This is a genomic window from Dermabacter sp. Marseille-Q3180, from assembly GCF_940792985.1.
GTDB lineage: Bacteria > Actinomycetota > Actinomycetes > Actinomycetales > Dermabacteraceae > Dermabacter > Dermabacter vaginalis.
Map to the genome: position 1 here is coordinate 1,383,249 of NZ_CALNWU010000001.1, position 115,343 is coordinate 1,498,591.

Genomic DNA, 115,343 nt, shown 5'->3' on the forward strand with positions numbered 1-115,343 from the left:
CACCGAACTGGTCACCATGAGCGCCGACATCATCGCCGCGAAAATTCCTAAAATAATGAACGACTTGACGCGTTGACGTGAAACGTAGCGCCAGGCCCGGCCGAAAGACGACACGGAACGATCCTTTCCAGAAGGCAACATAGGGTGTTTGAGCCGCCGCATAACAGTGTGCGGCAACGACGAAAGAACCTAACGAAGCAGTCTGGAATGGTTCCCAGCTTGAGGTGGGAAACGACGGTGAAAGCGGCATGTCCTCGGGGAAAACTCCGGGATTGAAATGGGTAAAAGGTCCCGAAAAAGGCCCGTTTTCAGGGAGAACGCGGGCAAACCCGGATCAATCCCCTAAAACGCCGCGGGGGAGTGATTTACGGCGGCAGGGGTGTATGCGGAGCAGCTAGAACCCGGTCCGCGTGACCTTCGGGTAGTACTTCCGGAACTTCTGCACCTGGCGGAGACCCGAAGCGAGAGCGAAGCCCTTCATCCACGCCCCCTCCGGGGCATAGCGGTAGGGGTTGTCCACACCGTGAGCACGAACGGCGGAATCGAGCTGAGCGCGCAGCTCGGGTTCGGTGACGTAGTGCTTCACGAGGCGCGTGGGGAGGATCGAGTAGAGGTGCTGCTCCTCGGCGCGCACGCGCTCAAGGGGGGAGCTGTCGATGAGGTCCGCGACAATGTGCTCGGGGTAGGAGCCGCCTGCGGCGGTGACGTAGTGGTTGTTGCGGCCAAGCCTCGGATTGAGTTCGAGGAAGTAGGCCGTTCCATTGCGCGGGTCGACCTTGAGATCAACATTGGCGAAGCCGACGTAGTCCACGTGGTCGAGGAGTTTTTCGAACTGCGCGACGATTCCGCGGTGAGGACCGGTGAGCATCGCTGCGGGGGTGCGCATCACGGTGAGTGAACGCATGCCGTAGGCCTTGTGAAAGGCAATCGAGACGTTGAGCGAGTTGAGACCCGCGCCGAGGATCACGACATCGAACTCTGTGCCGCCTTTGCTGATCCCCGGTGTGGGGCCGGGCTGGGAGACAGTGAGGTTCGAGATGGCCACGTGAAACGCCTTTCGCTGGGAAACATCCGGCGCTTGAGTTTCTCGAACGGCAGTTTTGGCGCTCTCTGTTTGCTCGCACAAAGTGTTCGTAAAATCATTCATTGCTAAATCAGCGCCCCCAGGGCGCACATCTCCAAAGGAGCATCGATGAACGACAACACTCCCCTCGACAAGGTCAAGAATGCCGCGCAGTCGCTCGCGGACACGGCGAAGGAGAAGCTTCCCGCGGGCGTTGATGCGGCGGCTGACGCCGTGGTGGACCTTGCCGCGAAGGCTGAGGAGAAATTCCCGCAGGCCAAGGGCGTGACCGACAAGGTTGTGGACGTTGCGGGCGCGGCGCAGGACAAGGCCCATGAGCTCGGCGGCGAGGGTGACGGCGACGCGGATGGGGAAACAGCAAAATAGGCGCTTAAAAGGCGAGCCGCGCCACTAGAAGTCGCCGACCGCCTCCACTTCATCGAGATTGGTGCTAGCCTTCGAAAGGTTGTGCACGGACATGGACAGAGAGCCATGCGAGCACTTCATGTGATCCGGGTACAGCCATGCCTTTGTCCCGTTTTCACGTGAGGAATGTGCATGAGCACCATAGCGCCTGAGCGCCCCGCAACCACCCCCATTTCCGCCCGCCCCGCCGAGAACGAGTCCGCAGTGACGGCCTCGGGGCCGGCCCCGACCGAAGCGAACGGCCACGACGCCGACTTCAGCTTCACCCCAGTTCCCGCATCCGCGCGCCACGGTTTTTGGGCCGTGGGCTTCGTGATGCTCGGATTTACCTTCTTCTCCGCCTCGATGAGCGTGGGCGCGAAGATCGGCAACGGTCTCGATCTTGGCGGCTTCGTGTGGGCCACGGCGATCGGCGGGCTTGTGCTCGCGATCTACACCGGTGGCCTCGCCTATCTCGGCGCGAAAACCGGGATGGGACTTGACCTCCTCGCCCGCCGCGCCTTCGGCCGTCGCGGCTCGCTCTTGGCTTCCGCCCTAGTGGGCCTGACCCAGATGGGATGGTTTGGCGTGGGCGTGGCGATGCTGGGTATCCCCGTCGCCGACCTCCTCCACATCAGCCCCTGGTGGATCGTGATCGCGGCCGGTGCGGCGATGACCGCCTCCGCCTTCTTCGGCATGAAAGCCATCGAGATTGTCTCGTTCATCTCGGTTCCGCTCATCGCCATCCTCGGCACCTATTCGATGGTGACGGCAACCAGCAAGGCCGGCGGTCTTGTCGAGGTGTTCGGTGACGGCTCGATGCCGATCGTGACCGGCATCGGCATGGTTGTGGGCTCGTTCATTTCGGGTGGCACGGCGACCCCGAACTTCACGCGCTTTGCTCGCTCGGCGAAGGTCGCCGTGATCACCACGGTGATCGCGTTCTTCCTTGGCAACACCCTCATGTTCAGCTTCGGCGCGGTGGGCGGCGCTTTCACCGGTAAGGACGACATCTTCTACGTCATGATCGCCCAGGGCCTCGCGATCCCCGCGATTCTCGTGCTCGGCGCGAACATTTGGACGACCAACAACAACGCCCTGTACACCTCTGGCCTGGGCTTTTCGAACATTACGCGCGTGCGCACCCGCCCCATGACCCTCATTGCGGGCATTTTCGGCACGGTGAGCGCCCTGTGGCTCTACGAGAACTTCGTGGGCTGGCTGAGCTTCCTCAACGCGGCACTGCCGCCGATTGGCGCGATCCTCATCGTGGATTTCTTCGTGCGCAAGCACGCCTACCTCGACCCGAACGCGAAGGAGCAGACGATCGCTCCGCACGCGGTCATCGGCGTGATTGCCGGCGGCCTCGTGGGCTACTTCGTGCCGTGGGGGATCTCGGCCCTCAACGCGGTCGCGGTCGCGATCGCCATTCACCTCGTGGGCGTAGCCTTGACGAAGCGCCGCTAAGAACACTTGTGGGTGCGGCGCGGTTCGCTCCTGTCAGGTGGGTCGCGCCGCCTCAATCTCTGGGCACCCCGCTCGCGTGGCGGGCGTCGCCCACCGGGGGTCCTGCGGGTTTCACTCGAGTGGTCTCCCGCCCTTACCCTCTCCCCACCAAGAGAAAGGCTGCCCTGTGCTTATCCAGAACGTCTCCCTTCCGGGCCGTGAGGGCTCGGTTGACCTTCGCATTTCCGACGGTTGCTTCACCCACATCGAACCCAATCTCGCCGCCGAACCCGGTGAAGAAACGTGGAACGCCGAGGGCCGCCTCGCGCTCCCGCCTTTTGTGGAGAGCCACATTCACCTCGACTCGGTTCTCACCGCGGGTGAGCCGAAGTGGAACATGAGCGGCACGCTCTTCGAGGGCATCGAACGCTGGAGCGAGCGAAAGAAGACCTTGAGTGTCGAGGACGTCAAGGAGCGCGTGCGCCGCGTGGCACGTGACCAGGCGAGCTTCGGCGTGCAGTACGTGCGCACGCACGTGGATGTGACCGATCCCGAGCTAACGGCGCTACGGGCGATGCTTGAGCTGCGCGATGAGCTTGCCGAGCTCATCACGCTTCAGATCGTGGCGTTTCCGCAAGAAGGTATCGATTCGTTCCCGAATGGCCGCGACCTCATGGTCAAGGCCGCTGACATGGGCGTCGATGCGATCGGCGCGATTCCCCACTTCGAGTTCACGCGCGAGTACTCGGTGGACTCGCTCAACTTTGCGTGCGAGCTCGCGCGCGATCGCGGCCTGCTCATGGATGTGCACTGCGACGAGATCGACGATGAGGCCTCGCGCGGCCTCGAGACTCTCGCGACGCGCGCACTCGAGTTCGGCATGGGGGAGAAGGTCACCGCGTCGCACACCACCGCGATGCATTCCTACAACAATGCCTACTTCGTGCGTCTGCTGCGCCTGCTCACGATGAGCGGCATCAACTTCGTCTCCAACCCCATGGTGAACACGCATTTGCAGGGCCGCATGGATACCTACCCGAAGCGCCGCGGCGTCACGCGCGTCAAGGAGCTCACGGAGGCGGGCATCAACGTGAGTTTCGGGACCGACGATATCCGCGACCCGTGGAACCCACTCGGCACGGGGAACCTCCGCGACATTGTGCTGAACGGCCTCTATGTCACGCAGATGATGGGGTACCCGCAGATCGCGGAATCCTACAATTTCGTGACTCACAATGCAGCGCGCACGCTGCGCCTTGAGAATTACGGCATCGAGGTGGGTAACCCCGCCCGTTTCGTTGTGCTCGATGCACCGAACTGGGTTGAGGCGCTCAACTTCAACGCGCCCGTGGTCCGTTCCTACAGGGACGGCAAGCTGGTGGCGAAGACTGAGCCGGCAACCCGCGAGGTTTTCTGGGGCTAGGCGCTGCACACCTCATCGCGATAAGGGAGGGCCCGGGCAATCGCCCGGGCCCTCCCTTGTGCCTCTTGCTGTTTAGTTCTTGCGCATGCGGATCACGGCGAAGGCGCCACCGCCAATGAGCGCGAGGGCGAGGATGGCCGTTGCGGCGATCTCAGCGCCCGTGCGCGGCATGAAGCCGTGAGCGCCGCTCGCCTGACCCGAGCCCTTCGAGGGCTTCGCGGGGGCCTGCTTCGACGGTTCAGCCTTTCCGGGGCCGTTGGCTTCGCCGCCGTCGGACGCTGTAGGAGCCTTAGCCGGCGGTTCGGCCGGGGCGACTGCGCCCGTGTCCCCGTCGTTCACACCGCCCTCAGCGCCGCCGTTGTCACTCGGCGCGGGGGTGGGATCGGCGACCTCGCTGAAGGAGATGCCCTTCATCTGCCACTCTTTCTCCGTGATCGTGAGCGGCTGGACGATCGCTTGGGGCGCGGGCTGAGGAATGCCGTTGTCGATCTTTACGCATTCGATCTGGAGGTTTGCCTCGCCCGTCGCGGCGATGTCCACGAAGCTCGCGTCGATCGGGTTGATGACCGTGCCGTCGTTTTCGAGGGAGTCGATTCCCGACATGACCACGCGTGTCGCCTTCTCGCCTTCACCCTGGACGAAGACGGTGCGGGCGCCATCAACGTAGGGCTCTTCGCACTTCACGCGGGATTTCACGGTGTAGGTGAAGGGGTCTGCATCGAGTGCGCCGTGTGCCTGGACGCCCTCGGCATTCTCGATCGTGGCCGTCACGGAATCGTCGAGAGTGACCTTGGTTTCCGCAGCGGCAACTTGGGGGAGGGCGAGGAGTGCTGCGGCGCCGGCGAGGGCAGCCGAGCGGCGGAGCGGGAGGGAGAGTTGCATGGTTCTACACGTTCCTTGGGGCGCGGGGAGTGGGTTAGCGAGGACAACTGTGACAGGCCATAGTGAACACTGGGTAACTCGCCGGTGTCGAATTTCGCCCCCAACTCGTTACTCGCTATTCATTTCCTCCCTTTAGCGTTCTCATTGGTCTCCCCGACGCCTCGAGAGAAAGATTCCCCATGACCGAGCTCCGCTCCCCCCACGCCTCCTTGCTCGCCCCGAGCCGACGCACCGTGCTGCGCGGCAGCGTTGCCGCCGGTGCCCTAGGTGCCGCCGCGGCCGCAGCCACCGGCTCCGCTATCGCCGAAGAAACCCCCGTGACCACCACCGGCGCGACCGAGAGCCAGGATCTCGCACCCGCCGAGACCGGTCTTGAATGGCTCGTCGTTGACCACCACGTGCACTCGCTCTACAGCCACGATGCGAAGTACACGATGGAAATGATCATGGATAAGGCCGAAGAGTTCGGTGTGGACGTCATCGCCTTCACCGAGCACTCGAACTGGGGCCACGCCAACGAGGGTGGCGTGTGGGAGGCGAACCGCCTTATTCGCAAGGCCCGTGACGAGCGCAAGCTCATGGTTTTCCAGGGCATCGAGTGGTACATCCCCGCGGCCGAGCACTGCACCGTTCTCGTTGCCCCCGGCATCAACGAGGCTCGCGTGCTGCGCACCTTCGAGCTCGAGTTTGACGGCAAGCTCAACGGCTGGGAAAAGCCCGCGCTCGATTCGCCCGAGGAAGATTTTCAGCAGAAGAAGGCGTGCGAGGCTATCGCTTGGCTCGGCCAGCAGAAGGGCGAAGGCTTCATCGATGACGCGATCGTGATCGCGAACCACCCGAGCCGCTACTGCATCGACTCGCCGCTCGAGCTTCGCGCGTGGCACGACGCGGACCGCGACATTTACCTCGGTATGGAAGGTGCCCCCGGTGCCCAGGGCTCGGCTTTCGGCCTCAACCGCGACCCGAAGTTCCAGCGCGGCGAATACGAGAACAACCGTCGCCCGGACTCCTCGCCGCACTACCCCGACGAAGCCTTCCGCACGCGCGGCGGCTTCGACTACCTCACCTCGGTCGTGGGTGGCATGTGGGACTCGCTGCTCTCTGAGGGCCGCCGCTACTGGATCACCTCGAACTCCGACTTCCACCTCAAGACCCACGACACCTACCGCGTGGGCGACTACCCGAAGGGTGACGGCTGGGAGGAAGGCGCGAGCCTCGGCAACTTCAACCGCGCGGGTCGCCGCCCCGTTCCCGTCAACACGAACGAAGCTCAGGGCGGAAGCGACTACTGGCCCGGCCAGTTCTCCCGCACGCACGTGGGCGCCACGAGCCGCTCCTACGAAGCTGTCATGGAGGCCATGCGCGCCGGCCGCATCTGGATCGAGCACGGTCACCTCATCTCCGGCCTCGAGGTCGTTCTCTTCGCGAAGGACGACAGCGCCGAGCCCGTGACTCTCGGTGACACCCTCAAGGTCAAGGCCGGCACCGAGCTTGGCCTGCGCGTGAGCGTCACACCCACGACGAAGGAAAACTCCGCGGGGATTCTCCCGGAGCTCGCGCACATCGACCTCATCCGCGGGCTTATCACTGGCCCGGTCGAGGACGTCAACACGACGACGGCCCCTCACACCAAGGTCGTTGAGCGCAAGGACACCGCGGGCCACGGGCGTGAGAAGTTCACGGTCGAATTCGACCTCGGCGCCGTCGAGGAAAGCGGCTACCTTCGCCTGCGCGGAAGCGATGGCAAGCGCTCGGGTGTGGGCCCGATGGGCAGCGATGTTGATCCGGCCGGCCCGATTCCCCACGGTGGCGAGAACGGCGCAGGAAGCCCGTGGATCGACACGTGGATGTACACCAACCCGATCTTCTTCGAGGTCGAGTGATCACGGTTTCGTGAACACGAGTGGGGCCGGTTTCGCGGGGGTTATGCCCCGCGGAATCGAGCCTCATTTCCATCGCCCGCCCAGGACACACACCGCATGAAAGGACACCCCGCATGGCCCTCAACCGTCGGACCTTCCTGACCGCAGCCGCCGCGACCGCCGCGAGTGCCGCAACCCTCGCGCCCGCGAGCGCGTCACCGCTTTTTGAGCGCGACGAGAACGACACCCCGCGCCTTCTCGATAACCCGTTCGATGCGAGCCTCAAGAACCCCGCGCCCGAGGGGTGGGCGCCGAAGAGCCCGCTCGCTCGCGCTCACGCCCACAACGACTACCTGCACACGCACCCGCTGTGGGATGCGCTTGCGCAGGGCTTTTGCTCGGTTGAGGCGGACGTGTGGTTTGAGGGCGGGCAGATCCTCCTTGGCCACACCCGCCTCGGCACGGCAAGCGGCCGCTCCCTCGAGGAGTTCTACGTGAAGCCGCTCGCGGCGCTCGTGCGCTCCAACGGCGGTCACGTGTTCCCGGGCTACGACGGCCCGTTCCAGCTCCTCATCGACATTAAGGACCAGGGCGAGAAGCAGCTTCCCGCGATCGAGAAGCTGCTTGCGCCCTACAGCGACGTGTTCTGGCACGTGGATCGCTGCGGCACCGTCGTCGAGAATCCCGTGCGCGTGGTGTACACGGGCGGTCGCCCGTACGATCTCATCAAGGACAACCCGGTGCGGTTCGGCTCGGCCGACGGCCACAAGGGTGACCTCGGCGGCGAGATCAGCTCGCTCGACATGCCACTCATCTCGGAGGATTGGGCGACGTGGGGCTGGCAGGGCTTCGGCGAGCGCCCGGAAGAGCAGTTCCGTTCGCTCAAGGAGTTTTCCGACGGTGCCCACGCGATCGGCGCGCGCTCGCGCCTGTGGGGTGTTCCCGAGCTTCTGCCCAAGCGTCGCGAGATCCTGTGGCAGATGCAGCTCGATGCGGGTATCGACGTCGTGGGCGCCGATGACCTCGCTGAGCTGCGCGCGTTCCTTCTCGAGCACGGCGCCGCCTAAATCAACTCTTTCGAAGGCCTACCGCGCGCGCTCGGCGAGTAGCTCGAGCACGTGGCGGTAGGTCTTTCCCGTTGCGCGGGTCATGCCGATTTCGCACGTGCGATTGAGGGAGGCGTGGTGGTCGGCGCCGAGGGCTTTCACTTCGGCTGCTTCGGCTGCCGTTGCCGAGGCGGTGAGCTCGGGGTGGAGCATGCCGCGATCGCCCGCGAAGGCGCAGCAACCCCACGCATCGGGCACGGTGACCTTCGCGTAGGCGGCCTCAGCGATCTTCGTGAGAGCGGGATTGAGTCCCATCTGCGTGGAGGAGCACGTGGGGTGGAGAATCACGTGTTCGCTTGAGCGGTCGATGTCGAGGCGCTCAAGAAGATGATCGGCGGTGAACTGCACGGCATCGATGACGTCGGCACCGTCGCGCTCAAGGATCGCCGCGAAGCCCTCGGTGCAGCTCACGGCGTCGCTCACGATCGGCAGGTCGAGCTCGCGCACGGCGTCCACCACCTTTCGGGTCTTCGCGGAGATGACCTCGTGCCCCTTGGCTTTGCCTTTCGACGTCCACGGCGTGCCGCAACACGTGGAATCGATGCCCTTCGGAATAAGAAGCGCGAGGCCCGCCTTCGCGAGAAGTTTTTCGAACGCGGAGACGACGTTTCCACCTGGCGCGGCCCCGCCGAACATCGTGTTGACGCACGCGGGAACATAGATACCCGCGACCTCGCCATTCGGCGCCCCGAACAGGCGGCCGGGCAAGTTCGAGCCGACAGCCCGATGCTCTGCGCGCTCGCCGAGGGTGCCGCGAGCCTTCCCGCCGGCCGGCAGATCCTTCGTGTATTTCGGCACGGTGTCCTCGCCCAGCAAGCGTCGGCCCACGCTCGTTGCCGCCCCCACGGCAGGTGCCGGAACCTTATCCGCGACCGAGAGCCCAACCGCGGCGCCGCGCGTGATCGCACCCCACGACGCTGCCGCGGCCTTCCACGCGCCGGATTCGACAGCGTTCGTGTTCTCGCGGCGCAGTCGCTTGACGAGAAGTCCCGTATTGATCCCCACGGGGCACGCCGTGACGCACATGCCGTCCACGGCGCACGTGTCGATGCCTTCGTAGTCGTAGTCCTTGGCGAGCTCATCCGCCGTGGCCGCATCGCCCGCGTTGCGGGCACGCTCCTCGGCGCGGCGCACCACGATGCGCTGGCGCGGCGTGAGCGTGAGGTCCTTGCTCGGGCATACCGGCTCGCAGTAGCCGCACTCGACGCAGCGATCGGCCTCGACCTCGATCGTGGGGTTGAGCTTGAAGTTCTCGAGGTGGGCCTTCGGGTCGTCCTCGATGAGCACGCCCGGGTTGAGGATCCCCGCGGGATCCACGAGGTGCTTGATGCTCTTCATGACCTCGTAGAGTTCGTCGCCGTACTGGCGGTGCACGAACGGCGCCATCGCGCGGCCCGTGCCGTGCTCGGCCTTGAGGTTGCCGCCGCGAGCGAGCACCACGTCCACCATCGACTCGGTGAAGGCGCCAAGGCGCTCGCGGGCGGCGTCGCTCTCGAAGCGGTCGGTGAGCATGAAGTGGATGTTGCCGTCTTTCGCGTGGCCGAAGATCACGGAGTTCTTATACCCGTGTTCGTCGAACAGCTCGTGCAGGTCACCGCATGTGTCGGCGAGGTTCGCGGGCGGGACCACGACGTCCTCGAGGAGTGCGGTTGTGCCACTTTCGCGCGCGCCCGCGACGGAGGCGTACAGGCCTTTGCGCAGCGCCCATGCGGTCGCGCGCATGCGTGGATCCTCGGAGAAAACGGCGGGGGAGCGTAGCTCGTGGGCGCGCAGGATCTCCTCGCCGGCGCGCTGAGCCGCGGCGAGTTTTTCGTGCTCGTCGTCGCGGTACTCGATGAGCAGTGCCGCTTCCGTGCTCGGCGCGAAGCCCTGGATTTGCTCGGGCACGCGGGCGAGCCTCTGGCCCACCGCGATCGAGGTCGAGTCCATGACCTCGAGCGTCGCCGCCCCCGAGTCCACGAGCTCGGGCAGGATTCGGGTAGCCGCATCGAGCGTGGGGAACACGGCGAGCGCACTCGTCGTGAGCGCCGGGATCGGGACCGTGCGGAACGTCGCCTCGGCGATGAACGCAAGCGTCCCCTCGCTTCCGATCACGAGCTTTTCGAGGATGTCGATGGGGCGCTCGGCATCGAGGAACGCGTTGATGCCGTAGCCCATCGTGTTCTTGAGTGCGAAGCGTTCGCGAATGATGCGCACACTCTCGGGGTTCGATACGACCCTTTCGCGAAGGCGCGAGAGGCCCTCGTGGATGTCGGGCGCGTTGGTGCGCAGGCGAGCGTCGGCCCCGTCCCGATCGCTCGTGTCAAGGGTGAGGCCCGACGGTAGCACCATGACCATCGATTCGAGGGTTTTGTAGGTGTTGTACTCCGTGCCGCAGGCCATGCCGCTCGAGTTGTTCGAGACGACGCCGCCGACCGTGCACGCGGCCTCGCTTGCGGGGTCGGGGCCGAGGCGGCGCTTGAAGCGGCGAAGGCGCGCGTTGACCTGCGCGATCGTGGCGCCCGATCCGGCTCGCACGCGCGCGCCCTCGTCGAGGACTTCGATGTGGCGGAAGTTTTGGCGCACGTCGATCTGAACGTGGGGACTCGCGGATTGGCCGCAGAGGCTCGTGCCGCCCGAGCGGAAGGCGACGGGACTCTTGGCGGCGTTCGCGCCTTTGAGGAGCGTGGCGACCTCGCGTGCCGTATCGGCAAGGACGACAGCTTCGGGGGTGAAGAGGTAGTGGGAGGCGTCGCTTGCGGCGGCCACCCTGTCGATCAGTCGAGTCTGGATGCGGCTTTCGTCGCGCACGGCAGCGGTGACGAATGCGGGGGCGGTGTTCACGAAATCCTCCATGGGCGCGCCGGGTAGGCGTAGACGACGCCTTAAGCCTAGACCCGAGGAAGCGGGCCCTCACTGCGTGGTGGAGTGCTCCGCGTGTCTCTCCCACGCTCGGTAGTTATGAAATGACATACAAAACGAAGGAAACAATAGCCGTAAGGTCGTTATGAATGTAAAGATAGTCGGGCTGGCGCCGGCGAAGTCGCATCCCATCCACATTTCTCGTATCCCAAGGAGACTTAAGCCAGTGAGCGCCACTGACACGGCCTCGATGCCGGCCGTCCCGGCGTCGGACCACGCCCACGTACTCGAAGCGATCCCCGAAACCCTCCCCGAAGACTCGCGCCCCCTGCCGGATCTCCCGGCCGGCGCGTGGTGGCCGGTGGCGGCGTCGATCTTCGCGATCGCGTGGGGCGGTAACGAATTCACCCCGCTTCTCGTGATGTATCGCGAGGTCTCGAACTTCTCCGACCTCGTCGTCGATGGTCTGCTTGGTGCCTACGTTCTCGGGATCGTCCCGGCTCTCATGATCGGTGGGCCCCTCTCCGACGTCTACGGTCGCCGCCCGATTCTGCTGCCCGCCGCACCGCTCAGCCTCCTCGGCAGCCTTATGTTGATGCTTGCTCCCGGCTCGCCCCTCATGATCGGCATCGGCCGCATCCTCTGCGGGCTCGCGCTCGGTCTCGTGATGGCGATCGGCACCGCGTGGATCAAGGAAATTTCCGACGCCTCCGGAGCCAACCCCGCCGCAGGTGCCCGCAGGGCGTCGCTCGCCCTCACCACGGGCTTCCTCGCCGGTGCCCTCGTGGCCGCGATCCTCGCGCAGTGGGGCCCGTGGCCAACCCGCACCTCGTATGCGCTGCACATCCTCATCACGATCGTGACCGGTCTGTGGCTCTTCACCGCGCCCGAAACGCGCACACCAGGTCACCTTCCTGCCGAGAATGAACCCGCCTCGGGTGCCGAGACGCTCATGTCGAAGCTCATCGTTCCGAAGGCCGCGCACAAGCGCTTCCTGCGCGTGGTGCTTCCCGTCGCGCCGTGGGTTTTCGGTGCATGTGGCACCGCCTACGCCGTTCTTCCCGCTCTGCTCAAGGATCGCGCCGGTGACTACCCGATCGCGTTCGCGGGCATCATGACCGCCGTGACCCTCGGCTTCGGCGTGGGCATCCAGACCGTTGGCAAGAAGATCGACACTCACCGCAGTGCACGTGCCTCCGTGATCGCCATGGCGATCGTGGCGACCGGCGCGGTATTCGCCGCCGGCGCCGCGTCCACGACGAGCCTCACGATCGGCCTCATCGCCGCCGCGACCCTCGGCTGCGGCTACGGCCTCGCGCTCGTGGCCGGCCTCAGCGAAGTTCAGCGCCTCGCCGGGCCCGACGACCTTGCCGGCCTCACCGCCGTGTTCTACTCGATCGCCTACCTTGGCTTCTTCGTGCCGATGCTCCTCGCGGCGCTCAGCACGATCTTCAGCTACACGGCGATGCTCATTGGCGGCGCCGTGATCGCGATCCTCACGCTCGTGGAGGTCGCGCTCGCCTGGCAGGCACACCTGCCCGGCGCGCACGAGTAAACGAGGCTTTGCTCGGCGACCTACGCAGCCCGGTCGAGGGGTTCAACCTCGGCCGGGCTCGAATGCCTGAGAGAAAGCAGGCCGCCAACCGCGAGGGTCACGAGCACGCCGAGCAGCGGGTACCACTGCCACGCGATCCACACCTCGCCCACGACGTATTTCTCCATCACGAAGAAGAACGCGTTGGTTGCGACCGCGCACAGGAACGCGATATTCGCATCGAGAGTGCGTGCCCGCTTGTTGACGATGCCAAGCACAAACGCGCCGAGCAGCCCGCCGTAGGTAATGCCCGCGATGCCAAGAGCGAGCACCACGATGCTGCCCTCGTCGCTGCGGAAGAACGTTGCGGGAAGAATGAACAAAAGGCCCCACACGATCGTGGCGACGCGCCCCGTATTGAGCTCGTCGTCCTTCGTCATGGGAGTGCGGCGCAGCTTCGCCACGACGTCCGTGACGGTCGACGAGCTGAGCGCCGAAAGCGATGACGACAGGGTCGACATCGCGGCCGCAAGGATGCCTGCGAGGAGCAGGCCCGAAACACCCGCGGGCAGGCCCTCGATGATGAACTTCGGGAAGATCTCGTCGTCGCGCGTGAGCCCAAGCTCGGTGGGTGTGGCGTGGTTGTACCAACCCCATAGGGCGAGCCCCACCACGAGGAAGATCGCGAACTGCACGACCACCAGGAAGCCCGAGGCAATGAGCGCCTTTTGCGCCTCCGCCTTCGTGCGGCACGCGAGCAGGCGCTGCACGATCAGCTGATCCGAGCCGTGCGAGGCCATCGCGAACACGGTGCCGCCGAGCAAGGACGGAATGAGGCCCGAGGCGCCGCTGATGGGGTTCTCGCCCAGAATGAAGAGGTTCGTTTTTCCGGCCTCGACCGCATCGCTGAACCACGAGAAGCCGAGCGAGGAGCTTACGACGATGATCGCGAGCAGGCCGCCCGCGACATAGAGGCACATTTGCACCACGTCGACCCACACGACCGCGCGAATACCGCCGATAAACGTATAGAGGATCGTGACGACCGCAAGCACGACGATGATGACGAAGTAGTTCGTGTGCACCCCGAGGCCGTCGAGAATGATCTTGAGAGGAATGGCCGCAGCGAGAACGCGGACACCGTCGGCAAGAAGGCGCGTGAACAGGAACGTGACGCCCGCCGTGGTTTGGGTGGCCGAACCGAAGCGCTTGCCGAGGTAGGCGTAGGCCGTGACCATCTCGCCGTCGTAATACCGGGGGAGAAGGAGGTAGGCGACGATCACTCGGCCCACGATGTAGCCGAAGCCGAGCTGCAGGTAACTGATGTCGCCCACGAAACTCATGACCGGAATGCCAATGACCGTGAGCGCACTCGTTTCCGTGGCAACGACGCTCAGGCACACCGCCCACCACGGAATGTCCCGACCGCCGAGGAAGTAGTCCTTGGCGTCCGATTGTTTTCCGCTGAGCTTCAAACCGAGCCAGGCGGTCGCGATGAGGTACGCGATCACCACCACGATGTCGATGACCTGCATAAAAACTCCTAGGGCGTGCGTCGACGCAGTCGAGGGATCAGGGTGCGGCGCCGCTCACCAGGAGGTGCGCAACGCTGCGCGTGAAACCATCGTACGGGCAAACCCTAGAGTTTGGAAGAAAATTTTACGCTCGGGTCGATCGGTCTCTGAGCTCGAGGCAGTTTCTCCACAACAAGGAGAGAGGACTCCGTCACGAGTTCACGCACGAGATCCGTGCTGAGGCTCGGCCCCGGCGTCAACGAAATCCAATGCCGTTTATTCATGGGTAGTTGCGAGATGTGATGAGGATAGGGCGACGACTGCAATTCCGCTTAGGCTGACTGTGTGACATTCGTGAGTGTCATTGGTTTTTTCTCTCCGTGAGTACCTCTACGGGCGTGCCAGCAATACTTGAATCGATGTTGAGGACCAATTTTCCGTCTCTATAGGCGCTCGCGGGAAGCGTGAAGCTTACGACCCTATTGGGGGAGCAAGGCCCGGAACGCACAAGGTCGCTCGTCTGGGTTGTGAAAGTGAACTGAGCAGCTTCTTCTGTGCAGTAAAAATGAAACGTTCGCGGACCGCTGCTATCTAGCACCGATTCGACCTTGAACGGCGTAGTGGAAGAAACATAACTCTCCGCAGTCCCTCCGCTTGGCAGTGTTGGGTGGTCTTCTATTGCGCCAGGAGTGCCAAGGAGTATCTCTAGCGCAAAGTGCGGATCCCCCGGGGTGACGTTCCTGGACTCTGTTTTCGGAGGAGCTAGATTGTTTGGATCCTTTTTCTGATCGGCAGGATCGCTTTCTTTCCCTGGAGTCGCGTTTTTGACGGAGGGGCGGGGTGTCGCGTCCGTAGTGCTCGGAGGAGTAGCTTGCTCTGCTGTTGGTGTGCACCCCGCCAGAGCGCCTAGTGCTAGCGCCAGAGCTGCGGGAAGGCCGCCAAATCTCCAAAATGTGAGCCGTGACATAGGTGAAGTCTAGAGCGGAGGAGCATCTGGTGTCTCGCGCTTCCGGTACTACTTTTCGCATGTAAGGCGACTGTGCGACTGAGGTAGCGAAAGCAACCGATCAGTCTCCTTGTGCCCGCGCCGCAACCTGGTGCAGTGAGCCTGCTTCGTTGGTTTCTTTTTCGTGGGGCGATGCGCTCGATGCTCAATCAGCAAAACACTTAGCCGCGCGGCAGGCGTCGGCCCCGCTCGAGAAGCCTGCCCCCGATCCGGCCGCGCGGGCGCTTGTGGCCCGTGGCCCGGAAAAGCCACAGGAATGGCGCGGGGAGTGCGCGCGCGATCGGGGCGCTGAGCGCCCAGCGCCACGGGGCGTTCGAGTCCTTGTTGGGGCGGTGTTCGAGGGCGTGGACGGTGGCTTCGGCAACCTCGTCGGGGGTCATTGTGCCCACGAGCAGCTCGACTTTGGGGACGCGTCTTTCGGAGTTGGGGTTGGCTTTGAAGTAGTCGGAGTGGACGCGCGTGGGGGTCATTGATCCGACGTTGATCCCGGTGCCGTGAAGGTCCTGGCGCAGGGCCTCGGTGAAGCCGCGAACGGCGTAGCGAGCGGCGGCATATCCCACGGCGCCGGGCCACGCGATCTGGGCGACGGGGGAGTTGATCTGGAAAATCGTGCCGCTGCCGCGGGCGAGCATCGGTTCGATGAGGCCGCGCGTCATGTCGAATGCCGCGAAATAGGGCAGCGCCATCTGCTCGCGCGCTTCCTTGGGGCTCGTCTCCTCGATGCTGAGGAAGCGCCCCGAGCCGGCGTTGTTGATGAGGATGTCGGGCGTGCCGTGCTCGGCGAGGATCCTCTCGCACACCTCTGCGACGGCGTCGGCATCCGAAAGGTCAACGGGGTAGTACGCCGCGCCGGTTTCCTTCGCGAGCGGCTTGAGCTTCTCCTCGCGCCGTGCCAGCAGGATCAGGCGGCATTCGCTATCGCTGAGCCTCTGAGCGAGAGCCGCGCCGATACCGGCGGAGGCGCCCGTGATGACGATCAGTTCCGAGGTGAGGGGGCTCGGGTTGCTTTGCGTGCTGTCCATGCGCTTTGTAGCCATGCGTCGAGTCTAGCGAGCGGCCATCTCGCCCACGCCGAGGATCCACTGGATCGCGGCGGTCGCCGCGCCGCGCGCCCAGAAGGCGAAATCGTGCTCGCGAAGCTGGATGTCGAGGCCGCTCGCGCTCACGTGCCTCACTTCGGCGATACCCGCGTCGAGCTCCTCCTCGTTGCCGGCAAGGAACCGCGCGCCCTCACCGGAGATGACGACGGCCTGCGGCATCGTGAACGCGGCGGCCGTGCCCACGAGCCGGCCCACCTTGCGGGCCGCGCGCGCCGACTCCTCGACGGTGAGGGGGCGGGCGCCGCTCAAATCGGGCCAGTCGGCGCCCCGGATGGCGCCGGTAATCGTGCCGAAACCCGTGTTCTCGTCCGTGATCACCCGTCCGTCCATCACGAGGGCAAACCCCGTGCCAATTCCGACGGTCACCACGATGAACCTCGAGGCTTCAAGGCCCGCGCCGAACCAGTTCTCGGCTTCGGCAAGGGAGGTTAGGTCATGCACGATGAGGACGGGGAGACCGGTGAGTTCTTCAAGCCGATCGGCGGCGTGCACGTTCGTCCACTCGAGGAACGGGGCTTCGCGGACGATGCGCCCGCCGTCGATCTGCGCTCCGATGTTCACGCCGATGGCGGCAATGGGGAGCGCGGGGTGGGAGGCGGCCAGCGATTCGCGCAGCTGAGCGATGAGGGTGCTTGCTTCGCGGAGAACCGTGTTCGGCTGCAGGTCGGTGAGGCGGAGTGTGCGTGAGTCGAGCACGGTCGCCCGCGCGTCCGTGGCGATCGCCACGAGGCTTTCGTGGGTGATGGATACCCCGATGAGGGCGAAGCTCGTGAGGTTCACCGAGAGGGGGATTGCGGGCCGGCCCACCTCGCTCGGAACGGGGGCGCCCTGGAGCATGAGCTCTGCTTCAACGAGCGGGGTCGTGACGCGCGTGAGGGAGGCGGCGCTCAGGCCGAGGCGCTCGGCGAGCTGCGTGCGCGGAAGCGGCCCGTAGCGGAGCAGTTCGAGGTACACGCGCCTTGCCGACGGCGGGAGTGTGTCGAGCGTGAGGCGCTCGGGGACGGTTGGGGTGTTCACGGTACTCAACTTTGCCAGATGCTGCGGGGTGTAGCGCGACTTGCCTCCCACTTCGGGGAATGCGCTTGACGGAGATTTATTTTATAACGAAAATAAGTAGGTCATTGAAGACGCACCTCAAGGAGAAACCATGGCGACCACCACCCGTCGCGGCTTCCTCGCGGGCATGGCGGGTCTCGGGACCCTCGGCGCGCTCGCGGGATGCGGCGGCTCGAACTCGGGCGGCACCTCGCTCGAATATTTCCAGTTTAAATCCGAGGCCATCGACCTGTTCAACTCGATTTGCGAGAACTTCAACGCGCAATCGAACAACGTTCACGTGCGCCAAAATTTCCAGGCCGACAACGCTACGGCGCTGCGCGTGCGACTCGTGAAGAACAACATGCCCGATATCGTTTCGATCAACGGCGACTACAACTTCGGCTCGATCGCCCGCTCGGGCGTGTTCTACGACTTCGCGAAGACCGACCTTCTCGGCGACGTCCAGGAAGCCGTTGGCGAGATCCTCCCAAGCCTCGGCGCCGGTGCGGAAGGCGAGGTCAACGGCCTGCCGCTCTCCACGAACGGCTCGGGCATGATCTACAACAAGGACATCTTCGACGACTTCGGCATCGAGCCGCCCAAAACATGGGACGACCTCATCGCCGCAGCCGAAGAATTCTCTGCGGGCGGCGTGGACCCGTTCTACTGGGGCTTCCGCGATAACTGGACCGGCGCGCCCATGTTCTCGTCGATCTCCGGCAACTTCCTTCCGAACGTTGCCGAGTGGTACCAAAAGCGCCTCGACGGGGACACGACATTCGACGACCTCCGCCCCGTGCTCGAGAAGATGAACCAGATCGCCAAGATGGGCAATAAGAACAAGTACGAGGTCGACTACAACGGCGGCAACCAGGGCTTCGCCCAGGGCAAGGGCGCGATCTACGTGCACGGCACCTACGCGATCCCCGCGATCCGCTCCTACAACCCCGACATCAACCTCGGCACCTTCGCGACCCCTGCCGACGACCCCGCCGACACACGCGTGGTTTCCGGCGTGGACGTGGCACTCACGATGGGCGTCGAACCCGAGCACGAGGAAGAAGCCCTCGACTTCATCCGCTACGTCATGCGGGAAGAGAACGTGCTCGCCTACTGCAAGGAGCAGGTGGCCTTCCCGACCCTCAAGGGCACCGAGCCGGATGACCCCGCGCTCCAGGGACTCCAGGACTACTTCGCGAACAACCTCGTCGCGACCTACTCCGACCACAACTTCCCCCAGGGAGTGAACCTCAACAACTACATGCAGCAGTTCCTGATCGACCACAACATCGACGCGTTCATTAAGACGCTCGACACGCAGTGGGACAAGGTCACGAAGCGCATGGCCGCGACGGCGTAAGGAGAAGCCACCGTGTCTGCAACGCACACAAAATCCGGCTCCGCGCCGGTGCTTCGCTCAAAAAAGAAGCGAATCGATCCCGCCCACGTGTGGATGGTCATTCCCGCGATCATCATCTTCGTGGCCCTGCTCGTGTGGCCCCTGATCCAGGGCATCTTCTACACGTTTACGAATTACCAGGGCTACGGCGACTGGCGCTTCGTGGGCCTCGACAACTATAAGTTCCTGTTCCAGGACGACGTGATCTGGGGAAGCTACGGCTTCACGTTCCTCTTCGCGATCTCCTCGACGCTTGCGACGAACGTCATCGCGATGGTTCTCGCGCTCCTACTGAACTCGGCGATCAAGGCGAAGAACCTCTTTCGCGGAATCTTCTTCCTCCCGTACATGCTTCCCGTGCTGATCGTCTCGTACATCTTCAGCTACCTGTTCACGAACAACATTCCGCTCATCGGCCAGTGGCTCGGTTGGGAATGGCTCTCCTCCTCGCTGCTTGCCAATGAGAGCCTCGCGTGGCTCGCGATCGTGTTCGTGGGCGTGTGGCAGGGCGTCGCCTTCACGACCCTCATCTACATCTCGGGCCTGCAAACCGTGCCCGAAGAGGTCTACGAAGCCGCCTCGCTCGACGGCGCGAACAAGTGGAAGCAGTTCTGGAAAATCACGTTCCCGCTGATCATGCCGTTCTTCACGATCAACGTCGTGTTGAGCTTCAAGAACTCCCTTGGCGTGTTCGACCAGGTCGTCGCCCTCACCGAGGGCGGCCCCGGCACCGCCACCCAATCGATCTCGTTCCTGATCTTCAAGAACGGCTTCCAGGGCGGCGAATTCGCCTACCAGACGGCGAACGGCGTCATCTACTTCATCATCCTCATCGTGCTGTCGTTCGCGCAGCTGCGATTCCTCCAGTCGAAGGAGGCCAACTGACATGAGTACCCAGTCGATCCCCACCCCGGGTGCCGCAGAAACACCCGCTAACCAAAGCATCGAGAAGGGCGGAGCAAGCGTCGGAAAGCCCGCGCGCAACAAGCGCCGCTACCGCCTCCACCGCACCAACTGGTGGGCGACCGCCCTCGTTGCCGTTCTTTCCCTGACGATCCTCGTGCCGCTGTACTTCGCGGTGGTGACCGCGTTCAAAACGGCACCTGAACTCGCTGAGAGCGGCTTCGGACTGCCGAACCAGTGGAACCTCGACAACTTCGTGGAGGCCTGGCGCCTCACCGAGTTCCCGAAGCGCCTCATGACGAGCGCGATCATCACCGTCGGTGCAGTGATCGTCACGCTCCTCACGAACTCGATGGTGGCCTACGCGATCGCGCGTAACCTCCACCGCAAGAGCTTCCAGTTCCTCTACTACTTCTTCGTGGCGGCGCTCTTCGTGCCGTTCCCGATCATCATGCTGCCCGTGGTGAAGCAGACGGCCGCGCTCGGCATCGACAATGAAGCCGGCCTGATCCTCCTGTACACCGTGTACGGGCTCGCGATGAACATCCTGCTCTACGTGAGCTTCTTGAAGTCACTTCCCGAAGAGCTTGAAGAGGCCGCGCGCCTCGAAGGCGCCTCGACGTGGACTGTGTTCTGGAAGATCGTGTTCCCGCTCATGGGCCCCATGAACGCGACGGTCGGCATCCTCACGTGCCTGTGGTCGTGGAACGACTTCATGCTGCCGCTCGTGATCCTCTCCGACCCCGACTCGCAGACGCTCCCGCTCGCGCAGTACGTGTTCCAGGGCCAGTTCAACACCAACTACCCGGTCTCCTTCGCGAGCTACCTCATGGCGATCGCGCCCATGATGCTCGTGTACGTGTTCGCGCAGAAGTGGATCATCTCGGGCGTCATGCGAGGCTCGACCAAGTAACTGGACCCTGAGCACGCGCCTCGCGCGCCGCTTTTTGATGAAGAAAGCATCGCTCCCTCCCCGCACCGTGCGGGAAGGGAGCGATGTTCTTGATGAAGTGGAACGGCAGGTGGCTCTAACCGATGAGCGAGGCGAGCCGTTCGCGCTCGGCCTTCACCTCGGCACCCGCCGCTTCCGCGACGAGCGCGAGCGCGAGCGCCATGCCGAGTGCGCCCGGGTCAGGCGTGCCGAGCACGCGATCGCCGAGGTAGCTCGAACGCCCGCGACCGCTCGACATCTCCTTCGTGGACTCCGCACCGTCGATGGCGGCGCCGATCGCCGCGGCATCCAGCTTCTCAGCGCCCGACGTTGCAACAGCCTCGAGCACATCCACGATCGTGCGGTCGCCCGGCTCGGCGCCGCCCACGCGCGTGACCGCCGCGCGGGCCTCCTTCACGCCCTCCACAAGTGAGGTGCCGTTCTTCGCCGCCGCCGCGATCTCCTGGAAGGCGAGGCCAAACAGCGGGCCGGAGGAGCCGCCCGTGTCATTGAGGAAACCCTCCGCGATCGACGTGAGGTCGGCCGCGAGATCGGCATCTGCCCCGCTCGCGCGCGTGAGCGTCGCCTTCGCTGCGTTCGCGAGATTCGTGCCCACGTCGCCATCGCCGGCCTTCTGGTCGATCTCATCGAGCGCCGCGCGGGAACCCTCGAACGTTTCCACGAACGTCGAAAGCCAGTCCGACGCCTGCTTCGCCCCAGCCGAGGCTTCATGTTCAGCAGCGTCTTCGCCCGCGTTTTCGGCCTCGCGGCCCGCGTGCACGTCGAAGCCTTCCGGCACGAGGCGCGGGGTGGGCAGGGCCACCGTTTCGTGGGGCGCGCACACGTATTCGAGCCACTGCTCCTCGAGCGCTGTGAGCGTAATCGAGAACCCGGCCATATCGAGCGCCGTCGTGTAATTGCCCGAGAACGCGACGCGCACGTTGAGGCCAGCCTCCACGAGTGCTTCGTGGGCCGCGGTTTGGATGTGCAGCAGCTCGAGGGGGGCGAGACCGCCGAGGCCGTTGACGAAGAGCAGCGCGCCCGCGCTCGCCTCGAGCTTCTCGGCGAGGGCCTCGCGCAACTCGGAAATCATGCGCTGCGTGAGCTCTTCAAGCGTCGGCTGCGCGATTGTTTCCTTCGCGCTCTCGCCGTGAATGCCCACGCCGTACTCGAGCGTGCCCTCCTCGACATCGAACGCGAGATGATCAGCGCCGGGGGAGGTGTGGGCACGGCGAGCGACCGAAAGGGAGCGCGTGGCGGCGACGAGCGCGTCACCGAGCTCCTTGAGTTCCGCGAGGCCAAGGCCCTGATCGGCGGCAGCACCAAGAACCTTCTCCACGAGGGTCGTGCCGGCAATGCCGCGGCGGCCCACGGCGCCCGAATCGGTGCCGAGGTCATCATCGACGAGGACCTGCGCGCTCTCGATCCCTTCGGCCGAAAGGCGCTCCGCCGCGATATTGAAGTTGATGCAATCGCCCGTGTAGTTCTTGACGATGTGGAGCACGCCGCCGCTCTTCGCCACGGCGCGACTCGCCTCGAAGATCTGGCGTGAATGCGGGGAGGTGAACACTTCGCCCGGCACCGCTGCATCGAGACCACCGCGCCCCACGAATCCCGCGTGCATGGGCTCGTGGCCAGCGCCCCCGCCACTCACGAGTGCGACCGTGCGCTCCGGGGCCGGCTTCGCCGCGCTCACGAAATGCGGGTCGCGCGAAAGGGCAACGGTATCGCCGGCCGCCGCGGCAATCGCGGTAAGCGCATAGAACGATGGGGACGCAGAATCTGAGTAAAACGCCGGCACGGGAAACCTCCTGTGGTTGATGTGCGCTGGTGCTCTCACGGTAACAACCGGGCCTTTGACGGTCCTGGCCGGTGAACGATGAGGGCGCGACGAGGCAAAGCAAGCGTCGGACTCAAAACCCCACCGGAAAAAGCGAACTTTCCAGCCGACTTTCTTTTACGAAGAAAAAATCTCGACTACCGTGGAGACATGAACGACAATCTTCGCCCCATGCCCCCGCTTGCCCACGCCCCCGGCGCCGACCAACCCGACTGGTGGAAAAACGGCGTCGTGTATCAGATCTACCCGCGCTCCTTTGCCGACGCGAATGGCGACGGCATCGGTGACCTCCGCGGCATCATCAACCATGTTGACCACCTCGCCGCACTTGGCATCCAAACCGTGTGGCTCTCGCCGATCTACCCCTCGCCGCAGGACGACAACGGCTACGACATCGCCAACTACCGCGACATCGAACCCATGTTCGGCACCCTCGACGATTTCGACGAACTCATCGAAAAGCTCCACGCGCACGGGATCCGCCTCGTTATGGACCTCGTCGTCAACCACTCGAGCGACGAACACGAATGGTTCCGCGAATCCCGCTCCTCGCGCGAGAACCCCAAGCGCGACTGGTACATCTGGCGCGACGCCCGCGAGGTGGAAGGCCTGAAGCCCGGCGAACGCGGCACCGAACCCAACAACTGGGACTCCGCCTTCAGCGGCCCCGGCTGGCAGTGGGACGAAGAAACCGAGCAGTTCTACCTGCACATGTTCTCCCGCAAGCAGCCCGACCTCAACTGGGAAAACCCCGAGGTCCGCGAAGCCGTGTACGACATGATGCGCTGGTGGCTCGACCGCGGCGTCGACGGTTTCCGCATGGACGTCATCAACCTCATCTCGAAGCCCGAAGGCCTCCCCGACGGCCCGCCGACGCAGGACGGCCTCGGCTCTGCCTTCGCGATGGTCATGACCGGCCCGCGCTTCCACGAATTCATGCAGGAGATGCGCCGCGAGGTCTTCGACCGCTACCCCAAGACGTTCGTCAATGTTGGTGAAACCCCCGGGATCACCACCCACGACGCGCTCCTCACCTCCACACCTTCGCGCGGCGAACTCGAGATGGTGTTCCAGTTCGAGCACGTTGGCCTCGAGCACGAAGGGCACAAGTTCAACCCGTCGCGCCCGCTGCCCCTTCACGAACTCGCCGGCAACCTCGCCCGCTGGGATCGCGAAGTTGCCGAAGAAGGCGGCTGGAACTCCCTCTACTTCGAAAACCACGACCAGCCTCGCTCCGTGTCCCGCTGGGGCGACGACGACCCCGCGTGGCGTGTGCGCAGCGCGAAGGCGCTTGCGGGCATGCTCCACGCGCACCGCGGCACCCCGTACGTGTACCAGGGCCAGGAAATCGGCCAGGTGAACTTCCCGTGGGAGCGCCTCGAGCAGTTCCGCGACATCGAGGTCCTCAACTACGTGCGCGAATCCGAGCAGTTCGGCCACGGCAGCTTCGAGGAACTCCTGCCCGGCATCAGCGACATGAACCGCGACAACGCCCGCACGCCGATGCCGTGGACTGCCGCGGTTGATTCTGGTGCCGGCTTCGGCGAGAGCGAACCGTGGATCGCCGTGAACCCCTCTGCCGCCGAGGGCGTCAACGCCGCCGACCAGGTTGGCGTTGAAGGCTCGGTTTTCGAGTTCTACCGCGCCCTCATCGCGCTGCGCAAGAGCGAGCCACTCCTCGTCTCGGGCGGCTTCGAGCTGCTCGGCCCGGTCGAAAGCATGGGCGAGGGGCTGCCGGGCCAGTCCGGCCTGTCGCGTGTGTGGGCCGTGCGCAGGTCTGGCACGGCAGGGGAGGGGTCCGACGCCTCCTCGCTCATCGCCGTTGCCAATTTCTCGCGCGAGGCCGTCGAGCTTAGTTCAGACGTCTGGCCCGAAGGCGCCGAGGTTGTGCTGTCGAACGTTGCCGAAGGCGAGCGCGCCGGCGAGCAGAAGCTCGGTGGATGGGAGTTCGCGCTGCTCAAGGCGTGAGCTTCTCATCGTTGATGAATAAGGGAGGCGCCCGGCGGAATGAATCCGCCGGGCGCCTCCGCTATTGGTTATCCGAACCCGTAGTTTTTCTGTGCGGGCCGCAGCTTACGGCGCGTGAAGTGGCGCGCGTGAAGCCTAGGCCTTCTTTTCGCGATACGGATTGGCTGCCTGCGCCACGCTCGCCCACGAATCAGGATTCACGAGAAACGTCACGGCATCGCTATCCCAGAACACGCGAGTCACAATGCCCTTGGAGTCCGTGTCGTAGGTGAAGAACACGACGGCCATGTCGAAGGGGCGACCATTCGAGCGGGCCTCCACGTAGCGTACGGCTGGTTCTTCGAGTGCATGCCTCGAGAACACAGCTGGCGCAAAGGCGCCGGACTTCACGTAAAACACCGGATCAACCTGCTGGAGCATGAGCCCATTGAGACCCGAAGCAACCGTGAAGATCACGCTGAATGCATCCCACTCGTTGGAGAAATCGTGAACCTCGGGCTGTACCGATGCTGCAAGTTCGCGCAGGGTCTGCTGCTCAACCTCGGAAGGGTTGCTCCCACGGTTCATCTCATTGCCTTGAGTCATTGCTTGTTCAGCTCCTCTGCGAGGTCGAGAAGTTCGCGAGCGCCCACGGGTTCCTCATCGCCACCGAAGTTGTCCACATAGGTGTAGGTGAACTCATCGGTGTCACGTTTGAAGCGAACCACAAGGGTTGCCGCACGGTCCTTGTACACCTGCTTTTCGAGGAAGAGCTCGAGGAGGAGCTTCTTGTGGTCCTTCGCGAAGGCCAAATCAACCGTGTAGGGATCCTCGCCCTCGAACTTTGCGATCGAGGTGTCGAAGAGCTGGCCAGTCTTGGTGTGAACAAGGAATGAGGTCAGCACTTCAAGGCGCTCGATATTCTCGAGGCCCTTTCGCACCCAGTATTCGTAACGCTCAATGGGGCTTCCTGCCCACGGGGCCGTAAATGTCGTCATATTTGCATCCTAGTTTGTGCTAGAAGGTCTCGTCGGACGGCGGCGGCTAGGGGTGATTCACCTGATCGAACGCGAACCATGGCACCGCACCAGAGCCGAGCGCGTTCGCCTTTACTCCGCTCAGAGCACTCTTGCGCAAGTCGCGGCCGTATGTCTCAACTTGTGTCTTCTTAGGGTTGCGATGGAAAATGTCGTGCTCGTCGTTGTGAACAGCGCCGTCGACGCGCATCCACTGCCTGCCGGTTTCGCGATCGTAGAGATCGACAGTTGCGTGATAGGCCGTCGGCCGGCGTCCCGTCGAATCAAGGGTTGCCCGGGTGGAGTAGTGGGCGTAGCTATTCTCGTTCTGGACCGCATCACCGATGATCATCTCGATGTTGTAGATGGTTTCATGATTCACGTCGTGGTGCTGGGCCATGTAGTTGCCGGAACCGACATCCGGCGCGAACATATGTGCGAGCAGGTGCCCTTTCTCATCGACGGGCATAGTTGGCCTGTCGGTTCGCATGAGCTTCTCACCTGTTTCCGGATCCATCGTAAACGCTCCGGCGTCCGTCAGTGCCTTGTTAGCTTCGCCGTCGTCGAGTCGATTCCTCAGGGCGAACTTATCGAAAATGATTGCTTCGGATTCGATGTAGTCCGGGTAGTGTCGATAAACAACTTTATTTCGGCCAATCTGAATCGTCACCTCGCGCATATTCTCATTGACATAGTCAACGACGCGGATATGCGAATTGGGAGCTTCGCCTCTCTTCCATTCCTTTTTTTCCGGAAGGGTGTCGGGCAGCAAGCTGTTGTTGTCTTTGACGTACGCGCCCTCATTGACGGAGTAGTCAATTTTGGTGCCCCGCCATTCGTCTTCGGGCCGTTTTTTGAGATTGTTTTCAAAGTCAAACTCTTCACCCGACGCGATCCGCTTTTCAGCATACTCATCGAACTTGAGCTGATGATATTCGGCGCGGACCTTGTCAGCGTCAAGCTTTTCGAGCTTGGCAACACGGTCCATATCGTCCTGCATCAGCGCGCGTTCAATGAGTTCCTCACGCGCGGTCGTCTTATAGAACTCGTCTGCTGAAACATTCGGTTTCTGTGCCAAAGTAGCCGCTTCGTCGGCGTGATGATGCCGTGAGAAGTGAGAATCGTCGACCGGCTTGTGCGCAGTATCGATGGTGTCGCGTGCTTCGCCCAAGGGGCCATCCTCGTGCGGCTTGAGCAGGTCTGCTTTCTCCGCCGCGTGGGCTTCGTCGTTGACGTCGATTCCGGCTGCCTTTCGCCCGTCGACGATCTCAACATCTTCACCGTGAGCGGCATTGCTAGCTCGCGGCGCGTCGTCGGCGTGTTCGCCAACCTCGCTCACCGCGGCGCCTGCAGACTTCTCTCGGGCGCCGTCGTCAACACGGGGAGCCTCGTCGCTGCTCTTTGCCGCCGTTGCGGCGTCAGAGTCGGGGGCGTGCTTCCCCTTATCTGCGACATCGTCGGCGTGAGTTGCAGCGTTCTCCGCGACCTCCCCGCTAGCCCGGGCCGCACTACCGGTGTGATCCGCCGAGGCCTCAGCGGCCTCCTTGGTGACCGGTGCGGAGACATCTGGCTTATCGGCCTTTCGGCCATCGACGCCGTCGACGTCGGCAATATCGTCCTTGGTAGTCTTGGCGATGTCATCGGCGCTATCGAGGGCACCCTCGGCGCCGGGCTTTTCGGCAGCGACAGCCGCGCGGGTGGCGTCGGCGTTATCGACATGCTTGGTGGCGGAAACCCCATCGTCTGACGGGCGCGCGTGCGAAGTGCCCTCAGGTGCGTCCTTCGCGCCGGGTGCCGAGGCATCCGGTTCGTCTGTTCGGCGAACAGGTTTTTCGGCGTCCTCGAGGTCAACGTGGTCATCGATATCGCTCTTGCCGCGCTTCGGCGCGACTTCGTCGCTCTCGTCGAGGAGCGTAGCTGCGCCCGTACGACTGTTCGAGCCAGCGCCCGAGGCAGTGTCGGTGGTGTCTGCATGAGAGGCGGCACGCTTAGAGGCATCGTCGCTGTGCTCTACGGTTTCTTCAGCAATGTCATCAATCGAAGAATCGCTCGCACCAGTATTGGAACGCTTGGGCTCAGGTTGCGATTCGTCAAGCCTCGGCTTCTGAGGCCGCGACGCAGCCTCGCCAGCGTCGGCAGACTTGCTGGCTGCCGAACGCTCAGCAGTACCCGCGGCCGAATCCGCGCTCGCGCGACTTGCCTTGGCCGGCGCCTCATCCACTCGCTTCGTGGCGGTCTCGGACACGTCGCTTACTCCATGACGGACCTGGCCGGCACCAGTCTTCACGGCACCCGAGGCATGCTCGCGAGCTTCGCGGGTACCGACACTCATGACGTCACCAGCGCGGCTGCTGACGTTCGTCGCGGCGCTACGGGTGATCGGGCTAAGGCCCACGGCAGAGGCGACCTTGTTGTAGCCGCCGGCTGTCGCAGACTTTGTGGAGGCGACGACGCGGGCCGTCACTGACTGGCGCGTTGCTGCTTTAGCCCGTTGCGCCGCGAAGGCCTGCCCCCCTTCCTTCATACCGGTCTTCACAGCGGCCCTAACCCCTCCGGCGGTGGCGGCTTTGGCTGTGCTTTTTGCGGCTACGGTTACACCGACCTTAGCCGCCCCGGCTGTGCCACCGGAAGCTACTGTGCCGATGAGGTCGGGAGCGAGGTAGCCAACGTAGTAGGCAGGATCGTCTTTAAATTCTTGCCATTCGTTCTTCGCGAAGTTTTTGGTGTTGCGCCAGGCAGCAGAAGCCGCGTCTTTGACGTCGAAATCTTGCATGGCCCGCATGGAGGCGTCTTTCATGCGGCCGAGGCCGCCATTTTTGACGAAGTCATCAAGCCCCTTGACCGTGTCGAATATCTTCTGCCTGTTCTTCCAGGCTGAAACGGCACCGTCTTTGGCGAGCACCCCAAGATCCCAGAGCGCCTTTCCGGTGTCGACAACCGAATCTTTAACGCCCTTTAGGAAGCTGAAAACAGGATTGCTGCTTTTACGCCCAGATTCACCCTCTGGAGCTTCTTGCGGTGGCTCGGGGGGCTCGGCACCGAAGTTATCGATTCTCCACGACAGCTCTTCGTCCGCATCTTTGACGTCATCGCAGAGCTTCTTTACCTCGTCAGCGAGGCGGTCAAGTTTCGCCTGGGCGTCCGCTATAGCCCGCTCTCGCTCGTCGTTTGGAACCTCGTGCTCATTGCCTTCCGAATCAGTCTCGGTCTTCGTTTCTGGCATGGCTTCGGCAGCAGCTAGATCAGACTCAGCAGCCGCGATCTCGATCTCGAGCTGGCGCTTGCGATCCTTGAACTTATCAAGCTTGTCGGCGTACTCGTGGAGCGCTTGCTTGATATCGTAGGCAATCTTCTTGTTATCTTGCACCATTTTCAACGGGTCGCGCATCCCGGCATGGATTTTTGGTGCTTCCGGAGCTTCGTAGGTATCGGTAAGTTTAAACCAGATCTCCGAGACTCCGGCAATAATATCGAAGGCGTCCTGAGCGGTTGCGTCAATCTCGTCGCCGAGCTCGCGAACCGGGCCGGCCTCATCGATTTCAGGAAGTTGTGCTGCAAGTCCCATGTCATTCTCCAGGCATGTCGAGTTTCGGAATCTCACCGGCTGCACGAGCAGCGTCGGCACTCATCGTTGCGTCTCCAGTGACGTAACTATTGATTGCTCTTTGAGTGCAGTTGATAGTCAAGTTAGAAAAGCCATGCGCGCCCGTGATGAATGCGCAAAAGATGTCCTCTAGGTACTTGGCAGCTGAGGCGCGACTTTTCGGACTGTGCGTGAGGGCACTATTCGCCGAAGACTTCGCTCCCTTCGCCTTGCCCTCCGGACGCTGCATGACGTCTGTTTGGGTTCTTGCCTGATTAACGATCCCTGTAGAGGCGACTGTATCGACGTTGTAATGCAAGGTATGTGCCCCCTTGTGTTAAGACGCTTCGAATGCTGGGCAGTGTCGTATCCAGCAGAGTCGCCCTGCCGCCGCTGGGGCGGCAGGGCGTTTGTGTGTGGTGGTGTTAGCCGATGTTGGCGACGGCGTTGGCGGCGCGTTGTTGGGCGCTGGTGGCGGTTTCGTCGTTCTTGCCCATGGTGGTCTTGACGAGGTTGATGATGCCCTTGACTTCGTTGGAGGCGCGGTTCCAGCGCTGTTCAACGTGGCGGTATTCCTCGGAGACGCCGTCGGCCTGGAAGTCGGCCATGGCGGTAGCGACCTGCTGGTCGCGCTGAGCGATAAGGCCTTCGAGGCGGCCGATGATGCCGGAAATGTCGCCCTGGACTGCCTGCGAGGTGTTGACGTCAAAGGAAATACGATCGCTGGTAGGCATGAGAGTTCCTCTCTAGAAAAAAAGTATGTGTGGTAACGGGTGAAGTTCAGCGCTGGCCGGAGAAGCGTGCGCCGTCGAAGTTGGCCGAGCCCTGTGCGGAGGTCGAGTTGTCCATCGACTCCTGGTCGCCGGTCTGGAAAGCGGTGTCCATGCCGCCCTGGCCTTCGACGATGCGGCTGAGCGAGGAGTTGAGGTCGGCGCTGATTTCGTCGGTGCGGCCCTTGAACTGGTCGAAGGCTGCGCGACCGGCACCGTTGAACTTGCCCTCAAGCGGCTCAACCGAAGCGACGAGCTGCTGGACGAGGGTGCCCAAATCGTCGTTGGAGCCTGCGGTGTTGGTGGTGAGGGTGGAGAGGGTCTGGCTGCCCATATCGAATTTGATGCCCATGTGTGCACTCCCTTGAAAGTATTGGTGGGAGTGTGTGAACCACGGCGTCAGAGCGCGTGCGGTTCCCACGCTTCCCCTTGTGCTGTCCGGGACACACGTCCCGTTATCTGACCGTTATAAAGTACAGAGCCGACGTGCCGTGCACCACCCGAAAGCAAACCATTTTGCGTTATGTTTCCGTGATATTCACTTAGGTGCGCCAGGCGACAACAACATTGATGTTGTGTGCGCATGCGAAGGCCCCGCGGAACGGTGGTGCGACGCAATGTCGCTCCCTCATCTCGCGGGGCCAGCGCCTTTCCTGAGTTGGCTACTCGGGGTTACGGAACGAGTTGCTTCACCTCAGGGTTCGCGGACAGGAAGTCCTCGTACGCCTGGTTCGCTTGCCCCTGTGCAAAACCCTCGGGGTCATCAGCAAAGGCGCGGACCGCATCGCCGTCGACTCCGTCGATCGCCGAGATCTGATCGATGAGATCGTTTCGGAACTCGAAGAAGTCGTGCTGTGATGCATTGCCAAGCGTTTCGAGTGCATCGGCGACAGGGTCGACTGGACGCGGAGCCGGGGCGGGCGTCGGTGCGGGCTGGTCGACAGGAGCCGGTGCCGGTGCCGGTGCAGGAGCAACGGGTGCCGGCGCTGGTGCCGGAGCCACGGGTGCCGGTGCCGGTGCGGGTGCGGGCGCTGGCTGGTCGACAGGTGCCGGTGCGGGTGCAACGGGTGCCGGGGCCGGAGCGGGCGCCACGGGTGCCGGTGCGGGCTGCTCGACAGGTGCGGGTGCAACAGGTGCCGGGGCCGGTGCAGCCGGAGCGGGTTCAGGTGCTGGAGCTGGCGCCGGAGCGGGTGCCGGTGCTGGAGCTGATGCCGGTGCAGGCTGATCGGTGGACGCCGGTGTTGAAGGTGCCGCAGGTGGCTCACCTTGGGAGCCGTAGGCTTCCTTTAGAGACCCATAAATGCCGTTATTGAAAGCTTCGCGCGCCGGGTCCTCGTACACCTTCTTACCAGCGTCGTTCAGCCCCTTCTTTAGGGCTTTCTCGCCCGGCTTCGTAAGTTTCTTGACGACGACTTGGCCGGCTTTCAGCTCTACGCTGAGGCCGCCGGTAACCACGGTGGGGGCGAGGCCTCCGATGGTGTAGGCCGGATCGTGCGCCGTCTCGGTTCCCCATTTTCTAAGCCACGCCTCACTGTGGATATAGACGGAGGGGGCCGCTGGGCCCATGGTGGCGTCCTTCATATTTTCGTTTACCCAATAGAACCCAGTAAGTGCCCCTTGCTTTAGGGAACCGTCTTGCGCTCCTTTTGCAATTGAGGGCGCCGCCGCTGCAGTCGTTCCGACAGCTCCAAGAGCTGATCCCATTCCAGGAGGGGCTAGAAGGGTGCCCATTTGGAGCCAAAACTGCCTGTGACGAGCGCCGTCTGGGCCAAAAAAGAAATTCTTTAGATCGTGGCGATGATTCCAAACGTCAGAGACGTTGAGGCGAACCGTGCCGACAATAATTTTTGGCATGCCGATAACGGCATCGAAGACACCTTTGAAGAAGCTGCCTCCGGCGAAGTTGCTCCACGCTGCTTCACCAGTATTTGGATTGATAGTTTCCGCAGCGATGGAGTTTGCGAAACTTCGGTCTGCTTGCTGGACTTTAAACTTGAAGGCCTGAACCGCACCTTCCGCCGCTGCAATCAACTTATAGGCTTCAGAGAGCGCTTGCTTTCGTTCTTCGTTATCCTTTTCGATCGTCTCGCTCGGATTATCCGGGTCCGGCTCTTCGACGGTTTCAGGCATCGCCTGAGCTTCTGCGTATTTCTCGTTAGCTGCGTCGATTTGTGCTTCGATCTGCGCCTTTTCTGTGTGAAGGTCGCTGAGAGTGTTGGAATACGAGTCGAAAGCGTCTCCAACTTTTTTGGTGCGTCGTTCGAGCTCGTCGGCGGCCTCTGATGGGGTGTGGAATGCTCGTTGAACCTTGCCACTTTCGGGTGCCTGATAAGAGGTGGCGATATTCGTCCAGCCGTACTTGGCTTCATCGATGATGGACTTATTGAGCATGCCAATCGCCACGAATTTTGCGCCTAGTTGGCTGACGTTGCCGGGATCATCCAGCTCGGGGAGATCAGACTTTGAAACCATGATTTACTCCAGGGGTTTACTTCTCGATGGGGTACGGGCCGTAAGGGCGCTGCTCCGCTTCCCGTGCTTTTGCAAATGAATTAGCTAACATCTCTTCGGGGCTGCTCGCGTAGTTGGCTTGGCCCATCGGGTTTTCTGGTGTGCATACTCCGGGACCACCGCCATTGGCTTCGTTGTACCGGTCCAGATTTGTCATGCGACCTTTGCCTTCGGCGGCGGCTGCGTTGCTGTTACTGTTGTCAGCCATTTCAGAATCGGCGCTCATGTAATAACGCATTCCCTCGGAAGCGTATTCAATATTTTGGTTGGCGCGCCCACGGCCGTAGTCCACTTCACTGCGGACGTATAGTTCCAGGCATGAGCTTGATGCTCCGCGACTGAGAGTGCTGTGTTCGAGTGCTTGGCTGGTAAAATCAATTGCCTCGTCCACAAGAGCGTTGACACCAGTGAGGTTATCGAGGGTGTTCCGAGCATCGCGGGCTCGAAAGAAGTATTCGTTCGGCGTAAGTCTAAAATACATGGATAATTGATTCCCCCCCTGGTCGAGGATCGCGGTTACATAGCCGCGCAGTGGTGATGTATGGATCTCCCACCGCGGTTTAGTTGAGGTTTTCTCCGGCGATCCATAGAGGGCCTACGCGGAGATGCTCGCACTCGAGGTGTCGTTGCGAAGAGTCTCTGAAGCTGTTGGTTTTATTTGCTATCGGGTGTGATCCGAAACGGAGCGCAGCGGCTCTTGCTGTTTCGTCACACGTCCACTCTTCGGGCTTTTATCGTGAAGAACGCCCTGCCGCCGCTGGGGCGGCAGGGCGTTTGTGTGTGGTGGTGTTAGCCGATGTTGGCGACGGCGTTGGCGGCGCGTTGTTGGGCGCTGGTGGCGGTTTCGTCGTTCTTGCCCATGGTGGTCTTGACGAGGTTGATGATGCCCTTGACTTCGTTGGAGGCGCGGTTCCAGCGCTGTTCAACGTGGCGGTATTCCTCGGAGACGCCGTCGGCCTGGAAGTCGGCCATGGCGGTAGCGACCTGCTGGTCGCGCTGAGCGATAAGGCCTTCGAGGCGGCCGATGATGCCGGAAATGTCGCCCTGGACTGCCTGCGAGGTGTTGACGTCAAAGGAAATACGATCGCTGGTAGGCATGAGAGTTCCTCTCTAGAAAAAAAGTATGTGTGGTAACGGGTGAAGTTCAGCGCTGGCCGGAGAAGCGTGCGCCGTCGAAGTTGGCCGAGCCCTGTGCGGAGGTCGAGTTGTCCATCGACTCCTGGTCGCCGGTCTGGAAAGCGGTGTCCATGCCGCCCTGGCCTTCGACGATGCGGCTGAGCGAGGAGTTGAGGTCGGCGCTGATTTCGTCGGTGCGGCCCTTGAACTGGTCGAAGGCTGCGCGACCGGCACCGTTGAACTTGCCCTCAAGCGGCTCAACCGAAGCGACGAGCTGCTGGACGAGGGTGCCCAAATCGTCGTTGGAGCCTGCGGTGTTGGTGGTGAGGGTGGAAAGGGTCTGGCTGCCCATATCGAATTTGATGCCCATGTGTGCACTCCCTTGAAAGTATTGGTGGGAGTGTGTGAACCACGGCGTCAGAGCGCGTGCGGTTCCCACGCTTCCCCTTGTGCTGTCCGGGACACACGTCCCGTTATCTGACCGTTACACAAAACCACAACGTCCTGGCGGCGTCACGCCAATCCACCAAAAGGTTCCGTTATGTTCCCGTAATGTTTACCCAAGTGGCCTAACTCAGGGATTGTGTGCACAATGGCTCTCGCATATTGACCGCTGACGCGCTCAGCAGGGGGTTTGAACTGCGTGTACACCTATGATGACCAGCTTCTCGACGCTGTTAAAGTGCGAAGGAAACGGCTTGCCCAGGCGCTTTTGCATCGGTCGGAGAGGCTGCGTCGGACGTGGACGGACGGCCTCGGCACGATGCTCGCCAGTATTTTCTTCGCCGTCCTTGCGTGTGCTGTATGCGTAGCCGTGTCGTTCGTTATGCATCTCCTCGCGACCGACACGACCTTTAAACGACAGCCCATGCAGGGCACGTCAATCACCACTCCCGCCACACCTCCCACTACGCCGGCCTCCACGCCGAACACTGCTGATGAGGACAAGCAATGACCCAAAGCCCTTACGTTCGCCTCACCATTCGCGGAAGTGAGCGCGCTGCGGACGTGATCGTCCCCGGCTCGCTCACGCCCGCCGATGTGATCCCCGAGTTCATTGAGCTCGTAGGCGAAACCACGAAAGTTTCAAGCCTCGGCCTTTTCACGGTCCTCGGCGCGCGACTTGAACACACGGTGCCCGTTGGTGAGCAAGAGCTTCTCGACGGCCAGGTTGTGCAGGTTCTGCCGCTCGCCGACGCTCCCTTGGAACCGGTCGTTCACGACGTCGTCGATCGCCTCACGTCAATCGACGTCCGGGGTTTATGGAACGACACCAGCCGCCCGTGGGTGCTCGGCATTCTTTCCACTGTCCTTCTTCTTCTTTCCCTGTGGTTCATCCCCGGTGCGTTTTCCCGCCCGTGGTGGCCCGTCGCGGGAATGTACGCGCTCACCATCGTCACCGCGGCGCTGAAGGTCCACACCCTTGCGTGGCCGCTGTACGCGGGCTCGCTCCTGCTCACTTTCCTCGGAGGGATCAACTTCGAATTCGGGAGCAAGGAGAGTGCGATTTGGTGGCTTAGCGCGTTCGCGGCAAACCTTGCAGTGTTTGGGGTTCTCCGCCGACGCTTCCTGGCGCTCGGCACCGCCCTCGCCACCCTTGCCGCTAGCATCGGTATCTTCACCCTGTCCACAACGCTCGGTGCAACGGTGGAGCAGGCCGGTGCGATCGTTGCCGTGATCGCCCTCGCGGCGCTCGGCCTAGTGCCGCGCTTCGCGATGCAGGGGGCGGGCCTCTACAAGGTCCAGGATGCCCTCGCCGAGGGCGATGACGTGAAAGTCAAGCGGGTCGATGTCGCCATTTCAGAGGCGTATGAGGCTCTCTCCATGTCGGTTATCGTTCTCGCGGTGATCTTGGCAATCTCCCTCGGTCTTGCGTCGGCCCTCGTTGCGGAGAACATTTTCGCGGCGATCACCGTGGCAGCCGTCGCCATTGCCATGGTGTTCCGCACTCGTCACTTCCCGTTCGCGCTCCACCGGGCTGTTCTGTGGGGCGCCGCAATCGTGACTGGTGTGTGTTGCGCCCAGGCGATTGTCGCGTCGAACCCCGACCTCTCGCTTTGGCTCGGCGTGGGCGTCATCGTTGTGGCGATCGCTGTGTACACGGTCCCGCGTTTCGCCTTCCGTAGCTCCGTGAACTCGGCCCTTGGACGTCGCATCTCCGGCGTGATTGAACGCATTTGCACGCTCGTGACCGTGCCTGCGCTCGTCGGTATTTTCGGTGTGTATAGCGAATTGTTGAGGACTTTCTAGTGAACCAAAAAGACCGCGCACTCAAGATCAGTAAACGCAAGGGCGAAGGCGGCGCGCGTCGCGCGCTGCGCCGGGTGACCGGATGGATCGGCAACGACGAAACCCCGACTCGCATTGCACAGGCCCAACGCGATGAGCAACTGCCCATTACGACTGGGCGCCGCGTCGCATTTCTCGGCGCCCACGGCGGCGCAGGCGTGACCTCGCTCCTCGTCGCGAGCGCAGGCTACCTTGCGCAAGCGCGCGGCGGTTCTGTGACCGTGGCCGGACTGCGCTCGACGAGCGACCTTGCGTGGTTCCTCGGTGAGAACTACCACCAGCGAGGTCTTCGCCTTCAGCAGACACCTCTCCTGCAGGCGCGTGAATCGATCGGCGAGATCTCGCGATCGCAGCAGGTGCTTCTCGTTGACTGCGACTCGCACGTGAATGACGACGAGCTTTCGATGCTCATGCCGCACGTGATCGTCATCGTGGGTCGCCGTACCGTGCAAGGCATCGAGAAGGTCGAGAACATTCGTGAGGCTCTCGGCGACAAGCACGGCGCCACTATTCGCTTGCTTCGCGAGACCCCGGAAAGTGGCCTTGGAAAGCCCCGCGGCGGCATCCAGCTCGGTGACCTCGTGGTCATCCCGCAGGATCAGCATCTCGCGGGCGACTCCCACGTGCGTATCGCCAACATTTCAGAACCCTCCCGCGTCGCAATCGAGGAGCTGGGTGCGCTCATGATGCAGTTGGCGGTCAGTCGGTGAGTACACGAATCGTCCACCGTCCCGCCCGAACCTCGCCCTCGGCCCCGGGGATCACACGCCACGAGATCGAGCTTCCGCCGGCGCTGCCCGAGAACGACGGCACGGCGAACTTCCTCATGCTGATCCCCATGCTCGGTGCCGCGACGAGTATGACCCTCATGATGCTGTTCAGGGGCTCCGCCCTCGCCGCAATCGGTGCCCTCATGATGATCGTGACGGTCATCGCGTTCGTCATCATGTTTATGAGCAACCGTGGTCGCACAATCAGGCGTCGGCAATCCCTCCGAGACCGGTACCTGACCTACCTCGACCGCCAATCGAGCGAGCTCTTTGAAGCCGAGCAGCATCGGGCCGAGCTTGCGCGTGCAGCTGAACCCCACCCCGGGGCTCTTCTGTCTCTCGCGCGCTCCACCTCCAGGCTGTGGGAGCGCCGCCGCGACGACCAGGACTTCATGCGCTTGCGGCTCGGTACGGGTTTCGCGCCGGCGGTCGAGTTCGACCGCGTCGGCGAAGATAACGCGATGAGCCTCGACGATGAGTTCATGTCGAGCGAGCTGGATCGCGTCGAAGCCCGTTTTTCGACGATGCCCGATGCGCCCGTGACCATCCCGTTCGACTCCGTGGGCAACGTGAGTATCGTGGGCGATCAGCCGTTCTGCCGTCGCATCGCCGTGTTGCTCACGAGTCATGCGGCAGCACTGTCCTCGCCCGAGGACATCCAAATGGCTCTCACCTACCCCGAGGGTGAAGCGCGCGAATTTTGGTCGTGGATGACGTGGCTTCCGCACATGGCTGACCAGTCTCGCGCGACTCAGCACGGTCCCATTCGCCGCATCGCGAAGGATGAGCGACAGCTCGGAGAGGTGCTGCGCCCCGAGCTTCACCGACGCCTCACGGAGGCTGCGCAGCTTCGACGCAATCTCGGTGGTGGCAACATCTCGAGCACCATGGCGCGCATGTGGATCGTCTCGGATCATCACGGAGAAGATGCGCTCGATCTTCCCATCGGCGACCGCGAGGTGCGCCCGTCGGACGTCGGCCTTACGATGCTGCACCTGCTCGCGAGTCGCGAGCACGAGCCCGACGACATCACGCTTCGCATCAGCCCCTCGTCGGTCAAGTCCGATGAGGCGATCATCGAGCGCTACACGTCGCGAGATCAAGAGCCGGAGCGCCTCACGGTGAAGCTCGACGAATTCACGCACGAAGAGGCGAGGGCGCTCGCGCGCTATCTCTCCGGCGTTCGCCTCGCACCCGACTCGCTTGAACACGACGAAACGCAGCAAGCACTGCGCGCCTCGGACCTTCTTGGTGTCGGCGAACTCACGAACATCAACCTTGAGGAAGCGTGGACCCCGCGCCCCCGCTCGAGCTTCCTGCGCGTACAGATCGGTACCGACGACCAGGGCGCTCCGGTCATGCTCGACCTCAAGGAGTCGGCACAGTACGGCATGGGGCCTCACGGCCTCGCGATCGGTGCGACCGGTTCCGGTAAGTCTGAGCTCCTGCGCACCTTGGTGCTCGGCCTCGTCACGGGACACTCGCCGGCGGACGTCAACATGGTGCTCATCGACTACAAGGGCGGTGCAGCCTTCGCGCCGTTCGAGAATCTCCCGCATGTTGCGGGCGTCATCACGAACCTTGGCGACGACGCGAACCTCGTGGAGAGGGTGTACGCGAGCCTCGAGGGCGAAGTCAAACGCCGCCAGCAACTCCTGAAGGACGCTGGAAGCCTCTCGGATATTACGACGTACCGGCGTCGTCAGGCGGCCGACGGTGGCGAACACATGGAGCCGCTTCCGCATCTGCTCGTGATCATTGACGAGTTCGGCGAGCTTCTGACGGCCCGCCCGGACTTCATCGACCTGTTCCTGTCGATTGGCCGTATCGGTCGTTCGATCGGTGTGCACTTGCTTCTGTCGAGCCAGCGCATCGAGGGCGGCAAGCTTCGCGGCCTCGAAACCTACCTGTCGTACCGCATCGGTCTTCGTACCCTGTCGGCGGCCGAGTCGCGCACCGTGATCGACACGGTTGATGCGTTCTCACTCCCACCGTTGCCCGGTTACGGCTATCTCAAGGTCGACACGACGACCTACACGAAGTTCCGTTCGGGCTACGTGTCGGGCCTTTTGCCGGCGCAAGAGGATGAGATGGAGGTTGCGGACCTCCCGCACGTCTCCCTTATCGATGAGTTTGCCGTCCTCGATACCGATTCGGAGCCCGATAAGAAAGCTGCCCCGGGTGGCGCCGATGATGAGGACGAAGAGGGCGACACGATTCTCTCGACCGTCGTCGCCCAGCTCGAGAAGCAGCCTCGCGTCACGCGCCCCATTTGGCTTGACCCGATCGACAAGGTCATTACGCTTGACCAGGCTGCCGGCAAGCCCATGGCTACGAGGCGCGGCTTGCGTCTGTCGAAGGACAAGCTCCTCTCGGTGCCGATTGGCATGATTGACGATCCGGCGCGTCAGTGGCAGGGCAAGCTCAACCTCGATCTTGCTGGCCCAGGCGGTCATGTCTTTATCGTGGGTGCGCCCCGCTCAGGCAAAACGACGGCACTCCACACGATCGCGGCGTCGCTCGCGCTCACGCATCCGTCCGCGGAGGCGATCGTATACGGCATTGACCTGCTCGGCTCCGGCCTCATGGCAATTGAGAAGCTTCCGAACGTCGCGGGCATCGCGACTCGCCAGCAGCGCGAGGCCGTGCGCCGCACGGTCGAAGAGGTTCAGGCCGCCATGCAGGCCCGCGAGCTTCTGCTTCACCAAAGCCAGCTTCCCGACCTCGAATCGGTACGGCGTGCGGCGGGCCTCGACGTTGATCCGAAGCTCATGAGCGAGATCGTGCTGCTCGTTGACGGGTTCGGCCAGTTCAACGAGGAGTTCAACGACCTCGAGGAGAACATCAAGGACATCGTCCGCCGCGGTGCTGGCCTCGGTGTTCACGTGGTCGCGACCGGTTCGCGCCTCAATGACGCGCGACTGACGATGCAGACCTACTTCGGTAACCGCCTCGAATTGCGCCTCACCGACCCGGGTGAGTCGAGCGTTGCGCGTAAGCTCTCGGCGACGATTGCCGCTGACCGCCCGGGTCAGTGCTTGACCTCGAAGAGCCTGTTCGGGCAGATCGCGCTCCCGCGCATCGACTCGAAGGCGGACCGCGAAACGACCGTCGAGGGACTTTCCAACCTCGTCGAAGCGGTTTCGGCATCGACCACGGACCGCGCGCCCAAGGTGCGTCTGCTTCCGACGGTTGTCACGCCCGACCTGCTCGCGCAGAGCGAATCGAAGAATCTCATCCCGATCGGCCTTTACGAGGGCGACCTCGGCACGGCGCAGCTCGACGTGGAAGGCACCGACTGGAACATGGTGATGCTCGGCTCCAACAAGATGGGCCGCACGAGCATGCTCAAGTACATCGCGCGACAGATGATGGAGCGATGGAGCCCGGAAGACCTGGTCTTTGCCGTCTTCGATCCCCGCAGAAACCTCGCGGATGCGATCCCCGAGCCCTATCTCGGCGGGTATGCGGCTTCCGCGACCCTGGCTGAGCAGCTCGTGGCCGCCATTATTCCCGAGCTTAAGAAGCGCGTTCCAGGCTCACCCGAAGCGGCGGAGGCCGAGGGTGAATCGCAGCCGCGCATCGTTTTGCTTATCGATGACTATGACGTGCTCACGGCCGGCAACATGAGCCCACTTCAAGCTCTTCAACCGTTCCTCGCGATGGGGCCGGAGATCAACCTCTCGGCGATCATCGCTCGCCGTGTCGCGGGTGCATCGCGCGGCCTGTACGAGCCGGTGTTCAACACGGTGCGTGAAAGTGGCGCGACGGGCTTCATGTTCTCGGGCGACCGTACCGAGGGTCTACTCCTCGGTGGCGAGCGCGCCCGCTCCCTCCCGACGGGCCGGGCTCGCATGTTCCGCATGGGGCAGCCGGGCGAAACTGTTCAGATCGTGTACGAGGGTGGCGATGAGGAAGTGACGCACTCGCGTGGCTTCGGCAGTCCACACGCAAACAACTGAGAGGTGAAGGCATGAACCAGCAGGCCATTGTGCGGCTTCACAGCCCGCGCGAGTGGGAGGCCGAGCGCCTCGCCGATGTCGTGAGCGCCGTGTTCTCGCCCGATCACGAGATGTGGTCGACCGACTGTGATGCGGTCGCGATCACCGACGGCACGTCCAACACCCCGCCCATCTGGTTCGTTGACGATGCGGTCATCGCCGCTCCCTACTATGCGGCCGAGATCGTCGGGCCACGCGCCGAGACGATCGCATTTGCGAAGGCATGCGCGCGTGCGTTTTCGGCGAGCGCGAGCGATGTGAGCATCGACGTGGACCTCGTGGACGATGCGGGCTGGGCGAACCGGACCCCGCGGGAGCAGATTAGCCGCGGTGAATACTACGAGGACGACACACCTCTTGTGCCGCGCGTGATCGACATGCCCGTCGAGGTCATCGAGTACAGCCCGTGGATCTCCGCGCTCATCGCGAGTGCGCAGGCCGAGCCCCACTCGCTCATCATTCGCACGCCGGAACGTACGCGCATCACCCCGTACATGCGCCGCATTTTCGAGACGTTCCAGGTGCTGTGGATTCGCGAAACCGCCGATGGGCCCGTCGAGGGGATCATGGGCCTCGGGTACGACTGGACGAGTGATGGCGTTCTCGAGCCGGCGGAGGGGCGCAGCGTTGCGCACTTTACCCCGCAGAGTTTGCGTATTCGGCTCCAGGTGCTTCACCCCCTTGACGACACGGAAGCGGTGGGTGAAGCGAGCGAGCGCCTTCTCGCGGCAACCGTCGGACTCCCGAGCGTGCGGGTGGGGCGAAGTGAAATTTCTCGTGCACCGTGGGACCGCGAGGTCGTGGTGGGCATGTCAGCGGAGGCGTCGCCCGCGATGATCACGTGGTGCCTCAGCGGGCCGGACATGCGCGGGACGCTTGACCTTGTGCCGTCTAACCAGGGAGTTCTCGAGGATATTTTCCTGGAGCTTCCCGTGGGGGAGTCGAAGCTGAGCAGCGCCGACGCGCGCGCACTCTGGGATCAGTTCAAGGAATATATGCCGCTCGGCTTCGTGATTGCAGAAGGCATGGAGGCCACGACCCGGCTCGTGCACGAGTCGGCAGAGCACGCGTTGAAAGACGACTTGGATCCGTGGGAGGGCGGCTACGGCTACCTCGGCTACCTCGGTGGCAACCCGGGTGGGGAGAATGCGAGGGAGGAGTCCGACGGCTCCTCGGCCTCCGGTGAGGCTAGGCCCGAATAAGCCATGTCAGGCCCGTGGATTCACGGGATTTTCGGAAGAGATAGAGAAGCGCCCGTCGGACCCCCTCCGCCGGGCGCTTCTCGTACCGCGGAAATCCCCTCACCGCGGCACCGCCTCACCCGCGCGACGATGTCAGCTGCGGGTGGCGATGGGAACGCCGACTGGCGGCGCGGGCATGAGCCCTAGCTTGTGGGGTTAGGGGCGCGGCTGAGTCGCGTTGAGGCCGGTGAGGCTAGCGACACGAGCAACGTCACGAATATATAACAGTCGCAGGTCAAGCGCGATTCAGAGACGTTGTTTTGGGAAATTAGGGCATGTGTGCTCCGCCACTTTGGCGCTAGCTGCCGTGTTTTGGCTGCGCAGAGCCGGGGCTATGAGGCTCGCGCCTCGACGTGCTGGCCACCAGGGACGGCACACGGGTGGGGCAGCGCTGGAGTTGGGTTCCTCGGGTCGCCTTCGAGCGTGCGGTTGAGGGCGGGCCCGACGGTTGCCGGTTTAAATGTCTCACCCCCGGGATACCGTTGTGGACGTAACGGGAAACGGTCGAGAGGGGCCCTCGTGAAGATTCGATTTGGCTGGCTTGCCGATGGCGCCGCGTGGGCGTCGCGCGGCGGCGCGGAGCGTACGTGGGACATGGTCGCGGGGCCGCGAGAGCTCGTGGGGGTGCTGCTTACGCGTCTGGGGCTGCGCCATCCGGAAACGTCGCACGCGGTGAGGGTCGCGCGCATGCACCGCCTTCTCGGCGAAGTGGATCACTCGTGGTATCGGCGCTCACGAGAGCTGGACCCGTGGAACACGGCGCGCGTGCTGCTTCGGCTACGCGATGAGGCGCTCGAGTTAGGGTGGCGTGCGCCTGAGCCTCGCCGGATTGATGGAGTACGCCAGCCCCGGCTTCAGGCGCTCGCGGCTCTCGAACAGGCCATTGTCGTGGGCGTCGAAGGAGTTCCCGGTGCGAATCTGCCACCGGGGTTTGCCGATGATCTCGCGAGTGTTCATGCCGAGCTCGAAGAGCTTGCGGCTTCGAGCGAGGTGTGGTCACTGGGGATCGAGGCCATTGAATGCGCCGAGGATCCTCGCAGCCTCCCGGGCCGGTGGCCGGCGATTTTTACGCTCCTCTCGCGCTGCGGCGTCGAGGTGACGGTTCGCGAGGACGATGCACGCGTGCCCGGTGCACTGTCGATCGTGCGTGCGCCTCAGGAACTTTCGGCCGGAGAAGTCGCCGCGCAGATCCTCGAAGATGCATGCGCGGGCGAAGGCGCCGTGACCGTGCTTGCAAGTAGGGGAACACTCCCGCTTGACCTGTCGCTGACGCGGCGCGGCCTCCCGCCCGTCGCGCATGCGCCGTCGGAATTGCCACGGCTTGCCGCACAGATCGTGCCGCTCTTTCTCGAGGCGAGTAGCGCGCCCGTGAACGTGCAGGCGCTCGTGGAGTTCCTCAGTGTCGAGGTTCCGTGCGAGAAGAGGCGGGAATCTGCGGGAGAGAGGCAAGCGTCGACCCCCGTGCTGCCGTGGAAGGTGACCCGCGCGCTCCTTCGCGCCCTCGGGGAGGAAGCGGGGATCGACGCGAGCGATCCGCATTCGGCCTTCTCACGGGCGCTCGAGGAAATAGCTGCGGATCCCGAAGTCGGCACGCAGAATGTCGCGATCGTGCGTGAGCTGTGCGCGTTCACCGCCGAACCTCCAGGGAAGGGCGTGGCGGTCGGTGCTCTCGGCAGGCGCCTTGAGTTTCTCGAGGCACGAGTGGAATCGATGCCGAGAGCGGCCGGGCCCGCGAAGAGAATCATTCGCCAGCACCTCGCGACCCTTCGCGATCTCTTGGATCTCGTGGGCGGGCAGCTGCTCAGTGAGCGCGAGCTGCGTGACCTTGTCTCGGCATCCGCGCCCTCGGCACGGTCGGTGCTTGCACGTCCATCCGTCGCCCCGTGGGTAACGGCGATCAGCGAGGCGCACGTGGATGGAGGGACGGTGGTGTGGTGGGGCGCCGCCGGAGTCCAAGGAAGGCGCAGTGCCACGTGGGACCGCTCGGAAGTTGACCTGCTCGAAGAGGGCGGGGCGCGCGTCCTTGAACCGGAGGCACTCGAGGCGCTCGAGATGGGCACGAAACTGCGTGCATTGAGCCGAGCTTCAACGATCGTCGCCGTCGTTGCCGATGTCGTGGACGGCGAGCGTGCGAGCCTCAGCCCTGCGCTTGCGCCGCTCGCGGGAGCATGGCTTGACGCCCACCCCGACATCAAGGCCCTGGACCCGAAGCAATCGGATCCCACGCACCACCGAGCGCTCACTATCGATGCGCGTCAATGGGCAGCGCGACGGCTCGAGGCGGGGCTTTGTGAAGCAGTGCCCGAGCTTCGATTCATGCCGCCGTCAACCCTCGCGCGCGACGTGACTCCCGGTATGCACCTCATGCCAGAACGCCTGTCGTTTACGCAGCTCGAAAAGCTTCACCGAGACGCACTTGAGTGGGTGCTCCGCTACCCGTTCGGGATCAAACCGGGCAGCGCCGCGAGCGTCCCGAGTGGCAACCGCGCGATAGGCACGCTCGTCCACGCCGTTATCGAAACTCTCGTCAATGACAAGCTCGTGCCGCCAAGCTACGAGGTTCCCGAAAGCACCGTCGAAGAACTCGCGGCGCGGCTCATCCCCCGGTACGCGAGTCATCTCGACCTCCCCGGCAACGAGGCTCTGCGCGCGTACGTCCTACGGCGGGCGAAAACTAGCATCGGCATGCTGTTTCGCACGCTCCGCAGCGCGGGCATCAGCGTGCTTCAGATCGAGCACGCACTCGAAGGCGTGCCCCTCACCTTCACGGTGGAAGCCACCGGCGCAGCCCAGCAGTTCACCGCGCCCCTCTTCGGTTCGATCGACTTCACGGGAATCGAGGAGAACGGAAGACCCGTTCTCCTCGACTTCAAGTGGACGAACAGCACGTCGCGATACGCGAACTACGTCGCCACACACGAAGCGCTCCAGCTTGCGACCTACGCGTGGGCGTACGGCGCACAGAGGGGTGAGATGCGCGAGCCGCGCTCCGGATATTTCATGCTGCGCCACGCGGAGTTCGTGACCCTCGACCGGGGACTCGGTGGGCGAGGGGAAAGCGGCGAAATTTCCGACGGAAGCCTCGCCCTTTTCGAGCGGCTTCGCGCCACCATCGAGGATGAACTGAGCGCGATCGCCCAGGGCCGCGTGACGAGTGTGCTGGGGGACATCGCCCTCGCGAACGGCCTTTCGCCCCTCGACACCGCCCACAAAAAAGCCGCGGCGGAACTTGCCGAGGAACGCGTGCAAGCGGGGCGCGTATTCGTCGACGCTAACGCCGCCTACAGCGACTACTGCCTGCTCACGGGACTCACGGGAGACTACTCATGACCTTCACCGTCATCACTGCGTCGGCGGGATCCGGCAAAACCTATACCCTCACCACGCGACTGGCTGATGCGCTCGCGGGCGGCGTGCGCACGAGCGAAATCATCGCGACGACCTTCACGGTGAAGGCCGCGGCCGAGCTCCGCGAGCGTCTCCAAGTACGTCTTCTCGAGCTCGGGCACGTGGAGCAGGCGAACGAGATCGGCTCGGCACTCATTGGCACGGTCAACTCGATCGCGGGAAGCATCGTTCAGGACTACGCGATCGACATGGGGCTTAGCCCCGAGCTGCGAGTGCTGAGCGAAGAGGAAAGCGAACTCATTTTCACGGCGTCGATCAACCACACCATCACCGAGATCGAGGAGCGCGAGCATGCGCTCCTCGCTCGACTCGGGTACGAAGGGGCACCAGACCAAGGCGCGAACCCGTTTGAGCGCGATGAATCATGGGCGAGCGCCGTCACGAGCATGACGAGGCTCGCTCGCACAAACGGCATCACACCCGCCGCCCTCGAGCACAGCGCCGAGGAATCGATCACCGCTTTCCGCTCGATGATCAATGAAGCAGGCTACGAGAGTGGACCCGATCAGCGCGGAGCCTGGCTGCGCACCTTCGAACGTTGCCTCGCAGAACTCACGGCGGATCGCGACGCGGCACGCGCGGCCGAAGCCCAGGGTGAGGAGCTTACGCATTGGCCGAGCGACGGCGAGCCCGCGAAGCGGGTCTCGTCGACACTTGGAAACATCGAGGGATCGATCGTGACGCTCGAGTCGCTCTACCGTCGCATGAGCCGCGGCATCGAGAGCGTGCCGTGGACGCAGTGGATGGCACTCGCCGACGTGACGAAAGTGCGCCCGGCCCACGGAGGCAAAAAGCCCGGTGCGCGACCCCAGGCTGTCTTCGCACCGCTTGCCGACCTCATCCTCGGCGCGAGCGACGGCGTGGGGGTTCTCGGCAACGAAGCGTTCCTCGCGGACGTCGAGAAACTGATTCGCCTCGCGTTCTCGACTGCGGCACACGCACTCGAAGCGTATGCCGAGCACAAGGCAGCACTGGGGGTCATGGACTTCGCCGATCAAGAGACCCTCGCGCTCGATCTCGTCACGAACAACGAACGCGTGCGCTCCTCGCTCAAGAGCCGCTTCCGATTCCTCGCCGTTGACGAATTTCAGGACACATCCCCGATTCAGCTCGAGCTTTTCATGCGTCTTGGCGACCTCGTCGAGGACGTCGTGTGGGTGGGTGACCAGAAGCAGTCGATCTACGGCTTTCGCGACGCGGCCCCCGAGCTCATGTCGGGCGTCGTCGACGCCGTGCGGGAGGGCCGCGGAGGGTTCGCTGGCGGAAACGTCGAGGCGCTTACCGATTCCTATCGAAGCTCTGAGCCGCCGCTCGCCCTCACCAACGCCCTGTTCACGGCGGTCTTTCGAGACATGAAGCCGTCGACTGTCGCGCTTGACGTGCCCGGTGCTCGCGAGAACACGCGGCACGAGGGCAGCGTGGAGCTGTGGAAGGGCCCCGAGAACCTGCCACGCGCGAAGGACGCAGCATTGCGAAGCTCCATCGCGACGGGCATCCACGCGCTCCTTACCTCGGGCGCCACAATCGCCGGAGAGCCCCTGACTCCCGGTGACATCGCCGTGCTCGCGAGAGGCGGGGGAGCGCTTGCCACCGTGACGGACGCGCTTGAAACCCTCGGCATACCCACGACTGGCGCGAAGCGTGATCTCTGGACCGGACGCGAAGCGCACATGATGCGTGCCGGCCTCGCGTCCCTCCTCGACCCGAACGACACGCTCGCACTCGCCGAGCTGGTGAGCCTCGTGCCGGAGCACGCGTCGCACGAAAGCTGGTTCCACGAGCTTGGCGCACTCCCCAATCGTGCCGAGCGTGCGCGGCGCATGCGCACCTGGCGTGAAGATCCCGCACTTGCGGGTCTCGAAGCTTTGCGTGCGCGCGCTGCTCAACTCAGTCCGAGCGAAGTCGTTCTCGCCCTGATCGATGCGCTCGAGCTTCCGCGGCGCGTCAAGCAGTGGAGTGCGAGCGAGGAGCGACTCGCAGTTCTCGATGCCCTTCATTCGCTTGCCCGCGAGTACGAGGAGGAGTGCACGGGCAGGGGCCGCGCCATGGGCCTAGCCGGCCTCGGGGCCTTCCTTGCGGAGCACGGCAAGGAGCACAGGCTTGCGCACGACCCGAACGCCGTCACCGTCAGCACCATCCACGGTGCAAAGGGCCTGCAGTGGCCCGTGGTCGTCACGATCGTTCCCGAGAAGGCGAAAAACGTTCGAGACGCGGTGACCGTGCGGCCGAGGCCAGCGTCGGAATTCGATCCCGAACACCCCCTCACCGGTCGAGCGCTGCGCTTCAACCCGATCATCAACGACTCTTTCGCGCCCATGGCAAAGGCGCTCGCACACGATAGCGATGTGACGCGCGCGCGTCTCGCCAACCGCGCGGAGGAGGCCCGCATCCACTACGTTGCGCTCACGCGAGCGAAATATCAGCTCGTTCTCGCAGGTCATAAAGACCTTACCGAGACGCTGTACGCACAGTTTTCGCCCGAGGTTCTCGAGGCGGAAATCGCCGAAGCAGCCTCGTGGACGCCCGAGCGGGACGAATCCACGAAGGCCGTGAAGGAACGCAAGGAGGCTCGGGATCAGAAAGCCACGTACACGCTCGAGCTCACGGAGAAATCCGACGGCTGCGCAGCCCTCACCGTGGCCGGGGCACGCGTCCCGGCCGGTCTGCCGGGCCAGAGCGAGCCTCACTGCGCCGCTGATGCTGACGACGACGCCCAGGCGAACGGGTGTGAGTGCGGTCCTCGCGTCTCAACGATCCCCGTGACGGTTCTCCACCACGCGACCCCAGGCGACGCCGATGACCCCGATTCGCCTCTCGAGCCGTACCGCCGGGAGCGAAGCCCACTCGCGGCGGAACCCACGGCGGCTCCCACGGGGGCACCGTCCAGTTTCATCGAGCACGAGGGCGGCCTTCCCGCGCGTTTTGCTGCGAGCGCCGTGGATTCCACCGGTATCGATGCGCGAGTCACGATTCACGCGAAGCTCGGTGCCCCGCTCGTCGGGGAGGGCGGCACGCATCGAGAACTCGTAGGCGAAGCCGTCCACGCCTACCTTGCGACCCCGTACTCGCAGCTACCGCGCGAGCGCCAGCTCACCCTCGCCCGGAGGATCACCGAACGATGGCTCGGCACAAATCCTCTGCTCAAAGCGAAGGTCACGCCCGAGGTCATCGTCGAGGTCGGCGAGCGATGGCACGCCTGGATCACGCGCGAGTTCCCGGGGCACACCGTCGGCACCGAAGTTCCGGTGGCGTGGTGGAATGCCGACGGTCAAGCCATGGAAGGCTGGATCGACTCGCTCCTGACCCTCGAAAACGGTCACAGCATCGTCGTGGATCACAAAACGAATTCGCGGACCGAACCAGCCGACGTCCTCGACTTGATTCGCCGCGAGTACGTGGGCCAGCTCGCGACCTACCTGAATGCGCTCGTGGAACGCACGGGGTGTCGCCCCGAGTACGCCCTCGTGCATCTCCCACTCAGCGGGTACGTCGTGAAAGTGGAGGTCAAGCCCTAGTTTCGTGCGGGAAGCAGCCCGAGCGCCTCGGCGATCGGAACGGCGCTCGCCGCAGCCCATGCCTGCGGGCGACACGACGCGGGATAGGGCATCGGCTGCTGCACGGCAGCCGTCGGATCCCCCGCGAACAGTTCGGCAGGCGCCAGTCGAAGCCCTGCGCCGCCCGCACGAGCGACCGGGCGATCTGCCGTGCCTCGCTCGTGAATCCCGCGCGCATGGCTTGGCGCATGACGAACGCCGTGTCATGGCTCCACACGCTGCCGCCGTGGTAGCGGGTGGGGAAGTAGGTACCGTTGTCGCTTGAGAGGGTGCGGATGCCGAAGCCCGTGAACATCGTCGAGTCCATGAGCCGGTCGATGACGAGGCGTTCTTCGCGCTCATCGAGGAGTCACGCGGCTACGAGCCCAGCTTCATAGGCGTACCCCTGTACTTCAGTGAGGGCGATCGGTCCTTCGACGATCGTGCCATCCGCGAAGCGCACGGAGTCGCCTGAGTCTTTCCAGCCCTGGTTCGCAAGGCCCTGGCCGGATTCGTCGATGTACTCGAGGAAGAGCTCGCCGTCGGCGTCGGCGTGATCGAGGAGCCAATCGGCGGCGCGCGCAACGTTGTCCGCAAGGGCTGACGGCGTCCCTAACGAAACCAGGAGAATCTGTCCCCAACAATTGTGGCGGAACTCGATCTCATACCGCCACAAACGTAAGGGGTTAGTCTCCTAAGGCAGCAGCTGCGTCGTTGCCCGTGTCGCGCAAGCGCTCGACCCAGCGCTCGTGGAGTACGCTCGCGGGGCTTTGTTCCTCCTCGGCAATGCCGGGTTCGAGCGGTTCATAGGTGAGGTCTTCATTCACGTCGTCCTCGGCGACGTCGAAGCGCAGCACGATACGGGTAGGAACCGGCTCGCCCATGGCCTCGAGAACGTCCTGGAAATCGGCCGTGCTTTCGGTGAGCGGTTCGAGGAGATACTCGACCTGCTCCTCGATCGGGCTTTCGAGCTCGGGGATTGCTTTACCGAGCTCGTGCGAGCGGACGATGGCGCCGTCGATCTCGTATACGGCGTTCACCGAGACGGCTCCGCCGAGGTGGGCAACGACCCATACGCGCTGAAGTGAGTCGTGGCAGTCGGCGAAGCTATAGGCGACCTGCAAGCAGTATGCCGACCATTGGTCGAAAGGTGTCTCGACGGCGGTGGGGTCCGTCGGCTCGAACTCGAGAGTGGTGGCGTGAGCGTCCTGTTCGTCGCCGGATTCCTCGGGGAGTGCGGATGCCGAATCGACGCCGGTCTCGCGTAGTCGCTCTATCCACCGCTCGAGGAGTTCGGTATTGCTCGCCTGCTTTTCTTCGGGAACTCCGGGTTCGAGCGAGTCGTAGGTCATGCTCGCCGTCAGTTCTTCCTGCTTGACGTCGTAGCGCAGCACGATGCGAGTGGGCAGTTCCTCGCCCGCCTCGACGACGGCGTTTCGCAGTGCAACCGAGTTCTCGAGGAGGGGATCGAGGAGTTCGCCCTGCGCGTCGGGGGAGCAGTCGAGTTCAGGGATCGCCTCGTTGAGGTTGTGGGGCTCGTAAATGCGACCCGCGACCTCGAAGGCGGCGTACGGCGTCACCGTCGGGCCGAGGTGCGCGATCACCCAGAGCCGGTCGAGTGCCTCGTGGCCGTCGGCGTAGGTGTCAGCGAGTTGCACGCAGGCGGGCGCCCACTGTTCGAACTCACTCTTGAATGTGTCCTGGTTCACCATGGCTCAAGGCTAAACGCTTCCGCCTGGGAGGGCTCTTGCTGGCGCGACGGCGCCTTTTCTTGGCCTGTACCCTGGAAGTTATGGCTTCTTCCGCGCGCACCCCTCAGCCGCCGTTTCCCTTCGTGCCGAAGGCCCTCATCGAACCGATGTTTGGGCGCGTCGTCGTGGAGCGCGCGGCCGATTACGCGAATGACGAGCATATTCGTCTGCCCAATTGGGTGACGACCTCGACCGGCTCGAAGGGCGAGCTCATCGGTGTCGTGCACGGTCGCGGCCCGGATCCCTATCGCGTGCGCGTGTCGCTTCACCGCGTTGACGATGAGGAAAGCGACTCCGAGGAGGCGCTTCCTCTGTGGATTCCCGTGCAGTCGACGTGCACGTGCCCCGTGGCCATGAACTGCAAGCACGGCGCTGCGCTTGCCCTGTGGTCGGGGCAGCAGGCAGAGGCGTGGGCGAAGGCCCGCGAGGCGGAACCCGAGGAGCAGCCAGCGTCGTGGCTCGAGACCCTCGCGCCGCTTTTGCGCGCGAGCGAGGAAGAGACGGAGGATACGACCCCTCTCGCCCTCGGCTTCGAGCTCAAAGCCGAGCAACTCACGAAGACGAGGTTTTCGTGGGGGTATGAGCCGTTCACGAAAGAGCACCTCGAGGCGGGCAAGAGCGTGTATCTGTCGATCCGCCCGCTGCGCCGCGGCAAGCGCAACAACTGGATCAAGTCGGGGCTGTCGTGGCGCACGTTCGAGTACCGCATGAACGGTCGCGGCTACGATCCCGCGCATGCTGACGCCCTGACCAGGATCTTTGCGCTCTCGGAGGCGGATCGCAGCCATACGGCCGCGGTCGAGCAGCTGTGGATCAACCAGTTTCGCTCCCCGATCTTGTGGGAGGCTCTCGCGCGCGCTCGCGAGGCGGGGGTGGCGTTCGTGGGGCTCGAGAGCGTGGGTGAGGTCAGCCTCGGTGAGGGGGCCGACGTTGGCCTGGACCTGAGTGGCGCCGATGCTCTCAAGGTGCGGGCCCTCGCGCATATCGACGACGAGCCGAGGCCCGAGGCGCACATGCTCGGTTCGAACGGCGTCATTGATATCTCCCCAGGCAAGAGCGGCACGTTCAATATTGAGTTTGCGGCAACGTCCGCACCCGTGCCGATGCCGGTGCAGCGCCTCCTTGAAGCCCGGACCCGCATTGACGTGCCAAAGAGCGACCGCAAGGCCTTCTTCGAGAGTGCGCTTCCTCGCCTGAACCGCGTCACGAGCGTCGCGAGCGGCGACGGGAGTGTCGCGATGCCTGCGCCCCAGAAGCCGAGGCTGCAGCTCGAACTCACGTATAGCGGCGCCAATGCCCTTGCTCTGAAGTGGTCGTGGCTGTACCCGTCGACGCGCCGCCGCTTCAGCGTGCATGCGCGTGACGGCGCCGACCGCGATCACGACTACGAGGATGAGCTCCTCGCCGAGGTGCGTGAGGTGTGGCCAACGGTGGGCGGCGCGCGCCCCGATGACCGCGCCACCGAAGGCACCGAGAAGCTGAGCGACGTGGACACCGCCCACTTCACGACGCGCGTGCTGCCCGCGCTCGAGACTATGGACGGCATCGACGTCACGATCTCGGGCACGCGTCACACCTACCGCGAGCTCGACGGCGCCCCGTCAGTGCGCGTGCGGCAAACCGAGAATCCTACGAAGAACGACTGGTTCGACCTGGGCTTTGAGGTGACGCTCGACGGGAAGACGATTCCGTTTCCTTCGCTTTTCGTCGCGCTTGCGAAGGGGCAGTCGAAACTTCTTCTCGAGGATCGCACCTATTTTTCGCTTGAGCACCCGGCCTTCGATGCCCTTCGCGCCCTCATCGCCGAGGGGGAGGCCCTCGCCGAGTGGGAGCCCGAACGCCAACAGATCTCGAAGTATCAGGTGGGTTTTTGGGAGGATCTTGCCGACGCCGCAGACGCGGCCGAGGCTGCCGATGGTTGGCAGGCAACCGTCGGAAAACTGAAGAATCTCGAGGCCATCCCGCACACGTCCCTTCCCACCGGACTGCGCGCGGAGTTGCGCTCGTACCAGCGCGAGGGCTTCGAGTTCCTTGCGCTTCTGTATTCGCTCGGGCTCGGCGGGATTCTCGCCGATGACATGGGCCTCGGCAAAACACTCCAAGCGCTCACGCTCATCCAGCACGCGCGAGAGACGGCGAGTGCGGGGGAGGGGAACGGCCCGGTGACGGCGGGCGCGGGGGAGACCCCCACCCAGGAAATTTCAGGTCCGACGCCTACCGGCCACCCCCGACCTTTCCTTGTTGTGGCGCCGAGTAGCGTCATCGGGGTGTGGCAGGCAGAAGCCGAACGCTTCACGCCCAACCTGAAGGTCGCGCTCGTGGATCGCACGCGGCGCGCCCGAAAAACGGAGCTGCGGCGCGAAATCGAGGGCGCCGATATCGTCGTCACGAGCTACACGATCGCCCGCATCGATTCGGAGGATTTCGCACGCGAACAGTTCGCGGGCCTCATCCTCGACGAGGCACAGTTCGTGAAGAACCGCGCCTCGCGCATCCACCAAGCGGTCAAGCGCATCAAAGCGCCTTTCCGCCTCGCGATCACCGGCACGCCCATGGAGAACTCCCTCGGGGACCTGTGGGCGCTCATGTCGATCGTCGCGCCGGGCGTTCTTGGCCCGCACGTGCAGTTCCGCACCCACTTCACGCAGTCGATCGAATCGGGCGAGCACCCGGAGAAGATGCCCGTGCTTCGCCGCCGGCTGCGACCGTTCATGCTGCGACGCACGAAGGAACTCGTGGCGAAGGATCTCCCTCAGAAGCAGGAGCAGGTCGTCAAGGTCGAGCTCGAGGGCGCGCACCGCAGGATCTACGATTCGGTGCTCCAGCGCGAACGCAAGAAGGTTCTCGGTCTCATCGACGACATGGACAAGAACCGCTTCATCGTCTTTCGCTCGCTCACGCTCTTGCGGATGCTCGCGCTCGATCCCGCACTCGTGGACGATGGCGGCGATAAGAACGCGCCGTCGACGAAGCTCGCGGTTCTTTTCGAGCGTCTCGACGAGGTCGTCGCCGAGGGCCACAGGGTCCTCGTGTTCTCGCAGTTCACGAGCTTCCTCGCGCGTGTCGCGGAGCAGCTTCGGGAACGCCAGGTCGCCTACCAGTACCTCGACGGTTCGACCCGCGATCGAGCCGACGTGATCCGAGACTTCCGCGAGGGCGATGACCCGGTCTTCCTCATCTCCCTCAAGGCTGGCGGTTTCGGCCTGACGCTCACCGAGGCCGACTACGTGTTTCTCCTCGATCCGTGGTGGAATCCCGCCGCCGAAAACCAGGCGATTGACCGCACGCACCGCATCGGCCAAACGGAACGCGTCATGGTCTACCGTCTCGTTGCGGCCGACACGATCGAGGACAAGGTCCTCGCGCTCCAGGAGAAGAAACGCGCGCTTTTCGATTCGCTCACCGACGGTGGCGAGGCGTTCAGCGCGCAGATCACCGCCGAAGACGTCAAGGAGCTCTTTTCGTGACCGCCCTCGAGAATCTCGCCCGCTACTGGCCCGCGCCTACCGAGCGCGACCATAAATACACGCGGGGCGTTGTGTGCATGGCGACGGGCAGCGAGCACTACCCGGGTGCGGCGCTCATCGGCTGTGAAGCGGCGGCCCGCTGCGGCGTGGGCATGGTGCGCTACGCCGGTCCCGAAGCGGTTGCGCGCATGGTGATTGCGCGTACACCCGAGGTCGTCCCCGCCACCGGTCGCGCGCAAGTCTTCGTCGCCGGCTCGGGCTGGGAGGGGCCGGACCGCCTCGAGGCGGTGCGCGCGTGCATGAGGGAAACCTCGCCGGGTGCCCTTCTGGTCGCGGATGCGGGTGCGCTCGGCTCCGCAGGTCTTGTCACGGGGTCCGACGCCAGCCCCGTGCGCACCGTTCTTACCCCTCACGCGGGGGAGGCCGCGCACCTCCTCGAAGGATGGGATCGCGCCCGGATCGAGACCTCACCCCGCGAGGCCGCCGAAACCCTCGCGGTGGTGACGGGCGCGACGGTGATCCTCAAGGGGCACACGACATGGATTGCCGCGCCGGGAGAGGACACCCTCGCGGTCACATCGCCCACGACGCGCCTCGCGACCGCGGGAACGGGCGATGCGCTCGCGGGCATCACCGGGGCGTTGCTGGCGCTCAACCACGCACAGATCGCGCAAGGGCTTGAGCGCGGCGACCGTCGGACGCTCCTTGCGGTGTGCGAAGCCGCTGTGACCCTGCACGCTCACGCCGCGGCCCTCGCAGCGGGTGAGGGCCACGCGCCGATTCTCGCAAGCGACATTGCGCAGGTGATTCCCGACCTCTTCGCTCGACTCTCGTCCAAGGTGAACACGTAGACTAGACACAATCCGAAGATGGGCGCCCCATGATGTGAGGCGCCCTCGTCATTTCCACCGCCCCCAGCCCGAAGGGACCCCGATGGGTGAGATTTCCCTGCAGTTCGAGGTCATTTCGCTGATTGTCCTCGTTGCGATCCTCGTTATCGACCTTCTCCTCGTTCTCAAGCGCCCCCACGTGCCGTCCTTCAAGGAATGCATCGGCTGGGTCGTGTTCTACGTGGCGCTCGCGCTCATCTTCGCCGTCACGCTCTACTTCCTCGCCGGCCACCAGGTCGCGGGACAATTCATCGTGGGCTGGCTCACCGAATACTCGCTCAGTATCGACAACCTCTTCGTGTTCATTGTGATCATGTCGAAGTTTGCTGTGCCGAGGAAATACCAGCAAGAGGTGCTCATGGTGGGCATCATCATCGCGCTCATCGCGCGCGCGATCTTGATTTTGCTCGGCGTCGCCGTGATCAATTCCTTCGCGTGGGTGTTTTACATCTTTGCGATCTTCCTGTTCTACACGGCCTACAAACAGGTCCAGGGCGAGGAAGAGGAGGAGGCCGAGGACGGCTTCGTCATGAAGAACCTTAAAAAGGTCGTCCACGTCCACGATCACTACGACGGGAGTAAGATTCGCACGGTGGTGAACGGCAAGAAGGTCTTCACGCCGATGCTGCTCGTGTTCCTTACGATCGGCCTGACCGACGTGATGTTCGCGTTCGACTCGATCCCGGCGATCCTCGGCATTACGCAGAACCCGTTCATCGTGTTCACGACGAACCTCTTCGCGCTCATGGGGCTTCGCCAGCTGTACTTCCTACTCGGTGGGCTCGTGGACCGCCTCGTGTACCTCCACTACGGCCTCGCGGCGATCCTCGCCTTCATCGGCGTGAAGCTCGTCATTCACGCGGCCCACGAGGCGCCGCTGTGGCCTAAGGATTCAGGCTTTGGTCACTTCGTGCACTCGATCCCCGAGATCCCGATCTGGCTTTCGCTCGCCGTGATCGCCGGCTCGATGATCATCGCGATCATCGCCTCGCTTCTGTGGGCGCCGAAGACGAACGACGATCAACCGGCGGCTGCTGTCGAGGGTGGCGAAGGCCGCTAAGGGTAGGCTTCCCGGTCTAGCGGGCAAGGTTTTTAGCGACATAGCGTGAGAGCTATGAGTAGCTCCACCCCTGCCCCAGAAACCTCCCCCGAAGACACACACGACCGCGCCGCGTCATCGGCGAACCTCAACCGCCTGCGTGCCGGCGTACTCGGCGCAAATGATGGCATCGTGTCCGTCGCCGGCATGGTCGTTGGTGTCGCCGCCGCAACCCCGACCTTCGGCGCTCTCGCGATCGCGGGCGCCGCCGCGCTCAGTGCCGGCGCGCTCTCGATGGCGATGGGCGAGTACGTGTCCGTTTCGACGCAGCGAGACACCGAACGTTCGCTCCTCGAGCGTGAGCGGCAGCGCCTCGCCACGGACCCGGAACGTGAACTCGCCGCCCTCGCGGCCTCTCTCGAGGAGACCGGGATCCCCGAAGACCTTGCGCGCGAAGCCGCCGAACGCATGAGCGCGCACGACGCGCTCGACGCTCACGCCCGCGTGCGCTACGGCATCGAAGAAGAGTCGATCGCCTCGCCCATGGGTGCTGCGTTTGCTTCCCTCATCGCGTTCACGCTCGGCGGCTTGCTTCCGGTCATCGCCGTGCTCGTCACGCCCGTGGCCTTCAAGGTTCCCGCCGTCGTGGCGTCGGTAGTGCTCGCACTCGCCCTCACCGGTTTCATTTCGGCGCGCCTCGGCCAGGCGAAAGCGGGCCGCGCCACGATCCGCACGATTCTCGGCGGTACGGCAGCGATGGCCGTCTCCTACGGCATCGGCACGCTGCTCGGCGTGAGCGTGATCTAGGTGTACTGACCGGAGAGGTTGATCGACCAGTCCTTAGTCAGCGCGGAAGGTGCGCCGGTAGTTCGTGGGAGTCACGTTGATCTCACGACGCAGGTGACGCCGTAGCGTGCTAGCTGTTCCCAAGCCAGTGCGCTGGGCAATGACATCGACTGGCAGGTGGCTGTTCTCCAGCAGGTGTCGGGCGGCAAGGACTCGTTGGTGCAAGATCCATTGCAGGGGGGTCTGTCCCATCTCGGCAACGAAGCGTCGCGCGAGCTGCCGCTCGGACAAGTGCGCCTGGCGCGCCAGGTCGGCGACGGTGAGGCTCTGGTCGAGGTGGTCCACGATCCATGCGGCGAGTTCGGCGAAGCCATGTGTCGTGGGAGCAGCCGCTGGCTCGATGTATTGGGCCTGGCCGCCTGCTCGGTGGGGCGGTACCACCATGCGGCGAGCGATCCGGGTAGCGGCCCGCTCCCCAAAGTCCCTGCGCGCCAGGTGCAGGCACAGGTCGATTCCGGCTGCTACACCGGCGCTGGTGGCGACCTGTCCGTGGTCGACATAGAGCATATCGGGCTGCACCGTGATGTCGGGGTACAGCCGCTGCAACTCCATGGCGTCCTGCCAGTGCGTGGTGGCCGTCAGTCCGTCAAGGAGTCCGGTTGCAGCGAGAGCGAAGGCGCCAGTGCACACCGACGCGACTCTTGTGCCGCGCTGGTGGGCCTCACGGAGCACCTTCAGCGTGCTTTCATAAGGACGGGGATAGGGCCGGTAGCCAGGGATGATGATCGTGTCGGCGTGGGCCAGCGCGTCCAGGTCATGGACGGTGCCGATGCTGAATCCGCTGGAGGTCATTACGTCGTCACCGCCGGGCGTCGACACCGCAAAGGTGTACTCCTCCTCGGCGGGGTGTCCGAAGACCTGAGCAACCGTCGACAGGTCGAAGGCGACCACTCCGGGCAGGGCGAGGGCGACAACATGGTGTGGCATGTAGCAATAATGGCAGGAACTGCGCGTTATACGTCATTCCCGCCACTCGCACTGGGCAGGGCGCCCCGGTAGGTTTGAGTCCATGAGCAAGCGGGTGGTCACGGCAACCGGCGTTTCGGCAGGCTTCGATATGGCCCTCCTCTTCGTCGGACGACTCGCCAGCCCCGAACGCGCCCGACAAGTACAGGACGGCATCGAGTACCACCCGGCGCCGCCCATCTGGCCAACGCCCTTAAACCACTGACACATCCCATTGAGCCACCAAGCCAAGTCTCCGGACATGCCGGGGCGGTTCACATTCCCAGATCGAGGAGTAATCACATGACCGAAACACGCAACCCAATCCCACCGTTCACCGCTGAAACCGCCGCCCGTAAGGTACAGGCCGCCGAGGACGCATGGAACACGCGCGATCCCGAGAAGGTCGCGCAGGCCTACAGTGTGGACACTGTCTGGCGAAACCGTGACCAGACGATCACCGGCCGCGACCAGGTGATCGCCTTCCTCACCACCAAATGGGATCGGGAACTGGACTACCGGCTTCGCAAGAACCTGTGGGCGTTCACCGACGATCAGATCGCCGTGCGATTCCAGTACGAATGGCACGACCATGACGGCCAGTGGTGGCGCTCCTACGGTAACGAACTGTGGCGCTTCGACGCGCACGGCTACATGACCCATCGCGAGGCCAGCATCAACGACCGCCCCATCAGCCAGGAGGAACGACGCATCACCCCAGGCCGGGGCGAACTTCCCACCTGGTGACACTCCGCCGCCCTTCTCGCGATTGATCACCGTCCCCGGTCAGTACATCTAGGCGCCGGCTCACTCGCCGGGAGTGTAGATCCACGGCGCTTGCGGCAAGGCTTCAGGGTCGAAGGCCTCGAGGATGTCGCGGGCGCTTCGGCACCCCGGAAGCCCCAGGGAGTTGCCGATGGTTTCGGCGACGTCCTCGGGGCTTTCCCCTTTGGCGAGGCGATCCCTGAGCGTCACGGCTCCGTCTCGCTTGGCGAGCCTCGCCCCATCAGTGTTGAGGGCGAGCGGGACGTGAATGTAGGAGAGGTGCGCCGACGGATGCGGCGGCGAGGCTGTTCCGGCGACCGTCGGACCTGCGCCGAGCCGATCGGGGTGCGGGAACAGCCAGGGCGCGGCAAGCGCGAGCAGGTCGGTGAGGTAGGCCTGGCGCGGGCTCGAGCTGAGCAGATCATCACCGCGCACTACCTGGTCGACCCCCGTCTCGATATCGTCCACGACCGCCACGAGGTTGTAGGCGAACATTCCGTCGCCGCGCACGAGCACGAAATCGTCCACATCACCCACGGTGTGCCCCGCGTAGAGATCGGTGACCTCGTAGGTTGCCGTGTGCGCGCGGAGCCTGAGCGAAGGTTCGCGGTTCAGCGCGCGCATCTTCTTGCGGCCGGCCTTTCGCTCGGCCTCGGTCAACTCACGGCACGTCCCTGGGTACGCCCCCGGCGGGGCGTGAGGGGCCGACGGCGCCTCGTGAATCTCGCGGCGGGTGCAGTAACACTCGTACACGAGCCCCAGTTCGGTGAGCGCCGCGACGACGTGTCGATACAGGTCAAGGCGCGCCGATTGCCACGCGACCGGACCATCCCAATCGATCCCGAGAGCCTGCATGTCCTCGAGCTGCCTTGCGGCGCTTCCCTCTTTCACCCGGTTGAGGTCCTCCATGCGCATGAGGAAATCGCGGCCCGTGCGGCGCGCGAATACCCACGCGAGGATCGCCGTGCGGAGGTTGCCGAGGTGGAGGTCGCCACTCGGCGAGGGCGCGTAGCGGCCCGCGAAGCCAAAGGGGGAGTGGGAGTCAGGAGTAGTCATGAAGATCGAGGAGGTAGACGACATGCGCGCCCGTTTCGGTCGGGTCGCTTTCGGTGGAAAGGGTGAAGCCGAGGCGTTCGGCGAGGCGGCGCGCGGGGAGGTTCTGATCCGCGGTAATAAATGCGGCTTCGCGCGGGGCGTCGCGGAGGGAGGCGACAGCACGGAGACTCTGGTCGAGGGCGGCCGTGGCAAGGCCCGTGCCCCAGGCCTCGGGTGCGAGCCTCACGTAGGTGTTGGCGACCCAGCGCTCGCCGAGCGGCATGCCCGAGAGACCAGCAACACCGAGGAACCTTCCCGTTCCTCGAGTGCGAATCGCGTGGTAGCCGTAGCCGTCTCGCTCGTGCGAGGCGATCCACACACCGAGAACGCGCTGCATCTGGTCGACGGTCTCGAGTGGCCCAATCGAGTCGAGCTCGAACGCGCGTGGATCGGAGTGAAGGAGCCACAGCTCAGGGAGGTCCTCGGTGGTCAACGGTGCGAGGACGTGCGAGAGAGCCCCGCTCCCACGGAGTGCGTGGGGAACGGGGCTCTCGCTGCTCAGAGGCGAAGTGTCACTCACCCTTGTGGGTGTTTTCCTTCTCGCCATCGGCGAGGGACTCGGGAACGTCGCCGGCCTCGGCTGCGGCCACCGAATCGGAAACCTCGGTCGAATCCTCTTCGCTCACGCCTGCGGCAGGGTAGTGCGAGCGAGCGAAGTCAGCCGGCGGAGCCCACGGATCCTCGACGGGGCGGGTCTTCTGCCACGCGAGGTAGCCGGCGGTGCCGGCAACAGCGGCAATGCCGAGCACAACGAGGACGGTGCCCACCTTCGACTTCTTCTTGTCGGCCACGGGGCTCGTGGTAGCGGCGGTACGGATTTCTGGAGCGCCCTTCTCCCACTCGGCGCGAGCGGCATCGACGGCGGCGGCAACGGCAGCGCCGAGGGTCGTGTTCGCGGCGTCCGCCGTGCGGCGAGCGCGGGGGAGGTAATCGGCCTCGAAATCGCTACGGAACTTGCGTGCGCGGGGGCCGACGTTGCGGTCGAATTCATCGGAAAGACGGCCCGAAAGACCGCTCACGCGTGCCTGGCCGGCGTTGAGGCCCTTGCGCACGCGCTTTTCCACCTCGGGGGCGTAGTCGCCGTAGAACTTCTCGGCGCGCTTACGCGCCTCTTTCGAAGCCTCGTTGAACAGCGGGCCGGCGTTATCGAGCGCCTTGCGCCACGTGCTCTGGGCGTGCTTCGCCTGCTTCTTGGCGTTCTTTGCGTGCTTCTTCGCGGCCTTCTTGGCCTCGCGCTTGGAATTGGTGAAAGCCATCGCTGAACCTTTCGTTCGTGCGCCGGAAACCCCGGCGGCGGTCTGGAAGTGCGGGTGGTGGCCACGCCGCGATGTCTCAAGCCTACTAGCGGTACATCGGCAGATCACAGTTTCTATGCAGAATGGGTGAGCGCCGTTCAGCGGTTTTCAGCGAGGGTATGGGAGGATCGAGGCATGTTTGCAACGCTTCACACGAATCACGGCGATATCCGCCTCGAACTGTTCCCCAACCACGCTCCCAAGACCGTCGCGAACTTCGTTGAGCTCGCCAAGGGTGAGCGCGAGTTCACGAATCCGGTGACGGGCGACAAGGAAAAGCGCCCCTACTACGACGGCGTGATCTTCCACCGCATCATCGATGGCTTCATGATTCAGGGCGGCGACCCGACCGGCACCGGCACGGGTGGCCCCGGCTACAACTTCGACGACGAGATCTCGGAGAAGAACTTCAACGAGCCCTACGTGCTTGCCATGGCGAACGCCGGTAAGCGCATGAACGCCATCACGGGCCGCCCCTCGGGCACGAACGGCTCGCAGTTCTTCATCACCGTTGCCCCCACCCAGTACCTCCACGGCAAGCACACCGTGTTTGGCGAGGTCGCTGACGACGAGTCGAAGAAGGTCGTTGACGAGATTGCCAAGGTCGACACCGACATGCGTGACCGTCCGCTCGAGGATGTCGTCATCACCTCGGTGACCATCGAGGACTAACCCGCAGGGTTTCACCGTCAATGTCCCAGAGCTACGGAAAAGGAGCCGATCCGAAGCCGGGCGGGGGCGAGCCGGACTACACGAGTAGTGCGGCCCCCGTGTGCCCGCGCCACCCGGATCGGCCCTCTCTTATCCGCTGCCAGCGCTGCGACCGCCCCGCGTGCGTCGAATGCCAGCGCAGGGCCGCCGTAGGCATCCAATGCGTCGACTGCGTGAGCGAGGCCGAACACAGTCAGCGTCAGAGCATGCCGCGAACCGTTGTGGGAGCCGAGCCCGTGCGCACCCTCCCCGTCGTGACGTACACGATCATGGGGCTGTGCGCCGTGATCTTCGCGCTCCAGTTCATCGGGCTTGATCACACACTCTCGCAGTGGTTCATGTTCGCGCCGTTCCGCTCGCTCGCGATGCCGTGGACTTTCCTCACGAGCGGCTTCCTCCACGGGGGAATCGCACACGTGGGGTTGAATCTCTACGCGCTGTGGGCCGTTGGGCAGTATCTTGAGCGCGCGCTCGGGCACTGGCGATACCTCGCGGTGTTCCTCGTGAGCGTGTTCGGCGGGCACACCGCCGTGCTGCTTCTGTCAAGCATCGGCACGGATTCGTGGTTCACGGGCACGGTAGGCGCTTCGGGCGGTCTTTTCGGCCTGTTTGGTGCGCTCCTGATCCTCCAACGCCGGCTCGGTGCGGAGAGCACGCAGGTTCTTATCCTTATCGTGCTCAACTTCGTGATCGGTTTTCTCTACCCGGGTATCTCGTGGCAGGGCCACCTTGGAGGCCTCGTTGTGGGGGCAGCAGCCGTCGGCCTGTTCTTCGCAACCCGACCCACCGCCGAACCTGGCGCGGATCGCGTTGCTGTCGCGAAAAAATCGGCGCTCATTCACGGCGGCGTGATCGCGGGAATCGTCGTGTTGCTGATCGCCGCGTGCGCGGTCAAGTGGTGGTTCGCGGCGCAGACGGCTTACCTCGCCTAGGGTTACTCCAGCCACCACCGCACAACTGAGTTATCCACAACGTTGTTCACGGTTGGGGAGAACTACAGCGGTGTCATTCACGCGTGAACAGCACCGATGCCCCGCCCACACGGGCGGGGCTTTCGCGTATGCGGTTGGGGCGAGCCCTTAGAGTGCGCGGTGTGCCTCATGTTCGCGCGCAACCTCGGCTTCGGCGGCGGCCACGCGTTCGCTCCACACCTCGCGGAGAGATTCGAGGGCCTCGTGCGAGGGGGCCTGCTCCACATCGAGTTCAAGAATGGTCGCGCCCTCATCCTCCATCAGGGTGGCCTGCACGATGATGCGAGCGTTCACGAGCGGGCTGTCGTACTCCACGCGAATGCGGTGCCCGAGCGCCGAGCCGAGCACCTTGCCGATGATCTCGCGGTTCTTACCGGGATTCTTGACGAGCGGGCCACCCACCATGAGCGGGATCGACGGCAGGCCCAGCCAGGCGGGAAGCCACTGCTGGGTCATGCGGTCCCACGCCTCGTCTTGTGAAAGCGCGAACTGGCCGCGTGCGCGGAACGTGTAATCGGTGCGTGAAAGGGTGCGTGCGTCACTCATGCCTCCAAAATAGGAAGGCCCGCGCCCCCTGGGAAGAGGGCGCGGGCAGGATCCGCACAGTGTTCGGGAACTTGTTACCTTCCGCTTAACGGAACGAAACTTCGCCTCCGACGGTTTACTTGAAATCCGCCGTGGCCGGGTCCGGGCCGCCGCGGCCATCGGCACGCGAAAGGGCGTTGATCTTCTCGATCTCCTCGCCGCTGAGCGTGAGGCCAAGCGACTCCCAGTTTTCGGCGATGCGCGAAGGCGTGACCGATTTCGGAATGGCGATCGTGCCGAGCTGGCGGTGCCACGCGAGGATCACCTGGGCGATGCTCGCATCGTGGGCTTTCGCGATGGTCTCGAGGGCGGGGTCGCTCAGAACGTCTCCGCCCTGGCCAAGCGGGCCCCACGCCTCGGTGGCAACGCCGTACTTGGTGTTGGCAACGCGCAGCTCCGCCTGGTTGAAGTAGGGGTGAAGCTCAACCTGATTGAGAACGGGGGTGACGCCGCTCGTTTCGATGAGATCCTCAAGGTTTTCCGCGGGGAAGTTCGAGACGCCGATCGACGTGATGCGGCCCTGCTTCTGGAGTTCAATAAAGGCCTTCCACGTGTCGTTGTAGAGGCCGAAGCTCGGGCATGCCCAGTGGATGAGGTACAGGTCGAGCACCTCGAGGCCGAGCTTGCCCATGGACTCGTCGAACGCGCGCATCGTCTCGTCGTAGCCCTGGTTCGCGTTCCACAGCTTCGTCGTGATGAACAGGTCCTTCGGGTCGACGCCCGCGGCATCAATACCCTGGCGCACACCCTCCTCGTTGCCGTACACGGCGGCGGTATCGATGTGGCGGTAGCCGGTCTCAATGGCGGCCTTGACGGCAGCGGCGGTCTCGTCGTTCGGGACCTTGAACACGCCGAAGCCGAGCTGCGGGATCTGCTTCCCGTCGTTCAGGGTCGTGAGTGGACTTTCGTAGGCCATGGTGTCTCCTTACAGTTGGCGGTCACACTGTTCTTGGTCTGCGTGAAATTCGTGGTGCTTAGCCCTTGTAGCCCGCTCCCCGCACCATCGTTTCGGGGTCGAAACCGGTGCGCCCGGCTTCCCCGCGATCGAGGGTCGCGATCGCCTCGAGGTCCTCGGGCCTGAGGCGAACATCCAGTGCAGCGAAGTTTTCGCGGATGCGGCTCGGCGTGACAGATTTCGGAATGGCGATCGTGCCGAGCGCGAGGTGCCACGCGAGGACCACTTGCGCGGGCGTCGCTCCGCGGCGCTCGGCAATGTCGCGGATAATCGGCTCGTCGAAGAGGCCCTTGGCTCGGTGAAGCGGTGCCCACGCCTGGCTCAGCACGCCGCGTTCGCGGTTGGCCTCGCGAAGTTCTGCTTGAGCGAAGTAGGGATTGAGCTCGATCTGGTTGAGAACCGGCGCAACGCCCGTCGCGGCCGTGAGCTCGTCGATGCGGTGTGCGGGAAAGTTTGCCACGCCGATCGAGGTCGCGAGGCCCTCCTCGCGGAGCCTGATGAGTTCCTCCCACGTCTCGACCGTGAGGCCGTTCATGGGCATGGGCCAATGGATGAGGTAGAAATCCACGTAGTCGAGACCGAGTCGCTCGAGGCTCTCCTCGAACGCGCGGCGGGTCTTCTCACGCCCGTGGTCGTCGTTCCACACCTTCGTCGTCACGAAGAGGTCGGAACGCGCAAGATTCGAGTGGCGCACGGCTCGCCCAACGCCCTCCTCGTTGTCGTAGAGCTTCGCGGTGTCGATGTGCCGATAACCGGCCTCGAACGCGCACTCGATTGCGGCCTCGACCTCGTCGTTCGGAGTTTTGTACACCCCGAAGCCGAGCTGGGGGATCGTCCTGCCGTCGCTCAGTGTGAGCAGGGGGCTTGCAGTAGCGGCATCGCTCGCGGAGGTCATCTCATCCTTCTTCCTAAAGCCTCGCACCAGCCTATAAACCTCCATCGGGTGGTCCCTGAATCATCACGATGGTGGAGCTGCACCCGTACAATGAGCGTCATGGAGGCTTACGGGGCGCGTGCACGCGCGAAGGCGCGGCAACCGTCGGATCCCCTCCCCCTTCCCGAAAAGCCGCGAGTGGTGCCCCGCCCGCCGCATACGAAACGCACCCGGTTTGCGAAGTGGAAGCGGCCCGTTCCCCTCACGTACCCCACATACGACCACGCGGCGGGTCACGGCCACGACCGCCCGCGCCTCGAGATTTATCCGCGACTCGATGCCGTGTTCGTGCTGCTCGCGACCGTGCTTTCGCTCGTACTCGCGTATGTGTTTCTTCGCCAGGGCCTTACGACCAACCCGAGCCGCCTCATTAACCTGCTCGTGTTCTGGCTCGTGTTTACCTACGCCGCACTCCCGCGCATTCACCAGGCGCTCACGGCCGTCTACGTTCCCGATTACTTCATGGGACGCACGCGCACGGCGGACGGGCTGCTCGGCGACCCCGTCAACCTTGCTTTTGAAGGATCGGCTGAAGATATCCACGTGGCGATGCGCAAGGCTGGATGGGTGCTCGCGGAAGAAAACACCCTGCATAGTGCACGCCGCACCGTGGTCGCATTCCTCTTGAGGCGCTCGTATCCGAGGGCGCCCGTGAGCTCGCTCTTCCTCTTCGGCAGGCGCCATGAGTTTGCCTATCAGCAGGAGGTGGGCGGTACAACGCTCAGGCGTCATCACATTCGCTTTTGGCGCGTGCCGCACAAGTGGGTCATGCCTGGCGGGCATCGCGTGACATGGCTCGCCGCCGCCACCTATGACCGTGGCGTGGGGCTCTCGCGATTCACGCTCCAGGTCACGCACAAGATCGACGAAAACACCGACGTTGAACGCAACTACGTGGTCGATACGCTTCTGCACGCCGATCACGCGATCCCCGTGGGCGTCATCAAGGACTATTCGACCTCGTACCACCACGTGAATGGCGGCGGCGACCCGCTGCGTACCGACGGCCACCTACCCGTTGTTGACGTGACGGGTGCCGAGGCCCGCTCGACCGGTTCCACCGCCGTGATCCAGCCGCGCAACCGCGCGACGGGCATCTTCTACTTGAGGGGCCGCTCGCTTCGCCCGGGCGAACTCATGCAATCGCTCGAGCGCGAATGGCACGGGGCACGCGAGGATTTCCTCCAGGCGATCCGTAACTTCGGCGACCACCACCTCCCGCCCCCCTCGATCGGGTTTGTGGGGCTCATGATCGCTCTTGAAACGATCGCGGTTCTGGGGCTGTGGTGGCTCGTGTGGGCGAAGGGTTCGGGCGCAACGGTGGCCGACGGCGTCACGCGTGCTCTTGGTTTCGAGCGTCTCGGTGATGCTCCGCTTGTGCCTCTCACCGTGCTCGTCGCGGGGCAGATTGTGCTCTTCCTGCTCATGCTTGGCCGCAATCGATGGGCGAGGCTCGGCCTCATGGCGCTGCTCGCGTTCGATTCGCTGACGCGCATCAGCGTGGCCGCACTTGAACCGGCGGGGGCGGCGAGTGCCTCCGAGCTTCTCGGCGTAGGCCTGAGCACCCTCGCGCTTCTCACGCTCACGTCGGATGCGGCCCGCATCTGGGTGCATACGGACCGCATCGCGTATTACGCCGCGCGCGAGAGCGCGAACGATGAAGGTTCCTCCTGCGGCGAGGATCCCGCCCGAGCCTGAGGCTTACGGCCTGCGCGCGGAGTCGTCGGAGAACACGTCGGGGATGCCGTCACGGTTGGCATCGACCTTCTCGCGTTCGGCGATCTTCGCGTAGCGGGCGTTGCGCGGCGCGAGGATCGCGGCACCCACGATCGCGGCGAGCACCGAGGCGGTCAGCACGCCAACCTTCGCCCAATCGTGCGCGGGGTTGGACACATCGAAGCTGAGCTCGGCCACGAGGAGCGAAACGGTGAAGCCGATGCCCGCGAGCGCCGCGACGCCCGTGAGGTCGATCCACTTGATGTCCGGGTCGAGGCTCGCGCCGCGGAGACGGGTCACGAGGAAGGTGGTGCCCACAATGCCGAGCATCTTGCCCACAACGAGACCCACGATGATGCCGAGCGCAACGCTCGACGTCCAGGCCTCGGTGAGGCCGCTCAGGCCTCCCACGGCGACGCCCGCGCTGAAGAACGCGAAGATCGGCACGGCGATGCCCGAGGAGAGCGGGCGGAAGCGGTGCTCGAACGTTTCGGCAAGCGAGTAGCGCTCGCCGTACTTCGAAAGCGGATTCACCGGGATCATGAAGGCGAGGGCCACGCCGGCGATGGTGGCGTGAATGCCGGAGTTGTAGAAGAGCGCCCACACGATGAGGCCGAGTGGGAGCAGCACGAACCAGGCGGCGCTGTAGTGCTTCTTGAAGAGCGCCTCGGCTTTGTTGGCGACGAGCCAGTAAAGGGCGAGGGGGATGAGCGCGAAGGCGAGGTAGTGGAGCTTGAGGTCGCTCGAGTAGAACACGGCGATGATCGTGATGGCGATGAGGTCATCGACGATGGCGAGGGTGAGGAGGAAGGTGCGCAGGGCGGCGGGAAGCTTTGACCCAAAAATGGCGAGAACGGCGACAGCGAAGGCGATGTCGGTCGCGGCGGGGATTGCCCAACCGTCGAGGGTTTCGGGGTTCGCGGCGTTGAAAGCCGTGTACAGCAGGGCCGGGAGCGCCACGCCACCAACGGCTGCCGCGACGGGCACAAACGCGCGGCGTGGATCGCGCAGGTCTCCCTTCGTAAGCTCCATCTTGAGCTCGAGCCCCACGAGGAAGAAGAAAATCGCGAGGAGCCCATCGGCGGCCCAGTGCGCGAGGGAGAGGTCGAGGTTGAGCCAGCTCGTGGAGAAGCCGACGTGCATGTCGCGAAGCGAGAAGTAGGCGTCGGCGGCGGGGGAGTTGGCGAGGATGAGCGCGAGAATGGTGGCGCCTACGAGGATGAGGCCGCCCGTGGTTTCGGCCGTGAGAATTTTTTCGATGCGTGTAAGTTCGCGGTAGGTGCCGCGGGCGAGAATCGTGTCGGTGCGGCTTTGATGGTTGCTCGTCATGGGGAGAGTCCTTGGGGGCTCGGCGGGCATTATCAACGGGCCGCGGTCTCGGCCGCGGGGCCCGTGCCGACCAGACTTCCCGGCACACCAAAAACCGAGTGTACATGCCGTTTCATTGCGCGTGCGAAAGGGGCCCAGGTCGTGTGACCCGGGCCCCATTCATGTGCGGGGTGCGCTACTGCTGAGGTGAGCGCGAGGTGTCGTCGGAGAACACGTCGGGGATGCCGTCCTTGTTCTCGTCGCGCGATTCGAGCTCGGCGATCTTCTTGTAGTGATTGTTGCGAGGCAGCAGAATGAGTGCGCCCACGACTGCCGCGAGCAGCGAGGCGGTGAGCACACCGATCTTCGCGTCTTCCACGAGAACGCTCGTGGGGTCGAAGCTCAACTCCGCGACGAGGAGCGACACGGTGAAACCGATGCCGGCGATGGCGGACATACCGATGAGGTCGATCCATTTGATCTCGTCGTCCAGGTTCGCCTTCGTCAGCTTCGTGACGAGGAAGGTTGTGCCGGTAATACCGATCATCTTGCCGCACACCAGCCCGAAGATCACGCCGAGGGCCACGGTTGTGGTCCATGCGTCGAACAGACCGCCGAGGCCGCCCACGGCAACGCCCGCGCTAAAGAACGCGAACACGGGAACGGCAACACCCGTGGAGAATGGGCGGAGCCTGTGTTCGAGGGTTTCGGCGAGCGAATGCTGCTGGCCGTAGGCGCTGCGTGCGTGGACGGGCACGCAGAACGCGAGCACAACGCCCGCGATGGTGGCGTGGACGCCCGAGTTGTAGAACAAGATCCACGTGATGACCGCGAGCGGGAAGAGAATCATCCACGCCGCCGAGTAGTGCTTCTTGAACAGCCATTCGGCCTTGTAGGCAACGAGCGCGTAGATCGCGATCACGGGCAGCGCTGCAAGGAGGTAGAGCAGGTTCGTTTCTTCGGCGTAGAAGATCGCAATGATGAGAATCGCGATCAGGTCGTCCACAACGGCGAGGGTGAGAAGGAACGTGCGCAGCGCCGCGGGCAGCTTCGAGCCGATGAGGGTGAGCACGGCCACGGCGAAGGCAATGTCGGTTGCCGCGGGGATCGCCCAGCCGTGGTGGGAGGCTTCGGGGCCGGCGAGGTTGACGAGCGTATAGATCACCGCGGGGACAGCCACGCCACCGGCGGCCGCGAGCATGGGGACAAGCGCGAGCTTCGGATCGCGCAGGTCACCGCGAATGAATTCGTGCTTGAGCTCGAGGCCCACGAGGAAGAAGAAGACGGCGAGGAGACCGTCGGCGGCCCAGTGCGCGATCGAGAGGTTGAGGTTGAGCCAGCCGAGGTCAAAACCGAGATGCGCATCGCGCACGTCGAAGTACAGATCCGAAAGGGGGGAGTTTGCGCAGATGAGCGCGAGGATGGTGGCGATGACGAGGGCAACACCACCCGCAGATTCTTTCGTCAGGATTTGTTCAACGCGGCTGTATTCGCGGAAGGTTCCCTGCTCAAGGATTTTCTTGGGCGTGCCCGGCTTGGGTGCGGGGAGGTCGCGATCCGACGCCTGCTTGCTATTCACTGCGTGCTACTCCAATGGGTTGATCGTCGTGAAGGATTCGGGTTTGTGGTCTTAGTTGCTCAGGCGCTCGAGAAGCGCGAGGAAGAACGCTTCGCACTTGTCGAGTTGGTCGAGGGCAACGTATTCGTTCGCGCCGTGTGCCTGGGCGATATCGCCGGGGCCGATGACGACGGCGCTCATGCCCGCAGCTTCGTAAATGCCGGACTCGGTTCCGTAGGTGACTTTCGTGGGGCTGATGGTCACGCCGAGTTCACGCGCGAGCTGTGCGGCCTCGCCCTCGGTTCCGCAGTCGAGCGGGTAGAGAAGCGTGCGGATCGTGAGGCTCGCGCCCACGTTTTTCGCTTGCTCGGAATCGGCCGGATCGGCGGGAACTGCTTTTTTCATTTCCTCGTCGAGTTCGGCGATCTTCGCCTGGATGCGGCGGGCGATCGCGATCGCGTCGTCGCTTGGGAGGGCGCGGTATTCGAAAAGAAGGTGCGCGTGCGCTCCGACCGTGTTGATCGCGTTTCCGCCATCAAAGCGGTTGACGCCGCCCGTGATGTGGGGGACAAGGAAGGCGGAATCGCTCGGGCCTTCGGCGATACCGCGGTCGATGATCTCTTCGTGGAACCAGGTCGTGAACTCCGCCGCATAGCGGTTGGCATTGAGTCCGCGGGGGAGGAGGCTCGAGTGGGCGGCGATGCCGTAAAAATCAGCCTCGAAGGAGTTCATGGACTTGTGGGCGGTGATGACGTCCATCATCGTGGGCTCGCCAACGTAGGCAATCCGCGGGGCGATCTCGAGCGTGTCAAGTTGCTTGACGAGTTCGCGCGCACCGTTGCAGCTCGTTTCTTCGTCCCATGTCGCGGCGAGGTACACGGGTTCCGTGAGGTCGGCGGCGAGGAAACGATCGGCGAGGGCAGTGAAGGTGGCGATGTAGCCTTTCATGTCGGCCGTGCCGCGGCCGTAGAGTTTGCCGTCGCGCTCGGTCGGCTCGAAGGGTGGGCTTACCCACTCTTGTCCCGTGACGGGCACGCAGTCGGTGTGGCCCGCGATGAGGATGCCTCGGCGCGCGGCGTCGCTCGCGTGTGCAGGCGTGCTCTCGCCCTCGAGTCGGTCCACGCCGCCGCGGCCCGTGCCGTAGTCGCGACCGAGCACGTCCTTTGCTGCCCGGTCCGTGCTGTCGCCAGCGCTTTCGCCCTTCGCGGGGAATACGGCAACGAGGTTCGCATCGAGACCGTCGTCTTCGCGGAACACGTGGGTCGTCACGCCCTTGCTCGCAAAGATCCGCTGCAGCAGTGTGATCGTCTCGAGGTTCCCGGTGTGGGAGGTGCTGTCGATTCGCACGAGAGCCTCGAGGATTTCGCGGGGGCTCGTGGGCAGGTTCGACTCGGGGTTCTCAGTCTGGGGCATAATTCCACGTTACCCCCTTGACGATCTCCACGGGAGAGGCGGTAGTTTCACTGTGAGAGAGCTGTCGAGGAAAATCCAGGTCGTCAAGGCTCGGGAGCAGGGAGGCTCACCGTGAGGGTGGTAATCGCGCCCGATTCCTTTAAGGAGTCGATGAGCGCGCGCGAGGCAGCCGAGGCGATCGCGCGAGGAGTACGCACAGTTTTTCCCGGAGTGGCGTGCACGCTCATTCCCGTGTCCGACGGTGGCGAGGGATTCACCGCTTCCCTCTCCTCCGCTCTCGAGGCCACCCGCCACCCCATCACCGTCGCCGATGCCCTCGGCCGCCCCGTGAGCGCGGAGCTTGCCCTTGCCTTGGAAGTGGAGCCGCCCACCGCCGCCCTCGAGATGGCGAGCGCCGCGGGCCTCATGCACCTCACGCCCGATGAGCGAGACCCGTGGAGGGCGAGCACGCGCGGTGTGGGGGAGCTCATTGCGTACGCCCTCGACCGGATTGGCGAGGGTGGCCGCCTCATCATCGGCATAGGCGGCTCCGCCACGAACGATGGTGGGGTGGGCATGCTCGGGGCGCTCGGCGTGCGCTTTTTTGATTCCGACGGTTGCCCGCTTCACCCCGTTCCCTCCTGCCTCGCAGGCAGGCTCGCGCGTATCGATGGGAGCGGCCTCGATTCACGGCTTTCGCAGGTCAGCATCGAGGTTGCGTGCGACGTCACGAATCCGCTTCTCGGTCAAAGCGGCGCAAGCGCGATCTTTGGCCCGCAAAAGGGTGCGGATCGCACCACGGTGGCGAAGCTCGATGCTTTCCTTGGGGAACTCGTGGAGGCTGCGGAAGCGTCGGACCCCGCCCTTCGCGCCCGCGCCCACGCGAACGAACCGGGCGCCGGAGCCGCAGGCGGGCTTGGGTGGGCTCTGCGAACGTTTCTCGGCGCGCGCTTCGAGCCGGGCTTCGATCTCGTCGCGCGCACGGTGGGGCTAGAGCAGGTGATCGAGAATGCTGACCTCGTGTTCACGGGTGAAGGGGCGATCGACGCACAAACGCTCCACGGCAAGGCCCCCGCGGGGGTCGCCGCTCTCGCAAGGCGCCACGGCGTGCCGTGCGTGGCGTTTGCGGGGCGCGTAGGCGAGGGCGCCGAGGTGCTTTACGCTCATGGTGTGAGCGCTCTCGTACCGATCGTGCAGGGAGTGACGACTCTCGAAGAGGCTCTCAATGACGGTCCGCGCAACCTCGAGCGTGCAGCGGCAACCTCGATGCGACTCATGGAACTAGGAAAAGGAGCAGTTCATGGCGACGAATCAGGCTGAAAAGCGTGTGCGTTTTCGAGACGTCAAGCCATTCGAGGTCGCGGATTCGCTCGAGGAACTCAGAGGGCCGTCGGAAGGCTTGCTCACTCCACCCGTGGACGTTCATTGGTCGGGGTTGCGCACCACGTTTGACGTGTCGAATGAGCGGCAGCGTCGTCGCCTCTACCAGGCGGTTCTTTCCAATGGCCGCCAAGAACATTTCACCGCTTTTCTCAACCGTGATCTCCTCCTTCATGACTGGCCGACCCTAGCGCTCGACACTCGCATCGTCGATTCTTGGGCGCGGCGATTTCCTGAGATTGAGCAACGTCGACGGAGGTAGAGGCGATGGACGAGGAAATGCGTGGTGCGCTTGGGCTTTTTCGCGAGGCGATTTTGGAGCGAGGGGCCGCAGCCGAGGAACCCTAGAGCGAATCCTGCCACGCCTGATAGAGGGCAGCGAAGCGGCCACCCTTCTCGATGAGCGCTGCGGGCGTGTCGTCCTCCACCACGACGCCATCGTGGAGCACGAGCACGCGATCGGCGATCATCACGGTCGAAAGGCGATGCGCAATGATGAGTGCCGTGCGATTGCCGAGGAGCTTCGTGAGGCCCTCCTGCACGAGCCGCTCGCTCGGGAGGTCAAGCGAACTCGTCGCTTCGTCGAGGATGAGCACGTTCGGGTTCGCGAGGAATGCCCGCGCGAACGAAATGAGCTGACGCTGGCCTGCGGAAACGCGCCCGCCGCGCTTGCTCACGTCCGTGTCGTAGCCGTAGGGGAGGGCTTCGATGAACTCGTGGGCGCCGATCGCCTTCGCCGCGCGGATGATTTCCTCGCGGCTTGCGCCGGGACGCCCGAGCTCGATGTTGTCGGCAACGGTGCCGCTGAACAGGTAGGCCTCTTGCGTCACCATCACGACATTGCGCGTGAGTTCCTCGCTCGTGAGGTCGCGAAGATCGACACCGTCGAGCTCGACCCTGCCTTTCGTGACGTCGTAGAAGCGCGACACGAGTTTCGCGATCGTCGACTTACCCGCACCCGTTTGCCCCACGAGAGCGACGGTCTGGCCCGCGGGAATCGTGAGGTCGAGGGGCTTGAGCACGAGCGGGCCATCCTCGCTATAGCGGAATTCGGCATCCGTGAACTCGATGGCTCCCCGGCCGCTCGCAATGGATTTCGCGTGCGCGGCGTCCGGGTCGGCAACCGTCGGAACCTCCCACAAAAGAGCACTGATTTTCTCGAGCGCGGCCGTGGCCGACTGGAACGAGTTGTAAAAGTTTGCGATCTCATCGACGGGCTGGAAGAAGCGCCGCGCATACAGTACGAGGGCGAGGAGCACGCCCACGCTCAAATCGCCCGAAAGAACGCGGAAGCCGCCCACGACCAGCACTGCCGCGACCGTGACGTTCGCGAGCAGGCGCAGAGCAGGCTGGTAGATGCCGAACACGGAGATCGAGTTGAGGGTCGCGCGGCGGTAGTTTTCGGCGAGCGCGCGGTACTCGCGCGAGTTCGATTCCTCCTTGCGGAAGGCCTTGACGGCGCGGATGCCGTTCATCGCTTCGACGAACTGCACGATGAGCGCAGCCGAGTGGGTGCGCATGCCGCGATACGCGATCCGCGAGCGCACCTGGAACCACACGGTCAGCGCGATGCAGGGGATGAGCAGCACGAGCATGATGAGGCCCGTGGGCCAGTCCATTGCCACGATCGAGGCGGCGGTGAGAACCATCGAGAGGCTTGAGCCGATGAGGATCGGCACGCCAAACTCGAGAAGCTCGCGCAGGGCCTCCATGTCGGACGTTTGGCGAGAGACGATACGCCCGGAGGTGTAGCGCTCGTGGAATTCGAGGGAAAGGCGCTGCGTGTGCCGGAAAACGCGGCGGCGCAGCTCGAGGAGGAGACGCTGGCCGATCACCGAGGATTGGCGCGTAAAGACGAACGTGAGGGCCGCGGCAACGATCGCGCACGCCGCGTGGAGAGCTGCGGCGCCGAGTGCGGGCAGCGCGTCGCCCTCGATGAGCGCGGGGAGACCGTGGTCGATGCCCCACGCGAGGATCGCGGGCCCGGCCACGACTGCGGCCTGCGCGAGAACCACCATGATGGCGACCAGTGCGATCGAGGCCTTCTCGGGTGCGAGAAGTTCCCGAAGAAGGGCGAATGAACGCTGGCGCGAGGCACGGTTTTCTTCCTTCGTGAACTCGTGGTTTTCGTCGGTGACGACCTGGCTCATCGCGCACCTCCCTTCTCTTCGGCCGCGGCGCGGATCTCGGCAACCTCGAGGCTTCCCGTTTCCGTTGCCACGCGCGTGAGGTTGCGGTTGCCGCGCGCTTCCTCTTCCTGGTTCGCGATCACGTAGCGGTAGCGTTCGCTCGTGGCCATGAGCTCGGTGTGTGTGCCCACGGTCGTGATGCGGCCATCCTCGAGGAGTGCCACGCGGTCCGCGAGGGCGACCGTTGAGGTGCGGTGCGCGACGATGAGCGTGGTCGTGTGGGAGAGAACCTCGCGCAGGCGTTCCGTCACGCGCTCTTCCGTTTTCGTATCGAGCGCGGAGAGGGGATCGTCGAGGAGGAGCACCGTGGGCTTCGCCGCGATCGCGCGGGCGAGGGCGAGGCGTTGGCGCTGGCCGCCCGAAAGGCTCATGCCCTCCTCGCCAATGTGGGTGTCGAGTCCCTCGGGCAGGTCGTAGGCGTAGCGCGCGTCGGCCGTGTCGAGGGCGAGTTCGAGCGCCTCGTCAAGCTCGGCACTGCGCGCGGAAGTGCGCGTCAGCGGGGGCACGGTGCCGTCGGAACCAAAAAGCCTGTTCGGAAACTCCACGGTTCCGACGGTTCTTTCGTACCCGGGCGCCCCAAGCAGCACGTTGTCGCGAACGGAATCGCTGAACAGGGTGGCGTCTTCGAACGCGAAGGCCGTGATCCGGTGGAGGGTGTCGAGGGGGATGTCGCGCACATCGTAGCCGTCGATCGTGACCTGGCCGCTCGTGACGTCGTAGAGGCGCGGCACGAGCTGCAGCAAGGTGGATTTGCCGGAGCCCGTGATGCCCACGAGCGCCATTGTTTCGCCGGGCTCGACCTCGAGGCTCGCCCCGTCGATGAGGTCGGGCATGTGCGCGGGCGAATCGTCGTAGCGAAAGTGGACGTCGTGGAGAGCGAGCCGCCCCTCGAATGTGCGCCCGGGGTCGATTGCGGGGTGCTCAGGGTCGGTGATCGTGTTCTCGGCGTCCATGACTTCGAAGTAGCGGTCGAGCGCGGTGTTGGTATTGATGAGCATGCCAAAGAGCTGGCCGAGCATGCGCACGGGGCCCGTGACGAGCACGGCGGTCACGAAGTAGGCGCTGAGCTGGCCGAGGTTCATGTGGCCGTGTGCCGTGAGGTAGATGCCGAGCAGGAGGCTCACCGAGGTGGCGATCTCCGGGAGGCCATACATGAGCATGTCGAAGCGGGCGATGGCCGTGGCCTTTTTGACCTCGGTTCCGCGAAGCTCGTCGGCCTGGAGGGTGAACTGTTCGAGAGCCGTGGGGCCGCGCCCGAAGGCCTTGAGCACGCGAATGCCCTGAACCGACTGCTCGATTGTGGTGGCGAGATCGCCGTTTTGATCCTGAGAGAGGCGCGAGAGAGTGGAGAATTGGCGGTTGAACCGGAACGAAAAGATTCCAATCGGGATCGCCGCTGCAATAAAGACGAGGGCGAGAATCCAGCTCGAGCGAAGGAGCAGGATGATGCCCACAATCACGGTGACCGCGGTGGTCACGCCCATGATTACGCCGAAGGCGATCCAGCGGCGGATGAGGTTCGTATCGCTCATCGCGCGTGAGAGGAGCTGACCCGAGCTCCATCGGTCGTGGAAGGCGACGGGCATGTGCTGGATTTTGTCGTAGAGATCCGTGCGCATGTCACGCTCGATCCCGGTCGCGGGCACGAGGGCAAACACGCGGCGAAGGAAAAGCAGGAGCGCTTCGAAGATGCCGAGCACGAGAACGGTGGCGCCGGCGGTCCACACGGCTGCGGCGGTGCCACCTTCAACGAGGTCGGAGTTGACGAGGCGCTCGAGCACCTGCGGAATCATGAGGCCGAGAACGGCGCTGCCGATCGCGCACACGAGACCGAGCATGAGACGGACGCGAATCGGTCGAACGATCCGCCACAGCCGGATCATCGGATGTGTGTGTGAGGGCGCGGAGTCTTTGTGCATGGCCCGCACGATTTTACCGGCGACTGCCGGTTTATGTGGGCTGTTTCACTACGTGGAAGCGGTCTGTTTCTCGAGCTGGGCGATGCGCTGATACGAAAGGCCGAGTGCCTCCGCGGTGTCGCGTTGGCTCATGCCGCTTGCGCGCAAGGTGCGGACGGCAGCGCGTGAGAGGCGGGCTGCCTCGGCGGAAGTCTTTCGAGACTCTTCCTCAAGGTCGCGGGCTTTTTGCCATGTCGAGCTCACGTCGCGCGGAAGCTGGATCGAGAGATCGACGGTCACCTTTGATTCGTCGACATCGAGGTAAAGGCCGATGGCCTCGGCTGCGACGGCGCGGGCATCCTTGAGGTTGCGTGTTTGAGTCGCGATATCGAGGGCCGGAATCTCGACAACCCACCATCGACCTTCGCGGCGAGCAAGGACGTGAAATGGCGAAGCCACCATGAGTGCTACCTCCACTCTTTCGGTGCTTGGGAGCCGAGCGTTCGTGCGATGCTTCGAATGACGCCCGGTGAAATTTCTGGATGAGCTGGAAGGATGATGGGGGAAGGGTTTGAGGGGTGCTTCCACTTCTCGTGCGAGCCACGCGTACTGTCATGTCTCCACCCTCGTGCCCGAAGCACCTTGGCAGCGTCGCGGTACTTTATTGGCTTGACCATAGGGTAAATCTAGAGCCCCTTGATGTTCAAGACTAGCGCCCCTAGTCAAATGTGGATCAGTGTGAGTGTGGAGCGGCGACTACGCTAGAGCCATGATTCACTCACGCATGGATTTTCACTCGCCCGCACTCGGGATGGGCACGAGCGCGGTGGTGCTTTACCCGCAGCAAACCGACGGCCAGATCGGCATGGCGGGAGGGATCGACCTCGACGAGAACGGCGAGCCGCGCGTTCCGGTCCTGTACCTCCTGCACGGCCTGAGCGATGACTGCACGGGATGGACGCGCCGCACGAGCATCGAACGCTACGCCTCCGCGAAAGGGATCTGCGTGGTGATGCCCGAGGTGCGCCGTTCGTTCTATGCCGATGAAGTGCTCGGTGAAAAGTACTGGACGTACGTGAGCGAGGAGCTTCCCGCGCTCATCAACCAGACCTTCCGCATTTCGACCGCTCGCGAAGACACGTTCGTTGCCGGCCTCTCCATGGGCGGCTTCGGCGCGATGAAGCTCGCCCTCAACCACCCCGAGCGCTTCGCTGCGGCAGGTTCATTCTCGGGTGCGCTCGCGGTCGCGGAGCGCGACTACACCGAGTTCGGGCATGCGATGCCCGCCCGCATATGGGGCCAGGGCCTTACGCCCGAGGCGGGCAGCGTGTACGAGCCGTACTTCGAGGGCGTTGAGCAGGGCGCGTTCCCCGCGATTGACGACCTCAACGCGCTCGCGCGGAAGGCCGAGCCCGGCTCGCTTCCGCGATTGTGGATCGGGTGCGGAAATGAAGATTTCCTGCTTGAGGAAACGCGTACTTTCGTGAGGGCGCTTGAAGAGCGCGGTCACGCCCACGAGGTGACATACACACCCGGGGCCCACGAATGGGCCGTGTGGGACGAGTACGTGCGCCGCTTCCTCGAGTGGATCTAGTGCTCTGGCGTTTCGCCTGAGTCCTTGGTGCTCGCGGTGTTCGTGCTGTCAAGCGCGTCGAACACCTGCCCCGATGTCGCGTTTTCCAGAACCCGCTCGCCGATGAGAGCGATCGGGAGTGCCGCGAAACCGCCGTGTTGCTGCGCGAACGCCCACGCCTCGGTGTCGTGGTGGTAGTTAACCCACGACGTGCGCGGATCGGTGGGCTGAAGCGCGATCTGGATTTGGGCGCTGTGCTTATCGGCGGGTGACCACACGATGATCGCGTGGTCCGGGGCGCAGTGCGTGAGTGCGTCGAGCCACGGGGTGTGCTGACCCTTGCGGGCGGGGGAGACCCACCACGCGAAGAACAGGGTGGGCACGAGGATGATCGTCATGGTGATCCACCACCCGTAGTACGCACAGATCGCCGCGGCGATCGCCCCCACGAGCAGAAACATGGCCGTGCGCAGCCACAACCGAATCGCGGGCGGGTTTGAGTGAGAGTCGCGCGTGCTCATGACTGCGTCTCCTCGCGCGCGTTGTTCTCAATATCCGCGAGGGCATCGAGATTGTCGATGTCTTCGGTATCGAGGTGCACATGGGCGTGCGTGAGCGTGCACCCGTGGGCGTTCGCGTTGTGGCGAAGCGTGTTCACGAAGGCCGCGATCGCGGGGATCTTGAGCGCGCCGGGGCGGTTGACGATGCCGATCACGCGGTTGTCGAGCTCTTTCACTTCCTTGATGACGACCGTGTCGTTCGGGTAGGCCTCGAGGGCAATCTCGGGAAGGAGGGCGACAACGCCCGTGTTGTGCCCCACGAGGCGTTGGGCCACCGTCGAATCGTCCGTGCAGTACCGAATATCGGGTGTGAACCCCGCGACCTGCGCGTGGTGGTGGAGGTTCGCGCTGCACCTATCGCAGCCGGCAACCCACGCCTCGCCGTTCAAATCCTTCATGCTGATGTCGTCCCGCTTCGCGAGAGGATGCCCCTTCGGGAGAATGAGCCGCACCGGGTCGGCGAGGATCGGCGTCCACTCGAGCGCTTCGTGCTCCTCGGGTGGGGTTTGCGAGTAGCGGAAAATCATCGCGACGTCGAAGTTATTGCCGCGCACGCCTTCGAGTGCCTCGGGCGGCTCGCATTCGGTGAAGCCCAGTTCTATCCCGGGGTAGTCCTTTTCCATGCGGGCGAGGGTTGGCGGTAGCAGCATCGCGGCGGCCGAAGGAAAAGCCGCGCAGCGCACGAGGCCCTTCTTGAGGGCGGCGAGGTCGTTCATTTCGGTTTCCGCTGCCTCGAGGTTCGCCGCGATGGCGGCGGCGTGCACGGCGAGGCGCGCGCCGGCCTCGGTGGGAGTGACGCCGCCCGAGCCGCGCACGACGAGCTGCATGCCCGTATCTTTTTCGAGGGCAGCGATGTGCTGGGACACGGCGGGCTGGGTCCAGCCAAGCTCACGCGCCGCGGCGCCGATCGAGCCATTGGTGACCACTCTGTTGAAGATCACGAGTCTGCGAGGATCCATACGCCCGAGTCTACAGGCCTCCAAAGGGTTTCTTATGGGGTGTGTGCTACGTCTAGGATTGATTCTTGTAACAGGTTCACTCGGGAGGCACCGGATGCGGCGACTCAGCGGCCATCTCCAGCGCTATGCGTGGGGCTCGCCCGCGCACCTTCCTGAATTCCTTTCGGTTGAGGCCGACGGCACCCCGTGGGCGGAACTGTGGTTCGGAGCCCACCCGCTTGCGCCCGCAACTCTCACGGCGAGTGGCGAGGCCCTCAACGAAGCGATTGCCCATCACCCGGAGAGCATGCTCGGCGAAAGCGTCACGCGCGCCTTTGGAAACGCCCTCCCGTTCCTCCTCAAGCTCATCGCGCCGAAGGAACCGCTCTCGCTCCAGGTGCACCCCACGCGAGAGCATGCGCGCGAATGCTTTGCCGCCGAAAACGCCGCGGGCCTCGCGCTCGATTCGCCCGAGCGCAACTACCGCGATGCAAACCATAAGCCCGAGATGGTGCTCGCCCTCGAACCCTTTGAGGCGCTGTGCGGCTTCCGCACCCCGCGCAAGGCCGCTTCGATTCTCGAGGGGCTCGAGGCTCCGCTCGCGAAGCGCATACTCGCCTTGCTTGAGGCCCAGCCGAGCGCGCACGGTATGCGGGCAGCGTTCCGCATGCTGGTGGCCCCCACGATGCGCCCCGATCCGCGCGGGATCGTTGCGCTCGCCGAGGAGTGCGCCGCGCGCCTGCGGGCACGCACCTCGCCCTCGCCACGCATCGACCGCGCCGTCGCGCTCCTCAACGAGAAATACCCTGGCGACCCGGGTGTTGCCGCGACTCTCCTGCTCAACCCCGTATCGCTCAAGCCGGGCGAGGCGATGTTCGTTCCGGCAGGCGCCCTCCACTCCTACCTGAGCGGCTTCGCGGTCGAAATCATGGCCTCGAGCGACAACGTGCTACGCGCAGGCATCACCCCGAAGAAGGTGGACGCCGACGAACTTCTGCAGTGCGTGTCCGTGAGCGCCGCCCCGCCGATTCGTATCGCGCCCGAGCGCCTCAACGACGTCACGAGTGCGTACTTCGCCCCAATCGACGATTTCGAGCTCTCGACGTTCACGAGTGAGGCGGGCGATGACTCCTCGGCCCAAACTTTCGTGGGCACGGGCCCGCGCATCGTCGTGTGCCTCGACGGGCCCCTTACGCTCGACACCTCCGCGGGCAGCGACACACTCGAGCGCGGCGAGGCCGTGTTCATCGCCGCTCACGAAGGCGCGCTCACGGTGCGTGGGCACGGCCGGCTCGTGCAAGCGAGCGTGCCCTAGGCCAGTTCCGACGCTCGCCTACGCCTCAGCGCCCCCGTGTTCTCCAAGGTGCATCCACGCGTCACTGCGGCCGCGCCACCAGAGCGTCGCGGCGCGCGAGGCGAGAAACACGAACGTGAAAATAGCCCACAGAAGCGCCAGTGCGAACGGGGAATCGGCGGGAAGTAGGCCGGCGTCGGACACCCACCAGAGCCCGAGGGCGAACGGGAGATACGCACCCATCGTGACGAGCCCGGCGAGCCCGAGATAGCGAGCGTCGCCCGCGCCCATGTAGACCCCGTCGAGCACAAAAACGTACCCGGCGAGTGGCTGCGCGACGAGCAAAACCACGAGTGCCCACGTGAGTGAGCGCTGCACCGCGGGATCGGGCGTGAACACCTGGGGGAGCACGAACGACGCGAGAAGAAGCACGGCGGCGACGGCGATCCCGCCGACGAAAGACCAGCGCACAAGCGTGCGCGTCACGGACTCGACGCTCTTGCGGTCGCCCGCCCCGAGGTGCTTACCCGTGAGCGCTTGCGCCGCGATCGCGAGGGAATCGAGGGCGAGCGCAGTGAGGGAGAAAACGGAGTTCATGAGTTGATGCGCGGCGAGCGTGACCTCGCCGAGCTTGATCGCGATGGCCGTGGCCGTGAGGAGCACGACGCGCATCGTGACCGAGCGGATGAACAGCCAGCGCCCTTCCTTCCACGCGGAGCTCACGCCCGAGAAGTTCGGGGCGAGGCTCACCGAGCGGCGTCGGGCCCCGCGCACAATGATCCCGATGTACCACGCCGCCATGCCCCACTGGCAGATGAGCGTGCCGATCGCCGAGCCCGCGATACCGAGATCAAGGCCGAAGATCAGCGCCCAGTTGATGGGCACATTGAGCACCGCGCCCACGCCCGCGATGATGAGCGTGATGCGCGTGTCTTGGAGACCGCGCACGAGCCCGAGGGCGGCCTGGAGCATGAGCATCGCTGGAAGGCCCGCAGCGGAAATGCGCAGGTAGGTGGCCGCCTCGTGCGCGACCTCCGCTCGGGGCCCGAAGAAGCCGATCACGACGTCCGCGCCGAAGCCCAGCACGAGCGCGCACCCGAGGCCAATGAGGGCGGCGAGCCACGTGGCATCGATGCCCTTCGTGAGCGCTTTCGTGAGGTCACCCGCGCCCACGGCGCGCGCGACCGCCGCGGTCGTGGAGTACGCGAGGAAGATCGCGAGACCCACGACCGTCGTGAGGATCGTCGAGGCGATCGAGAGGCCGGCAAGAGCTGCAGTGGACACGTGCCCCACGAACGCCGAATCCACGAGAATAAAGAGCGGCTCGGCCACGAGCGCGCCGAGCGCTGGGATTGCGAGCGCGAGGATCGCGCGGGCATCGGTTCGGGGGGCATCAAGCGGGGCAGAAGAACTCACGGGACGATGCTAAGGGTCCGCGAGCTGCTCCCTCGAGGCGCGGGCGAGGCAAACGTGATGAGGAAGTCATCTCTTCGATTCGATGAGTGCCTCTTCGTGCGGTAAAGTAGATCCGGTTCAGGGGCTATAGCTCAGTTGGTAGAGCGTTTCGTTCGCAATGAAAAGGTCAGGGGTTCGATTCCCCTTAGCTCCACAACAACCCTGTACAACGATGGCGGCTCCTTCTAGGGCCGCCATCGTTTCGTTTGGGCAGTGTGAGCGGTTATCCTCCCCTCTGGCAGACCGTCTGGGTGTTGCCGGTTCAGTTCTATATGCACTTGTGCGAAATCCACCTCGCCCCAGCGTGGCGCAATCTGTCCCAAGCCGCGAAGCAGCGCCGCGTCGCATTGCACTTTTGCGCCTTCCCGACGAGGCTGACCGAGCGCATTGAGGGGACACCTCAACCCCTTTGAGCGCCCAAGAACAGTAGCTCTCGGCCCCCTGGCGTGTCCGCTCTGAGACAGAGTCGTCCCAGGCTTGGTCGGCGGTGGGTGCGATACTGGGCTTGAGCGCCGGTGGGATAGTCCTGGGCGAGAGGGAGAGAGCACATGGGCGAGCGCGACAAGTCCGGCGGCGACGAAGCCGTTGACTGGCCAACCGAGGAAGACGGTCAGACCGGGTCTGACACACTTGAACTCGCTGTGTCCACGACCCTCGTCGAGGTGACGCCAGGCGTCGCAGTCGTATTCGGCGAAGTCCCCGACGGTCTTGAACTCATCAGCCTTGACATGGTGCCGTCCTTCGACCGCGCTCAGCTGTCGACCGCTCTCGGTTCATTCGGCAACGCAGGCACGATCGTCGGGAACGTCGCGGAGGCTGTGTCGAGCGCGCAAGGCCTCTTCCGCGTCAACGATGCGACGCTGTCTCTGCTGAAGAGCGGCGGTCAGATGGCCGCGAAGGACGGTGCCCAGCTCGGGGCGATCTTCAAGAACGGTGAACTGGTCGCGCAGGCGCGATTCATCCCCCAGACGATGACGGCCGCCACCGCGATCGCAGCCATCGGCCCGGCCGTCGCCATGATCGCCCTCCAGATGCAGCTCGGTGAGATTTCGGGCCTCGTCCGCTCCAACATTCAGCTTACGACGCAGACGCTCAAGGCCATCCGAAACGAGCAATGGGCAGAGCTTGAAGGGCTAGCGGAGTCCGTCGATGAGGCAGTCAAGGAGACCCGCGAACTCGGCTCCGTTACGGATTCTGTATGGGAGCCCATTGCTCCCAGTGGTCCCAACATCCGCAAGCAGTTGAAGCTATACCGCAAGAATGTGGCGGACCATGTCCAGGAACTCGGGAAGTTGGACGGTCGTGCTCGCCGCCAGCACCTCGAATCCAACGCCGAAGCAATCGTCTTCGATACCTACGCGCTCCTCAGCTCGCTCAAGACTCACGCGGAGTACCAAACTGTCCGGGCTGCCCTCGCCAGAACACGAGGCACCAACGATGAGAGTGAAGCGCAGCTCTTCGACCGAATCGTCGGGAACACCCCCGTCGAGATCGAAGAGTCGCTCTCTGAAATCCGCTCGTTGACCAAGTCACTCGTGCGTGAGTTGCGGATCATCGCCGAACTCCCCGGTCGCGCTACCGTGCCTCTCACGAAGAAGAGGACGGATGCAAAGGCGTCCCAGCTCACTTGCAGGCAGCTCCTGGAAGCCATAGAACCCTTGGCCGACCTACTCCAGCCAGCAGCTGAGATGCGAGCGGTACCGGTGGCCGTGTGCGCACCCGAGGGGCTCGACCTGGATCCCTACCTGCGTATCCTCAGGTGGTTCCTTGAGGATGGTGAGACGCTTCGCAGCGTGGCTTTCCCGCACGAAGTGGGGACACACCCCTTCACCGGATTCGGGTCAGCTATTCTCGCCAAACGGATTGACGCGACCTGGGAGACGCTTGTGCCAAGCAAGATCAGCGCAGTCGTTGAGCAGTTCGCATCGAGCACTCTCGTGGCGGTCACCGATCGTCGGATTATCACAGCCGATCCGAGAGACCTCCTGCGGAAAGGTGAACTAGGCCCGGTCTACTTACTGAGCGACGTGAAGTTCGTGCGCTTTCGCTCCAATCGCGAAGTTGTCGTCCGGTCGAGTATCGACATGCTCACCGAGCAGCAGGACGTCCACTGGATGTTCCCGGACGCCGCCGTGCACGAGGACATCGACAGCTTTGCGGCAGTCCTCGCCGAGGCTGGGCACCCCACGATCCCGGCACCGGCAGCGATCGAGCAGCCCTCGCAGGCGAGCCGTATCGCGGAAGACTAGTTCTCCAGCCGCGAGTTCGGTTGTCGTGGTCCAAGTAGGGAGATCAGGAGGTGATCGCCCGAGACTCGGAGTTCGACACAGACCTCCAAGGCTCCAGCAGTGTGACGAGAGAATCGAAACTTGCCCCGCCTGTGAACTGCTCCCCATTAGTTGGACTGAGAAATCAGTTACCGACTAGTGGGGAGTAGTTTTCGTTGAGAGCACAAAGTTCGCTGAGTGAGCATCAGCGCGAGCAGTTGGTTGAACTTTTTGAGCAAGGCATGGGCTATAGAGCTGCTGCTAATGCTCTTGGGGTCTCTAGATACGCCGTCCGTACGCTCTGTCGTCGGTTTAAGTTGCATGGCAGGCTGTGTCTTGTGGAGAAACCGACTAAGCAGCAGTATTCGTTCGAAATCAAAAAGGAAGTTGCCGAGCGCTACCTTGCTGGTGAGACAGCGATGGATCTTGCGCGCGAATTTGGTCTGTCGTCGCAGCAGCTAGTCAGAGCGTGGTCGTGGAAATGGCGTAAAGGTGGCGATGAGGCACTAAAACCGAAGCCCAAGGGCAGACCCAAAGGCGCTATCGCACCGAAGCCGCTCTCGCAGGAAGAGAAGCTACGTCGCCAGATCGCACGGTTGGAAGCGGAAAACGCCTATCTAAAAAAATTGCGGGACTTGAGGAATCAGGGACGCGCCTGAAAGTCCAGGCGATTGTCATCCTCAAGTCACAGCATCGCCTGCAAGACCTTTTAGATGCGGCAGGCATGCCGAGATCGACGTTCTTCTACCACCAGAAACGACTCAGCGAGCCGGATAAGCACGCTGCGCTCAAAGACGCGATCCGGGAAAGCTTCGAGCGTAACAAGCATCGCTACGGCTACCGACGAGTGCTACTTGACCTGCGCAACCAGGGGTGGGTGGTCAACCACAAGCTCGTCTACAAACTCATGTGCGAGATGGGGCTTCGAGCCAAAGTCCGCCAGCGCAGGCCGTATGTTTCCTATAGCAGGACGATCAGCCACATTGCCGACAACACCCTTGACCGCAAGTTCACCCCAGATAAGCCAAATACCGTCTTTGCCAGCGACGTCACCGAGTTCAGGGTCCAAGGCCGCAAGGTCTACCTGTCACCGGTGATGGATCTGTTCGACCGTTCAATTGTTGCCCACACCGTGGCTACATCGCCGTCGACAACGTTTACCGCTGATTCTTTAACTCAGACGATTAAAACGTGTGCACCTGAACCTGGGTGGATGATCCACACCGATCAAGGCTTCCAGTACCAGCATTCGTCCTGGCGCAACCTCATTCATGACAACGGTGGTGTTCAGTCGATGTCCCGTAAAGGCAACTGTTACGACAACGCGGTCATGGAGAATTTCTTCGGACACTTGAAAACCGAGATGTACCACGGAGAAATCTTCGACACCGTCGCAGAGTTCAACCAGGCGATCGACGAGTACGTCCAGTGGTACAACACTGAACGCATCCAACAACGGCTCAAGGGCCTGACCCCGATGCAATATCGAGATCAGGCCCTTGAAGCCCTAACCGCCTAGAGTTAAACCGGTCCAACTTTCGGGGGCCAGTTCACTGATGGCGGGGCAGTTTTGTTTCTGTGGTGACGTGGGCTGGGGCATCCTGAGTCATCCCAGCCTTTCAGGAGCCCCTGTTTCGTCAGGAGGCGGCTGCCCTCTGCGTCAAGGACGCGCAGATCCGTATCGTCACAGGCCAGCACCGACCCGCAAGCCGTCCGCGCTCGACGAAGCGTCGACTTCACGGGTGACCAATTATAGAGTTGAGACATGACGGATTATCGATCTCGCGTCGTGGATGGTGAGCTGATGGCGCGCATGGCGGCCATGGGGGCGGTGCTCGTCGACGGACCCAAGGCGGTCGGGAAGACGAGGACCGCTGAACAGGTCGCGCGCACGGTGCTCCGCATGGACGTTGATCGGGCCGCTCGTGCCGCACTGGAGGTAGCGCCCGGGCAACTGTTCACCAATCCGACCCCCATCGTGTTCGATGAGTGGCAGGAGACCCCGGAGCTGTGGAACCTGGTGCGCCGTGCAGTCGACGATCATGACGGGAAGGGCCTTTATGTCTTGACCGGCTCGTCCCGCCCCCGGGACGATGTGAAGACGCACTCTGGCGCCGGACGGATCGCCCGACTGCGGATGCGTCCCATGAGCCTGTTCGAAACAGGGCACTCCACCGGCGAAGTCAGTCTGCGGCGACTGCTGGAGGGGGAGGATCCCGCCGGGGCAGGCGCGGGGTTGGCCGTGGGAGACCTGCTGGAGCGCATCGTCATTGGCGGCTGGCCTGACCTACTGGATGTCAGTGAGCACGAGGCGTCGCTGTGGCTGCGAGACTATCTGCGCGCCGTCGCGGAGGTGGATGTTCCTGGACTCGGACCCCGCCGGAACCCTGGCAATGTGGAAAGGCTTCTTTCAGCGCTCGGACGTGGCGCTGCAACGCCTCTGAAACTCTCTTCCCTGGCTGTGGATGTGGGCGGTGCCCGGGGTCGTGTCGCCGCCGAGACCCTGACCAACTACCTCGACGCTCTGGACCGACTCATGTTGATCGAACCGATTCCGGCGTGGCGTCCCCACATGCGTTCGCGGACGCGACTGCGTGCCGCGGCCATCCACCACTTTGTCGATCCTTCATTAGGCACGGCCGCATTGGGGGTCGGGAGCGATGATCTGCGTCGGGACTTGAGCGCCGCTGGCCTCCACTTCGAGTCGCTTGTGATGCGCGACCTCCGCGTCTACGGACAACCGTTGGGCGCCACGCTGTCATCATGGCGTGATTCCCAGACCGGGCTCGAGGTTGATGCGGTGCTTGAATTGCCCGACGGTCGATGGGCGGGCATCGAGGTCAAGTTGGGCGAGGCCGCGGCGGATGCGGCAGCGGACTCGCTCTTGCGCATGGCCGCCAAGATTGATCACGATCGCCACGGCGCGCCTGTCGCCCTCCTGGTGGTGACAGGCGGTCGCTATGCCTACAAGCGTCCCGACGGCGTCTGTGTCGTACCGATCACCGCACTGGGGCCTTGAGTGTTGCCACCCCGCAGACGAGTTTCGACAAGCCTTCCGCTAGGTCCACTGGAAAGGAAAGACCCCAGGCAGCGCCAGGCGTGTGGCGTGCCTGGGGTTTTCGCATGCGCTGTCATCCCCCGTGCCTCGACCGAGAGTATTCATTGGGTCACTTCCCAGCTATGCGCAGTTACTTTTTGTCGTGTGAGGCCCGAGCGAACTTCGGCCGTGCAGCCGTAGGAAGGATCGAACGAATGAGCACTTTTAGAGACCGCAAAGAGACTGCGCTTGTGGTGGTCGATGCCCAGACGGGTGTTCTTTCCTCCTGTCACGACCGGGACGCCGTTGTCGACCGAATCAACGACCTGGTGACTTCGGCGAGGGAGGCTGGGGACCCTGTGGTCTGGGTGCAGCATTGCAGCGACGAATTTCCAGAGGGCAGCGACGTGTGGCAAGTGACCGCCGAGCTTCAACCCGAACAAAGCGAGCCGCGAGTCCTCAAGCGCTACGGCGACTCATTTGAAGACACGACCCTCGAGGCTGAGCTTGCGAAACTCGACGCCGGCAAAATTATCGTGTGTGGTGCAATGACGGACGCCTGCATCCGTTGCACGATCCACGGGGGTCTCGCTCGTGGCTACGACGTCACCCTCGTCTCGGACGCGCACACGACCGAGGATATGCGACAGTGGGGTTCCCCTATCGGGCCAGAAGAGGCCATTGCTTATCTCAATATGGTGTGGTCGCACACGTCCGCCCCTGGTCGTGATGTCGAGGTGATCGCCGCTGCAGCGATCGATTTCGCCTGCCCTGCGGCATAATTGGCAGTCAGCCGCCACTCAATTACCGCGAGATAGGAGCAATCCTCAATGTTCGTGGTTCGCTCCCTCGATTCGACCGATAGTGACGAGATTCTTCGCGTTCTCCGGGACGACGGCGGCTACGCGATGCGCGTCAACGGCGAGCAAGCCGATTCCCGCACTGTGGCTTCGCTCCTGAGTGACAAACCGCCCGAGGTGGGCGCCGATGATCACCATGTTATGGGTCTGTGGGTCGACGACGAACTCGCGGGAGTTGCCTCGTTTGTCGTGGGGTGGCCGTCCCCGGACATCACGTATCTCGGCCTTCTCCAGCTACGTACCAGCCATCAGGGTCGCGGGCTCGCCCGTGCCTTTCACCAAGCACTTCGCGCCGAGTTTCCCGGGCGGTGGCGCCTCACAGTCGTCGACACCAACGCCGAGGTCCTCCCGTTTTGGGAGCGCCTTGGGTACACGCGCACGGGCGAAACGAAAGAGTGGACCAGTGATTCGGGCCTTCGCCACGAAGCGATCGTCATGGAACTTCCGGCCTCACGTGAGCGCCCTGCTCCGCTCCGCCCGCTGCCCACATCGTGAACATTTCGCACGATTTTCGTCTCAGTCCCCATGGGTCCCGAGGCTTCTTCAACGGAAGGCGTCACAATAGGCGCATGACCAGTCACAAAAACTCGCGTGAATTGAAGCCTCTCATGACGACCCGCCGCGGCGTGCTTGCCGCGGGTGGTGTTGCCGCCACGCTGCTGCTTGCGGCGTGTGGAAACTCAGAAAGCAAGGAAGGCACGCAAGCGTCGGATTCTGGCGCTTCCGACGCTGCCCCCGCTCTGCCCGAGCCCACGCAGAGCGAAGCCGTGAGCGTGCCATTCGACGAATCGAAGCCCTACCTCGAGTTCAACCCCGATTCCGAGGGGCCGGCCGTCGAGTTGCTCGTTGACTACCGATGCCCTCACTGCAAGCTCTTTGCCGAGGCGCAGGATAAGGACATTCGCGAACTCGTCGAGAAGGGCTACATCAACTATCGCGTGTACCCGCGCCCGATGCTCGACAAGCGCACGGGGCTCACCTTCTCGAACGACACGGCGAGCGCTGTCGTCGCCTCGTGGGTCGAGGATCCGAAGCTGTTCTGGGACATGAACGAGGCGATGTTCGCCCTTCAGCCGGAATCGCCCGAGGATCACACTCCCGACACCGCCGAGGTTGCCGAGGCTGCCGTCAAGGCCGGTGCGAGCGAAGAGGTCAAGAAGGCAGTTCTCGACGAGAAGTACCGCGAATTCGTGGCGACCGTCGAAGAGGTTGGCCAGGAACGCGAGGTCGGTACCCCGACCGTGTACATCGACGGCGAGGAGTGGATGGGCGACGGCGAGCAGCCGGGAACGCTCAAGGTCGACCTCGTGAAGGCGATTGCCGCGAAGGCGAAGAAGTAGACATTCACGATTGGTAGCCTGCAGGTATGGAGAAGCGAGCCGCGCACGAATGCGATGCCGGCTCGCTTTTCACGTGGCACGTGCCGCTTTTTGCGGTTGCCAATCGCCGGGCTTTTGCGCGCGAGCGGCGTGCGCGCGTGGACTCGTGGTGTGCGGGGCAAGCGTCGGATTCCTTTGAAAGGCGCGCGGTCGAGCTCGTGACCGCGCCCGAGGCGCCCTCGGCAGCGCTCTGCCATGCGGCCCTTGAAAAATCCGCTTCCGCCCCGGGGTTTTCGGGGCCTGACCAGAACCTTCGCGCCGCTTTGCTGCAGCGCTTTGCGCTCTCGGTAGTGGACCCGGGCGGCGCACGCGGGGGCCGGCGGGCACGCGCCTTCGGTCCGACGGATGCCTACGCTGCCGCCGCGGAAGCGTTCGATTGGTGTGAGGCCGCGCGAGAGAGCGGCGGCGTTGCCAGCATTCCCGATGTCGTGGTCGAGCTGGGGCTGACTCTCGTGCGCACGGCGCTCGTCGCGGGCATGACGAACGAGGTGGAAGCGCCGCTTGCGGCAGTTGCGGAAAACGCCTCTCGCGCTCACGACGTGCACGTGCGTTTTCACGCCTGGTCGTCGATCGCGATTACCCGGCTCGCCCAAGGCGACCCCGAGGCAGCGCTCATCCCCGTCAATCGCGCGAAGATTCTTGCCGACCGCGCTCGTGACCTCGCGGGGCAGTGGCACGCCGAGCGGATACGCGCACAGGCCCTCAGCATGGCGGGGCGCGAGCGCGCCGAGAGCGCCGCGTATGCAGAGGTTGCGCGTCTCGCCGAACGCGTTGCCGACGACCTCGACAGCACCCTCGATCTGCGACGCGATGCCACCGTTTCGGCGCTCCACGCTCGCGCCCATGTGCTCGCGCACATGATCGACGAGGGGCGAGACTCTGCCGCTTCCCGCGAGAGTGAGGCGATGCTGCGCCGCATTGCCCGGGCTCGGGCAGCGGGCGATGCCGATGAAACGGTGCTCGCCGAATTCGAGAGCCTCGCGCTCGCGGACTCGCGCTGAGAGGGGCGTTAGGCCATCGTGTCGCGCAAAACCGCGATCACGCGGTCCGCTTCCGTATCGGGGTTCACGAACACAAGTCGCAGTACCGTTTCGCCGCTGTGCTTCGTGGGGATGCACAGGATCACGCCGTCGCGGGCCATGCGCTGCGACCACTCGTGATACTGCTCGTCGGTCCAACCCGGGCGGCGGAACACGAGAACGCTGAGCTCAGGCTCGATCACCATCTCGAGGTGCTCGATATCGTCGATGCCGCGACGCACCGCGCGCGAAGTGGAGAGGCACTTTTCGATCGCCTCGGAATACTTCGCTGTGCCGTGGGTGAGCAGCGAATACCACAGCGGGAGGCCGCGCGTGCGACGCGAAAGATGAGCCGCGAGGTCGCTCGGGTTGGCGTCGGACCTCACGATTGAATCCAGGTATTCGGCGTGCTGAGAGTGCGCGCGGTAGGCGGGGCTCGGATCCCGGTACACGAGTGCGCAGCAATCGTATGGCGCGAAGAGCCATTTGTGCGGATCGACGATGAAGGAATCGGCTTCCTCGATCCCGTCGAAGCGGGGGCGTGCACTCGGGGCCGCGAGGGCGGCGCCGCCGTAGGCACCGTCGATGTGCACCCACACGCCGCGCGCGTGCGCGACTTCGACGACGGAGCGAATATCGTCGACGATGCCGGCGTTCGTGGTGCCACCCGAGGCAACAACCGCAAAGACGCCCGGGTTCTCGTCGAGGGCGCGGGCGAGGTTGGGGCCGCTCAAATGGCCGCGTTCGTCCACGGGGACGGTGACGACTTCGACGTCGAGCAGGCGCGCTGCACTGCGGATCGACGAGTGGGCGCTGCTCGCGCAGGCGACCTTGAAGCCCGTCGTGGGGCGACCGTCGATAAACACGCCACTCGAGGCCCATTCTTCGCGAGCCTTCTCGCGTGCCGTGGCGAGCGCCGAAAGATTGCCGCTCGTGCCGCCCGAGACGAAGGCACCAGCGGATCCTTCTGGCCAGCCGAGCAGGTCCATGAGCCACCGCAGCACCTGGTTCTCGGCCCAGATAGCGCCGGCGCCGGCCTCCCACACGCCACCAAACACGTTGGCAGCGCTCACGACGTTGTCGAAGGCAACGGCCGCGCGCGTGGGGGCACCGGGGATGTAGGCGAGGTTCATGGGGTCATCGGCGGCGCGGGTCGCCGGGATGAGAATGTTTTCGTAGATCTCGAGGGCTCGATCGGCGCCGATGCCCTCTTCGGTGATCATGTCGCCCGCCAGCGCCTTGACGGCTTCGTCAAGCTCGGCTGCGGAGCGTGCCGTCGCCTTCGGGTCATGGGCGAGAGCCGTGTGCTCGCGCGCCCACTTCTGTGCGGCCTCGACGGCGTGCTGCTCATCCCCCCACACGCTCGACAGCATGCGGCTGGGGCGTCGGGTGGCGTAGGCGGTGGAGGGGGATTCAGCGGGTGCGTTGGCATCCGGGTTGTCGTTCCGACGCTCGCCCGCGTCCTGTTGAAACTCATTCTTCTGTTCGTTAGTGCTCACGCTCTCAATTTTAGGTGCGGCAGCCCGGAGCTGCCGCAGGTCAGCTGCGCCTCGTCGTTCTTCAACACGGGACGCTTCCCGCCCCTCGGACAATCTCCACAATTGGCGTTGGTGTCCTCGCGCTCATGGCGGCGTGCCGCTTATGGCCGCACGGCCGCTTCCTCAGGCGCTCGATTCTGTCGCGAGCGTTCTTCCCCGTGTTTTTCAGGTTGCCTAACTGTCGTATCTGGGTGTGGCGCTGGTGTAGGTGCGCCCGCTCTGCGTGGTCCAAATGGTGCTTGTGCTTGCGGTGGTTTCTGTGTTGGCGAGTGTGACGGTGAGGGCTTCTTTTGCGAGGTTGCAGCGAGCGCAGAGGCCTTGGGCGTTGGTGAGTGTGGTGGGTCCTCCTTGGGCGTGGCGTTGGATGTGGTCGATGTGGGTGATGGGGGCGTCGCAGTAGGGGCCGCGGCAGGTGCGGTCTCTGAGGCGAACGAGTTCGGCGAGGGCTTTGGGGAAGAGTCTGGAGCGGGAGTCCATGGCGAGGATTTCACCGGTGGTGGCGCTCGTGAAGATCCTTTTGTATTTGACGAGGACGTCGTTGTCGAGCAGTTCGTTCAGGTAGTCGAATCCGGCTTTCGCGGTGATGGGGCCGGCGTCGGGGATGTAGGCGGTTGAGGTATCGGGGTTGACGGGCACGAGTAGCCCGATTTCGAACCTGCGGGCGCGCTCTGATCCCCGAACCTGCAAGGTGGTGGTCTCGGGTTCGGTTGGGGTGGTTTCGGTTTCTCTGTGTGTTTCTGTTGGTGGTGTTTGTGGTGGGGGTGGAGTGTCTGGTAGCGGGTCTGTTTGCCTGGCGTTGCTGGTGTTGTGGGTGAGGTTCCCGTTGTTGGTGTGGGGGTGGGGTAGTGGTGTCCAGGGGTCGAGGGTGATGCCTGGGGCGGTGCTGGGTGGTGCGAGCTGTGTGGTGGGGTGGTTGGGGCGTGTGTTGAGGAGGGTCTCGACGAGGATGTCGATAGCGAGGTTGTTTTTCGTGTGCGCGGGTTTTTGGTAGTGGCCTCGCCATGCCCCACCACGTGGCTCTACGGTCACGTCGTGTGTTCCGTCTTTGGTTTCTAAAATTTTGAGGTGGAGATTTTCCCGTTCAAGCATGGTTTTGAATTCGTGTGCTTTCTTGCGGGAAGCGTCGCCTGTTTTTTCCTGTTCGAAATGGTCAAGCGATCTGGGATGAGTGGCCTGATTGAGGAAGGCTCCTGGTGTGCGGTTGAAAGCGTTGAAGCTTTCGGGGGTGTGTGGGGTGTTTGTGAGGTGGTGGAGGGTGAAGTCGCCGTTTTCGAGGAGCGAGTGGAGTTTGGTGGTGGTGTGTTGGGCGTGGTTGTGGACTTTGCGTTTGGCGGTGGTGATTTCGTGTTGGTTGAGGGTGTTGTAGGCGCGGGCGGCGTGGTGGGTGAGCAGGTCGTGGATGCGTGTGGCGTCGAGGGTGCGCAGGGTGAGGGTGAGGCTGCTCATGCCGTTGCGTAAGGTTCTCAACGTGAGGCGGCGTGTGGTGAACGCTTTCTTTTCCCGCTCCAGCGCGGTTTGAGGATCAAGAGACAGGAGGGCGGTACTGGTGTAGTTGCGCCAGTGGGATTTTCCGGCGTGTGGGGAGCGTTCCAACTCCCGTGCAATCGGCGCATCCAACATCTGTGCGTGGGTGCTTGTGGCATCGCGCAGGCTGTTCGTGATCGCGTGGGTTTCGTTGATGGAGATGCGGCCTTGTTCAAGGTTCGAAAGGAGCGTCGGCAGATTCTTCGTGAGCATTCGTGCGCGGGCAATCTCGACGCTCGTCGCGTAAGGGGATTGTTTGAGGATCAACGACACCTCATGCGCGAGAGCCCGCCGCACAGCGAACACTCGTGCCCGATCCTTGTCACTGAGGGAATCTAGGCCCGCAGACGGATCAACCCCGGCAGCATCCTCGCTCGTGCTCTGGGCAGCGGCAGCGGCGGCAGAACGCTCGCAAGGCTCCGTGCGGGAGGGGGCACTGGTGGTGTTGGTAGCGATCTCTTTGCTGGAGAGGTGGCCGATCCCGTCGGTCTCGTCGAGCTCGGTGAGAATGTGCGCTTTGACTGCTTCGGTTAGTTCGGCGATCCGAGTCAACGACTCCAGCACGTCCAGGCGGATAAGGAGATCCGGACCGTCAAGGACACGCGCGGGCGTCGTTGCCGGGTGAGCCGGAGCGGCGGCATGGGAATTATTGGATGTGAGTGCCGTGGGGAAGGCTTCGAGCATGCCCGTCAGCGAGGCCTGCCAACCCTCGGAGCGGGCAAGGAGAAGGTTCAGCACGTCCGTGCGGGTCGGGGCATCCAAGCTCGCGACAATTGAAGCGCGTGAAGTGGTGGCGTTGTGCTCGGTGACTGTCGCGGTCATGATTTTGTTTCCTCCTTCCCCAATGAGGGCCCTCAATCTTGAGAGCTTTGTGTTCGATATTGATACCTCGAGCCTATAAAGGGGGTGAGACATTTAAACTCGACCAATCCCGAAAAAGAACCCTCGAATAGGCAGGGGATGTGGATAACTGAAAACCGCGAAACCGTAGCGTGTGAAAAACCTGAAATATTTGTGGATAAAAGCAGATTGTGGAGCACGAGCCACCGCATAAAACACCGCGACAACAAAACTCCGTCAACAGCGGACGGATTGGCGAATGTGGACAACCTCTCCAGAACTGAGAGTCCGACGGTTGCCCGGCAAGCGTCGGAACCGGACGGGCCAAGCGAGCAAGGCCCATCCCTCGAGATGCCCCGACCTGATGACCCAAAAAAACTTTCGCAACCCTCACGTTCCTGCGACACTTGAGGCATGGCTACCGTGACTCATTTTTCTGACCAACAGCGCTTCAGCGCCACGGAAGGTGGCGTGGAGGCGGGGTACCTCGAATACGACCGCGAGAGCGATGGCGCCGTGTTCGTCGCCACGCATGTCGTGACGGATCCGGAGTTTCGCGGGCGAGGCATCGCGGGCGAGGTGACCGCCGCGGCGTTCGAACATGCGCGCCGTCACGGCGTGAAGGTTCGTCCCGTGTGCCCCTACGTGCAAGGCTGGCTTGAGAAGAACCCGGAAGCGCGCGACCTCGTTGCCGAGTAGCGCTTCGCGGTAGGATTCTGGGGCATTCATGCCCCGCCTCGGGGGCAGTCACACCGAGACTTGAGGAGGTCGTATGTCGAGCGCCCTTTTGGAGCCGGGTCCCGATCAGGGAATGGACCGCCTCCCGCCGCAGGATCTAGGTGCTGAGCAGGGCGTTCTTGGCGGCATGATGCTGTCGAAAGATGCGATCGCCGACGTCGTCGAGAAGCTCCGCAGCAACGACTTTTACCGCCCCGCGCACGAACTCATTTACGAGGCGATCATCGACCTGTACGGTCGCGGGGAGCCGGCCGACTTCGTGACAGTCGCGGATGCGCTGCGTGAGAAGGGCAACCTCGAGAAGGTCGGCGGAGCCCCGTACCTCGCCGATTTGATCGATGCGGTTCCGACGGCTGCCAACGCGGGGTTCTATGCCGAGATCGTCGCGGAGCGGGCCACGCTCCGTAGGCTCGTCGAGGCTGGCACGCGCATCGTGCAGCTTGGTTTCGCCGCGGATGGCGGCGAGGTTGATGCCGCCGTCAACGAGGCACAGGCGCAGGTGTACTCGGTCACGGACCGCACGAAGTCCGAGGACTACGTGAAGCTTTCCGAAGTGATTGAGCCGACGATGGACTTCATCGAGATGCTCCAGTCCAGAGGAGGGCAGGTCAACGGCGTGCCCACGGGATTCGCGGAATTCGATGAGCTGACCCAGGGCCTGCACCCCGGGCAGATGATCATCTTCGCGGGGCGCCCTGCGATGGGTAAGACCACGCTCGGCATGGACGTGATGAGGAGCGCCGCGATCCACAACGGGATGGCGTCGGCCATTTTCTCCCTCGAAATGGACCGCCAAGAGATCATGATGCGCATCATGGCTGCCGAAGCGCAGGTGCCGATGAGCCGCCTTCGCGACGGCACGGTGGACGATCAGGACTGGGAGCGCCTTGCGCGCGCCACGACTCGCTTCATGGATGCGCCGCTGTATATCGACGATTCGGCGAACATGACCCTCATGGAGATTCGCGCGAAGTGCCGCCGCCTCAAGCAGAAGGCGGATCTCAAACTGGTCGTGATCGACTACCTGCAGCTCATGAGTTCCGGTAAGCGCGTCGAGTCGCGCCAGCAGGAGGTTTCGGAGTTCTCGCGTGCGCTCAAGCTTCTCGCGAAGGAGATCGAGGTTCCCGTGATTGCGATTTCGCAGCTCAACCGCGGAAACGAACAGCGCACCGACAAAAAGCCCATGATGAGTGACCTTCGCGAATCAGGCTCGATTGAGCAGGATGCGGACCTCATCGTGCTCATTCACCGCGAGGACTACTACGAGAAGGAATCGGCCCGCGCGGGCGAGGCGGACCTCATCGTCGCGAAGCACCGCAATGGCGCAACGAAGACCATTCCCGTGGCGTTCGAGGGGCATTACTCGCGTTTCAAGGACATGGCGCAGTAGCGAGCCATGTCGACACTGATAGACGAACTCGGAGGTGAGGACGTGTCGCTGAGCGGGAATGAGCTGGCGGGTGCTGAGCATGCGCCGCTTCGCCGATCTCTGCCTGCGACAATCGCGGAACCGCTCGCCCGATTCGTGTCCCCCCTGACGCCCGTGGATGCACTGCGCAACCTCGTGTACGTGAGCGCGGCCGGGGCCGATGGTGAGCGGCTGTGCCGTGTGGATGCAGTGCTCGACATTCGTGGCGTGTGGGTCGCTCATCGAGGCCTACCTGCCCCACTCGCCTCGGTGCAGGGACTTGAGGAACACATCGCACCCGCGTGGGAGTACGCGCTCGAGGCGGCTCGCGGGGCCCAATACCCGGCGGTCACGGGCGTCGAGTTCCAATGCGATCGCACCGGCGAGGTTCTCGCGCGGATTTTCGCCAGCGCCGCGCGCCCACCCGCGGATTCGGGCGCGGATTTTCACGTGTGGCATCTCGTGCCCGAGCTCGATGAGCTGTGGGAGCGCGTGAAGCCCGAGTCGTGGTGGGAGCGCAGGCTCGAGGATCTCCAGACCCTGTTAGGACGCGTGCGAACGCGGGGACAGGGGGGACTGTGAGCGCGCGAAGCAAGCGTTTCATCCCGATCGATGTCATCGCCCACTCGGGCACGGGTGAGGTCTGGCGTGCATGGGACTGCGAACGCGAGGATCAGTGTGCGCTCAAAGTTCTCGGTGACGGGCAGTTGGTCTCGGCGAGGCGGATACTCGAAGATTCCGACGGCGCCTTTGCCCACGAACACCTCCTTCGACCGTATGCGCTGAGCGAGCACGAGTCGCTCATCGCGATGCCTCTCGTCTCCGGCGGCTCACTCGCGGAGGTCGTAAGCCTTCGTGGCACACTCGGGGAATCAGCAGCTCTTGCAGTTCTCACGCAAATGCTCGAGGCTCTCGCCACGATGCATGAGGCAGGCTGGGTGCACCGCCGCGTGGGTGCCGACACGATCATGTTCCGCGAGGATCGCCCGCCCGTGTTTAGCGTTCTCGCAGGCATGAGCGCTGCGATCCCCGCCCACGAAGCCGCGGAGTTTCCCGTTCTCGACGCCGCGACCGTGGAGAACTTCCGCGCGCCCGAGATTGTTTTGGGAAGCGTGGATACGGCCGCGAGTGATGTCTACGCCCTCGCCGCGTCGATCCTGTTCGCGCTCATCGGTCCCTCCGCGCTGAACGACACCACGGTTCCTGAACATCTTTCCCCCGCGCTCGCGCGCACGCTTTCCGCGATGCTCGCCGAGAGCCCCGACGAGCGCCCGCGCGCGCGTGAAGCGCTCACGTGGCTCCCGAGCGTAGAGCCCGGCGCCCCGGTTCTTCTTTCCGACGGTTCCCCGCTAGAAATTGTGGACCTCATGCCGGATATCCCGGAGGACTTCGACCCCTATGAGGGCGACTCAACGACGGTGGAGTCTGCGCCATCTCCCGCGCCTGCGAGGCACCTCGAGAGCGCCGCGATCGTCGAAGAGGTGGACGACGTCGAGGCGCCGTTCGACCCGCCCGAAAGGAAAGCCTCGCGCGCGTCCTCGCTTGCCCTGGCGAGCCCCGATGAAGGCGACGTCGATATCCGCATCGGGCACCGCGATGGCGATGGCCGTTTTGGCAGCTACGATCGCATGACCCTCGTGGGCTGGGCCGCGATCATCGCGGGCATGGCGATCGCGATCGGCGCGGGTGCTTTCGCCTCGCTCACGCTCGTCGGCTTTCTGTAGAAGGCGGCGTTTGAAGTCTCGCACGCAAGAAGCCGACTGTAGTTCCCTCACAGGCTGTGAGGGATGAGGCCGAGATAAAGACTTCCGGCTGGATGCGGGTGGTCGATTCGCTGAGCGACCGAACGTGAGTGTTCACCTATTCATGAGACTCAAAGGGACGAGATCGCTGCGGCACTACCGTGGCCTTCGCTAGTACTAGATCTTGTAGGCCTTGGTAGCACCTACTTGGTGAATGCGTGGATCATGGGAGACGATGAGGGTGATCCACTGGTGCCTAGTGTCTTTGAGGTCCGCGAGGAGATCTTCGACGGCCTGGGGGGAAAGGCCGTTGAGCGGTTCGTCGAGGACACGTATGCCACTCGTGCGGCGCATCATGCGAAGGAGCGCAACTCTCTGACGTTCCCCACCCGACAGTGTTGGTTCAAGGGAAGTAGTGAGGGCTGGTTGACCGGGGCTGGGTAGTCCTCGAGCGATGAGTTCGCTGGTGAGTGTGGGACGCAGGTCATCGCGATCGAGCACGATGTTTGTGATCAGCGTGTCGTTGAGGAACGTGGGGTGTTGCGGGTGCACGAACACGGAACCGTAGGGAAGTTGCTGGATAGGGACCCCGTTGACGAGCATGGTGCCGTGCAGTTCGGTTCCAAGTCCCGTTATGGCTCGTAGAAGTGAGGTTTTTCCATTCCCTACGTCACCTTGGAGCCACAAGATGTCGCCGGGCTTCAAGGTAGCGCTGAGTGGAGTGGTAAGGCGGCCGTTTGGCAAAGTGACCTGGACGTTCCTGAGTTCAAGAACTGCTACCTCGATACTGTTCGAGTTGGAATCGACGCTCGTGGGAACGGCAACCCATTTGTCGTCGTTCGGTGCGGGGGGTGCTTTCCTGTCTGCGCTCGTGACGGTGTTCGGTGTCGTTGCAGGCTGATTGAAATCGTCTGCATCATCGTCGAGTACGAGCCAACCCACGCGTTGAGAGACAATTGCTCGCGATCGTTGCGCGGCTAGAGCTGAGTTGAGAGATTCGACTGCCCCCTGGACGGGTGTGACAAGTATGGCCGCGCCGACGATGTGTCCGGGGTCCATAAGTGAATACGCGGCAAGGACGGCGCCGCCTGCGAGCACGATTGTTGAGGCGGCGAGTGGGCTTAATGCGAGTACTTGGTCGCGGCGTGTGCGCAAAATAAAGCCGCGTTTACCTGACCCTGCACGGAATTCTTGCCACGCGCCTCTTAGGTGATCTGATGCGATGGCGTGGCGTGACCGAGCCCAGTAGTAGTCGTGTGCGGCGTGCGCCTCCTGCAGAAGTGCGGTGCGCAGCATGGTGAACTGTCGGATGGCATCGGCGGCTTTCGCTCCCGGTCCATTAACGAGGACGGCTGAGGCGATCGGGAGGACGGCTGCGAGAATAACCAGGAGAATTGAGAGGGGATTCCATGTTCCGGTGATGGCCAAGGCGATGACGCCCACGGTGATCGCCACGGGCGCCCCAACAATAGTGAGTGTGTTGAGACGGTAGGTGACCAAATCGATGATGAGACGGTCCGGGACTTGTCCTTTGTCCACGAGGAGGGATTTCGCTGGGCGTAAGTGCAAGTAGCGATCGAGGAGCGCCAGCTCGTGCTCATACGTATCTTTGAGCAGTACCCGGTTTCTTAAGAGAAGCGTTCCAGGTTGCAGCACCACGCTAAGCGCGATGACAAGTATCACTGGCCAAATGTCGAGGTGCGCGCCGTTGAACGCTGAGTTTATAAGTGTGCTCGTGCTCACGGCGAGGACTACGGTGATACCGCGCGTGAGGGTCTCGTGGAGGATTTGCAAGGCACTGGAGCGCCACATGGTGCGGCAGAAGTCACGCATGAGAATACGGCGGGCCGCTGCAAGCTGTGGCGTGCCGGCGGCAATTTCAGTGCAGACTGATGGCTCCGTCATTTACCTGACCGGCCTCTCAACCGTGACCGTTCTTGCCGATAGTGGTGTTGAAAAGCGAGGTGTGTGAGCAATGGCGATCACTGATCCCTCGTATTCGTTGAGGAGCGAGGCGAGGCCCTGTGCCGCTTCGGGGGAAAGATGAGTGTCGGGTTCGTCAAGGAGAAGAACTCCCTGGGACGACGCGACTGTTTCTGCAATAAACACTGAGCGTCGCTGTCCCCCTGAGAGGCTGCGTACGGGAACTTCGCCGAGGGTGGTGAAGGCGTCGGGCCCGAGAAGGTGTGTGAGGGTTTCTGCCGCTCGGGCGGGGCCATCGCCCACCGCGCCCTCAATGTGCTCAAAGAGTTCGCGGACCGTGAGGGAAAGTAACGGATCATGTTGGCTGAGGTATCCCATACGAAGGTCGTTGCTTGAATAGGCAGAGGCTACGCGACCAGTTCTTTCGTCAAGACCAACAACAGCCCGCAGAAGGAGTGACTTCCCGGCTCCGTTCTGACCCGCGATCAGCATTGTCTCTCCTCGTGCTAGGTGAAGAGCATTAACGTGGGCCATCACTGCTCCTTCGCGTCGTACCGTTACGTCTTGTAGATCCAAGGCGGCGGACGAGTGATTGGTGATTGCCCCGTAGGAACTGAAGGCACAATCAAGAGAGCGAAGACGTCGACGCTTGCGTCGCACCACCCAGAATGCCGTGAGATTTGTAGCGGTAGAAGATGCAAGCGTGAAGAATGTTTTAAGGACGATTACTAGACCTACGGCCCCAGAAAGGGCAAGCCTGTTCGTCCCCACAAGCCATAGCGCTAGAAGTAGCGAGCCGTAGAGTGCGGCAGCCTGTACGAGGTTATTGAGACTGCTTTCTGCGGCCCCGGTGGCTTCTGACTTTGTTCCAGCGCGCAAATGGGTGCGGTCGAGGGCGCGAACTCGTTGTTCGATGTACGCCTGGAGTTTTTCCGTTCGGATCAGGTCGAGATTTTCGCGGGCTTGGAAGTATTCGGAGTTGATAGCGGATTCGATATCGGTGGTGTCCTCATATGCCTCCTCGGCCCACTTCTTTACGGCTAGCGAAGGCAATACAGTGAGGACCACTCCGCCTAGAGCTAAGGTGAGTGCCCATGGGCTCGCGAGGTAGACCCATATGAGTGCCGTGATGACTCCGACGAGCGATACCGCGATACGAGGAAGAGTGCTGACACGCCAGGTGATGAGGTCTGAAAGGTCATCGACGAGGCGTTCCTTTACGAGACCGGCGCCGAGAGCATATGGCTGCCTGAGGAGCTGCTCTGTTATGGAGGCCTGAGACTCGGTAATGGCCTCTTGACAGGCTCGTTCCTCGGCGGCACCGGCGAGAATCGAAACGAGAAACCCCAGTGCAATGACTGCGGCAATCTGGAAGCTGAGCATCCACGCCAAAGCGGGGAGGCGGTTTTGGGCAGCGATAACCAGAGAGTCCGAGAGAGCAGCAAGGACGAGAGGGAGAGCGGTGCTGATGACGGCGCCAAGGAACGCAGCCATACGCCCGGAAGGCCGGATAGTGACGAGTGATTCTATAGATTTTGGCATAGAAAGACTTACGGCTGATCGCTGACGTGGCGATCAAGATCTTGGTGAGGCGGGAAGGGTTTTTATACCCAATGGGCATAATGCATGCAGGGTTGTGCCCTTGCTTTGTAGGAACTTTTCCAAAGTTTCGAGTTTCGGGGGTTCGGAGCCTCGCCCATCGAGGGGTAGTGGTCGCCTTTTAGGGGGGTAATCGGTCGTCTGGCCAGTCTTGGACGTGCCGCAAGATTGGCTGCCGCAACTCATGACCCAGGTGTGCCCTTCTGCGAGTTCATCAATGAAGGATTTCTTTCCTCTCACCTCCTTGGTTTTTATTCGGCGGTTACTGAAACTCTAGAGTGTGAGATGAGGAACAAACGGGACTTTTGTTGGAAATTTGACCGGTGGAGCGCTTCCCCGGCCACGTGCGGTGTGGCTGTTCAAAAGTAGCCCTGGATGTTCACGGCTGTTCATAAGCCATGAGGTTGGCTGATACACAGACGGAAAACGCCAACGGAAAACCCCATCTCATCACTGGCGTTCCCAGTGGGTCAAGAGGCTCTAGTTATCCGCCGAGGACGTCGCGCCACGGCTCCACGACAGCGGGATGAGGCCCTAAGGCCCGCACGCGCGAGGCAATCTGCACAAAATCCTCGCGAGCCGTGAGGGGGCCCGCCACGAGAATCGAGTTGCCCGTCGCACGGGAATGCGCGACGTGAGCATCGGTGAGGATCCACGGCTCGGGGTAGCCTCGCTCGGCGCACGCGGCGTGAAGCTCTCGCGCCTGCGCGTCGAGGAAGCGTTGGGGCTCGTCGTCGCCGATGTTGACGAGGAGCACTCCCGGATCCTCAGCTTCCGCGTCGAGCACGTCGAGCGCAGCGCCATAAAAGCTCGCCGTTGCGAGGTGAGGCGCGGTTTCCTTCCCGCTGAACACATCGAGGACGGCGGCGTGGAACCGTCGGACCTCACCGGAGCCCTGTGCGGGGGATGAGTGGCCCTCCGAGAGCGCACGCACCTCGGCAAGTGCGTCCCCCACGCGGTGCTCGAAGCGAGTCCCCGCGGGAAGAGGAAGGTTCTCGAGCACGAAGGTGACGAGGCGGGGTTCGATGTCGACCGCGAGCTGCATGCTTCCCGGGCGCGTGGCCTGCACGTACCGCGCGAGCGTGAGCGCGCCCGCGCCGAGGTGAAGAATGGTGATCGGCGCGCCCGCCTCGAATCCTTCGTCAAGAACGTTCGCGATGCGCCTCAAGTACTCGTAGCGGATCTCTCGCGGATCGGCGGGATTGACGTGAGACTGCTCGTGCCCGCCGATCGTGAGGATCGTGCCGCCCCAGTCGAGGTCGTCGACCAGGGCGGCATCGAGGTCGCTCACCTCGAGGTGGATGTGCGGCATGATGCTTAGATTCCGATGGGTGCGGCGCCCGAGGCCTCACCCTTGTCCTTCGACTCGCCCTTGATGTTGAGCGCCTGGATCTGGGAGTTCTTGCGCGGATCCATGAGCAGATCGATAAGGACCTTCCCGCTTTCACCCTCGAACGTGCACACCGCTTGGAACGGTGAAAGAACCTTCAGGCTCGAAGCCTTCTCGAGCGTGAGGTCGGTGCGCTCGAGCCTCGCGATGCGAAGGGCCGCGTCACGCAGACGCACGCGTTCGGCGCGCGAGACGTCCTGATCCATGTTGGTCGCAAACAGCGCGAGAAGCGGGTCACTTTCCTCGCTCACGCCCTGCTCGGCGCGGTTCGCGAGCACGGTGCGGGCGGAGCCGCTCGGGATGAGGGTGGTCGGCTGGCCCTCGAGCTCGACGTTGCGCAGCCACGCGAGAGCCTTTTCGAGGGCGTCGCGCGTCGAAGGAGCGAGCTCGCGCTTCGGGGCCCGGGTGAGCTCCTCCTGGTGGGTGCGGATCGCCTCGAGCGCCTCGAGCGAGCAGGGGATCGCGGGCGCGTACTTCGAGTTCGCGAGGGCGATCACCGTGAGGCCCGTGCCGCGCAGCCACACCATGTATGAGCCGTAGCCCGGGTACCCACCGGAGTGGGAGATGACATCGCCGAGTTTCGGGAATTTCTCGACGACGAGCCCGTAGCCATAGCCGCGCACGCGGCCGAAACCGTTTCCATCCTCGAGAACCGGCCACTCCTGGATGCGGTGAATCTCCTGCATTTCGCGGCGCGACGCCGGCGAAAGCATGGCGCGCGACTCGGCGCTGATGCCGTCGGCACCGCGCACGCCCACCTCAGCGAGGAACGCCGTCCACTTCGCGACGTCCGCGACGGTCGAGAAAAGCCCCGCCATCGCGCCAAAGGCGCCGGGAGTATCAAAATCGACCTCTTCGAACCGCTTCGCGCCCTCGCCATCGCCCACGCGGTGACCCGTGAGCACGCGCGAGCGCTGCTCGTCTGTCATCTCCGCGAGCGAGAACACCGTGTCCGTCAATCCGAGAGGATCGATGAAGCGGTGACGGATCTCGTCGCGGAAGCTCACGCCCGTGACCTCATCGATCACGCGGCCGAGAAGCACGAAGCCCGTGTTCGAATACTCGAAACCGCAGCCCGGCTCCGCAATAAGCGAGAGACCACCCGAGATGTACTCATCGAACTCGTCGGCACTCATCGATTCCTGCCGGTCGCCCCACGGGTTATCCGTCACAAAGCCCGCGGACATCGTGAGGGCGTGGCGAAGCGTAAGCGCGGGGGAGTCCTCGCTGAACGCGCCGATGCCTTCGGCGGCGGAAACGTACGTCGAGATCGGGTCGTCGAGGCGCAGCTTGCCCTCGTCGCGCAGCGCAAGGATCGTCGCGGCCGTGAACGACTTCGTCATCGAGGCGATACGCGAAATCGAATCAACGCCTGGCGTGAACGCGCCCTCGTCATTTTCGCCTCCGACAAGCGCACTCGAACCCGCTCCGCCCGAGGCAAGGATTTCGCCGTCGCGCGCCACGCCCCAGGCCACGCCCGCCATGCGGTGATCCGCGACAGCCTTGTCGAAAATCGCCGCGACGGCGTCAATCGTCTCGTTTGTCAGTTCGTGAGCCATCGCCCGGGCCCCGTCCTTTCGTGTCTGTCGGCGGCACGTCTTTTGGCGGCGCGTCGCCTTCTCGTTCAGCTTCAGCGTAAAACGCCGCGAACAGAGCCGCGGCCTCTTCACCCATTGCCCTCACCAGTATCTCGGATTCGAGCCGCGCGGGATCAAAACGCGTGCGAGTCTCCACGTGCGGTTCGGGTCCGACGGTTGCCGGAGCACCGTCGGAATCCCCTTCCGTGAGATGAAGCTTCTCCACGTCCAGGCCGAGGAGTGCGAGGTAATCCGCGGGTGCGCGGTCGATGTGCTCGGTGAAGGCGAGCGCGAGTGCCCACACGTGCTCGCACACGTCTGGCCAGCGCAAGCACGTGCACCCGAAGGAGAGGGGGAGTTCGGCGCTCGGGAGGAGGGCGAGGCCCTCTTTTTCGAGTTCGCGTTCGTCGGCGATGTCGTAGGTGCCCGCGAGGACGGCAAGGATCTCGTGCGGGTCGCGCCTGGCGCGCGCGCTGAGAGCCTCGATATCTCGGGAGCCCCGGGGCCCGAAATCGAGCTGTGGATGCGTGAGCGTGCTGTCGATCGCGGCTGTGACCTCGCCCTTCACGTGGCCGTCGGTGACGTCGAGCCACTCGACAGCGCCCGCACGCGCGAGCCGCCTGCCCGCCGCGAGCCGTGTGCGGCCGAGTTGGACTTCTGCGCGTGCGAGAAACTCGGTCGCGAGGAAGCTTTCGCCGATCGCGCCGCGTTTCGAGGTCATCTCGATGCTCATGAGCGCCTGCCCTCCCGCGCGTCGCTGAGCGCGACGATCTCGGCGAGTTTCTCATTGCTGAGTTCCGTGAGCCAGCCTTCTCCGGAGCGGACGGTGTGTTCTGCGAGCTCGAGCTTCGTGCGCAGCACATCGTCGATCTTCTCCTCGATTGTGCCGATCGAGATGAGCTTGTGGACGGAGACATCGCGGGTTTGGCCGATGCGGAACGCGCGGTCCGTCGCCTGGTTTTCGACGGCGGGGTTCCACCAGCGATCCAGGTGAATCACGTGGTTCGCAGCGGTGAGGGTGATGCCGGTGCCGCCAGCGCGGAGCGAAAGGAGCATCGCCCCGGGGGTGCCGGGGGAGTTCTGGAACTCGCGCACCATCTCGTCGCGCTCGGCCTTCGAGATTCCGCCGTGGAGGAACGGCACGCGAATCCCGAACGTGTTGTTCCAATGCTCGAGCATCGTGGGGGCAAACGCCGTGAACTGCGTGAAAATGAGAGCCTTCTCGCCGCTCGCGACGACAGATTCGAGGATCGTGTCGAGCCGCTCAAGCTTGCCGCTTCTGTGCTCGCCAGCGGCATCCAGCAGGGGCGAGCCGTCGCCGAGGAAATGCGCGGGATGCCCGAGGACCTGCTTCATTTTCATGATCGTGGTGCTCACGATCGTGCGGCGCCGGCGGTCGCGGGCGAGGGGGTCAGAAACTTTCGCGAGCTGCTCGAGCTCTTTCGTCATGTCCTCGACGAGCGCCTTGTAGAGCCCGGCCTGCTCCTCGGTGATGTTGACGAGCTCGCGCTCTTCACGCTTGTCGGGAAGATCCGAGATGATGCTGCGATCAGTCTTGACGCGCCGCAGGATGAAGGGGCGCGTCACAAGACTCAAGCGTTCCTGCACGGCCCGGTTGCCCTCGTTGATCGGCTTGACGAACCTCTCCCTAAACGCGGCCTCGCTTGGTAGCAGCCCCGGCGTGGTGATCGAGAGGATCGAGTGGAGATCCGTGAGGTCGTTCTCGACGGGCGTGCCCGTGAGAGCAAGCCGCCGCCCCTCCGGCAGGGCCTTGACGGCCTGCGTGACGCCGGTGTCGTGATTCTTGACGTGTTGCGCCTCGTCGAGGATCACGCGGTGGAACGTCGCGGAGGCGAGATCATCGAAATCGCGTGCGACGAGCGCATAGGTCGTGAGCGTGAGGTGGGAAGCGCGAGCGCGCTCGCGGAACGCCTCGCCGTGGAGTCGATCGGGGCCGTGGTGGATGTGGACGTCGAGGCTGGGGAGCCAGCGCTCGGCCTCGCGCTGCCAGCTACCGAGGACCGACATGGGACACACGAGAAGCGTGGGCCCGATCTGGGGGAGCTTCTCGCGTTCGCGCGCGAGGAACGCGAGAACCTGCATCGTTTTTCCGAGGCCCATGTCGTCGGCGAGGATCCCACCCACGCCGCGCGAATCGAGGAACGTGAGCCAGTCGAGGCCGCGCTTTTGATAGGGGCGGAGCGTCGCCTTGAGCGTGCGGGGGGCGGGGAGCGCGGGAACGGAAACCTTATCGGTGCCAAACAGCAGCTCGTCGCCGTTGTTCGTCGCCGCTTCGACGTTCAGATCAAGATTCTCGAGACCGCTCTCGGTGAGAAGGCCGCGGAACTGCACGTCGGTGAGCGTATGTCGGTCGCCTTCGCGGGGGTTCGTCGCTGACGCTTTCCGTGCGCCCTGGAGGAACGCCGTCGCGGCACGTAGCGTTGAGGAATCGAGGCGCACCCACTGCCCGCGGATGTTCACGAGCTCGCGCTGCTCCTCGAGGAGCTCCTCGAGTTCCTCGGGGCTCAGCATCGACTCGCCAACCGCGACGCCAAACTCGAACGACGCCATGGCACCCGAGAGGCCAACCGACTTTGTGGGGCGGTTCTCGGGGTCCTCCTGCGGCGTTGCCACCGTCGCGACCACGCTCACGCGCTGCTTCGTCCATTCACGCGGAAGCATGACCACGATGCCCTCGGTTTCGAGCACGGCCGCATCATCGGTGAGGAAGCGCGAAAGCTCCTTCGTGGAAAGGTTCCACGTGAGCCCTCCCGGCTCGGCGTGGATCGCCGCAAGCGTCGGAGAAAGACGGCGCACGTGGGAGGCATGCTCGAGCGCACCCACGCTCGTGAGGTCGCCCGCGTTCACGAGTTCCCCGAGCAGGTGCACGCGTCCCGACGTTTCCGCGAGGCACACCTCGACCTGCCAGCGGGCGGCACTGGAGTACACACGGAGTCCGACGGTTGCCGAGCCAGCGTCGTACCCCTTCTGTTCCGCCTCGCGCACGCGCACCGTGAGGCGTGGCTGCCTCTCGCTCAAGAGAACTCCGGCGAGCGCCGAATCCACGAAGGAGTCGAGGGTTTTACGCACGCGGCGGTCGCTGACGGTGTCGAGGGCGAGGAGCGTGTCGCTAGTGTCGAGGGCATCGAGGAGCGCCGCCCCCACGGGGTCGAGGCCCGCGAGTTCCTCGGCGCCCGGGAGCTTTCCCGCCCGTTCGCGTTCCTTGCGCACGCGTGTGAAAGCGACGCGCGCGTGAGCGTCGACGAGGTGTTCGAGCGCGGGATGAACGGGGGAAGTACCCACTGCGAGACCCGGGGCGAGACGCCAGCGCACTCGCGAGGTGTCGTGGGCGCTCTCGGGCCCGGGAACGACGTCACGCCGGTCGACGATCGCTCTCGCATGCGAGTCGAGGTTGAGGATCGCGAGGGTTTCGGGCGCGATGAGGATTCCCTCGCCGAGGTCGAGCGGGCGCCCGGCCTCGGCGAGCTCACCGATGAGGCGGTTGATGCCCTCCTTGCTCGTATCTCTCGGCGTTGCCGACGTGCGTGCGAGGTGAGCGATGCGTGTGCGCAGCGCGGTTGTGAGTTCGGCAAGGTGCGCGCTTTCAAGCGCGAGCGTGCGCACGCGCGTGCGGCGGCCAAGGAGCTCGACCTCGATCACGTGACGCATGGGCCGCGCGAGCCACGCCCCGATCGAAGCGAGTGGCGCGGGTCGAGTGCTCTCGGGAGAAAGCGCCGTGAGTGCAGGTTCGAGAGCGTCGAGCGTATGCGCGCGGCGCTCGGAGTCGGTCACGTGGGCCCACAGGCTCACGCCGAGTGAGGCATCAGCGTGAAGGTGGAGCGTGCACGAACGATACGCGAGGCCGGGCCTCGACTCCGCCTCGTGAGTGCCCGTGGTGCTCAGAGGCCGTCGGCGACCGTCGCGGTTGCGCTCATCCACGCCTCGCGCGTCTCCTTCGAGAGCTTGGCCCATTCGAGGCTTCCGCCATCCACGAAGTGCGGCTCAAACGGAACTTCGAGCACGGCGCGCGTGTGAGCGCCGAAGTGGTGAAGGAGGCGCTTGCGTAGCACGCGGTCGATCTTGCCGCGCGAGGAGTGCGACAGGATCGTCACGGCGTTCTCGACCTGTTTCTTGTGTCCCGTCATGCGCAGCTCATCGATCATCCACGCCGCGGCGTTGAAGGTGTCCTCTCGAACCGTCGAGACGATCACGAGCTGATCGGCGCCCTCGACAGCGGCGAGCCAATTCGAGGCGCGCACGTTATTGCCGGTGTCCACGACCTTGATGCGGTAGAAGCGCGAAAGCGTGTCGTTGAGGCGATTGAAAGCATCGCCGTCGATCGACGCGGCCGAGCCCGGATCCTCATCGGAAGCAAGAATGTCGAAGTTCATGTCGCCTTGCGGGCGCACGTATTTATCGAGGTCAGCCACGCGCGCATCCGGGCCCGCGAAGTGATCGAGGTTGTGGAGAAGATCGAGGGCCGTGAGGTGGTGCTCGCTCGGGATGCCGCGCCAGCCAAGGGTGCCTCGCGTTTCGTTGTTGTCCCACGCGAGCACGCTTCCCCCGCGGAACATGCCGAGGGTCGCGGCGAGCATGAGCACGCTCGTGGTTTTGTGGGCGCCGCCCTTGAGGTTCACGACCGCGATGTTCTTCGGCGCGTCAAGCCGCTTGCGGATCCGCTCAATCTGATCGAGTTCGAGGCGCTCGGCGCGGCCCGGCCCGGGCTTAATGAGACCGAACGTGGCCTGGCGGATGAACTTGTTGAAGCCTCGCGTGGCGACCGGCTTGCGGTGCGCGTCGTTGCCTGCACGTAGGTCATCGAGGGTAGGGAGGTTGTCGTCCTGCGGGAGCTCGCGTTTCGGTGCCACAACCGGCTCGTGCGGCTTCGCGGGAGTGGAGGGTTTAAGTACATCGCCTTCCGCATGATGCTTCGCTTCGAGCGGCGCGGGAGACGACGTGGAATCAGCAGCGGGGCGTTCCTCCGCAGCGGCAAGGCGCTTCTGGAGATCGGCGAGAGCCGCGGCGGAGGCAGCGCTCGCCGAACTGGGGGAGGATGCGCTTGCCTGGCGTGGGGCATTCGCGGGCGCGGGGGTCGTGGCACTCAGCGCCGAATGACGCCCTCGCTTTTGACCTGCGGCGGCAGGCATCGCGGCGCTCGAGGCATACAGCGGGCGTGAGTCCGCCTCACGCGGCTGGATCCGGCCGTTGGGTTCCACGCGAAGATTGTGGGTTGCCGGGCCATCAAAAATGACGACATCGATCGGGCCGCTCTGTTTACGCGCTTCTGCGACGAAGGCGTGCTTGATGGCTGTGCGCACCTCGTTCCTGCTCTCGCCTTCGATGCGTTCGGCGCGGTCGGCGAACTGAATCGTGGCGTCCTTCGCCGAAACGATGCGTGCGTGAGCAATCATGAAGGTCCTCGCTGCGAATGTGTGGATGCTTGTCGAGGGCGCCTGCGCGCCCTGACCTCCCATCGTAACGGCCCCACCTTAAACGAGGGGAGGCGAGGTGAATCACTCGTGGAGAACCCGCCGCCGTGAGGCGTCGATCAGAGTTCACTTTTATCCCAAAGTGTTTTAGAATTGGAGTACCGGCGTTGCCCGCTCCGCGGCAGTCCGGCGTCGCATGAGCGGCATAAGCACGGCACGTGTGCCGGAACATAGCCGCCGCACAGCGCTCACCCCCTTGCGCGTGCGGCCTGGCGATCGGCAGTTCCCCCGAACCCGATCGCCGCTCCGCAGGGACCTCCCCCCTTCGTCCCGCGGAGCCAGCGAACGGACCGTGAGCCCCATCTGTGCGCGCTCCGGTCCGTTCGTCTGTTAATCCCGGTGCTTGCGCAGGCTCCCTACTTCGTTCCCAAAAGCGCGACATCGCTCCCAAGCTCGAGCCTGTAGCCCGATCCGCGCACCGTCGAAATCAGCTTCCGGTAGCGCCCCAGCTTGTTGCGCACGCGGCGAATATGCACGTCAACGGTGCGCTCGCCCGCCTCGCTGCCCGCCGAGTTCCACACCTCGCTCATGAGTTCTTCGCGCGAAACGATGGAGCGCGCCTTGCGGGCAAGATACGCCAATAGCTCGAATTCGCGATGCGTGAGATCCACGTCCTCACCGTCGATCCGTACGCGGCGCCCAAAGAGGTCGATCACGAGTGAGGGCTGTGCGAGGCGGGCACCCCGGCGCCCGGGAAGCGATGGGCTCGCGGGGCTGAGCGCGCTCGCAGCCCCCGGAGCACTTACCGGACTCACCGAGCGTGACTGAAGCAGACGCAAACGCGCAGCTTCGGCATCGCGCCTCGCGGGTGCGTTCGGTGACACGACTCCGGCTTTGCGCGGGCGCAGCGCTTGCGGTTTGCCTGCGGGGCGCGGCGGGATCGAAGCGGTCGCGCTCTGGCCGGGCACGGCGGTAAAACGGGCGGGGCGGACTCCGGGTTCCGACGCCACCTGCACGTGCGCGGTTCCGCCTTTGGCGGTGGCGAGCGAGTGGGCGTGGGCACGCAGCGAATCCGCGAGAAGCGTGACCTCACGCGGATGGCTCGTAGCGGGAAGCTCAACGGTGAGCGTCACGCTCACCGTTCGGGTCGAAGCGGAAGCGAGGGGGCGATCAAAAGCAACGGTCATGGCGATTCTCCAGGATGCGGCGCCGCGTGGCGCGAAAAGAATGAGGAATCCGGGATCTCGCGGGGGAGTGAAGTGAACTCGCGTGCGAGGCGTGCTCCCGGTGGGCACCTGGAGCCCACGCCCAGTGGCCGGCTCCTGTCAGCCGGCTTTTTGCAGTGCGCTTAGAGGCGCGGCTGACCCTGCATCATGGACATCGCCATGTCCATCATCATGCCGCGCATCATGAAACGGGAGACCGAAGCGGTCCCCTCGTTGATGTTCGATGCGGCATGGAATGTCATGCCACAAGTGTGAAACATGAATGACGCCGGCGCAAGTGGGCGTTCACATACTGAAACATTTGGGGGGAATCAGCTCGTGGGGAACGCGCGCCGCGCCGGCGCCGTGCACAAGAGAAGAGTGGAGCTTAGTCGACGACTCCGAAGAGGCGATCGCCCGCATCACCGAGGCCCGGAACGATGTAGTTCTTTTCGTTGAGCTTCTCGTCGATCGCCGCGGTCACCACCGTAATGTTGGCGTTCTTATCGAGCTTCTGCTCCATCGTTGCGATGCCCTCGGGGGCCGAGAGGAGAGTGACGCACGTGATGTCGCGAGCACCCTTTTCGAGCAAGTAGTTCACGGAGGCGATGAGGGTGTGGCCCGTGGCGAGCATCGGATCCACCACGAAGCACTGGCGGCCCGTGAGGTCATCGGGGAGGCGGTTGGCGTAAGTCGTCACCTCGAGGGTTTCGTCATTGCGCACCATGCCGAGGAAGCCCACCTCGGCCGTGGGAAGCAAACGAGTGATGCCATCGAGCATGCCGAGGCCCGCGCGGAGAATCGGCACAACCATGGGCTTTGGATCCGTGAGCTTACGGCCAACCGTCGTCGCGACGGGGGTCTCGACCTCCGCGGGAGCAACGGCGACATTGCGAGTCGCCTCGTACGCGAGGAGGGTGACGAGCTCATCAGCGAGCTGGCGGAAAACGGAACTCGGGGTGTTCTTATCGCGAAGGACGGTGAGCTTATGGGCAACGAGCGGGTGGTCAATGTTCAATACGCGCATGAGGCCAGCCTATTACGATGAAAGCCGATCCGGCGCGGCCACAGGGCCCAAACATGAAAGCGAGGCGCGCATGACACACTCGGTTCTCGAATTGGACCAGCTCATGCAGCCCGCGATCAACGAAGCGCGCACCGCCTCGACGCCACCGCGCCGCGACATTCCCATCGGTGCCGCCGTGTACGACGAAGAGGGAAGGCTCCTCGCGAGCGCCGGCAACCGTCGGGAAGCGGATGAAGACCCCACCGCCCACGCCGAAATCCTTGCCCTTCGCGAAGCGGCCCGCGTGCGCGGGCGCTGGAACCTGAGCGGCTGTACCCTCGCCGTGACCCTCGAGCCCTGCACGATGTGCGCGGGTGCGATTGTGCTTGCCCGCATCAAGCACCTTGTCGTGGGCGCGATGGATCCCAAAGCGGGGGCGGCCGGGTCGCTCTACGACCTCGTTCGTGAAGAGAGGCTCAATCACCGAGTGGAACTCACCACGGGCGTGAGAGCCGAAGAATGCGGCGATATGCTCCGCGATTTTTTTCGCGCCTTGCGTGAACGACGCAAGGGGCTACGCGAAGGGTAAAAAGTCCCGTACGATGATGCCCGTGACACACGCGTAAAAAGAGGACGAGCGCGTGCGCCGACGAGCAAGGGATTGACATGTCAGAAAACCCCCCGCAGCAGAATGTGCCTCAAGGCGACGGCCAGGGCACTCCCTCGAATGTTCCGCCTTCGGCGCCCTCGGCCCCGGCGGCACCGAACGCCCAGCAGGCGTCGGAATCTGTGCCATCCGCCCCCCAGTACCAGGCACCTCAGTACCCGCAGAGCCAGCCGAGCGCGCCGCAGTACCCGCAGGGTCAGCCGAGCGCGCCGCAGCAGTACCCGCAGGGTCAGCCGAGCGCGCCGCAGCAGTACCCGCAGGGGCAGCCGAGCGCGCCTCAGGGCTACCCACAGTTCCAGCCGCACCAGGGGCAATTCCAGACGGGTCAGCAGAACCCGCAGAATCACCAGGGCCAACAGGGCCACCAGGGCCCCGATTTTGGCAAGCAGCTTGGCCAGGCCGCGTCATTCATCGGTAATCCGCTGCCTACGCTGGGCGCCGCCTTCGCCTCGTACGTCACCGGCCTCATCGTGGCCGCGATCGTGATCGGCCTTCCCCTTCTCGGCTCAATGGTGCTCGATACGCCGAGCATCATTCCCGATGTGAAGAATGGTTTCGGTGCGGCGGGTGTTGGCCAGCTCAAGCCGGATACGCCCGAATTCCTGTACATCCTCGGCGCGCCCTTCCAGGTCGTTTCGATGGCATTCCTCGGCTCGTACACTGTCAACACCACCATTAAGGGGTCGTTCGCCGGAGAAGACGACGCGACGATGTCCACGTTTGCAAGCCTCGGGCTCGTTCCCTTCCTCGTGCTTGCTGCGGTGCTTGCCGGCGCCTTCTTCGCGGGCCGATACGTCGCCAAGCGCAAGCCGAACGAAGGAACTGTCGCCATCTGGGTTCAGGCAGTGATCGCGAGCTTCGCCGTCGCGGTTGTCTCGACCCTCTTGTCGTGGGGCCTCGCTGCGCGCGGGAGCGAGGAGATCGATAACTACGGCATGAACTACGAGACACACGTGAGCCTTCACGCCGCGGGGGTCCTTCCGTTCCTCGGTATCTTCGTGCTCCTCGCCCTCGCCCTCGTGGCGGGCCGCTACAGCACTCGCCCCCTCCCGAAGAAATGGCCGCTTGTAAGCGAGTACTTCGATGCGGCGAAGCTTGCGCTTCTCTATGCCGCCACGGCAGCGATCGTGGGGCTCTTTAGCAGCGTCGTTGTCGTCCTCATTGCCGCCATCAACGAGGGCCACTTCGGCGACACTCTCAAGATGCTCGTGATGTGTGTTCTCACGCTCCCCGCGACACTTTTGACGGTGCTCTTCACCCACTTTGGTCTCGCGACGTTCTCGCCGGTGAACTACACGTATGGCCACGGCGCCTACGCAGGCCTTCTGATTAGCCAGGAAGGCGACATGGTTTCCGTGTTCACCCTCCCGCACTGGTGGATGATTCTTCCCGCGATTCCGTTTGCCCTTCTTCTCATGTTCGTTTTCGCAGGGGTGTGGGCGAAGTCCCGCCGCCGCGTAGAAGGCAACACTCTCGCGACGGTGACCTCGTGGGCCGCGCTTCCCGCCGTCTTCTTCGTGCTGAGCGTTCTCGGCATCATCTTTGCGACGATCAACTCGAACTTCGGCGCGAACGGAGCTCGCGACGTTCTCGAATCCGCCGGGCTTTTGAACTATGAAGGCGATGTCCATGCGGGTGTAAGCCTCGCGACCCCCTTCATTGCCGCGGTTGTGGGAATCCTCGTCGAGGTCATTTCTCGCTTCATCGCCCCGTTCTACACCGGTTTCGTTCCGGCGATCGCCGGCGGTTTCGTGCACAAGCAGTACGGGAAGAACTCCGAGTACAACGCCACCGAGGTGCAGCACAAGAAGATCGACTTCAACGCATTGGCGGCGAACATGCAAAATCAGCAGGGGCAACAGAATCCGCAGGGCCAGCAGGCTGCACCGCAAGGGTTCGGCCAGCAGACTCAGCCGCAGTACGGTGGGCAGCAGCCACAGTTTGGGCAGCAGGGCCAGCAGGCGCAGGCTCAGCCCCAGTACGGTGGTCAGCAGGCCCCGCAGTATGGCGGCCAGCAGCCGCAGTACGGTCAGCAGAGCCCGCAGGCTCCGCAGTATGGCGGGCAGCCCCAGCAGCAGGCCTCCGAAGCTCCGCACTTCACGCAAGAGCAGGCCTACGGTCACAACCAGCCGCCTCAGCCTGGTTCTGCGCCTTCCGCTAACGACGGGCCGGCACAGCAGTAGTCACGTCGTCATGTCATGAGCGGC

88 protein-coding genes, 1 tRNA gene and 2 pseudogenes (1 of these 91 only partly in view) are annotated in these 115,343 nt (G+C 63.8%); 44 read left to right on the forward strand and 47 right to left on the reverse strand.

Translation table 11 applies throughout. The annotated features are described in order from the left end of the window. Together NBW56_RS06180 and NBW56_RS06185 are read right to left on the reverse strand one after the other, a co-directional pair. On the reverse strand, positions 1-114 hold the 5' portion of the coding sequence (locus tag NBW56_RS06180; protein WP_250258437.1) for an ABC transporter permease. It extends 1,254 nt beyond the left edge of the window; 114 of the gene's 1,368 nt are visible here — the first part of the coding sequence; it begins with the start codon at positions 112-114; its stop codon lies beyond the left edge, outside the window. A gap of 280 nt (positions 115-394) precedes the next feature. Then, on the reverse strand, positions 395-1,045 hold the full coding sequence (locus NBW56_RS06185) for an ATP-binding protein (protein WP_250258438.1): 651 nt from the start codon (positions 1,043-1,045) through the stop codon (positions 395-397). A gap of 147 nt (positions 1,046-1,192) precedes the next feature. Here NBW56_RS06185 and NBW56_RS06190 point away from each other — a divergent pair, with 147 nt between their 5' ends. From NBW56_RS06190 to codA, 3 genes are all read left to right on the forward strand, one after another. Then, on the forward strand, positions 1,193-1,450 hold the full coding sequence (locus NBW56_RS06190) for a hypothetical protein (RefSeq protein WP_250258439.1): 258 nt from the start codon (positions 1,193-1,195) through the stop codon (positions 1,448-1,450). A gap of 171 nt (positions 1,451-1,621) precedes the next feature. Beyond that, the gene (gene codB / locus NBW56_RS06195) at positions 1,622-2,935 is read left to right on the forward strand and encodes a cytosine permease (RefSeq protein WP_250258440.1); all 1,314 of its coding nucleotides are present in this window, start codon (positions 1,622-1,624) and stop codon (positions 2,933-2,935) included. Between the two features lie 166 nt (positions 2,936-3,101). Beyond that, positions 3,102-4,337 carry a cytosine deaminase gene (codA, locus tag NBW56_RS06200; RefSeq protein WP_284346097.1) on the forward strand — a complete coding sequence of 412 codons (1,236 nt, stop codon included), beginning with the start codon at positions 3,102-3,104 and terminating at the stop codon, positions 4,335-4,337. A gap of 72 nt (positions 4,338-4,409) precedes the next feature. On the opposite strand, the gene NBW56_RS06205 is transcribed toward codA, so the two are convergent. Next, positions 4,410-5,219, reverse strand: a complete 810-nt coding sequence (locus NBW56_RS06205; protein WP_250258441.1) for a hypothetical protein — start codon at positions 5,217-5,219, stop codon at positions 4,410-4,412. 179 nt (positions 5,220-5,398) lie between these two features. Here NBW56_RS06205 and NBW56_RS06210 point away from each other — a divergent pair, with 179 nt between their 5' ends. Both NBW56_RS06210 and NBW56_RS06215 read left to right on the forward strand, forming a co-directional pair. Then, on the forward strand, positions 5,399-7,102 hold the full coding sequence (locus NBW56_RS06210; RefSeq protein WP_250258442.1) for a PHP domain-containing protein: 1,704 nt from the start codon (positions 5,399-5,401) through the stop codon (positions 7,100-7,102). 113 nt (positions 7,103-7,215) lie between these two features. After that, a complete protein-coding gene (locus NBW56_RS06215; protein WP_250258443.1) occupies positions 7,216-8,148 on the forward strand; it encodes a PI-PLC domain-containing protein in 933 nt (310 codons plus the stop codon). Between the two features lie 18 nt (positions 8,149-8,166). Here NBW56_RS06215 and NBW56_RS06220 read toward each other — a convergent pair whose 3' ends face one another. Further along, positions 8,167-11,022: an FAD-binding and (Fe-S)-binding domain-containing protein gene (locus NBW56_RS06220; RefSeq protein WP_502799327.1), complete on the reverse strand. Its 2,856-nt coding sequence runs from the start codon at positions 11,020-11,022 to the stop codon at positions 8,167-8,169. A gap of 232 nt (positions 11,023-11,254) precedes the next feature. On the opposite strand from NBW56_RS06220, the gene NBW56_RS06225 reads away from it, so the two are divergent. Further along, positions 11,255-12,583, forward strand: a complete 1,329-nt coding sequence (locus NBW56_RS06225) for an MFS transporter (RefSeq protein ID WP_250258445.1) — start codon at positions 11,255-11,257, stop codon at positions 12,581-12,583. Positions 12,584-12,603: 20 nt separating this feature from the next. Here NBW56_RS06225 and NBW56_RS06230 read toward each other — a convergent pair whose 3' ends face one another. The 3 genes from NBW56_RS06230 to NBW56_RS06240 form a co-directional block, all read right to left on the reverse strand. After that, positions 12,604-14,097 (reverse strand): sodium:solute symporter, encoded by a 1,494-nt coding sequence (locus NBW56_RS06230; protein WP_250258446.1) that lies wholly within the window; start codon positions 14,095-14,097, stop codon positions 12,604-12,606. A gap of 1,146 nt (positions 14,098-15,243) precedes the next feature. Continuing rightward, a complete protein-coding gene (locus tag NBW56_RS06235; RefSeq protein WP_250258447.1) occupies positions 15,244-16,119 on the reverse strand; it encodes an SDR family NAD(P)-dependent oxidoreductase in 876 nt (291 codons plus the stop codon). 9 nt (positions 16,120-16,128) lie between these two features. Next, a complete protein-coding gene (locus NBW56_RS06240; protein ID WP_250258448.1) occupies positions 16,129-17,199 on the reverse strand; it encodes an ROK family transcriptional regulator in 1,071 nt (356 codons plus the stop codon). A gap of 130 nt (positions 17,200-17,329) precedes the next feature. On the opposite strand from NBW56_RS06240, the gene NBW56_RS06245 reads away from it, so the two are divergent. The 3 genes from NBW56_RS06245 to NBW56_RS06255 are packed head-to-tail and all read left to right on the forward strand — an operon-like array spanning position 17,330 to position 20,435. After that, entirely contained in the window at positions 17,330-18,580 is a 1,251-nt protein-coding gene (locus NBW56_RS06245) for an ABC transporter substrate-binding protein (RefSeq protein ID WP_250258449.1), read from the forward strand. Between the two features lie 12 nt (positions 18,581-18,592). Further along, positions 18,593-19,504 (forward strand): carbohydrate ABC transporter permease, encoded by a 912-nt coding sequence (locus NBW56_RS06250; protein WP_126848569.1) that lies wholly within the window; start codon positions 18,593-18,595, stop codon positions 19,502-19,504. A 1-nt stretch (position 19,505) separates the two neighbouring features. Next, positions 19,506-20,435: a carbohydrate ABC transporter permease gene (locus NBW56_RS06255; RefSeq protein WP_250258450.1), complete on the forward strand. Its 930-nt coding sequence runs from the start codon at positions 19,506-19,508 to the stop codon at positions 20,433-20,435. Positions 20,436-20,550: 115 nt separating this feature from the next. Here NBW56_RS06255 and NBW56_RS06260 read toward each other — a convergent pair whose 3' ends face one another. After that, positions 20,551-22,254 (reverse strand): dihydroxyacetone kinase subunit DhaK, encoded by a 1,704-nt coding sequence (locus NBW56_RS06260; protein ID WP_250258451.1) that lies wholly within the window; start codon positions 22,252-22,254, stop codon positions 20,551-20,553. A gap of 189 nt (positions 22,255-22,443) precedes the next feature. Here NBW56_RS06260 and NBW56_RS06265 point away from each other — a divergent pair, with 189 nt between their 5' ends. Next, positions 22,444-24,261, forward strand: coding sequence for an alpha-glucosidase (locus NBW56_RS06265; protein WP_250258452.1), 1,818 nt, complete (start codon positions 22,444-22,446; stop codon positions 24,259-24,261). Between the two features lie 135 nt (positions 24,262-24,396). On the opposite strand, the gene NBW56_RS06270 is transcribed toward NBW56_RS06265, so the two are convergent. The 9 genes from NBW56_RS06270 to NBW56_RS06310 form a co-directional block, all read right to left on the reverse strand. Continuing rightward, a complete protein-coding gene (locus tag NBW56_RS06270) occupies positions 24,397-24,846 on the reverse strand; it encodes a hypothetical protein (protein ID WP_250258453.1) in 450 nt (149 codons plus the stop codon). Next, complete coding sequence (locus NBW56_RS06275) at positions 24,843-25,238, reverse strand: hypothetical protein (protein ID WP_250258454.1); 396 nt, start codon at positions 25,236-25,238, stop codon at positions 24,843-24,845. The genes NBW56_RS06270 and NBW56_RS06275 overlap by 4 nt, the downstream gene beginning before the upstream one ends. A 46-nt stretch (positions 25,239-25,284) precedes the next feature. Further along, entirely contained in the window at positions 25,285-28,821 is a 3,537-nt protein-coding gene (locus NBW56_RS06280) for a midas domain-containing protein (RefSeq protein ID WP_250258455.1), read from the reverse strand. Positions 28,822-29,264: 443 nt separating this feature from the next. After that, the gene (locus NBW56_RS06285; protein ID WP_250258456.1) at positions 29,265-29,573 is read right to left on the reverse strand and encodes a pore-forming ESAT-6 family protein; all 309 of its coding nucleotides are present in this window, start codon (positions 29,571-29,573) and stop codon (positions 29,265-29,267) included. Between the two features lie 46 nt (positions 29,574-29,619). Beyond that, positions 29,620-29,961, reverse strand: coding sequence for a hypothetical protein (locus tag NBW56_RS06290; RefSeq protein ID WP_454707708.1), 342 nt, complete (start codon positions 29,959-29,961; stop codon positions 29,620-29,622). Between the two features lie 320 nt (positions 29,962-30,281). Then, positions 30,282-32,081 (reverse strand): hypothetical protein, encoded by a 1,800-nt coding sequence (locus tag NBW56_RS06295; RefSeq protein WP_250258457.1) that lies wholly within the window; start codon positions 32,079-32,081, stop codon positions 30,282-30,284. Positions 32,082-32,097: 16 nt separating this feature from the next. After that, positions 32,098-32,601 carry a hypothetical protein gene (locus NBW56_RS06300; RefSeq protein ID WP_250258458.1) on the reverse strand — a complete coding sequence of 168 codons (504 nt, stop codon included), beginning with the start codon at positions 32,599-32,601 and terminating at the stop codon, positions 32,098-32,100. 308 nt (positions 32,602-32,909) lie between these two features. Next, positions 32,910-33,218, reverse strand: a complete 309-nt coding sequence (locus tag NBW56_RS06305; protein ID WP_250258456.1) for a pore-forming ESAT-6 family protein — start codon at positions 33,216-33,218, stop codon at positions 32,910-32,912. Between the two features lie 46 nt (positions 33,219-33,264). Next, positions 33,265-33,606 carry a hypothetical protein gene (locus NBW56_RS06310; RefSeq protein ID WP_454707708.1) on the reverse strand — a complete coding sequence of 114 codons (342 nt, stop codon included), beginning with the start codon at positions 33,604-33,606 and terminating at the stop codon, positions 33,265-33,267. A gap of 273 nt (positions 33,607-33,879) precedes the next feature. Here NBW56_RS06310 and NBW56_RS06315 point away from each other — a divergent pair, with 273 nt between their 5' ends. The 7 genes from NBW56_RS06315 to NBW56_RS06345 all read left to right on the forward strand — a co-directional run bounded on the left by NBW56_RS06315 (position 33,880) and on the right by NBW56_RS06345 (position 48,460). Next, positions 33,880-34,191, forward strand: coding sequence for a hypothetical protein (locus NBW56_RS06315; RefSeq protein WP_034371485.1), 312 nt, complete (start codon positions 33,880-33,882; stop codon positions 34,189-34,191). After that, entirely contained in the window at positions 34,188-35,486 is a 1,299-nt protein-coding gene (locus NBW56_RS06320; RefSeq protein ID WP_250258459.1) for a ubiquitin family protein, read from the forward strand. Before NBW56_RS06315 ends, NBW56_RS06320 begins: the two co-directional genes overlap by 4 nt. Further along, complete coding sequence (locus NBW56_RS06325) at positions 35,486-36,235, forward strand: hypothetical protein (protein WP_034371491.1); 750 nt, start codon at positions 35,486-35,488, stop codon at positions 36,233-36,235. The genes NBW56_RS06320 and NBW56_RS06325 overlap by 1 nt, the downstream gene beginning before the upstream one ends. Continuing rightward, entirely contained in the window at positions 36,232-40,257 is a 4,026-nt protein-coding gene (eccCa, locus tag NBW56_RS06330; RefSeq protein WP_250258460.1) for a type VII secretion protein EccCa, read from the forward strand. The genes NBW56_RS06325 and eccCa overlap by 4 nt, the downstream gene beginning before the upstream one ends. Positions 40,258-40,268: 11 nt before the next feature. Continuing rightward, a complete protein-coding gene (locus NBW56_RS06335; protein WP_250258461.1) occupies positions 40,269-41,498 on the forward strand; it encodes a DUF6177 family protein in 1,230 nt (409 codons plus the stop codon). Positions 41,499-42,056: 558 nt separating this feature from the next. Then, complete coding sequence (locus tag NBW56_RS06340) at positions 42,057-44,867, forward strand: PD-(D/E)XK nuclease family protein (RefSeq protein WP_250258462.1); 2,811 nt, start codon at positions 42,057-42,059, stop codon at positions 44,865-44,867. Next, positions 44,864-48,460, forward strand: coding sequence for a UvrD-helicase domain-containing protein (locus NBW56_RS06345; protein ID WP_250258463.1), 3,597 nt, complete (start codon positions 44,864-44,866; stop codon positions 48,458-48,460). Before NBW56_RS06340 ends, NBW56_RS06345 begins: the two co-directional genes overlap by 4 nt. 388 nt (positions 48,461-48,848) lie before the next feature. Here NBW56_RS06345 and NBW56_RS06350 read toward each other — a convergent pair whose 3' ends face one another. After that, a complete protein-coding gene (locus tag NBW56_RS06350; protein WP_250258464.1) occupies positions 48,849-49,154 on the reverse strand; it encodes a hypothetical protein in 306 nt (101 codons plus the stop codon). Positions 49,155-49,164: 10 nt separating this feature from the next. Next, positions 49,165-50,190: a hypothetical protein gene (locus tag NBW56_RS06355; RefSeq protein WP_250258465.1), complete on the reverse strand. Its 1,026-nt coding sequence runs from the start codon at positions 50,188-50,190 to the stop codon at positions 49,165-49,167. 80 nt (positions 50,191-50,270) lie between these two features. Between NBW56_RS06355 and NBW56_RS06360 the strand changes: the two genes are divergently transcribed. The 4 genes from NBW56_RS06360 (at position 50,271) to NBW56_RS06375 (ending at position 56,432) form a co-directional block, all read left to right on the forward strand. Next, positions 50,271-53,696 carry a DEAD/DEAH box helicase gene (locus NBW56_RS06360; protein WP_250258466.1) on the forward strand — a complete coding sequence of 1,142 codons (3,426 nt, stop codon included), beginning with the start codon at positions 50,271-50,273 and terminating at the stop codon, positions 53,694-53,696. Continuing rightward, a complete protein-coding gene (locus tag NBW56_RS06365; RefSeq protein ID WP_239379640.1) occupies positions 53,693-54,547 on the forward strand; it encodes an ADP-dependent NAD(P)H-hydrate dehydratase in 855 nt (284 codons plus the stop codon). The genes NBW56_RS06360 and NBW56_RS06365 overlap by 4 nt, the downstream gene beginning before the upstream one ends. An 82-nt stretch (positions 54,548-54,629) precedes the next feature. After that, positions 54,630-55,646, forward strand: a complete 1,017-nt coding sequence (locus NBW56_RS06370) for a TerC/Alx family metal homeostasis membrane protein (RefSeq protein ID WP_065247064.1) — start codon at positions 54,630-54,632, stop codon at positions 55,644-55,646. Between the two features lie 54 nt (positions 55,647-55,700). Beyond that, a complete protein-coding gene (locus tag NBW56_RS06375; protein WP_070457836.1) occupies positions 55,701-56,432 on the forward strand; it encodes a VIT1/CCC1 transporter family protein in 732 nt (243 codons plus the stop codon). A gap of 33 nt (positions 56,433-56,465) precedes the next feature. Here NBW56_RS06375 and NBW56_RS06380 read toward each other — a convergent pair whose 3' ends face one another. Continuing rightward, positions 56,466-57,398 (reverse strand): GlxA family transcriptional regulator, encoded by a 933-nt coding sequence (locus tag NBW56_RS06380; RefSeq protein WP_250258467.1) that lies wholly within the window; start codon positions 57,396-57,398, stop codon positions 56,466-56,468. 321 nt (positions 57,399-57,719) lie between these two features. On the opposite strand from NBW56_RS06380, the gene NBW56_RS06385 reads away from it, so the two are divergent. Further along, positions 57,720-58,163: a nuclear transport factor 2 family protein gene (locus NBW56_RS06385; RefSeq protein WP_250258468.1), complete on the forward strand. Its 444-nt coding sequence runs from the start codon at positions 57,720-57,722 to the stop codon at positions 58,161-58,163. 60 nt (positions 58,164-58,223) lie between these two features. Here the strand turns inward: NBW56_RS06385 and gluQRS are convergent, their stop codons facing one another. From gluQRS to NBW56_RS06400, 3 genes are read right to left on the reverse strand one after another with little or no spacing between them, the layout of a single operon-like run. Next, positions 58,224-59,237 (reverse strand): tRNA glutamyl-Q(34) synthetase GluQRS, encoded by a 1,014-nt coding sequence (gluQRS, locus tag NBW56_RS06390; RefSeq protein ID WP_250258469.1) that lies wholly within the window; start codon positions 59,235-59,237, stop codon positions 58,224-58,226. Next, positions 59,224-59,796, reverse strand: coding sequence for a GNAT family N-acetyltransferase (locus tag NBW56_RS06395; protein WP_250258470.1), 573 nt, complete (start codon positions 59,794-59,796; stop codon positions 59,224-59,226). The genes gluQRS and NBW56_RS06395 overlap by 14 nt, the downstream gene beginning before the upstream one ends. Next, positions 59,789-60,532 carry a hypothetical protein gene (locus NBW56_RS06400; protein ID WP_074299447.1) on the reverse strand — a complete coding sequence of 248 codons (744 nt, stop codon included), beginning with the start codon at positions 60,530-60,532 and terminating at the stop codon, positions 59,789-59,791. Before NBW56_RS06400 ends, NBW56_RS06395 begins: the two co-directional genes overlap by 8 nt. Before the next feature lie 174 nt (positions 60,533-60,706). Between NBW56_RS06400 and NBW56_RS06405 the strand changes: the two genes are divergently transcribed. Next, the gene (locus NBW56_RS06405; RefSeq protein WP_065247071.1) at positions 60,707-61,243 is read left to right on the forward strand and encodes a peptidylprolyl isomerase; all 537 of its coding nucleotides are present in this window, start codon (positions 60,707-60,709) and stop codon (positions 61,241-61,243) included. Between the two features lie 20 nt (positions 61,244-61,263). Beyond that, positions 61,264-62,214 (forward strand): rhomboid family intramembrane serine protease, encoded by a 951-nt coding sequence (locus NBW56_RS06410; RefSeq protein WP_250258471.1) that lies wholly within the window; start codon positions 61,264-61,266, stop codon positions 62,212-62,214. Positions 62,215-62,361: 147 nt separating this feature from the next. Here the strand turns inward: NBW56_RS06410 and NBW56_RS06415 are convergent, their stop codons facing one another. The 3 genes from NBW56_RS06415 to NBW56_RS06425 form a co-directional block, all read right to left on the reverse strand. Beyond that, positions 62,362-62,799, reverse strand: a complete 438-nt coding sequence (locus NBW56_RS06415; RefSeq protein ID WP_250258472.1) for a hypothetical protein — start codon at positions 62,797-62,799, stop codon at positions 62,362-62,364. 115 nt (positions 62,800-62,914) lie between these two features. Continuing rightward, on the reverse strand, positions 62,915-63,754 hold the full coding sequence (locus NBW56_RS06420; RefSeq protein ID WP_074299453.1) for an aldo/keto reductase: 840 nt from the start codon (positions 63,752-63,754) through the stop codon (positions 62,915-62,917). A 58-nt stretch (positions 63,755-63,812) separates the two neighbouring features. Next, positions 63,813-64,688, reverse strand: coding sequence for an aldo/keto reductase (locus tag NBW56_RS06425; RefSeq protein WP_250258473.1), 876 nt, complete (start codon positions 64,686-64,688; stop codon positions 63,813-63,815). Positions 64,689-64,787: 99 nt separating this feature from the next. Between NBW56_RS06425 and NBW56_RS06430 the strand changes: the two genes are divergently transcribed. Further along, positions 64,788-66,425 carry an LssY C-terminal domain-containing protein gene (locus NBW56_RS06430; RefSeq protein WP_250258474.1) on the forward strand — a complete coding sequence of 546 codons (1,638 nt, stop codon included), beginning with the start codon at positions 64,788-64,790 and terminating at the stop codon, positions 66,423-66,425. 3 nt (positions 66,426-66,428) lie between these two features. On the opposite strand, the gene nhaA (NBW56_RS06435) is transcribed toward NBW56_RS06430, so the two are convergent. From nhaA (NBW56_RS06435) to NBW56_RS06445, 3 genes are all read right to left on the reverse strand, one after another. Further along, on the reverse strand, positions 66,429-67,772 hold the full coding sequence (nhaA, locus tag NBW56_RS06435; protein ID WP_250258475.1) for a Na+/H+ antiporter NhaA: 1,344 nt from the start codon (positions 67,770-67,772) through the stop codon (positions 66,429-66,431). A 175-nt stretch (positions 67,773-67,947) separates the two neighbouring features. Further along, a complete protein-coding gene (nhaA, locus tag NBW56_RS06440; RefSeq protein WP_250258476.1) occupies positions 67,948-69,330 on the reverse strand; it encodes a Na+/H+ antiporter NhaA in 1,383 nt (460 codons plus the stop codon). A 51-nt stretch (positions 69,331-69,381) separates the two neighbouring features. After that, entirely contained in the window at positions 69,382-70,722 is a 1,341-nt protein-coding gene (locus NBW56_RS06445; RefSeq protein WP_250258477.1) for a M20/M25/M40 family metallo-hydrolase, read from the reverse strand. Between the two features lie 111 nt (positions 70,723-70,833). Between NBW56_RS06445 and NBW56_RS06450 the strand changes: the two genes are divergently transcribed. Both NBW56_RS06450 and NBW56_RS06455 read left to right on the forward strand, forming a co-directional pair. Continuing rightward, positions 70,834-72,021 (forward strand): glycerate kinase, encoded by a 1,188-nt coding sequence (locus NBW56_RS06450; RefSeq protein WP_250258479.1) that lies wholly within the window; start codon positions 70,834-70,836, stop codon positions 72,019-72,021. Beyond that, positions 72,002-72,343 carry a hypothetical protein gene (locus NBW56_RS06455; RefSeq protein WP_074299465.1) on the forward strand — a complete coding sequence of 114 codons (342 nt, stop codon included), beginning with the start codon at positions 72,002-72,004 and terminating at the stop codon, positions 72,341-72,343. Before NBW56_RS06450 ends, NBW56_RS06455 begins: the two co-directional genes overlap by 20 nt. Before the next feature lie 82 nt (positions 72,344-72,425). Here NBW56_RS06455 and NBW56_RS06460 read toward each other — a convergent pair whose 3' ends face one another. From NBW56_RS06460 to NBW56_RS10170, 4 genes are all read right to left on the reverse strand, one after another. Next, on the reverse strand, positions 72,426-74,231 hold the full coding sequence (locus NBW56_RS06460) for an ABC transporter ATP-binding protein (RefSeq protein ID WP_250258480.1): 1,806 nt from the start codon (positions 74,229-74,231) through the stop codon (positions 72,426-72,428). Continuing rightward, on the reverse strand, positions 74,228-76,153 hold the full coding sequence (locus tag NBW56_RS06465; RefSeq protein ID WP_250258481.1) for an ABC transporter ATP-binding protein: 1,926 nt from the start codon (positions 76,151-76,153) through the stop codon (positions 74,228-74,230). Before NBW56_RS06465 ends, NBW56_RS06460 begins: the two co-directional genes overlap by 4 nt. Before the next feature lie 84 nt (positions 76,154-76,237). Further along, complete coding sequence (locus NBW56_RS06470; protein WP_034371539.1) at positions 76,238-76,630, reverse strand: type II toxin-antitoxin system HicB family antitoxin; 393 nt, start codon at positions 76,628-76,630, stop codon at positions 76,238-76,240. A gap of 5 nt (positions 76,631-76,635) precedes the next feature. Further along, on the reverse strand, positions 76,636-76,845 hold the full coding sequence (locus NBW56_RS10170; protein ID WP_150332321.1) for a type II toxin-antitoxin system HicA family toxin: 210 nt from the start codon (positions 76,843-76,845) through the stop codon (positions 76,636-76,638). A 92-nt stretch (positions 76,846-76,937) separates the two neighbouring features. On the opposite strand from NBW56_RS10170, the gene NBW56_RS06475 reads away from it, so the two are divergent. After that, positions 76,938-77,762: an alpha/beta hydrolase gene (locus NBW56_RS06475; protein ID WP_250258482.1), complete on the forward strand. Its 825-nt coding sequence runs from the start codon at positions 76,938-76,940 to the stop codon at positions 77,760-77,762. Here the strand turns inward: NBW56_RS06475 and NBW56_RS06480 are convergent. Together NBW56_RS06480 and NBW56_RS06485 are read right to left on the reverse strand one after the other, a co-directional pair. Beyond that, a complete protein-coding gene (locus NBW56_RS06480) occupies positions 77,759-78,262 on the reverse strand; it encodes a hypothetical protein (protein WP_250258483.1) in 504 nt (167 codons plus the stop codon). The genes NBW56_RS06475 and NBW56_RS06480 overlap by 4 nt on opposite strands. Beyond that, complete coding sequence (locus NBW56_RS06485; protein WP_250258484.1) at positions 78,259-79,260, reverse strand: LysR family transcriptional regulator; 1,002 nt, start codon at positions 79,258-79,260, stop codon at positions 78,259-78,261. The genes NBW56_RS06480 and NBW56_RS06485 overlap by 4 nt, the downstream gene beginning before the upstream one ends. Before the next feature lie 94 nt (positions 79,261-79,354). On the opposite strand from NBW56_RS06485, the gene manA reads away from it, so the two are divergent. Next, on the forward strand, positions 79,355-80,554 hold the full coding sequence (gene manA, locus NBW56_RS06490) for a mannose-6-phosphate isomerase, class I (protein ID WP_250258485.1): 1,200 nt from the start codon (positions 79,355-79,357) through the stop codon (positions 80,552-80,554). A gap of 18 nt (positions 80,555-80,572) precedes the next feature. Here manA and NBW56_RS06495 read toward each other — a convergent pair whose 3' ends face one another. Then, on the reverse strand, positions 80,573-81,949 hold the full coding sequence (locus NBW56_RS06495) for an MATE family efflux transporter (protein WP_250258486.1): 1,377 nt from the start codon (positions 81,947-81,949) through the stop codon (positions 80,573-80,575). A gap of 120 nt (positions 81,950-82,069) precedes the next feature. Between NBW56_RS06495 and NBW56_RS06500 the strand changes: the two genes are divergently transcribed. The 9 genes and pseudogenes from NBW56_RS06500 (at position 82,070) to NBW56_RS06535 (ending at position 90,532) form a co-directional block, all read left to right on the forward strand. Further along, positions 82,070-82,142, forward strand: a tRNA-Ala gene (locus NBW56_RS06500). Between the two features lie 394 nt (positions 82,143-82,536). Beyond that, the gene (locus NBW56_RS06505; protein WP_250258488.1) at positions 82,537-84,237 is read left to right on the forward strand and encodes a hypothetical protein; all 1,701 of its coding nucleotides are present in this window, start codon (positions 82,537-82,539) and stop codon (positions 84,235-84,237) included. Positions 84,238-84,473: 236 nt separating this feature from the next. Continuing rightward, positions 84,474-84,572, forward strand: a pseudogene (locus NBW56_RS10185) (hypothetical protein); the annotation flags it as partial. 12 nt (positions 84,573-84,584) lie between these two features. Beyond that, positions 84,585-85,774, forward strand: a pseudogene (locus tag NBW56_RS06510) (IS3 family transposase); the annotation flags it as partial. 246 nt (positions 85,775-86,020) lie between these two features. Further along, positions 86,021-87,274, forward strand: coding sequence for an ATP-binding protein (locus NBW56_RS06515; protein ID WP_126848512.1), 1,254 nt, complete (start codon positions 86,021-86,023; stop codon positions 87,272-87,274). A 233-nt stretch (positions 87,275-87,507) separates the two neighbouring features. After that, on the forward strand, positions 87,508-88,074 hold the full coding sequence (locus NBW56_RS06520; RefSeq protein ID WP_250258489.1) for an isochorismatase family protein: 567 nt from the start codon (positions 87,508-87,510) through the stop codon (positions 88,072-88,074). A gap of 48 nt (positions 88,075-88,122) precedes the next feature. Continuing rightward, the gene (locus NBW56_RS06525) at positions 88,123-88,647 is read left to right on the forward strand and encodes a GNAT family N-acetyltransferase (protein WP_250258490.1); all 525 of its coding nucleotides are present in this window, start codon (positions 88,123-88,125) and stop codon (positions 88,645-88,647) included. 74 nt (positions 88,648-88,721) lie between these two features. Continuing rightward, on the forward strand, positions 88,722-89,492 hold the full coding sequence (locus tag NBW56_RS06530) for a DsbA family protein (RefSeq protein ID WP_250258491.1): 771 nt from the start codon (positions 88,722-88,724) through the stop codon (positions 89,490-89,492). Positions 89,493-89,518: 26 nt separating this feature from the next. Continuing rightward, complete coding sequence (locus NBW56_RS06535; RefSeq protein ID WP_250258492.1) at positions 89,519-90,532, forward strand: hypothetical protein; 1,014 nt, start codon at positions 89,519-89,521, stop codon at positions 90,530-90,532. Positions 90,533-90,540: 8 nt separating this feature from the next. Here NBW56_RS06535 and NBW56_RS06540 read toward each other — a convergent pair whose 3' ends face one another. Then, positions 90,541-92,049 carry a pyridoxal phosphate-dependent decarboxylase family protein gene (locus NBW56_RS06540; RefSeq protein WP_250258493.1) on the reverse strand — a complete coding sequence of 503 codons (1,509 nt, stop codon included), beginning with the start codon at positions 92,047-92,049 and terminating at the stop codon, positions 90,541-90,543. A gap of 213 nt (positions 92,050-92,262) precedes the next feature. Then, on the reverse strand, positions 92,263-94,434 hold the full coding sequence (locus NBW56_RS06545) for an HNH endonuclease (RefSeq protein ID WP_074299483.1): 2,172 nt from the start codon (positions 94,432-94,434) through the stop codon (positions 92,263-92,265). Between the two features lie 432 nt (positions 94,435-94,866). Between NBW56_RS06545 and NBW56_RS06550 the strand changes: the two genes are divergently transcribed. The 4 genes from NBW56_RS06550 (at position 94,867) to NBW56_RS06565 (ending at position 98,322) form a co-directional block, all read left to right on the forward strand. Then, positions 94,867-95,151 carry a GNAT family N-acetyltransferase gene (locus NBW56_RS06550; RefSeq protein ID WP_065247093.1) on the forward strand — a complete coding sequence of 95 codons (285 nt, stop codon included), beginning with the start codon at positions 94,867-94,869 and terminating at the stop codon, positions 95,149-95,151. Positions 95,152-95,224: 73 nt separating this feature from the next. Then, the gene (gene dnaB / locus NBW56_RS06555) at positions 95,225-96,580 is read left to right on the forward strand and encodes a replicative DNA helicase (protein WP_034371573.1); all 1,356 of its coding nucleotides are present in this window, start codon (positions 95,225-95,227) and stop codon (positions 96,578-96,580) included. Positions 96,581-96,586: 6 nt separating this feature from the next. Then, entirely contained in the window at positions 96,587-97,180 is a 594-nt protein-coding gene (locus tag NBW56_RS06560) for a hypothetical protein (RefSeq protein WP_250258494.1), read from the forward strand. Beyond that, positions 97,177-98,322 (forward strand): protein kinase domain-containing protein, encoded by a 1,146-nt coding sequence (locus tag NBW56_RS06565; protein WP_250258495.1) that lies wholly within the window; start codon positions 97,177-97,179, stop codon positions 98,320-98,322. The genes NBW56_RS06560 and NBW56_RS06565 overlap by 4 nt, the downstream gene beginning before the upstream one ends. A 195-nt stretch (positions 98,323-98,517) precedes the next feature. Here the strand turns inward: NBW56_RS06565 and NBW56_RS06570 are convergent, their stop codons facing one another. From NBW56_RS06570 to upp, 9 genes are all read right to left on the reverse strand, one after another. Next, positions 98,518-100,245 (reverse strand): ATP-binding cassette domain-containing protein, encoded by a 1,728-nt coding sequence (locus NBW56_RS06570; protein WP_250258496.1) that lies wholly within the window; start codon positions 100,243-100,245, stop codon positions 98,518-98,520. Continuing rightward, a complete protein-coding gene (locus NBW56_RS06575; protein WP_250258497.1) occupies positions 100,246-101,805 on the reverse strand; it encodes an ATP-binding cassette domain-containing protein in 1,560 nt (519 codons plus the stop codon). A gap of 541 nt (positions 101,806-102,346) precedes the next feature. Then, a complete protein-coding gene (locus tag NBW56_RS06580; RefSeq protein ID WP_250258498.1) occupies positions 102,347-103,174 on the reverse strand; it encodes a spermidine synthase in 828 nt (275 codons plus the stop codon). Positions 103,175-103,179: 5 nt separating this feature from the next. Next, the gene (locus NBW56_RS06585) at positions 103,180-104,811 is read right to left on the reverse strand and encodes a serine hydrolase domain-containing protein (protein ID WP_250258499.1); all 1,632 of its coding nucleotides are present in this window, start codon (positions 104,809-104,811) and stop codon (positions 103,180-103,182) included. Beyond that, on the reverse strand, positions 104,780-105,562 hold the full coding sequence (locus NBW56_RS06590; protein WP_250258500.1) for an SWIM zinc finger family protein: 783 nt from the start codon (positions 105,560-105,562) through the stop codon (positions 104,780-104,782). Before NBW56_RS06590 ends, NBW56_RS06585 begins: the two co-directional genes overlap by 32 nt. Continuing rightward, positions 105,559-108,768 (reverse strand): DEAD/DEAH box helicase, encoded by a 3,210-nt coding sequence (locus tag NBW56_RS06595; protein WP_250258501.1) that lies wholly within the window; start codon positions 108,766-108,768, stop codon positions 105,559-105,561. Before NBW56_RS06595 ends, NBW56_RS06590 begins: the two co-directional genes overlap by 4 nt. Beyond that, positions 108,729-110,240, reverse strand: a complete 1,512-nt coding sequence (locus tag NBW56_RS06600) for a MinD/ParA family ATP-binding protein (RefSeq protein WP_250258502.1) — start codon at positions 110,238-110,240, stop codon at positions 108,729-108,731. Before NBW56_RS06600 ends, NBW56_RS06595 begins: the two co-directional genes overlap by 40 nt. A gap of 434 nt (positions 110,241-110,674) precedes the next feature. After that, positions 110,675-111,445, reverse strand: a complete 771-nt coding sequence (locus NBW56_RS06605) for a winged helix-turn-helix domain-containing protein (RefSeq protein WP_250258503.1) — start codon at positions 111,443-111,445, stop codon at positions 110,675-110,677. A 406-nt stretch (positions 111,446-111,851) separates the two neighbouring features. Continuing rightward, positions 111,852-112,490, reverse strand: a complete 639-nt coding sequence (gene upp, locus NBW56_RS06610; protein ID WP_065247102.1) for a uracil phosphoribosyltransferase — start codon at positions 112,488-112,490, stop codon at positions 111,852-111,854. A 70-nt stretch (positions 112,491-112,560) separates the two neighbouring features. Between upp and NBW56_RS06615 the strand changes: the two genes are divergently transcribed. Both NBW56_RS06615 and NBW56_RS06620 read left to right on the forward strand, forming a co-directional pair. Further along, positions 112,561-113,058 (forward strand): nucleoside deaminase, encoded by a 498-nt coding sequence (locus NBW56_RS06615; RefSeq protein ID WP_250258504.1) that lies wholly within the window; start codon positions 112,561-112,563, stop codon positions 113,056-113,058. Positions 113,059-113,135: 77 nt separating this feature from the next. Further along, entirely contained in the window at positions 113,136-115,319 is a 2,184-nt protein-coding gene (locus tag NBW56_RS06620; protein ID WP_250258505.1) for a hypothetical protein, read from the forward strand. Positions 115,320-115,343: the final 24 nt, after the last annotated feature.

Excerpts from the sequence above, each read along its gene's own strand:
- NBW56_RS06190 (WP_250258439.1), top strand. The coding sequence starts at position 1,193 with ATGAACGACAACACTCCCCTCGACAAGGTCAAGAATGCCGCGCAGTCG.
- codB (WP_250258440.1), top strand. The coding sequence starts at position 1,622 with ATGAGCACCATAGCGCCTGAGCGCCCCGCAACCACCCCCATTTCCGCC.
- NBW56_RS06205 (WP_250258441.1), bottom strand. The coding sequence starts at position 5,219 with ATGCAACTCTCCCTCCCGCTCCGCCGCTCGGCTGCCCTCGCCGGCGCC.
- NBW56_RS06210 (WP_250258442.1), top strand. The coding sequence starts at position 5,399 with ATGACCGAGCTCCGCTCCCCCCACGCCTCCTTGCTCGCCCCGAGCCGA.
- NBW56_RS06215 (WP_250258443.1), top strand. The coding sequence starts at position 7,216 with ATGGCCCTCAACCGTCGGACCTTCCTGACCGCAGCCGCCGCGACCGCC.
- NBW56_RS06220 (WP_502799327.1), bottom strand. The coding sequence starts at position 11,022 with ATGGAGGATTTCGTGAACACCGCCCCCGCATTCGTCACCGCTGCCGTG.
- NBW56_RS06230 (WP_250258446.1), bottom strand. The coding sequence starts at position 14,097 with ATGCAGGTCATCGACATCGTGGTGGTGATCGCGTACCTCATCGCGACC.
- NBW56_RS06235 (WP_250258447.1), bottom strand. The coding sequence starts at position 16,119 with ATGGCTACAAAGCGCATGGACAGCACGCAAAGCAACCCGAGCCCCCTC.
- NBW56_RS06245 (WP_250258449.1), top strand. The coding sequence starts at position 17,330 with ATGGCGACCACCACCCGTCGCGGCTTCCTCGCGGGCATGGCGGGTCTC.
- NBW56_RS06255 (WP_250258450.1), top strand. The coding sequence starts at position 19,506 with ATGAGTACCCAGTCGATCCCCACCCCGGGTGCCGCAGAAACACCCGCT.
- NBW56_RS06265 (WP_250258452.1), top strand. The coding sequence starts at position 22,444 with ATGAACGACAATCTTCGCCCCATGCCCCCGCTTGCCCACGCCCCCGGC.
- NBW56_RS06270 (WP_250258453.1), bottom strand. The coding sequence starts at position 24,846 with ATGACTCAAGGCAATGAGATGAACCGTGGGAGCAACCCTTCCGAGGTT.
- NBW56_RS06275 (WP_250258454.1), bottom strand. The coding sequence starts at position 25,238 with ATGACGACATTTACGGCCCCGTGGGCAGGAAGCCCCATTGAGCGTTAC.
- NBW56_RS06280 (WP_250258455.1), bottom strand. The coding sequence starts at position 28,821 with ATGGGACTTGCAGCACAACTTCCTGAAATCGATGAGGCCGGCCCGGTT.
- NBW56_RS06285 (WP_250258456.1), bottom strand. The coding sequence starts at position 29,573 with ATGCCTACCAGCGATCGTATTTCCTTTGACGTCAACACCTCGCAGGCA.
- NBW56_RS06290 (WP_454707708.1), bottom strand. The coding sequence starts at position 29,961 with ATGGGCATCAAATTCGATATGGGCAGCCAGACCCTCTCCACCCTCACC.
- NBW56_RS06295 (WP_250258457.1), bottom strand. The coding sequence starts at position 32,081 with ATGGTTTCAAAGTCTGATCTCCCCGAGCTGGATGATCCCGGCAACGTC.
- NBW56_RS06300 (WP_250258458.1), bottom strand. The coding sequence starts at position 32,601 with ATGTATTTTAGACTTACGCCGAACGAATACTTCTTTCGAGCCCGCGAT.
- NBW56_RS06305 (WP_250258456.1), bottom strand. The coding sequence starts at position 33,218 with ATGCCTACCAGCGATCGTATTTCCTTTGACGTCAACACCTCGCAGGCA.
- NBW56_RS06310 (WP_454707708.1), bottom strand. The coding sequence starts at position 33,606 with ATGGGCATCAAATTCGATATGGGCAGCCAGACCCTTTCCACCCTCACC.
- NBW56_RS06320 (WP_250258459.1), top strand. The coding sequence starts at position 34,188 with ATGACCCAAAGCCCTTACGTTCGCCTCACCATTCGCGGAAGTGAGCGC.
- NBW56_RS06335 (WP_250258461.1), top strand. The coding sequence starts at position 40,269 with ATGAACCAGCAGGCCATTGTGCGGCTTCACAGCCCGCGCGAGTGGGAG.
- NBW56_RS06345 (WP_250258463.1), top strand. The coding sequence starts at position 44,864 with ATGACCTTCACCGTCATCACTGCGTCGGCGGGATCCGGCAAAACCTAT.
- NBW56_RS06355 (WP_250258465.1), bottom strand. The coding sequence starts at position 50,190 with ATGGTGAACCAGGACACATTCAAGAGTGAGTTCGAACAGTGGGCGCCC.
- NBW56_RS06360 (WP_250258466.1), top strand. The coding sequence starts at position 50,271 with ATGGCTTCTTCCGCGCGCACCCCTCAGCCGCCGTTTCCCTTCGTGCCG.
- NBW56_RS06370 (WP_065247064.1), top strand. The coding sequence starts at position 54,630 with ATGGGTGAGATTTCCCTGCAGTTCGAGGTCATTTCGCTGATTGTCCTC.
- NBW56_RS06375 (WP_070457836.1), top strand. The coding sequence starts at position 55,701 with ATGAGTAGCTCCACCCCTGCCCCAGAAACCTCCCCCGAAGACACACAC.
- NBW56_RS06380 (WP_250258467.1), bottom strand. The coding sequence starts at position 57,398 with ATGCCACACCATGTTGTCGCCCTCGCCCTGCCCGGAGTGGTCGCCTTC.
- NBW56_RS06385 (WP_250258468.1), top strand. The coding sequence starts at position 57,720 with ATGACCGAAACACGCAACCCAATCCCACCGTTCACCGCTGAAACCGCC.
- gluQRS (WP_250258469.1), bottom strand. The coding sequence starts at position 59,237 with ATGACTACTCCTGACTCCCACTCCCCCTTTGGCTTCGCGGGCCGCTAC.
- NBW56_RS06400 (WP_074299447.1), bottom strand. The coding sequence starts at position 60,532 with ATGGCTTTCACCAATTCCAAGCGCGAGGCCAAGAAGGCCGCGAAGAAG.
- NBW56_RS06405 (WP_065247071.1), top strand. The coding sequence starts at position 60,707 with ATGTTTGCAACGCTTCACACGAATCACGGCGATATCCGCCTCGAACTG.
- NBW56_RS06410 (WP_250258471.1), top strand. The coding sequence starts at position 61,264 with ATGTCCCAGAGCTACGGAAAAGGAGCCGATCCGAAGCCGGGCGGGGGC.
- NBW56_RS06415 (WP_250258472.1), bottom strand. The coding sequence starts at position 62,799 with ATGAGTGACGCACGCACCCTTTCACGCACCGATTACACGTTCCGCGCA.
- NBW56_RS06420 (WP_074299453.1), bottom strand. The coding sequence starts at position 63,754 with ATGGCCTACGAAAGTCCACTCACGACCCTGAACGACGGGAAGCAGATC.
- NBW56_RS06425 (WP_250258473.1), bottom strand. The coding sequence starts at position 64,688 with ATGACCTCCGCGAGCGATGCCGCTACTGCAAGCCCCCTGCTCACACTG.
- NBW56_RS06430 (WP_250258474.1), top strand. The coding sequence starts at position 64,788 with ATGGAGGCTTACGGGGCGCGTGCACGCGCGAAGGCGCGGCAACCGTCG.
- nhaA (WP_250258475.1), bottom strand. The coding sequence starts at position 67,772 with ATGACGAGCAACCATCAAAGCCGCACCGACACGATTCTCGCCCGCGGC.
- NBW56_RS06445 (WP_250258477.1), bottom strand. The coding sequence starts at position 70,722 with ATGCCCCAGACTGAGAACCCCGAGTCGAACCTGCCCACGAGCCCCCGC.
- NBW56_RS06455 (WP_074299465.1), top strand. The coding sequence starts at position 72,002 with ATGGCGACGAATCAGGCTGAAAAGCGTGTGCGTTTTCGAGACGTCAAG.
- NBW56_RS06460 (WP_250258480.1), bottom strand. The coding sequence starts at position 74,231 with ATGAGCCAGGTCGTCACCGACGAAAACCACGAGTTCACGAAGGAAGAA.
- NBW56_RS06465 (WP_250258481.1), bottom strand. The coding sequence starts at position 76,153 with ATGATCCGGCTGTGGCGGATCGTTCGACCGATTCGCGTCCGTCTCATG.
- NBW56_RS06470 (WP_034371539.1), bottom strand. The coding sequence starts at position 76,630 with ATGGTGGCTTCGCCATTTCACGTCCTTGCTCGCCGCGAAGGTCGATGG.
- NBW56_RS10170 (WP_150332321.1), bottom strand. The coding sequence starts at position 76,845 with ATGGTCAAGCCAATAAAGTACCGCGACGCTGCCAAGGTGCTTCGGGCA.
- NBW56_RS06475 (WP_250258482.1), top strand. The coding sequence starts at position 76,938 with ATGATTCACTCACGCATGGATTTTCACTCGCCCGCACTCGGGATGGGC.
- NBW56_RS06480 (WP_250258483.1), bottom strand. The coding sequence starts at position 78,262 with ATGAGCACGCGCGACTCTCACTCAAACCCGCCCGCGATTCGGTTGTGG.
- NBW56_RS06485 (WP_250258484.1), bottom strand. The coding sequence starts at position 79,260 with ATGGATCCTCGCAGACTCGTGATCTTCAACAGAGTGGTCACCAATGGC.
- manA (WP_250258485.1), top strand. The coding sequence starts at position 79,355 with ATGCGGCGACTCAGCGGCCATCTCCAGCGCTATGCGTGGGGCTCGCCC.
- NBW56_RS06505 (WP_250258488.1), top strand. The coding sequence starts at position 82,537 with ATGGGCGAGCGCGACAAGTCCGGCGGCGACGAAGCCGTTGACTGGCCA.
- NBW56_RS06515 (WP_126848512.1), top strand. The coding sequence starts at position 86,021 with ATGACGGATTATCGATCTCGCGTCGTGGATGGTGAGCTGATGGCGCGC.
- NBW56_RS06520 (WP_250258489.1), top strand. The coding sequence starts at position 87,508 with ATGAGCACTTTTAGAGACCGCAAAGAGACTGCGCTTGTGGTGGTCGAT.
- NBW56_RS06525 (WP_250258490.1), top strand. The coding sequence starts at position 88,123 with ATGTTCGTGGTTCGCTCCCTCGATTCGACCGATAGTGACGAGATTCTT.
- NBW56_RS06530 (WP_250258491.1), top strand. The coding sequence starts at position 88,722 with ATGACCAGTCACAAAAACTCGCGTGAATTGAAGCCTCTCATGACGACC.
- NBW56_RS06535 (WP_250258492.1), top strand. The coding sequence starts at position 89,519 with ATGGAGAAGCGAGCCGCGCACGAATGCGATGCCGGCTCGCTTTTCACG.
- NBW56_RS06545 (WP_074299483.1), bottom strand. The coding sequence starts at position 94,434 with ATGACCGCGACAGTCACCGAGCACAACGCCACCACTTCACGCGCTTCA.
- NBW56_RS06550 (WP_065247093.1), top strand. The coding sequence starts at position 94,867 with ATGGCTACCGTGACTCATTTTTCTGACCAACAGCGCTTCAGCGCCACG.
- dnaB (WP_034371573.1), top strand. The coding sequence starts at position 95,225 with ATGTCGAGCGCCCTTTTGGAGCCGGGTCCCGATCAGGGAATGGACCGC.
- NBW56_RS06560 (WP_250258494.1), top strand. The coding sequence starts at position 96,587 with ATGTCGACACTGATAGACGAACTCGGAGGTGAGGACGTGTCGCTGAGC.
- NBW56_RS06570 (WP_250258496.1), bottom strand. The coding sequence starts at position 100,245 with ATGACGGAGCCATCAGTCTGCACTGAAATTGCCGCCGGCACGCCACAG.
- NBW56_RS06575 (WP_250258497.1), bottom strand. The coding sequence starts at position 101,805 with ATGCCAAAATCTATAGAATCACTCGTCACTATCCGGCCTTCCGGGCGT.
- NBW56_RS06580 (WP_250258498.1), bottom strand. The coding sequence starts at position 103,174 with ATGCCGCACATCCACCTCGAGGTGAGCGACCTCGATGCCGCCCTGGTC.
- NBW56_RS06585 (WP_250258499.1), bottom strand. The coding sequence starts at position 104,811 with ATGGCTCACGAACTGACAAACGAGACGATTGACGCCGTCGCGGCGATT.
- NBW56_RS06590 (WP_250258500.1), bottom strand. The coding sequence starts at position 105,562 with ATGAGCATCGAGATGACCTCGAAACGCGGCGCGATCGGCGAAAGCTTC.
- NBW56_RS06600 (WP_250258502.1), bottom strand. The coding sequence starts at position 110,240 with ATGATTGCTCACGCACGCATCGTTTCGGCGAAGGACGCCACGATTCAG.
- NBW56_RS06605 (WP_250258503.1), bottom strand. The coding sequence starts at position 111,445 with ATGACCGTTGCTTTTGATCGCCCCCTCGCTTCCGCTTCGACCCGAACG.
- upp (WP_065247102.1), bottom strand. The coding sequence starts at position 112,490 with ATGCGCGTATTGAACATTGACCACCCGCTCGTTGCCCATAAGCTCACC.
- NBW56_RS06615 (WP_250258504.1), top strand. The coding sequence starts at position 112,561 with ATGACACACTCGGTTCTCGAATTGGACCAGCTCATGCAGCCCGCGATC.
- NBW56_RS06620 (WP_250258505.1), top strand. The coding sequence starts at position 113,136 with ATGTCAGAAAACCCCCCGCAGCAGAATGTGCCTCAAGGCGACGGCCAG.